We start from the raw sequence: 112,426 nt of genomic DNA, 5'->3' as shown, positions 1-112,426 counted from the left end.
TTAAAGTCTTGGTCCCGTTAATCACGTTCGTATCATTGACTTTCCAAGAATCCTCTTGGACCCGTCACTAAGCACATCTCCGATTCCTTCAATCTACTCAGCAACCTCTCGGGTTGCTGTCCCTCGATCGCGGCTTACTTGGTTCTTCGCTTTCAGCGTTTCGTTTTCGGCCGTCCCTCTCAGGAACGACGCCAATTATAGAATTTTCAGGAACATTTGCAAGGGTGTTTTTGCAGAAAAAATCGCATTTTTTTCTTATTTTCGCAAAAAACGGGAAAGCAACGAGTCTTTCGCAGGGAAAATACCAAAGAGTTCACAAACTATTCACACAAAAATTTCAGACGCTCAAATTTTTCTGCTAAAAATCAAGGCTATTGCGCCCGATAGGAGCGAACTATAAGTGAAAAAGGCTCCTTTTCCATGTCAATTGGAGCACTTTCGACCTGCCAACGGAACCACGTAAGTTGCCTTTTTGCATAATTGCGGGTCTTTTTCTTAACTTCTTCAACGACTTCGTCCATTTCTGCCGACGATTTCACCTGCAAAAGTTCCCTATAGCCAAGACTTTGCCACGCAGGAGCGGACAACGGAACATCCTTAGCAAGCACGTTCACCTCGTCAACCCAACCGTCCTGAATCATCTGGTCTACACGGGAATCAATCCTCTTATATAGGGCATCTCGCTCCCGTTGCAGCCAAAAGATTGGCAACTTCCCTATTCCGCCTTCGCGGTCTTTCTGGAATTCCGATAGCCTGCGACCCGTCGCCTTGAACACCTCTACGATTCGAACTAGGCGATGTACATTGTTCGGTTCCACATTCCGCACCAATTCCGGATCAGCCGCCATCGCCATTTTATACAAACTATCGGCACCCTCGCGAGCCGCAAGATTTTCCAATTCCAGCCGGACTTCTTCAGGAACCGCAGGAATCTGCGGTAAGCCAAGCATCAGGCTCTGCAGATAAAGTCCCGTCCCCCCCACCAGGATATAATTTCGTTCCGGATTCGCAGACAGCAACTCTTTTACTTTGTTACAAAAGCCACCCGCCGAAAAAGACTCCATCGGATCCAAGAAATCAACCAGGTGGTGTTTCACCCGCACAAGACTCGCGGCGTCAGGCTGGGCCGTTCCAATACAAAAGCCCTTGTAAATCTGCCTGGAATCGACGCCGATAATTTCGGCATCATAATGTTCGGCAAGCCGCAAGGATAATTCCGATTTTCCGATTCCGGTCGCTCCGACCAACGCAAACAAGACAGGCATGGCCTCAATTTAGTTATATTATCAGCCACCATGGGAAAAATGAAACACGTTGTCGCCATAATCATCGTTCTTACCTCATTGATCGGAGGTTTCATCTTCCTGCTTCCTAAACTTTCAGGAATGCTGGCGACAGACAGCACCACCAACGCCACGGCCACTGACTCCACCACAGTTCAAGAATCCGTTCCAGACACGCTTTCCTTCGAAGAAAAGATGCAGCAGGCCCTGCTCCCTCTGGAAGTCAGCTATTCCAAGCGCAAGAAGCGCCATATCTGGACGATGGGAGGCGGCCAAACCGTCATCATGTACCTCCTGCAAGCCCAAAGATTCATCGAAAAGAACGGCGGCAAGATTCTTTTCATGGAAGAACTCTACAACAACAACGAAGTCTTCCAGGCAGCCAAAGTCGACCTGATCAAGGATAACGGGGATACACTGAACCTCGAATTCCAGGTTTCCCGAAACGAATTCAAGCCGGGGGCCTCCATTCTCGCAGTCGCCTTCCAGGTTACGACCTTAACCCCCGAATTGATCGTCAGCTTGAACCAGCTGGATTTCAAGTACGATTTACTTGTTCCGCCCTTCGGTCCAAGCGACGACTTTTATCGCGATCTGGACAGAATCAAGCGCAAGGAAATCGCCCTGTGGATCCCCATGGAATCCACCAAGCTTAACAAGGCGCACAACAAACTTCGTCCGCTGCGCATCCACCACACCGAAGAACAAATCGAAAACGTTATCACCGAAGCCTACAGCAAGCTCCCCGAAGCCAAGGGGATCGTCAGCCGCTACGGGGGCCAAGCCGTTGAGCACAGACAACTCCTGCAAGCTATCTTGAAGCCCACCAAGGAACATGGGCTCTGGTTCGCCGATATCTCCATGAACAAGCTATCCATCGTCCCGCAGACATGCCAAGACATGGAAATGACCTGCAAGTGCACGGCACCGTACAATCCCGACAACAGTTCCCTATCGGACTATACCAAGGCCAAACTGCGCGAAGCCAAGCGGAACGGTCTTGCCACCATGATTCTCCCCTTAAACCAAAGTTCTTTGGAAAAGCTCGGCAACCTGTCCGAAATAGCCCAGAAACAGGGCACCACCCTCGTAAATTTATCTACCTTTATGAAGAAATGACAAGGAGTCCCGCATGACCGTAAAACTTGGATTTAATGTTGACCATATCGCCACCATCCGCGAAGCCCGCAAAATTTGCGAACCGGATCCCATCGCGGCCGCCGTACTCGCCGAACTCGCCGGAGCGGAAGGCATCACCATGCACTTGCGCGAAGACAAACAGCACATCCAGGATCGCGACGTCCAGCTTTTGCGCCGCACGGTCACGACCAAGATGAACCTGGAAATCTGCCCCGCACAGGAAATGGTCCAGGTCGCCATCAACAACCAGCCGGACACCGTGACCCTCGTCCCCGAAATTCACACGGAACTTTCCACCGAAGACGGCCTGAATGTCGCCGCCAAGGTGGCAGACCTCGCCAAGCCCGTCATGACGCTCAAGAACAACGACATTGCCGTAGGCGTGTTCATTGACGCCGAAACGGAACAGGTCAAGGCCGCCAAGAAAATCGGAGCAGACTTCGTGGAATTCAACACGGGCAAATACGCCACCAGCTGCGCCCTCGGCAGCAACGAAGAAGTGGAACGCGAAATTTCCGCTCTCGAAGACATGACCGTTCTCGCCCGCAAATACGGCTTGAAGGTCAAGGCAGGACGCGGCCTGAATTACAGGAATGTCGCCCCCATCGCTACGATCGAAGGTATCGACGAACTCGTCATCGGTCACAGCATCGTGAGCAAGTCTGTCATGGTAGGCATCGACCGTGCCGTACGCGACATGCTTGAAATCATCAGGCGTTAATTCTTTAATACAGGGGAACGGGGACACCCCGTAACGCCCCGACGCATCAAGGATATCCAGCCCATTCAGCGGCAATACTCGGAGACGCCTTGCGGATTTTTCGGGTCTGTTCACTGTCATCTGCCAGGGCTATATCGCCGCTGGCAATTTTTTGTTTGATTTCTTCAAAAGTTTTCGGCTGTTCCTTTTCCGGAAGTTTGTCACCAGGTACCAAACAGGGAGCATCGATCGCCGTTTTCGCCTTGTCCTTCACAGGCGTATACTCACGGGCTGCCGGGACCTCGTAGAAACGGTCTTCCTCGGGGCACCACGCCATCAGCTTTTTGCCGTAAACGCAGCCTGCATCGAGACCGATAAATCCCGGACGGTTGACAAAACCCATCTTCGCCCAATGCCCGAAAACAACCGTTTTATTCCATTTAATTTGTTCAAACCACGGACGATCGTTCCAGAACCTTACAGATAAAAGAACTTCCGGGTCCATGTCCTCTAGTCGGGCCTTTCCGGGCTCAAGCCCGGCATGCACGAGCAGTGCATGGGGCGTATCACGCCACAAAGGCCACTGCTTGACAACCGATACAATATAGGTCCATTCTTCCATCGGAAGTTTCGCAAAACGCGCTCGCTGCTTTTCGGTCCAGCCACTCTCGGGAAGCTCCATCGCGCGTATCAGGTGCTCTTCATGGTTTCCGCGCACCGTCAAGATTCCGTTATCCTGCACGAACCGAAGCGCGCGCATCATGTCGGGGCCCTTGTTAATGACATCGCCCGTCTGGTACAGCGTATCCTTTCCGCGCACAAAGCCAAAAGCCTCTACGATGCGTTCGAGTTCGTCGGCACATCCATGCACATCACCGATGTATAATGTTCTACAGTTCATACGAAGAAATCAAATGTGAAGTGTGAAATCACATCCCACGTCAAATTACATTCCTCATTCCACCTTCCACACTATTTAATGTGCACCGCCTGTCGGATTTTGTTGAGTTCGTCGGCAGTCAGTTCGCGGAATTCACCGGCAGGCAATTCTCCCAAAGTCAGCTTGCAATAGCTCACACGCTTGAGGTCTCGGATTTCGTAACCCACGGCACGCATCATGCGGCGGATTTCACGGTTCTTGCCTTCGACAAGTACCAGTTCCGCAAAGCCCTTTTCCAGATAGATATCCGTCGCGAAGGCGATTTCCTCTTCTTCGGCCCCTTCTTCACGGATGTCGACGCCATCCACCAGTTTTTGGGCGGCATGCTCCGATAACGGGCGATCCGTCCACACGTAGTAGCTGCGTGGAATTTCATAGCTCGGATGCGTGAGCCTATGCAACAATTCACCATCATCGGTAAACAGCAGCAACCCGCGGCTCTGCAGGTCAAGGCGTCCCACATACTTCAGGCTCTGGTAGGCCGGAGGCAAGTAGTCATAAACCGTGCGACGACCTTGCGGGTCGGTCTTGGTACACACGCAACCGGCCGGCTTATGGAACATAATGGTCGTCGTCTTGCGCGGGAGCTTGGCAGGCTTGCCGTCGACAACAACGTTGTCGGCGTTCTCGTCGACCTGGTGGCCCAAGTCCTTAATCACGTCGCCGTTCACTTGCACGCGGCCTTCTTCAATCAAGGCGTCGGCCGCGCGACGGCTCGCAATTCCACAGAGAGAGATGAATTTATTGATACGCATAGGAAAGTAGGCAGTAGGAAGTAGGCAGTGGTTAGTGATTAGGTCATCCAGGCTGATTGTCATTCCGGGCTTGACCCGGAATCAGCTTTTTCCGGCATCAGCTTTTTTATCCTCATAAAGCAGTCCGAACCGGAGACCTGCGGTACTTATCTTAAATGTTTCGACGCGGAGTTTCTCCAATAGCGACTTGAGCCAGAAAAGCCCGCAAATAATGACTTCGTGGCGTCCGTTCTCAAGCCCCGGAAGCATTGCGCGCAATTCCTTTGACAAGTTCGAGATCTTTGTCGTCACGGCCTCCAGGTCACTAATGGACAGCTCCAGACCTTCGATAGCCTTGTAGTCGAACTGTTGCTTGTTCAGGTAAACCATCGCAAGGGCCGTACCTGTGCCGCCAATCAGGTACACAGGCTTTTTCGTCATGCCCTTGAAAGACACTTCCTTGAAGGTTTCCTTCACGAACTTCTTGTATTCGGGGCCAGGAATCGGGCCCATCGCCTTGAACATCTTGAGCGCGCCCACCGGAATCGAGAACGTGGTATCGCCGTTGCTGAGTTCCGTAGATCCACCACCGATGTCAATCGTCACGATACCTTCGCCATGCCATTCCTTCACGGAACGGTAGGTGAGCTTGCCTTCTTCTTCGCCGCTGATGATTCGCGGCTTCATCCAGAGAGTCTTCTCGACGGCGGCAATCACTTCGTCAGGGTTCTCGGCATTGCGCATCGCCTCGGTCATCACGGCGGCCTTGAGGTTTGCCCCCAAGGCATGCAAGTCCATGCGGAACTTCGTCATGATGGCTTCGAGTTCCTTGATTCGCTTTTCGGTAATGGCGCCGTGCTCGTAAATGTCTTCGCCCAGGCGACAGACTTCAACTTTCTGCAGCTTCGGGACAAGCACCTTGCGCGGGGCGGCCCCCTCTTCGGTGGCGGGAGCGTCTTCGAAAGCCGCAATCAGAAGAATGCAGCTATGGCTCCCGATATCGACGGTGGCAATCAGTTTGTTATCCATTGGATGCCTCGTCGGTACTGCTGGAAGCCGCTTCATCTTTGGCCTTCAGCATGCCGCTTTTAATCTTCTCAGCAATCTTTGCCGGATTCGTCAGGAATTCCTTCGCAAAAGCAATCGCTTCCTCCACCACGGAATCCGGGTGTTTCCCGTTCCAACTGGCGACCAAGTCGCCCGATTCACTACCGAGTTCCTTGCCTTCGCGAATTTCCTGCCCCATCTTAAGGGCAAGCAACAGTCCGAGTTCAAAGGCGCGGGGTTCATTTTTACCATCAAGAAGCTTTTCAACGCGCTTGACACGTTCTTCGTAAGGGATATTCTCTAATTCGGCGAGATCTTTTTCTGAAATCATGCCCCAAAAATAGAAAACGAGTTCCGGACTTGTCCGGAACTCGCCAACAAAGGAGAAAATTGTTGAGATTACTTCTTTGCAGCCTTCTTAGCAGGAGCCTTCTTGGCGACCGGCTTCTTTGCAGCGGGCTTCTTTGCAGCCGGCTTCTTTGCAGCCGGCTTCTTTGCAGCAGCGGGCTTCTTGGCTGCGACCGGCTTCTTTGCAGCGGCCGGCTTCTTTGCAGCAGCGGGCTTCTTTGCAGCGGCCGGCTTCTTTGCAGCAGCGGGCTTCTTTGCAGCGGCCGGCTTCTTTGCAGCAGCGGGCTTCTTTGCAGCAGCGGGTTTCTTAGCAGCAGCGGGCTTCTTTGCAGCAGCCGGCTTCTTTGTAGCAGTCTTTGTAGCCATTTTTTTTCTTCCTTATGGTTATGTTGTGAATTATCTGTGTATAAAATAACTTATTTTCACAAATAATCAACACTTTTTTTCAAAAAAATTAAAAAAAATTCATTTTTTACAAAAAAAATGATTATAGAAAGAATATTTTTCAGTGGATAATGTTGAAATTAATTTGTTCAAAGTTCAAAAAATCATGCAGACCACCACTTTGTCAACAAAAAAAATTCCCGAAAAAAATTCGGGAACCCTTCTATCAAAAAAAAGATTTCAAGTCGTAACTTGAAGAATATCAAACAGATACGAGCGAACTTTATCTATTCGGATTCTGCACACTGTCGATATATTTCTTAAATCCTTCAACACCGAGGCTGAACATATCCACGAACTTCGTTGCGAACGGAGGCAGCTTGCGCTGGTGCATCCCCAGGGCGTCGTGCATCACGAGCACTTGCCCGTCTGTAAACTTTCCGCCGCCAATACCGATCGTCACCGCGTTCACCATGCCGGTAATCTTGGTACCGAGCTCTTCGGGAATGTGTTCCAGCACCATCTCGAAACAACCCAGGTCGTCTACGTACTTGGCCGCCTTGATGATTGCAGCCGCTTCTTCTTCGGTGCGGCCCTTCTGCTTAAAGTTTTCGGCCGTCTGCGGCAAAAGTCCAAGGTGAGCGCAAATAGGAATGTCGTGGCTCAGCAAATATTCGTGCACGCCCGCGGGGGTGCCCTCAATTTTGACGCAAGAAGCTCCCACGTCCATAAAGCGGCGTGCGTTATCGTATGCCGTTTGCGGGTCCTTGTCGCTCAAGTAGGGCATGTCGGCCACCACGTGGGTGTTCGGTGCCCCGCGGCAAACCGCGGCCACAAAAATCAGCATCTCGTTCATGCCAATTTCGCGGGTGCTCTTGTAGCCGAGCATCGTGTTTGCAAGACTGTCGCCTACCAAAATCTGGTCCACACCTGCCGCCTCTGCCATCTGGGCAAAAGCGTAGTCGTAGGCGGTAATCATCGAAACTTTTTCGCCTTTAGCTTTCTTGTTCTTTATGTCGATTGGGCTGAGCATAACTTACGAACCTCCTGTAGCCATGAAAGGGAATGGATTTCTTTCAGGAATCCGATGTGATTGCGTAGATAAGATAGCAAAGCATTCTCCACAAAAACGCGACCGTTCAGATTTTGGGGAGCATCAAGGCCGTTTTTTTCACATAGATATAACTCCCAAAGGCCTTTCAGCGTTTCCTGGCGCGCCCTTGCGCTCTGCACACCCAAGCAATGTCTGCAAAGAAGCGCTCCCGTTTCAGGGAAAAAATCTGCCGCCGGTTCAACAAGCGGCTTCTCGCAGCGGCTGCATACACCCAGTTCCAGATGGTATCCCCACAGGTCGCTGATATCGAGCAGCCACTTGGCAAAGACACCCTCAGCAGGATTCGACCGGTCAAGTTGCGAAAGCGCACCATCCAGCAGGGCGAATTCATCTGGCAAGGGAACGCCTTGAGGGGCGTAACGCAAGACGATTTCGGCCATGACCTGGGCTACAGCAAGCTCCATAAGGGAGGCCCGCAAGGTTTCTCTCCAGTTGATAATCGAGGCTTCCTTGATAAACTGCAGTTCCGTCGAAGGATTCTGCCGGAAAACCACCTCCGACAACGCCAGCGGATCAAGCGCCCCCTTGAACGGGGATTCCTTTCGTTTTGCGCCCTTGACAATAAAGCTCACCACGCCACACTCTTCCGTAAGCGCTTTCACGATAAAGCTAGAGTCGCTGTACGCAAACCGGTGCAACGTAATGCAACGAGATTTAATCATAAGTTCGGATTTCAGAATTCGGATTTCGGAATCTTTTGAAAATCAACTCTGAAATCTGAACTCTGAATTCTGAATTAAGTGTTGGGGAACGGGGGCCAGCCCATCACCTGTCCACCGAGCACGTGCAGGTGAATGTGGAACACCGTCTGGCCAGCGTCGGCCTTGCAGTTGAATACGAAACGAGCACCAGATTCTTCGATACCGAGCTCCTTGGCAATGAGCTGGGCGCGGTAAAGCATCTTGCCTACCAGTTCGCAGTCGGAAGGCTGCATGTCCATGATGGTCGAAATGTGGCGCTTGGGCACCACCAAAAAGTGCACCGGGGCCTGCGGGGCAATATCGTAGAAAGCAAAGACGTCATCGTCTTCGTAGATTTTCTTGGAAGGGATTTCACCCTTGATGATTTTACAGAAAAGGCAATTTTCACTCATAATGATTATAAGGTAGTAAAAATGTCCCTGTTACTTTTTCTTGCGGCCCGGAGGCGTAGGCATAAAGGGGCTGCTTGCCTCGGATTTTTCCTTGGTGGCAGCCACGGTTTCTTGGCTTACGACCACGGAATCGCCCACGGAAAGGCCCTTGAGAATCTGGATGTTCACGCCATCACTGATGCCGGTCTTGACAGGGCGAGGGGCGGCCTTGCCATCGATGCTTACCCACACCAGGTTGCCGCTCGGCTTTTTGCCGTCAGCGCGCTTCTTGAAAGACTTGGGGAAACTGCCGGGGGGTGGGAAATTACCCTTTTTGAAGTCGCCCTTCGGGACATCGCCGGTGTTAAAATTCGCATTGGCGAGGCCATCTTTCACGGAGGAACTGTCGCCAGATTCGTGCGGTGGGCGCATTCCCTTGGGCGGTTCTGCCATCGGGGTGCCGTCGGCGGGCGTGAATTTGAGCGCCTTCACCGGAATCGCGATGGCATCGGTGATTTCTTGGGTCACGATGGTACAGGTCGCCGTCATTCCCGGGAGCAGCTTCTGTTCCGGATTTTCGGCGGTAATCACGACAGTATAAGTCACCACGTTGCTTGTGGTCGTGGGGTTCAGACGGACTTCCTGCACGGTACCATTAAATGTGTCACTCTGATAAGCATCAACCGTAAAGGAGACCTTCTGGCCCTGCTTGACCTGCCCGATATCGGCTTCGTCGACATCGGCCATGACCTTCATCTGGCTCAAGTCCCTGGCGATCACAAATAAAGTAGGAGTACTCATGGAAGCGGCCACGGTCTGGCCGACTTCTACCGCACGCTTCAGGACTACGCCGTCGATGGGGCTCTTGATGGTCGCGTAGCTCAAGTTGAGGCGAGCCTGGTTGACTTCGTTCTGGCTGCGTTCTACGGAGAGTTTCGCCGAATTCATGTTGTATTCGGCGGTTTCGAGTTCCACGGCGCTCGCGGAATTACTTTCGGAAAGCTTCTTGACGCGGTTGTAGGTCGATTCCTTGAACTTGAAATCGTTTTCGGCCGACTTGTAAGCGATTTCGGCCTGCGCGAGTGTAGCCTTGAGCTTGGACTTGTCGAGTTCGGCGATGACCTGGCCCTTCTTGACCTTGGAATTGAAATCGACGTTGATTTTCGCGATGTCGCCCGACACCTGCGTGCCGACTTCCACCTGGTCAACAGGTTCCAGCGTACCCGTTGCCGAAATGGTAGTCGAAATCGTGGTCTGCGTGACCTTCACGCTCACGAGCGGGCCTGCGGCGTTTTCGGCAGCCGCCGAAAAAAAGAACATCTTGACGCCATAAGCGATAGCGCCAAGAATCACGAGGATGATGAAGATTTTCAAGAATTTTTTCATAAACGCAACCTAAAAATAGAAAGTCTCGCCCTTTTTCGAATAATTAGATGCGCTTGAACGACAAAAGGTTGCCTATTCGCAAGAGTTTATTCCCAATTTTTTATATTATATCCAAGATTTTTCGACTTAGTCATTCTCGACCGAAGGGAGGGAATCCAATACTGGATCCCGTCGCTGCGCTCCAGGATGACCAAGCTGCCGATTGACTACTATCAATGACTCGTATCGCAAAAAAAGATGATTCCGCAGAGGTCCGCCGCGTCACTTGGGTGGGGCTCGGCTGGAACGTCGCCTTGTCGGTAGGCAAGTTTTTTGCAGGCTATTTTGGCGGATCTCAAGCACTTATTGCCGACGCCATTCACAGCGCATCTGATTTTATCACGGACATTGCGATTATCGTAGGGGCCCGCTTCTGGAATTCGCCACCCGACGCGAATCACCCGTATGGGCACCGGCGATTCGAGACCTTGATTTCCGTCGGAATAGGACTTGCTGTTTGCGCCGTGGGTCTCGGCCTCGGTTACAATGCCGTCGTGGCACTCACGAACGGCGAGCAGTCGCACCCCGAATGGATTGCGGCGATTATGGCAGCGGTTTCAATCATTGTGAAAGAGGCGCTTTTCCGCTACACGCGGGCGAAGGGTCGCGACATTCGCAGCGAAGCCGTCGAGGCAAACGCTTGGCACCACCGGAGCGACGCCTACAGTTCTATTCCTGTTTTGATCGCGGTCTTGTTCGGGATTCTTTGCCCCACACTCTGGTTTGCAGACTCCGTAGGCGCGATTATCGTTTCCGTTTTCATTTTGCATTCGGGCTTTGAAATTGCATGGCCGGGAATCCACCGCGTGGCCGACGAAGGCGCGAGCGCCGAGGTGGCCCAAAAATTGCGCGAAGTGGCTCTCGCCTGCCCGAACGTGATTAGCATTCACGGGTTCCGCACGCGTTACGTGGGCAGCGATTTGCACGTGGATTTGCACGTCGTCGTCCCTGCCGACATGACACTCTTGGCCGCCCACGACCTGGCCGAAGAAGTAGAACGCCGTATGATCGAGGCGGGAGAAAACGTAGTCGACGCGCTTGTGCACATCGACCCGTACGACGAAAGAAAAGTGAAATAAGTAGAGATCCTTTTTGATTTTACTAAATTCAAACTTATGAAAAAATTCGCAAGAAAAATTTCCAGCCTTGTAGCATGTATCGCGGGAGCATTGATGTTTGTGACTCCGGCGGAGGCCCAAGTCAACCTGACAGTACACAAGGAAGTTTTGCCCAACGGGCTCACGGTGCTTCTGCATCCGAACAAGCAGGCCCCCACGGTAAGTTGCCGTCTGTTCTACGTGACGGGTTCCGTGCACGAAGTTCCGGGAAAGTCGGGTCTTGCGCACATTTTGGAACATGAACTTTTTAAGGGCACCAAGAAAGTCGGCATAACCGACAGCATTGCCGACGCCAAGTTTATGGCCACTCAAGATAGCCTGCAGGCCTTGATCCGCCCGGCAATTCTGGCGGGCGACACGGCAACAGTCAAGAAACTCACCGCCGAACACGATTCCGTACTGAACGAACACCGCAAAATTTTTGTGAAGGACGAACTTTGGAGCGCTTACCAGGCCGCCGGTGGCACAGGTCTGAACGCCTTCACCAGCGATCTCATGACCGCCTATATCGTGACGCTTCCGAGGAACAAGATTGAACTTTTCATGTGGCTCGAAGCAGACCGTATGCAGAACGCCGTGCTGCGCGAGTTCTATTCCGAACGCATGGTCGTGCGCGAAGAACGCCGCATGCGCTACGACGACAAGCCGACAGGCCGGTTCATCGAGACACTCAATTCCATGATTTACGAGGCTTTCCCGTACCGCGTGCCGACAATCGGCTGGCCAAGCGATATCATGAACTTGACGCGCGAAATGGCCGACGAACATTACCGCAAGTATTACAAGCCGCGCAACGCGATCCTTGTACTTGCAGGCGACCTCGACACGACCGCAACCATGGAAATGGTCAAGAAATACTTTGGCCCGATTCCGACCGGCGAAGCATTCCCGCCACTCACGATTCGTGACCCCGAACAGGCCGGCGAAAAACGGCTGACTGTCACACGCCCCGACGCCCCCAACATGTATGCATTGACCTTCAAGACACCTGAAGTCGGCGACAGCATTCTTTATCCGCTCGACATTGCCGAGGGCGTCTTGAACGGCCGTTCCGGCAGACTCTACAAGCGCCTGGTACAAGAAGAAAAACTTGCCGTGAGCGTGAGTGCCAGCAACAGCCCGAACAAGTACATTTCGGAATTCGGTGTCACCGTGAACATGCGGCCAGATGCAGACCCAGCGAAAGTCGAAAAAATCGTGTGGGAAGAACTCGAAAAACTCAAGACCGAACCCGTGACCGAACGAGATTTTCAGAAGGTCAAGAACCGCGCCTACGCCGGGCTCGTACGCAGCCTGACCGATATGGAAAATGTGGCGACCATGCTCGCCTGGTACGAAATGTTCGGCGATTACCGCATCTTCCTGAATTGGGCGGACCAGCTCAATAAAGTTTCTGCAGCAGACGTTCAGGCTGCCGCTCAGAAGACTTTCGTAAAAGAAAAGTCTGTCGCGGGATTTCTTCTTAAAAAATAAATTTCACTAAAAACACAAGCAAATAAGCCGGACCTCGTCCGGCATATCATTACTGTGCGAACTTCGCAATTTCTTGCCCGATTTCGCGGGCTTTTTGCGGATTTTCGTTATAGATGGCGTCAATCTTTTGACAGCCCAGTTCTAGCAGTTTGCGAGCCATCGACGAATCACGCTTCTCGCGCAAGTCACGGAGCGCAAGGTCTATCAGCTTGACATCAGCCTGAACCGGATAGCCCTTCATGAATTCGTAGAACAGCTTAATTTGTTCGTTATACTGTTCTTCAGTTTCAAGCGCAAGCAAGAACGGAATCACGCGCGTATTCAGGAGCTTGCCTAAATCGCCCATGAAGGTGTTCAATGTAAGCCCCTTCGGGAACAATTCTTCGGAATCATTCTGCAAGTCTTCGGTATCCATGAATGCGCCCGACTCGATTTGTTCCAAAGCATCGTTCAAGAAATCCATTTCTTTTTTGCGAGCCTGTTCGCGGAAACGCGCCTGGTAATAAATCGGGAGCGTCGTGAGGCAAAAGTGAGCCAGCCCCGCGCCAATGAATTCACCGATGTAATAGATATCGGCATCCTCGGCGAGAATGTCTTCTTCACGGGTAAAGTTACCGATTTTCGCCGGAATCGGGATGACTTCCATACTCGAAAGTTCGTGCAGGCGTTCGCGCATCTGTTCCACATCCATATCGGACGGGAGTTCCACACCATCGGCCTGCATCGATTCCAACATATCGTTGATTTTGTCATCGACAGCGCGGTCAATCGCCTTCTTGCTAGGTACGCGCGGAGAGAACATGCGGAAATCACCTTCCAGCGCCAAGAGCCCGTTCTTGATCATGTCATCGAACGGTGTGCCGCTATCCCGTTCGTCCGGGTTCGGCAAAATCTTGGCGTAGGCAATCATACGCCCGCACAGGTTGTCGTCATTTCCTTTTTTCTGTTCAATACCTAACATACTGGGAGCAATATAGTAAAAGTAGGAAGTGTGAGGTGTGGGGTGTGGGGTGCGAGTTTTATAAAAAAGGAATTAAAAAGGTCATCCTGGAGCGTGTCATCCTCGAAGCGTAGCGGAGGGGAGACGGGATCCAGCACTGGATTTTCCCCTTCGAGGACCATGCGCACTAAGGCAACAAGTTGCCAAGTGCTGTCCGGCCTCCCTTCGGTCGAGAATGACTGATTCGAAGAATCCAGGGATGAGCGCTACTTCACGCGGATGATTTGCTGGCGGAGTAGGGAGCCGTCGCCGCGCTGCAGCAAGTACACACCCGGCGCCAGATTTTCCGTTTCCAAAGAAGAACTTTCGCGAACCAGCTGCCCCGTCAAGGTAAACAGACGCACGCGAGATGTCGGAGTGAGCAACTGGCTCGGCGCTGCAAGCCCGCGAATCAAAGTCGTTTCGTCTGCCTTGACCAACTTCAGCTCCAGCTGATCCAGGTTCGGGCCGTCGTTGCCGCCAATCGTCGCAAAGGTTATGTTGCCCGCACCCTCGGCGAGTTTCGCCTTGAACGAAAGCGTTTCCCAGGTCGTCCAACTTTCCGTCGCTTCAAAGGTGAGCGTCTCGGCGCTCTTGCAACCGTCAATTTCCGCAGCACTCTCGCCAGGTGCAGCAGCCGCCAAACTACGCGCCTTGCCGCTGCCATTTGCATAGCGAATCACAACCTGGTACTCACCCGCGATTTCAGCGTATACGGGCACTTGAATCATGCTCAAGTCGCCGGCTGCAAAATTCACGAAGGCACTTCCGTTAAAGCCCGCATTGTTGCTTTCGGCAGCGGCATTCGTAATGATGCCATCTTCCACCTGGAACACTGTCGTACCCTTGGCGGTAAAGCTCGGAATGAGTTCGATGTCACCCGCCGCGACGATTTCAACCTTCGCCTTGCTCGCATCAATATCCGCAGCGCTCTTGCCGCTCCAGCCCGCAAAAGTCCAGCCTTCGTTCGGTTCTGCGGTAAAGATTGCAGTCTTGCCCTCGGCCACCTTATCGCCCGAAAGGTTTGTCGTCACCTTGCCGCCGATCGCATCGCCAAGCGTTACTTTGTAGTAAGTCACATTCGCGTCGACTGTTGCGACTTCGTTGGAATACGCGCCGAGGCCGCCCATGCTGTTCGCAGCACGCACCGTAATCTTGGAACCCGTAGCTACACCATCGAGCGAAAAACTCGGAGCGACTACATTCGCCTTGTACCTGCCGTTTACGAACACAACCCAAACGCGAGCATTGTCATCGTCGGCCCAGACGATTTCGGCGCCTTCCTGCGCAATTTTTGGGGCGTTCACCTGAGCGGTCAACTTGGTCGGATCCCAGTTGTCGCTCCCCTTGAGCACGTTCTGGAGTGTGTGCTTGGCGGCATCGCTTGCGTTCCAAACCGTCTTGAGCGTGGTCGCCGTCGAGGCGTCCTTGCCGCCATTAAAATAGGTCTTGCGCTGGCTTGTGTTCACCGCGTTGCCATTGCCATCCTTGCTGTTGTATTCGCCGAACACAACGGGTGCGGAGTTCATGTCAGGCCCCCAGCCTTCGGCCTTGGGTTCCGCCACCATCTTTGTATTCAAGAAAACCGTTTTGGCGCGAGCCCACGAACGGCCGAGATAGAAAGTCTTGTTAAAGCTGTTGTTCGTCACGGTTATTGTCGTGTTGTTGAACACGTAGCCCCAATCGGTATTGTTCTGCGAGGCGGTAATGTAGCCACCGCTACGGCGCATCACCAGGTTCGTGCCTTCAAAAAACACGTCGCCGTCACCGCAAATAAAGTCGACCGTACCTTCGATTTGGCCATTTTCCCAGTAGCTGCGGCCCTTCTTGTTGTTGTTCAACTTGGTGTAGTAGGTATCCTGCGTACTCAGGAGCTTTACGTTCTTGTATACAAGCTTGTCGCCCACCGTCATGAGCGCATCGTGGCGGCAGGCGCTGCCGCAGTTGGCTTCGTTCCCGTAGTTCGCCTTGTTGTAAAGCGTAATGTCTTGCATGTACACGCTGTTCGCGCTCACCTTGAGCGTCGCGGTCACGCTGATGCCTTCGTTAATGGACTTGTTGTAAAGAACCGTCTTGTCGGCGCTCTGGCCCACGAGCGAAGTATTCGACGCCGTGAAAGTCGTCATCTGGTTGCTGTCGCCGGTAAGGCTTCCGATGTTGTATTCGCCATCGGGGAAGAAGATAACGAAATGGTTCGATTCGCTCGCGCCCGAAGACGCAGCCTTGCTCATGGCCGCCTTAAAATCGCCATCGACACCGACCACGAAATCAATCTTCTTTTTTTCGACAGCGGAGGCAGAAATAGCGAGACCTAAAGTCGCAAGTAGACAGATTTTTGATGTAACACCATTCAACATAAAACCATTCCTTTCTTCCTTGTCATGCCGGGCTTGACCCGGCATCTCCTTTTCTACTAAAGGGCGCTACCTCTTTCCATTCACTTTAAACACTTTTCCGTTCGCTTTTTTCAGGTAAACGCCTGCGGCGTTGTCACGGCTACCAAAGTCTACATAGTAGCGGGCGGCAGCATTTGCCGAAACAGCCTGCACGGCGCGGGTCCCGATCACGGTCGTTCCACCGATATCTTTTTCGCCGGCGTACAAATCAGCATTCATCCAGCCAATGTAATCGATGTTTGCCATGCCTTCGCTACCCGTACTCGTAAATTTGAGTTCGCTGTAACCCTTTTCGAGCGGCACCTTAATAGTTTGCGCCTCCCAAGTGGTCCAGCCACCCGTAGAGCCCATGCTCACGCCTTGAACAACAAGCACATCGCCCACATATATGTCGTAGCCGCGAGCGCTAGAGCCCCCGTTTGCAAAGCGGATTGTCAAATCGTATTCGTCCGCCTTCGCTGCGGTTACGCCGTAAGTCACGTAGCTACCCGTTTCGTTATCCACATTCGCGTAGCCCTCGCCCACAAAGCCCGTATTCGTCGTTTCCTTGGCCCCCTTGATGTCCACGAAATTCACGCCATCGATGTACGTCTTGCAGGTATCGCTCCCGCAAAGTGCGGCCGGCGGCGGAGGCGGAACATACGAACCCGCAGCCTTTTCGAGCGCTTCCAAATATGCAGCTTCCGTCGAAAGGATTGCGCTGCCGTAATCACCTGCCCACTGGTAACCCGTTCGGCGTTCCTCGCTGATCTTCATAAAGTCCTGCGTCTTGGTACTGGCTCCGTCGCGGTCGCAGAAAAAGTAATCGTCGCTATTCACTTCGTAAAAGCGGAACCACAGCGAAGAGCCCGACTTGTCTACAACGCCAGCCGTCTTGCTAAAGGCCTTGTCTTTCAATCTGTTTTTCTTGTACCAGGCAATGGCGCCCTTGACCGCATTCTGGATCGCTTCGGTCTGTTTAGGCCAATTCATCAGGAACCACACTACGCCCATGGATTCGTTGCCAGACTTACTCGGGAGTTCGTAGGCGCGGGCACCCACCGGAGCGAGGCTGTTCGTGTCGTGCTGGGCGCACCACACCGTCAGATTCCCGTTGTTCACAATCTGTGCCTTGAGCAGGTAATCAATCGCCTTGTCCAGCGCGCCCTGCATCTTGCTGCGAGTCGCCTCGTCAATGATATCGGAATCAAACGGAGACGTCTTGTTTGCAATGTCCATCATGGTGACCATTGCACGAATCATGGCGTTGTCGTTCAGCGTAATCTGGTCCGAATAGTTGCCGCGCTTGGGCCACACCTGCGGAAGCCCGCCCTTGGAACGCTGCATGGTCAGCAAAAAGTTCACGGCCTTGTTGAAGCTCGTCTTAAAAGCGACCTTGTAACTGTTGTTGGTCGTCTCCTTGTAACGCACAGCCAGCAAGCGCATTTCTTGAATAGTTGCATTGTTGTCAATAGTGCCGAGGTCGCCGCCATCCTTGGCGCGCCATTCCGACTTCTGCCCACCGGAATAAGCGCTCTTGTACTTGTCGGCCATGGCCTTGTAAAAACCGCCGTTGCTTATTTGCCACGTGGTCATGTTGTAGGCGTACTGGTCGATATCCATGCCTTTAGCCGCGTCGGTGAGTTCCGAATAGCCGCGGTAAGAATTAACCCTCGAAACCGCCGTCGAAGGGGGTACATAATCCGCCGCAAACGACGACACGGCAAACGCCAATCCGAACACGCCCATTACCGGCGTAGACCTTTTCCAAACACTCATAAAAACCTCATCCCGCGAAACCGCGCAAATTCTCTTCTAAATCTATGTTATTTTCAGGAAAAGCGGTAATTACAAGAATATTTCTGTCTACATTTTAAGCCAAAAATTAACCAGAAACGGCGATGTTTCCCAAATTTTTACACTAATAGAAGTCCACGATTAAAGACGCAAGGCGAAAGAAGATAAGTCGTTGAGCGAACATTCGTCGGGCGAAGCCCGAGGCCATGTGAGCGAACCTATGAATTTTCTATCTTTGGGCTCGTATGAATACCAAGATTTACTATACCCTTACCGACGAGTCGCCTTTTTTGGCAACACAGTCCCTGCTTCCTATTGTCCACGGTTTTGCTAAGGCGGCCGATATCGATGTTGAAACCAAGAACATTTCCTTGCCTGGCCGTATCCTGGCCGCTTTCGGCAAGGCGAGCGACGACCTGGATTTCCTGGGCAAGCTCACACTGGACCCGAGCGCAAACATCATCAAACTTCCGAACATTTCGGCGTCTGTGCCGCAGCTCAAGGCCGCTATCGCCGAACTCCAGAAGAACGGTTTCGATGTGCCCGACTATCCGGATGCTCCGGCGAACGACGAGGAAAAGGCCATCCGCGCCAAGTACGACAAGGTGAAGGGTTCCGCCGTGAACCCGGTGCTGCGCCAGGGCAACTCCGACCGCCGCGCACCCAAGGCGGTGAAGAACTACGCCCGCAACAATCCGCATAGCAACGGCGTGTGGAACGAATCGGTGAAGACCCATGTTTCGAGCATGTCCGCGAACGACTTCTACGGCAACGAAAAATCCATCACGCTCGCGAAGGCCGACACCTTCAAGATTGAATTCGTAGATGAATCCGGCGCCGTCACGGAACTGCGTGCAGCCAAGCCGCTTTTAGAAGGTGAAATTCTCGATGCCACCGTGATGCGCATGGCCGCCCTCGAAAAGTTCATCGCCGAACAGATGGCCGACGCCAAGGCGAAGGGCGTGCTGTTCTCGGTGCACCTGAAGGCCACCATGATGAAGGTATCCGACCCGGTGCTGTTCGGTGCATTTGTGCGCGTGTTCTTCAAGGATGTTTTCGCGAAGTACGCCGACCTGTTCAAGGAACTCGGAATCGATGCGAACAACGGCCTCGGCGACTTGTACAAGCGCCTGGAAGGCAACACCAAGGAAGCCGAAGTCAAAGCAGCTATTGACGCGGCACTCGCTGCAGGCCCGGATCTCGCCATGGTCGATTCCGCAAAGGGTATCACCAACTTGCACGTGCCCAGCGACATTATCATCGACGCCTCGATGCCCGCGATGATTCGCAATTCTGGCTGCATGTGGAACAAGGAAGGCAAACTGCAAGAAGTAAAGGCCTGTGTTCCGGACCGTTGCTACGCCGGCATCTACGAAGCCGCGATTGATTTCTGCAAGAAGAACGGCGCCTTCGACCCGAAAACGATGGGCACGGTACCGAACGTGGGCCTCATGGCCCAAGGCGCCGAAGAATACGGCAGCCACGACAAGACCTTTATCGCTAAAGCAAAGGGCATCATCCGCGCCGTGAATGCAAACGGCGAAGTGCTCCTGCAGCAGGAAGTCGAAGCAGGCGACATCTACCGTATGTGCCAGGCGAAAGACGCCCCGATCCGCGACTGGGTCAAGCTCGCCGTCACGCGCGCCCGTGTGAGCAACACGCCGGCCATTTTCTGGCTCGACCCGCAGCGCGCCCATGACCGCGAAATCCAGAAGAAGGTGGAAGTTTATCTGAAGGACCACGACCTCTCCGGTCTCAGCATCAAGATTATGAGCCCGAAGGACGCCATCGTGGAAACCATGACCCGCGCAAAGGCCGGTCTCGACACCATCAGTGTCACGGGCAACGTGATGCGCGACTACCTCACCGATCTTTTCCCGATTCTCGAAGTCGGAACCTCCGCCAAGATGCTCAGCATCGTGCCGCTCATGGCTGGCGGCGGACTCTTCGAAACGGGTGCAGGTGGCTCCGCTCCCAAGCAGGTGCAGCAGTTCCTCGCCGAAAACTACCTCCGCTGGGATTCCCTCGGCGAATACTTCGCGCTGGTGCCCGCCTTCGAACAGGTCGCCTCGACAACCGGTAACGCCAAGGCTAAAGTCCTTGCCGACACGCTCGACGAGGCGAACGGCAAGATTCTTGAATACAACCGCACGCCGACCCGCAAGATTGGCGAACTCGACAACCGCGGCTCTCACTTCTACCTCGCCCTCTACTGGTCGCAGGCGCTTGCCGCCCAGAAGGACGACGCCGAACTTGCCGCCAAGTTCTCCCCGGTTGCGAAGGCCCTCGCTGAAAACGAGCAGAAGATTGTCGCCGCGTTTGCCAACCAGCAGGGCAAACCCGCCGACATCGGCGGCTATTACCTGCCGAAGCCGGAACTCCTGAAAAAGTGGATGCGCCCGGTCGCCGAATTCAACGCCATCATCGACGCTCTGTAATTCACGCTATCATTCGCGCGCCACAAGCGACGCATTAAAACAAACGCCTCCGCTACGGAGGCGTTCGTTTTATGCCAAAAAAGAACCCCGAAATGAATCGGGGCTCCTGAAACCTGGTTTCAAACAAGCTAATTAGAGCTTACTTTGCTTCGGAGGGTTCATCCTTGATAGCGAGCAGGCGTTCGTTGATGTTCTTCGAGACACCCTTTTCGGCATACTTGGCAGCCACTTCCACAGCCTTTTCGATAGCGAGAGCATCGGAGCGGCCGTGGGCGATAATGCCGGTGCCGTTCAGGCCAAGCAGCAAGGCGCCACCCGTCATGCGGTAGTCCCACATTTCGTCGAAGCGGCGACCGTTCGGGGTATCGATAACACCGAACATCTTCTTGTGCAGTTCGTAGAAGCCTTCGAGCATCTTCAGAACCACGTTACCCGTATAACCAGAAGTCACGACCACGTCGGCGACACCTTCGATAAGGGTTTCGCCTTCGATGTTACCGATAAAGTTTACCGGAGCGGACTTCAGCAACTGGTGAGCTTCCTGCAGCACAGCCGGGCCCTTGTGTTCTTCTTCGCCCATATTGAGAAGGCCGACCTTCGGCTTTTCGTAACCGAAGTAGGTCTCGGCGAAGGCGGAACCGGCAATGGCAAAATCCACCAAGGTAGCGGCGCGTTCGTCGACGTTAGCACCGGCATCGACCAAGATGATCGGGCGGTCAGCGGTCGGAATCACGCAGCCGATAGGCGGACGGCTAAATTTGTCTGTAGTGCGACCAAGAAGCATAAGGCAGCTTGCCATCATGGCGCCAGAGTTACCGGCACTCACGGAGGCGTCTACCATCCCCTTCTTCTGCAAGGCAACGCAAGTCACCAGGCCGGAATGGGGCTTTTTCTTGAGCACTTCGACAGGATGTTCATCCATGGCCACCGGATCCGGCGCATCGACCACGGAAATGCCTTTGCCAGCATAGCCAAGCTTTTCGAGCTTAGCCTTGACCTCGGCCTCCGGTCCGCACAGAACCACGTGCAGGTTAGCATTCTTGTTGACGGCGTTAACCGCACCTTCAATCACTACGTCCGGGGCGAAATCGCCACCGAGAGCATCAAGAGCAACTTTAACCATGGACATCTCCTTACAACAGTAGAACCGTTAATTAGGCTTCGGCATCCTTCATGTTGATCACTTCGACACCATTGTAGTAGCCGCAAACCGGGCACACGCGGTGCGGGCGCTTCACGGAACCGCAATGATCGCAGGTAGCCATAGCGGGCACTTCCATCTTCCAGTGGGTGCGACGCTTGTCACGACGGGCGGTCGAGGTTTTTCTTTTAGGTACTGCCATTTTTAACTCCTATTTTCCATTTTGCTCTTAAGAGCCTTGAGTTTTTCCCAACGGGGGTCCATGGGTTTTTCGCCCGAGTCACCACCGTCGGCTTGATTGTTTGTTACAAAGATAAAATCTTCGTCAGGATTTTTCACGGGTGCGACTGGTTCTTGCAATATAACCAGCTGTCGGATGCACTCGGAAACATCTACGAAGCTCTGCCCCTGGGGAATCTGATAGGCGAAGACGTCAACATCGTCTTCGTCCAGTTCCTGTTTGGCCACCTGGGTACGCGTCACCTCGATTACGACTTCGGTCGTAAAGGGGCGGTCGAACGGCTCCAGGGTGCGGGAGCAGGTCAGAGTTTGCACTCCGGAGACTGTACCGGTCACAAGGCACTTGCTTTCGCCTTCGGGGCTTACCAACACCTCGGCTACCAGGTCGCCCTTGAGGTGCAGTTCGTCGAAGATTTCGGGGGCATCGGAGCGGGACCAGACCACCCGGCGGTCTTCGGAATCAACAAGTTTTTGTGCGATATCTAATCTCAAAGTAGCCCAAATTTAGTAAAAAGCTCATTACAAGTCAAATTACAAAAAGCTTTATTTAGAAGATTGAGGGAAGAATCCACTTAGTTACGGGCACTAGACGTCCTATAACGATCCGAAATTCCCCGTCGCATTCATCCTTGAGTCATATTAGACGACAGCATCTAGCCACATTTACTTTTTAGTAATTTAAGCATCAAAAAGGTTGCCTTAAGGCAACCTTGATTTATCTACCGGACACAAGTTGATTTCTGGCAACCTTTGCTCCCATACGTAGAGAAGCAAACGCCCTGACAAGTCAACATAGCACTATCCCACCGTCCTTCGGCATCGGAAGCCTTCTCTTTACCTATGAAAACCTCTATAGAATGGCTATTAGGGTCCTTATTCGTCCATTGAAGTTTAAAGCCAACGCGATATTGGTTTGTTCCAGAGTTGGTACTGCTGTAATTTAAAGCTTTGCTGATGAATACGGGTTTGGTGGGATACGTTCTGACATAGTTTTTATTTGCTCCGTTCGATACGGTTGTTGCAATAAATCTCGAATTACCCTTTATTGAATCCGCTTTGTTGGCGTATTTGTAACGTTGAGCAACGATATCTCCGATGGCCCCCATTCCGGCTTCATCAAAGACATCTTTTAAGAAACCTCCTTTATACATAAGCTCACTAACGTTATTTTGCGCATCACGCTTGCCCTGAAAATTGGCTGGCATAACACTGTGCAGCTCCATAATAAATAGAGTTGCACCAGCACCATCCTTAAGCCAATTTGATAAATTTTTAGCATAAGTAGAATCCCCGGCATTCGCAACCGAGAACATATCGCTTTCGTACATATGCCTGTTCACCGCATCCCTAAGCTGATAGAGCGTCATTAAATCGATCCTTTGTTTAGCACGTTCAATCATGTCCGTCAATTTCGGTACAGCCACGCCCGAAAGAAGATCCACAATAATAATCACGACCATCAGTTCCACGATCGTGAAACCGGCCTTCTTTTTTGAACACGTCCGAGAACCCGCGGCATCCACAGACACCGGTTTCATCGACATCTTGTCAGCGAACCATCTCAACACCTGAATAAACATAATAGCCCCCTTATTGGGAGAGTTTACGAGACAAATATAAAAAATAACTTTACAATACAGAATTTTGTAGTAAAAATGTAGTATTCCAATATGGAATATTGTAGTCTGTATCACAACTAGTAATCGCGGTACTCGACGTTCTGCAGGACAAGGCCCTGCGGGGGCGCCCAGGTGCGTTCGCCCTTGAAATTCTTCTCAAAAATGCGGTTTACGGTCCCGAGGGGGTACCGTCCGCGACCGACGTCAAACAACGTGCCGACCATGGCGCGCACCTGGCGGTGCAAAAAACGGTTTCCCTTGATGTGAAACATACAGCTCCAGTCATTTAGCCGTTCGAGCCTAAATTCCGTCAAGATGCAGTCCGTCGGCTTGCCATCGTTCCGGGGAATGCAGAAATCAATAAAGTCGTGTTCCCCCAAGAAAGATTCCGCCTCTTTCTCCATCGATTCCAGATCCAAATTCAACGAGCCGCATTCCCAACCGAAATCGCGCATCAGCGCCACGGGGCGAGTAAAAATCGTGTACTGGTAATAACGGCAAAGTGCATCGTAACGCGAATGGAAATCCGGAGCGCAGGGTTCCAAGTCGCGGATGCGAATCAGCCGCTTGGTCAACCCGTTAATGGAACGTTCCAGCCTCACGCAGTCTATTTCACCATCAAAGTCAAAGTGGACACATTGGCCACGCGCATGCACTCCCGTATCGGTACGGCCTGATCCCGTAATACGGACAGGAGTTCTCAGGGCAATAGCGAGCGCTTCTTCCAGCGCAGACTGAACCGTGACAAATTTTGTCTTTCCACCTTCGTTCTGGGCTTGCCAGCCGTAAAAGGCCGATCCCAGATATTCGCAACGAAAGCGGTAACGCATTAGCCCATGGCTTCCTTAATGACAGCTTCGACCTTTTCCTGAGAAATCTTCAGGCTAGACGCAATAGCGGACGCCGGGAAACCGCGACGGGACATCTGCAAAATCTTCACCTTCTCGTTCGACTCGCGGTCAAAGCGGGTGATCTCGAGAGGGCTTTTCACCTGCAAGTTCGGGTCGCCGGTCATATTGCGGCTCTGCGCACGCAGTTTCATGGTGCGTTCACGGGAGAGCCCGCGAGGCGCGCGCAACACATCGGAAAGATTCTGCATCGCAGAGGTGATGCGCTCCTTGGCGGTCGGTCTAAGCGTCGGCTTGGAATCCGGAGCGCCCGTCAGGATCTTGTTTTCGGGAACGCCGTTTTCATCTTCAAAGACGACCTTCGGTTCCGGAGTTTCGTTAGAAGCCGCAGGAGCAGCGGCGGGGGCTACCGACTGCATAGCCGCTTCAGCTTCGCGCTTTTGCTGGGCCGCGGCATAGGCTTCGACATCAGCTATAATCGAACGCTTTTCACGACGCGGACGCGGAGGAATCGTAGCATCATCAAGTCCGGCCTTCGTTTCCTTGAAGCGTTCCGCCTTGATGGCTTCCATACGGCGCGTAATAATTTCCTGACGCTTGCGCAAAATCAATACCAACACCACCACGCAAATTGCAATCGCCGCAACACCGACGATTATCCACTTGACCGTGTCGAAGGAAAGCGGCACTCCACCAACCGTCGACACCTCTTCGGGAGATTGTTCCGGAGCAGAACGCATAGCAGAAAGCTGTTCCCAGGCCGAATCAAGCTGCAGGCGAATTTCAACCTGACGATCAGGACTCGTGCGGGAATTCCACAAAGCCTGTTCAAGGGAGTCAATCCTAGCGCGGGAAGACAAGTAAGCTTCGGCGTCAAACGACGAACGCACACCCGAACCATCGATGGTCAAGAAAGCCACGAGAGAACAGGTCAGCACGAGCAACACTAATGGCGCAATAAACTTTTTCATATGTAACAAGATAGCAATATTTCCAAATGCAAACCAAATCTTGCAAGACAGAAGGCTTTAAATCGACATTTGAACAGGAGTTCCATCGTTGTGAATCGTTGTAAAAACCACAACGATTTGTTTCAGACGTCACACGAAAAAGTGGTCAAGGGGATTGTTTTTTTCTAATTTAAGAGTCAAGAACTCTTTGTTCTCCTCCTAACCCCCAAAAAGCACAGCTGGCGCAAGTCAGCTGTGTTTTTGTTTTTCAATGTCTTGATTTGATTTAGGATTTTTTAGGCAGGGAGTCGGCGAGAACGACCCTGTTACCCGCAGCCTCGATCGCCATGTGCATCGAGGCTCCCGCCGTATAGAGCAACGTGTTCGCATCGCCCGCATGCACCGGCATCACAGAGACGCCCACGCTGAGGGTGGTCGAGAGGATGGCGTCACCGTAAGCAATCTGCAACTGGGAAATTTCGTTGCGGATTTTTTCGGCACGCTGACGCGTAATCTTGAGGTCTGCCCCCGGCAGAATAACGCAGAAGACTTCACCTTCGTAACGGCAGGGAATATCTTCGGAGCGCACGTAACCGGGAAGACGCTGGCCCAGTTCCCACAGCAACTGCTCAACCGCATGGCGACCCTTGCTCTGCAAGATGTCCACAATGGCATCGGGATACAGCATGATAAGGCCAATCGGACTGTTATGGCGAATCGCGGCAGAGACTTCACGCGCCAGGGATTCTTCCATGTAGCGGCGATTGAACAGGCCCGTCAGGCTGTCGCGGATACTCTGCTGCTTGAAACGGATGTTCAGGTTCTGGTTCGCCACATACTGGCCGAACGTAGTCGCAACGATACTCACCTTGGCATGCCAATCGTCCATCGATTCGTTATCGGGAAGGGCATCCGTCTGCACCGACAAGATTCCGAAATGTTCCTCGATACCCTCAATCGGCGCGCAGAAGGAAACTCCGTGCGGGTGGTGGTGCAAATGGGTGCATCCACCAGTCAGGTTCGGATTGGAGTAGTCCGAGATAACAATATCGCCTGCATCGAAGCTGGCGCATTCCGCCGGACGGATGACATCGTCGCTAATCATATAGCCGCCGAAGGAAAGCACCTTGTGCAGGTCGGTCTGCGTCCCGGCATACATATAGAGGATTCCGGAGGCGTTCGGGAAAAGTTTCGGGAGCAGTTCTTCCAGCGCCTTGACCACCTCGGGAACCGGCCGGTCCTTCAAAAGGCAGCGCGCGTACTTGCGCCAGGCTTCCAGCGGGAAGCCAACGCGGAGTGCAACTTCTTCGATTTTCTTCAAGGCTTCTTTTGCGGGAACCGCACCCTTCGGAAGTGGTAAATCTTCGGGTTCAGGTTCGGGTTTCTCGTTTACGGGCATCCTTGTCGCAAGGTCGAACCGTTCGCCTTTAATGGAATTGAGCGTTTCGGTGAATTCGACTTCGGCATTTTCGACCTTCTTGCGGCAGATAGAGAACAGGACGAAACCGAGGACCACGCCCCACGCCCCGATAAAGAAGAACTTTCCGCCGATAGAGAGACTCGTTTCGGGAACGAAATACGCAACGACGACCCCGGCAATGAATGCAACCAGCCAAAAGAAATAAGAAACCATACTCATGTCCATAAATGTAGTTAAAGAAATTCGGAATTCGGACCTCAGAATTCGGAATTGATATAAAATAAATCTAAATTTGCCTTTATGACCATTCTTGAAAAAATTGCCCTTGCCCTCCCTGCCGTCGAAAGTCCTGCTAGATACATGGGCGGTGAAGCGAACAGTGTCGTCAAAGACCACAGCCAGATGCTCTGCAACATGGCGTTCGTGTTCCCCGACAAGTACGAAATCGGCATGAGCAATAACGGAATCCGTATTCTGTACCATGTGATCAACCGCGAGAGCGACCTGCTGTGCGAAGTTTCGTTTGCGCCGTGGGACGACATGGCGAAAGAAATGGAGAAGTACGACATTCCGCTGTACAGCTACGCGAGCTACACGCCCGTGCGTGATTTCGAAGTGGTCGGCATGACGCTCCAGACGGAGCTCAATTTTACGAACGTGCCCTACGTGCTGGACATCGCACGCATTCCCGTGTGGCAGAAGGACCGACGCGAAGAAGATCCGATTGTTGTCGCAGGCGGCCCTGCCATGGCAAACCCCGAACCGGTTGCCGACTTCTTTGACGCCTTCATGATCGGCGACGGCGAAGACATGATTGTGAAGTTTTTGCGTTGCGTAGGAGAAGGAAGAAAGGCGGGCCTCCCCCGCGCCCAGATATTAGAGAATTTGTCCAAAATCGACGGTGTGTACGTACCGAGCCTACGCCCCGTCATCACCAACGAATTTGGCGACATCGTTCCGGCTGAACCCGCCAAGGGCAGCTACCAGAATACCAACGGCGTTCGCAGGCAGTTCATTCCGGTGATGGACCCGAAGAACTACCCCATCAAGAACCTGATTGCGAACATGCAGTTGGTGCATAACCGATTCAGCGTGGAAGTCATGCGCGGTTGCGCCCAGGGTTGTAGGTTCTGCCAGGCAGGAATCTGGTACAGACCTTGCCGCGAACTCGACCCCGATGATGTTTTGGATATCGCCAAGGCTGGCATCAAGGCGACCGGCGAACGTGAACTCGGACTTCTCAGCCTCTCCACCGCCGACTACAAGCCCGTGGAAGGCCTGACCGACTCCATCATTGACGACCCGTTCTTTGACACCGTGGACGTGAGCCTTCCGAGTATCCGCGTGAACGCCTTCGGCGAAACGCTCGCCCAGAAGATTTCGGCCCTCAAGGGCGGCCGTAGCGCGACCTTCGCTCCCGAAACAGGCTCCGAACGAATCCGCAAGATGATCAACAAGACCATCAGCGACCAGGACATGTACAACGCCGCCGAGCACGCCTTCAGTAGCGGATTCAACAAAATTAAGTTGTACACAATGATCGGTTTCCCGACAGAAAATGAGCAGGACATGGAAGCGTTCTGCAACTTAATCGAAAACCTGGTGAAGATTGGCCGCAAGTACCTGCGCGGATGCCAGATTGCCGTGAGTATGGGCATCCTCATTCCGAAGTCGTTTACGGGACTCCAATGGGCGCCCTTCATGGACAAGGAAACCGCGCTCAAGCATATCCGCTACGTGCGCGAAAGATTCTTCCGCCACCCGAACGTAAAGGTGAACTGGGCCGGTTGGGAAACGAGTTTCCTCGAAGCCATTTACAGCCGCGGCGACCGCAGGCTCGGCCCCGTCATTTACGCGGCTTACAAGAAGGGCATTACCTTCGAAAGCGATTCCTACCGTTTCGATTTTGACAAGTGGTTGCAGGTCTGGGACGAATGCGGCTACGACACCAGCTGGGTGTACCGCATGCGCGATAAGGACGAAGTATTTCCGTGGGATTTCATTCACGCTGGAACCAGCAAGCAGTACCTGCGTGGCGAATGGGAAAAGGCCTTCAAGGAAGATTCCGCTCCGGTGCCCAACTGCAAATGGGGCGATTGCCAGAAGTGCGGCATTCCAGGATTTGGCGCCGAAATCAAGCTCGCGAACGACCCGGTACGTCACAAGGCCCCGAGCCGCACGCCCGAAGAAATCAAGAAACTTGTCGCCGAACGCCGCCCCACACAAAAGAGCTGCCACAGCTACAAGATTACCTTCAAGAAGACGGGCCTCAGCAGATTCCTGCCGCACCAGAACATGCTCAGCTTCTTTGAGCGTACATTCCTTTGTGCTGGCATTCCCATCAAGTTCAGCGAAGGCTTCAGCCCGAAACCGCGTATTTCGAACATGGGCGCGCTCCCTTTGGGCCTTGAAACTTATTGCGAAGTCATCAGCGTGGACCTGTTGCAGCCGCTCGACATTTCCAAGGAAAACTTGCCAAAGATCATGGCAGAACTTTCGAGACCGTTCCCGCGCGGCATGGAAATCGTGAACATCGAACCGCTCAAGGAAAAGCTCAGTAAGCACATGCCGACAGCGATGATTTATTCATTCACGCCCGACGCAATCCCCGCAGGCATCATGGAAAAGTTCGAAAGCAAGACGCTCCCCGTGGTACTCAACCACCGCGGCCAAGAAATCAACTTGAACGAGCACCTGCTCGGAATCCAGATTGCGGGTGGCGCCATCATCACCAAGGTCAAGTGCAACAACATGGGCACGACCGTGAGCCCGTTCAACATTTACGCGGCCCTGATGGGAGTAGAATTCGACCCGAAAAAACTTGACGAAAGCTCCCGCCGCTACCTGATCAAGAAAATCGCGATGGAATTTTAGATTGGCATTCCCCTCGTATCCTGCCTATTTAGCAGATTTTACATAAGTTCAATACTCTAGGCGTTTTTTTAGATTATATTTCACGAAAACCAAACCATAAGGAGTATTTTATGAAAAAGATGTTTTTGGCCGCCATTACGGCCCTCGCCCTCTGCAGCTATAGCTACGCCCAGGACGACTACGAAGATGAATACGAAGAAGATGCCCCGGCCCGCGAAGAAGCTGCTCCCGCGGTAGAAGAAGAAGACGAAGCTCCCGCTCCGGCTCCTGCAGCAAAACCCGCAAAGAAAGCGAAAAAATCTGACGGCAGCGCATTCCTCGGCATCGGAATGGGCCTCACCTCCAATTTCGCCGACAAGGGCCTCAAGGAAATCGATGTCAAGATCAAGCTGAACGAAAGCATGATGGTTACCGCCATTCTCGGCCTGTACCACTATGGCGAAACCTCGACCGAAAACAAGACCCCTGCAGGAACCATCACCACTGACGCAGGCGACAACCACACCGGACTCGCAATCGGTGCAGGCTTCGACTATTTCTTGCCGATGCCGCTCCTGCCGGCCTCTGCTGGCATTGACTTGATTTATGTCAGCAACGGTGAAATCGAATCGACAGACCCTGCAACAAAGACCACAGTTACCGCATCTTCCGGTGACTTCCTGATTGACCTCATGTTCGGCGTCCATGCGGAACTCGTTCCCAACATGATTCTGACAGGTAAAGTTGGCTTGGGCTTTGACTATTCCTTCGCCTCGAACGAAACGAGCATCGCCGGCGCTTCTACAGAAGCAAACACGTCTCGTCTGGACTTCGGTCTGAAGGCTGGCGTCTACGCTACTTGGTTCTTCATGTAATCGAACCTAAAAGCATTTTAAAAAGTCCTCGCAAAAGCGGGGACTTTTTTTACATAAAAACGTTGCTGATGGATTCCGTCGACCTTACGGTCTCCAGAATGACGCTCAGACAAAGGAGAACGATCGGTCGTCCGTGAGCCATAAACGACTCGGCGCAAGCGAGTCGTGTTGGCGAGAGAACCGGCACCAGAGTAAGGATTCTGCCGAATTTAGCCGGTTCGGTCGTCCGTGAGCCAAAAGCGACTCAGCGCAAGCGAGCCGTGTTGGCGAGAGAACCGGCACCAGAGTAAGGAATCTGCTGAGTTTAGCCGGTTCGGTCTTTATTCTGCGGGGAGAATAATCTCGATGTGGCGGGTGCTCACATTCAGGAAGTGCGTACGGAACAGGTCCTTTTCACTCTTGTCGCTGACTTTCACCTGCGTGACAGCGATAAAGTCCTTGTTTTCGCGGATATAGTCCGTAAGGCGCTCGTCGCGGAGCGTGTCGATTTCGCCTGTAATGATAAAGCTGTCGGTCCAAATTTTAACTAGCATGCCTCAAATATAAAGTTTTTTTGATTTGCAAGTAGAAAAAAAGTGTTTTTTTGTTGCATTTTGGCTTTTTGAGTGTATTTTATTGGGTGTAAACGAGCGTTCAACCGAACACAAGGAGTTTTATATGACGACCAAGAAAACACTCAAGCTTACTCCAGGCAAGATGATTTACCACAACGCCGATTTTATTGATAGCGATGTTGGCCGTCCTATCCGAATTCTTTCGGAATTCATGGGTCCGAACCAGATTTTTGCCCAGGAAGGCATCAAGAACACCATCGTGTTCTTTGGTTCGGCGCGTACGCTCCCCATGAGCGAGATTAAGAAACGCCTGAAGAATTGCAAGAACAAGAAAGAGGCCATGCGTCTCAAGCGCCTTTCACTTGTCGCCGAATACTACGATGCCGCTCATGAACTCGGCGCGAAACTTGGCCGTTGGGCCAACAAGCAGCACAAGGGATTCGCCCTGATGACCGGCGGCGGCCCCGGCATCATGGAAGCGGGTAACCGCGGCGCAAACGACGTGGGCACATCCTCCATCGGCCTCAATATCAAGTTGCCGTTCGAACAGCACCCGAACCCCTACATCGACGACGAACTGAACTTGCAGTTCCGCTATTTCTTTATCCGTAAGTACTGGTTCATGAAGATGGCGCGAGCCCTCGTGGTGTTCCCCGGCGGTTTCGGCACCCTCGACGAAATGTTCGAACTGCTGACTCTTATCCAGACCAAGAAATACGGCGACCGTATGCCCGTCGTGATTTACGGTGGTAAATACTGGAACAAGATTATCAACTGGGACTATCTTGCCGACACGGGAATGATCGACAAGGAAGACCTCAAGCTGTTCCATATCTGCGATACCGTTGAAGACGCATACAATATCATTACGACGGCGCTCGAAAAGACAATGGAATAAGAATATTTCAGAATTCGGAATTCGGATTTCAGATTTATTTAAAATATCAACTCTGAATTCTGAACTCTGAATTCCGAAATAGCTATCTTTGGGGCATGATTCGCAACATTCTGGCAGAAACATTAGACCGCGTATCCAGAAACCTGGCACTTCGCCCCAACTACACCATGGAAGAATACCAGAGGTGGTTTGACCAGAATCCCGAATACATGCACAACGGGGCGATGCAGCATATCCAGCTGGTGGAGCCGCTGACTCTCGAAGGCACGAACAACCTGTACCGCGCCCAGTTCTGGCTGGAACATCCGAACGACCCGAGCCGCTACGTCGAACAGGAAATCGTCGTCAAGATTTGCAAATTCTGGGCGAACCCCGGCAAGAACCGCCTGCACCGTCTGAATATGCTCCTGAGCGCTTTCCAGGACGAAATCCGCATCAACAACCTGATTCACGCCACGAACATCGAAGGAGTGGTTCAAAGCATGGGCGGAGGCATCGCCGGTAGGCACCCGTACCTGAAAATGGAGTTCATCAAGGGCTGTTCTCTGGACAGGCTTTTCAGAAAAGACCTCACCGACGACGACATCCTGCACCGTGTAGCGCAGCTAGCCTACCTTGCGAACACCATCAGCCAGCTGCACTACTACCAGATTGTCCACAAAGACCTGAAACCCAAGAACCTGTTGCTTTGCCAGAACCCGCAACACAAGAACAACCATAAGATTCTTATTTGCGACTTCGGTTACGCACAGGCAAAGCTCCGCGAATCCGTCACCGAATACGGTGGCCAGATAACGCCCTGCTACAGCGCCCCGGAACAAGCGATCATGGGCGAGAACCTTTCCGCATCCGTCGACTATTTCAGTTTCGGAATCATCGTTCACGAATACCTGACGGGCGAGCCGCTTTTCCCTCATTCGATGGATATATTCATCGAAGACGGTTACCGCATTACCGACCGTTACCTGGAATACCTGAAGACCGGACGCGAAAACCGTTTCAACGATCCGCGTTTCCCGGAACTTACGCAATGGATTGACAACCTCACGATTTTCGACAGTTTCGAGCGCATGCAAAACAGCCCGAACCTGTTCGACATCGCCCACAAGCTACGCGAACGCGTGAATGCCCAAGGGTATCGCGACGTCAACACGGATTTCTTATGGAACCAGTTGCGCGAATACAACCGTTTTTAGTTTGTTAAAAATCGCAACCCTTGACGCAGCGGTTCTGCTGGAATTCCGCCTCCAGGACCTTGACGCCACGATTGTAGCGGCGGTACGGCCCCTCGCGTAATCCCTTATCAAAAGTCATTTCTTCCTTAAGGCCACCCAGGTCATCAAAAACCTTAGCAACGCCATGCAACTGGCCACGCATATACGGTAACCTGCGGCGGAGCTTCCCCTGGTCATCCCATTCTTCAGTCAGCCCATCCAGGATTCCGCCACGGTAAATTTCCTTGCTTTTCTTGGAGCCGTTTTCGAAATAGATCGTCGAAACGCCCTCTTCGATTCCATTCTTGTAGCCGATAGTCTGCCAGAGTTTTCCATTCTCGAAATAGCTCTTGAACACGCCGTCGAGCTTGCCGTTTTTATATGGAGCCTCGATAGCGACCTTGCCATTCGGATGATAACTGTAGGCTACACCCTCACGAATGTCGGTTCCTCCCTGGACCGTATAAAGGCGTGAAAGGTTACTGTCCGCGTAAAATTCTCTTATCGTATCGAGCGTCACCGCCGGCGAATTCTGCGCTACGGCGACCGAGCAGAGCACACATAGAGAAATACACAACAGAAATACTTTTTTCACGCTCACAAATGTAGCTTTATCGCCAATAATTATGTATTTTGCGAGTGCTTATGCGCATTACTTTTTTAAATCCGCCGTTTCATCCGATGTTCAGTCGCGAGTCGCGCAGTCCGTGCGTGACCAAGTCTTCTACCCTTTATTGGCCCATGTTCCTGAGTTACGCCGCCGGCACTGTCGAAGCGGACGGGAACGAAATCCAGCTGATCGACAGCCCCGCCATGGAGCTCGACCTGCCCAAGACATTGGACGGCATCAAGAAGTTTGACCCCGAACTCGTGATTTGCAGCACGAGTACGCCGAGTATTTTGAACGACCTCAAGGTGGTACACGCCATCAAGGAAGTGCTTCCGAAAACGAAGACCGCCATCATGGGTACGCACGCTACCGCCGAACCGCTGGAATCCATGGAAATGGAACCCAGCCTCGATTTCGTGATTATCGGCGAAGCGGACTACACCGCGAGGAACCTCGCCCGCTACCTGCGCGGCGACATCAAGGACATTTCGAGCATCGCGGGCCTCGCCTTCCGCAAGGCCGACGGCACCGTCGATTTTCAGCCCGAAGGCCCGAAGATCGAAAACCTCGACGAAATCCCGTGGGTGTCCAAAGTTTACCGCAAGTACCTGTACAGCTGCTACAAGAAGTATTTCTACGGCGCGAACCTGAACCCGCTGATCGTGATTCTGAGTGGCCGCGGCTGCCCGAACCGCTGCAGCTACTGCGTGATTCCGCAGACACTGAACGGCCACAAGTTCCGCCGCCGCTCTCCGAAAGATGTTGTAGACGAACTGCAGTACATCAAGGACAACTTTGATGACTTGGGCGAAGTATTCTTCGAAGACGACACCTTTACCGCAAGCCATGAACACGTTCGCGAAATCTGCAACCTGATTCTGGAACGCGGCCTCAAGATTACCTGGAGCTGCAACGCCCGCGCCGATGTGCCGCTCGACCTGCTCAAGCTCATGAAGAAGGCCGGCGGCCGTGAAATGTGCGTGGGCTTCGAAAGCGCCAGCCCGGTGGTTCTCGAAAACATCCACAAGGGTGTGAAGAATACAGACAAGGCCATCGAGTTCACGAAGAACGCCCGCAAGGCAGGACTCCTAGTGCACGGCTGCTTTATGGTCGGTAACCCGGGCGACACGCCGGAAACGCTCCGCATGACGCTCGACTACGCCAAGAAGTTGAACCCGAATACAGCGCAGTTCTACCCCATTATGGCATACCCCGGCACCGAGGCCTACAAGGAAGCTCTCGCTAGCGGCGCATTGCAGACAAAGGATTACAACCAGTGGCTGGACAAGGACGGCTTCCACCGCACCACCATCCAGCGCGGCGAACTCACCAGCCAGGCACTTGTGGACTTCTGCGACAAGGCCCGTCGCGAGTTCTACCTGCGCCCGAGCTACATCCTGCGTCAAGGCATCATGGCCATCAAGAACCCGCGCGAACGCTACCGCGTGATGCGCGGTTTCGGCACGCTCGTAAAGCACCTGTTTAGGAAGCACGGGCAGCTCGCCCCTGTGGCGCGCCAGGCCCCGACTATTAAGACGTAGGAGAAAACCTAAGGTTTTCCCCTAGACTCCTTTCCTTTACCGCAGCTCGGAAATCCTTGACGTCATAAAGGGAAAACACTTTAAAAACGAAACGGCCTTTTCTCCGAGAGATGAGGCCGTTTTCTTATGTACACAAGAATTCGTAAATTCGTTTTTCGACAAAAACACTACATTTTAAACCCAGCATCCACCATGCATTTCTGCGCGAAGCAGTTTGCTTCATCTTCCTTTTCAGGATGGTTGTGCGTGATTTCAATATTCTGTAGACAAATTCCCTTCTTGCCGTGATACAGCACATGCGCCAGTTCGTGGAAAAATGTAAACCACATCGTCGCGCGCTTCTCGAAGCGGTCGTGCAGCTGAATCAGCGGGACATCCTTGTACCAACGATACATGCCATGAATCGGCGCGCACTTGAAGTTCTGCACGAACAGTACGCGGATGCCGATTTTACGACAGATTTCCTGTAAACCCGTCATGCAATCATCCACCACCTCGGCTTCCGGCGTCCAGTAGGTAATGCGCTTCTTGCCCTTCGGGCGTACCTTGTTGGCCGCCGCAAAAGCAATGATTTCGGGGAGAGCTGCCTTCAAGCGCTTGCGCACCGGAATCTGTTCCTGCTTTTCCATCGGGTCCCGGTCCGCAAGAATCTCGCCTCGGCGAATCCACGCCGAAGTCGCATACGGATCCTTGACATCGGCCAGCGAGATACGGAAAGCCACCTTAAGCTTGGCATCCTTGTAGTAACTGTCCCACGCCTGCGGAGACGCCACCGCGAAGAACTTGAGGAGCGAAAGGCCCGATTTGTCGTCAGCCTCGTTTTTACCGCGCCGTACCCAGTCGCGCACGCCAAGTTCTTCGGGAAAAGACTTTCTCCAGAGAGGCTGGTTGTCAAGGGAGGCTTTGACATATTCGCGGGCAAGGTACTCATCGTACGCAATTTGACGTCGCAGCCAGAAGTTCGCAGGAATTTCGGTTATTACCTCAAGCGAAAACGCCACTTCCGGCGTTATACGGCAATATCCCTGCAAAATATCGTTCACCGCCTTGGGCGTGTAGCCCATGCGTGCAGCCAAATCGTTGGCATCAAGACCCATTTCTTCTAACTTTTCCGACAGTGTCCTACCTGGCGGAGTCACATAAGCCAATTCATCACATCTATATACCTGCATAAACGCTCCTACTTGTGATAATCTACAATTTCTAGAATGGAAACGGTATTTTCGACAATCAAACCAACAATATTTCCAGCACTATTCATAACCGGTTTAAAGATAAGCCGATACGGATGGTCCAAATCGCAAGCCCATTGGCCAGCGCGATTGCCTACCAACTCGTGATATCGTCCAGGAACATTCTTTAAAGACTCCAGATCAGCGGCACCCTGAAGGTCGTTTATCCTATCCAAATAGACGTCCGCACGACGTTGCCCCATTTTCCTCACTGCATAGGCCTTGTCACCTGCGCAGCGAGCCAATTCTTTATCTGCATATACTACTTGCACCTACCACCTCATTATTTTACCACACCTACAATATACATTAAAATTTTAATAAATGCAATAGGTATATTGTTTTTTTGAAATCCACACTCGCAGTTCAGGCCCTTGACAGCAGGATTACGCCGAGTATAGATTTATTCTTGCAAGTGTAAACACAACATAAAACAAAAGGGTATAACAGATATGAATAGACTGCCTTCTCTTGACGAATACTTCGCAGCAGCGGAGCGGGGCGAGGTTTCCGCTCTCTATTCGGCTGACCGCAAGTATGTAAAATTCAAATACACCGCACAGGCCATATATTCCAGCCGTTGGAATCGCGTGACTTTACATGCTCGCGGACACGTTTTCAATGTTTCAACAGGTGAATGCGTATTGCGTCCGTGGGACAAATTTTTCAATTTCAACGAACTCGTTTTGCCCGACGGTTCATTCACCTCCACTTACCACGCCTCCGTCAACGAAGGAATGTTCTTCCCGCAAAACAACAAAAGCAAAACATTGCAGGGAGAACTCGGACATTTCATTGCTACAGACAAACTCGATGGTTCCCTGTGCATCGCGGGATTAGTCGACGGCAAGCCTATGGTCACATCGTCAGGAGCAATCCATTCGGAACATTCGGAATGGTCCCGCAAATGGCTAGAAGGCAACGATATCCTAGGCAAATTTGAACCCGGTTGTACCTATATGTTCGAAACTATCGCCGATATTTTTCTGCACCCCATCAGATACAATTACGAAGGATGCACGCTCCTCGGTATCATCGACAACGCAACCGGCCAAGAATCGCCCTTTGACTATGTAGAGAATACAGCAAGGAAATGGAACATCGCCTCTCCACAGCGTGTAGATGTCACAAATCTGGAAGACGCACAAAAGTTCGTTTCAGAGCTCCCCGCAAACAAGGAGGGCACCGTCATCACATTTGATAACGGATTCAAAGTGAAAATGAAAGGCGAAGAATTTCTCAAAGTGCACAAACTCTTCCACGGTCTGACACCCGGTTTTCTTATGGAAAACTTTGATACCGAAACTATGACCTTTCCCGAGAGCATCATGTCCGTGATTCCCGAGGAATTCACCGACCTGAAGAAATTCGCCAACAACTTTACCCACGATTACAAGGACCTACTGGCACGAACCATCGGCTACGCTCATCTGTGGAATTTTATGAAATTAGACCAAGGAACGGCTTACCGTAAAACGCGCGACGCACTTGACGGTTACATAAAGGCTATCGACGCCTCGTCAAAATTGTTCAGGAAACTGGCAAAAGGGGCGACCATACAAAGCACAGACTTCACAACAGCCCAAAAGCTTGTTTACGAAGCTATGGTGAAGCATGAAACTCAGGCGAAGAATTATGCGGCTGCAGTCGCACAATAAAGGAGTTCAACCTATAATGGAAAACAAAATCATTCCCTTAAACATCATTTTCACATACCCCGTACATTGGAAAACCTTCCAAATATTTAGAGACTACATACAAAATTTTTACGATTCCGTTCCTTGCGACCAATGGTACGAACGATTCCATTATGGATTTCACGACAACACCCTTTCTATGCGCATAGAAGACCAAACTTTCAATTACGATTGGTTATTGCATATTGGAGCTTCAACAAAAACCAATTCGGACCAAAAGCATGCCGGATATTTCGGCGAAGGATTCAAAATAGCTTCGCTTTGCGCACTCCGCGACAAGCATTGGGAAATAAGAATGTCCTCCGGCAACTGGAGCCTCAGAGTCATCCACACAGACCACGTAATTGACGGCAAAAACGTCCAAATGCTCGCATACGATTTAACAGAATCCGAAATTAACATTCCCAAAAGCGAACTAATCCTACAAGGACTTTCAAACGAAGATTTCAACATATTCAAAATTGCTTTGAAAAGTTTTTACTACCCAGAAAACGAACTTCTCGGCGAAAAAATTTGGGAAAATTGGGACGTAGCTGTTTACACACGCAGCAAAGCACAATACGATTACGAACTGCCGTACAACTATAATTTCGGCAGAAAAGGAATCGTTTTTTGCGGATATCAAATACGCGGATCGAACCCTTTTGATCTTGTTGTTTGCTTACATGATTTTGAACAAAACGACCGTGAACGAGATTCTCTCTTGGAAATGGAAGTTGTAACGGTTTTCAAGAGAATGAGCGCGATATTGCCAGCAGAAGCATCCTTTAAAATCGTAGAGAAAACGAGACGAGTCTGGATATCCAACAGCACAGACCGTTTCGATTTTGAAAGTTGGACTCCCGTTCTCCGGAGACTGCTATCCAACATATTGTATTCTTCTGAATATTGCAAGAAATTCAAAGACAAATATCCAAATCTTTTGTATCTCTATCCAAACCTAAGCAAAATACAAATGAATTGGAGGCAAGAAGCCCAAAGTTGGTACAAAAACGTTCGCGACAAATACGTTCTTGTCGGAGAGCCATTTTCTTTATTGGGTTATTCATCACTTGAAGACGAATGCCGCCGCAACGGAGGACTCGTCAAAGACGACAATTTACATTCAGAACTTGAGAAAAACTGTTTTTTAATTCTTGAAGACGTTTGCAGAAATCTATTCAGCGACTTTTTCATTGCAGATCCATGGCCATCCCACAAAATCATAACAAATCCTAAAGCCGCCTATCACGGAATGGCAACGCTCTACAAAAATAAACGAAAACTGTTCAACAAGATGCACCTGTGCATCAGGAATAAAATTGATTGCGTATATCTGAAACGTTCCATTATCGAGGCGGACAAATTCTATGACGGTTTGTCCACTTATGTCCACGAAATGTGTCACATGTTCGGTGGTGATTCATCCGAAAATTTCAGTATCGGTCTCACGCACGCAATGGAAATTCTTTTGGAAAATACTGCAATTGTAGAATCAGCCCATCAAAAGTGGCGCCAACAATTCTGCGACAAGGCTTAATGATGAGAAGAAAACGGAAATACAAGCGTAAACAAGATCCATTCAGAACCTATGAAGAAGCTCATTCCTACGGTCGCGCTATAGGCTATTTGTCATATATGTACGAAATGGCGGTAAAAATGCGTGATTCCAAGGAATTTGACCTAACTTTAATCGCAGAATACACGGAACTCCCCATAAAAACCATATTGGTGTTGTAATAGTATTTTCACTATTTGCGATTGCAACAACCAAAATTCAATAATTACACGCCGAAGAATTCGTTCACTTTTTCGCAGACAAAGTCTATTTCTTCGGTTTTCAGGCCAAAGAACATCGGCAGACGCAGCAAGCGGTTGCTTTCGTTGGTGGTATACTTGTCTTCGCCGTTAAAGCGACCGAAGCGCAAGCCCGCAGGCGAGCTATGCAGCGGCACATAGTGGAACACCGCCAGAATGCCGTTGTACACCAGGTGCTTAAGGAGCGCCGTACGCGTCTGCAAGTCCTCGACCTTCAGGTAGAACATGTGCGCGTTGTGCTTGCAATGTTCCGGAATGAACGGCAACTCGATCAAGCCCTTGTCGGCTAGCGGCTGCAAGCGTTCGCGGTAAGCGTTCCAGCTAGCCATGCGGTTATCGTTAATCTCGTCGGCACATTCCAGTTCCGCATAAAGATAAGCGGCATTGAGTTCGCTCGGCAAGTAGCTGGAGCCGAGCTCCACCCAAGTGTACTTGTCGACTTCGCCGCGATGGAACTGGCAGCGATTCGTGCCCTTCTCACGGATAATCTCTGCGCGGTCGCAATACTTCTTGTCGTTGATGAGGAGCGCACCGCCCTCGCCCATGCTGTAATTCTTGGTTTCGTGGTAGCTGTAGCAGCCAAAGTCGCCGAGCGTTCCGAGCGCCTTGCCCTTGTAAGTCGCCATCATGCCCTGAGCGGCATCTTCGACCACGAACAAATTGTGTCGTTTTGCAATCTCGTTGATTTTGTCCATTTCACAAGCCACGCCCGCGTAATGCACCGGCACAATCGCCTGCGTCTTTTCGGTGATAGCAGCCTCTATCAGATTTTCGTCCAGGTTCATGGTGTCGGGGCGAATGTCCACGAATACGCACTTGGCCCCCTGCGACACGAACGCATCGGCCGTACTCACGAACGTGAACGACGGCATAATCACCTCGTCGCCGGGCTGAATGTCGCAAAGGCGGGCAGACATTTCAAGCGCATGGGTGCAGCTGGTAGTCATCAGCGCTTTCACAGCGCCGGTATGCTTTTCAAGCCAATCGTGGCACATCAAGTTGTAAGTGCCATCGCCACAAATACGGCCACTTTCGACAGCCTGTTTCACATAATCGAGTTCGAGCCCCACGAACGGCGGCTTGTTGAATGGAATCTTCATAACGCAGAAAATATATATTTTTCAGGCATAAAAAAGATATATTGTTTGTACTATGAGCTTAAATAAGAAAATGTTGCTTCTCGGCGGCGGACACGCCGAAATTCCTCTAATCCAAGCCGCACACGAACTCGGCTGGTACGTGATTACCACGGGCAATGCCCGCGAAGGTTTGGGACACCCCTACGCCGACAAGAACGTTTTTGCAGACTTTAGCGACAAAGACGCCATGCTGGAACTCGCCAAGAGCGAGGGCGTTCAAGCGGTTTGTTCCGGTTGCAACGATTTCGCTCTGCTTTCGACCGTGTACGTTTGCGAAAAATTGGGACTCCCCGGCCACGACAGCTACGCGACAAGCCTTGAAATTCACCACAAGGACAAATACCGCGCACTCGCTACGCGACTCGGCATCCCGACACCGCGAGCCCTTGTTGTTCGAAGCGTAGCCGATTTTGAAGCCGCTATCGCGCAACTCACATTCCCAATTATTGCAAAGCCAGTTGATTTGACGGGTGGCAAGGGCATTCACCGCGCCGCAACCGCCGACGAAGCCCGGGTCGCTTACAAAGACGCCTGCAGTCGCACACGCCAGGACCACATCGTGGTCGAAGAATTCGTGCAAGGTTCAAACCACGGATTTTCCGCCATGCTAGTGAAGGGCAAGGTCGCATTCGCTTTCTCTGACAACGAGCAGTACTATATCAACAAGTACATGGTCTCGGGTGCAAATTCGCCGAGTACATCCAGCGACAAGACGCTCGCCATGCTCCGCGAATACAGCGAACGCATCGCGCAAGAATTGCACCTAGTCGACGGCATTCTACACATCCAGTACATCGAACGGGCCGACGGCATTCCCATTATCATCGAAATCTGTCGCCGCCCACCCGGAGATTTGTACATCAAGTTCGTGAAGTACGCTACCGGCATCGACTACCCGAAATTTATTGTGCAGGCCGAAACCGGCGAGGACATTTCCAGCATTACTGACGTGCCTACGCAAGGATTCTGGCTCCGGCACTGCATAATGGCCGGACCTGACATCGCAAACGGCAGCATTGTCTGCGACGTCAAGTTCGCTCACGAAATTCAAAGCAACATCGTCGAAAAATTCCTGTGGTACAAGCCAGGCGAAATTATTACAGATAAACTCACCTACAAGGCCGGAATTGTATTCTTCAAGTTCGATACCCTCACCGAGATGCAAGATAAGACTGCAAGAATGCCAGATTTAGCCCGCATTATCGCTGAATAATTCCCAATGTCTTCCCGACTCGCCAATATCCACTTGCAGATTTGCTGCTTAGTGGATATGGTCCTCGGAACGGGGAAGCCGGGATCTCCTTTTTCTGAAAAAAAGAAATTTTTCTTAACATTGTTCGTGCGCATTGATAAAAAAATATCCTATATTCAAAAACATGAAGAAGGAACCTTATCAGATTGCATTTATTGGCGGTGGCATCAACTCAGCCATCGGCGAAGTCCATAAGGCCGCAAGCCAGATGGACGGCCATTTTGAACTTGTAGCGGGCGCATTCAGCACCCACGCCGAAACAAACCGCAAAACCGCCGAAACTTGGGGAGTTACCGCCGAACGCACCTATGCCGACTACCACAAACTTTTGAAAGCCGAAAAAGGCAAACTGGACGCCGTCGTAGTGCTCGCGCCGACCGATTACCACAAAGACATCGTGATTGACGCTCTACGCGCCGGGTTCCCCGTGGTGTGTGAAAAGTCGCTCGCCACCAGCTTTGAAGAAGGCGAAGAAATCGCCAAAGTAGTCGCTGAGACTAAAGGATTCTTCTGCACTACGTACAACTACACCGGCTACCCGATGATTCGCGAACTCAAGCAGTTCATCGCCGACGGCAAGCTCGGTAAAATCCAGCAGGTGCAAGTCGAAATGCCGCAAGAAGGCTTTATGCGACTTGGGGCACACAACGAACCTCCCAAGCCGCAAAGCTGGCGCCTTAAGGATACCGTGATTCCGAAAATTTCGCTGGACCTTGGCAGCCACCTGCACAACATGATTTACTTTTTGACCGGCGAACGCCCGGAACGCATCGTAGCCGACCAGGCTACATTCGGTCTTTTTCCACAAATCGTAGACAACGTAGGCGCCCTCGTGCAATACACCAACAATGTCCGCGCCCAAATCTGGTTCAGCAAGACTGCGCTCGGTAACCGCAACGGGCTCCGCATTCGCGTTTTCGGTAGCGAAGGCAGCGCCGAATGGTTCCAGCTGGAACCCGAAACTTTAAAGACCTGCGACCTGCGCGGCAACGTGAGCCTGCGCGACCGCACCGGCGATGTGAAGATTGCGAACCAGCAGCGTTACAACCGCTTTAAGGCGGGACACCCCGCAGGCTTTATCGAAGCATTTGCCAACTACTACAAAGACATCGCCGACTGCCTCGGTCAATACTTTGCAAATGGCAACTTTACCAGCCAATACGTATGCGGCATCAAGACCTCGCTAGAAGGTCTCGCCATGATGCAGGCCGCAGCGCGTTCCGCACAAAGTAACAAGTGGGAAGATTTATAATGAAACTTTCGTTTGTAATCCCCTGTTACCGCAGCGAAAACACCATCGAAACCGTGGTGCAAGAAATCCGCGAAACCGTAGCGACCCGCCCCGGCACGGATTACGAAATTGTACTGGTGAACGACTGCAGCCCCGACGGCGTATGGCAAGTCATCAAGAAACTCGCCGCCGCCGACAACCACATCAAGGGAATTTGCCTCGCCAAAAACTTCGGCCAGCACAGCGCCCTAATGGCTGGCTATGGCCAGGCCACCGGCGACTACATCATCAGCCTCGATGACGACGGACAGACCCCCGCCAGCGAAAGCTTTAAACTTGTAGACAAACTAGAAGAAGGCTACGACGTCGTTTACGGCTATTATAAGCATTCAAGGCAACACTTGTTCCGCCGCTTTGGCACCTGGGTCAACAAGAAAATGGCCGAAGCGATTATTGGACAACCCAAGACGCTCCGCACGACGAGCTTCTTTATCATGCGCAAGTTCATTGTCGATGAAATCGTGCGCTACCCGAACCCGTTCGCCTATATTAGCGGGCTCGTTTTCCGCGCCACCAAGAACTTGGGCAATGTAGAAGTGCAGCACCGTCGCCGCCTCGAAGGCGAATCGGGTTACACCATTGCAGGCCTTATCGGGCTCTGGATTAACGGTTTTACCGCATTCTCCGTCAAACCGCTCCGCGCCGCGACCTTTATCGGAGTCATCTGCGCCCTCGTAGGTTTTCTTGCAGGCCTCTACGTTGTTTACCAGAAATTCCTCAATCCCGAAATTCCCGTAGGCTACACCAGCATGCTCGCCACTCTGCTGTTCGTGGGCGGCATGATTATGCTCCTGCTCGGGCTCATCGGCGAATACGTGGGCCGCATCTATATCAGCATCAACCAGTCTCCGCAATACGTGGTGCGAGAACGAACGTTCTAACTTCAACAAGACACAATGTCAAAGAGCGGCTAGAGGTTAAAGAAAATTGCAGTATTCCAGTATTTGACGCAGATGGATTTGAATTTTTACTTGATTGGAGAGTTTAGAACATGGCAGATAAAGCAGACATCGTGCGTATGTTTATCACAAAGACGGATATTCCCAAGTATATTTTGGGCAGAAACAAATATTCTTCCGAAGTGCGAAAATATGTAAAAATTACCGGATTTGTTGACGAAAAAACAACTGAGCGCACTTATGAAGGGCTGCCAATCCTACATTCATTGTTTGAAATCCCATCCAACGCGATTGTTTTAAGTTGCGTTGTTGAGGGGACCGCTTGGGCCGTGGAGGAGAAATTATCCGCTTGGGGAGGTTTGCACATTGATTACTTTTCATTTATAAAATACAGCGGATTTCCATTGAGTATAGAATATTGGCTCGGATTCAAGGAATCTTATTCTTTAAACGAATCTAAGTACGATGAAATAAGGTCATTGTTAAAAGACGAATTGTCCAAACAGACATTCGACCGTCAAATCAAATTCAAACTCGATTACGACATTTCTCAAATGTCAGATTTCAGAATGAATTTGAATGAGCAGTATTTTGAACCATTTTTAGATTTGGACCCGTCTGGTGAGTCATTTTGTGACGTGGGAGGATATGATGGCGCTACAACACAAAATTTCATCAAACATTGTCCTCGATACGATAAAATTTATTACTGGGAGCCAGACCCTGACTTTATGGAGAAATCCAAGGCGACGCTGTCAGATATTCCTAATGTTGTGTACATAACAAAAGGCGCATCAGATAAAAACGAAACCCTGCGTTTCAAAATTGATGGGAATGCAAGCCGAATTGCTGAAGATGGCAAAGTTTCAATAGAAGTTGGAAAAATTGATGATGTGATTAAGGACAAAGTTTCATTTATAAAAATGGATATAGAAGGTAATGAAATTGCGGCTATCAGTGGAGCGAGACAAACTATTCTTCAAAACCATCCTAAAATGGCGATTTGTGCATACCATAAAGGAGACGATTTCGTCACTATTCCCCAAGCAATTTTTCATATTAGAGAAGATTATGACATATACATGAGACATTATACTCAGGGGATATGCGAAACCGTAATGTTTTTTGTGCCAAAAAAGTAAATCTCATCAGCTGCCCCAAAAAAACGCAATTTAATATATGAAAAAAATAGAACGCATCATAATTGCAAACACTTGCTTTTACTGCGGCGGAATGATAGTTCTTTCCGAGTTATGCAAATGTCTAGTTCGACAAGGATATAATGCAAAGTTATTTTTGTTTTATGGAATTCCTAAAAGCGAGCAAGATCTTAAATTGTTCAGGCACACCAGAATCGGGTTGTTCGTAAACTATATTAAACTTCTTTTTGTCCGATTACTTGTTCATCTGTTTCCAAATGCCGGTTTTCAAAAAAAGTTTTTTCCCGATTATTTTACGGCAAGACATCTTAATGGTTGCAAAATTCAAATCAATCCATTTTTTTCTAAGAAAAACACAATTGTTCTTTATCCCGAATTGTTTTACGGCAACCCCCTTAAAGCAACCCATGTCGTAAGATGGTTTTTATTTCATTATCCACACGCAAACAAACCTAATGCATTTAACAAAAACGATCTATTCATTTGTTTTAGGGAAATTTTCAATAGCGACCAGCTGAATCCATCGAAAAAAAAAGTTCAACTCAACTATTTTGATCATGAACTATACAGACAATATAACTTTGAGCCGCGCCACGGATCGTGCTACATCATCCGAAAAGGGAAAAACCGAATAGATTTGCCAGCATCTTTTGATGGACCTATTATCGACGATATGACAGAAGAAGACAAAGTAAACACGTTCAACAAATGTGAATTCTGTTATTCTTACGATACTCAAACTTTTTATTCAAGTATTGCGGCCCTATGTGGGTGTAAATCCATTGTTGTTTTAGAACCTGGCAAAACAAAAAAAGATTACATAGGACCGGATGATTCTGATTCCTACGGAGTTGCCTATGGGACTTCCTTAGATGAATTACACAGAGCGGAAGCAACTCGAAACTTATTAATCGACAGCTTAGATTTTTCAAAAAAAAACAAAGAAAACACATCTCTTTTCATCAAATATATAAAAGAGCACTTTTGTAACAAGACATAATTCTTTTTTAAGAAAAATATCCCCTAGATTCTACGCTCTATTTTCCCACCACAACCGCAATCGGTTGGCAAAAGCAGTCATTGACGAATATTTATAAAGTCTGCTAAAAAGGGGCGCAAAAGGACCAAACGACTTTATTGACGCAGCCTCTGCCCATATCATAGAAGCGGGAACACCCCACACCATCAATGCCAAAACATCTTTTATTCCAAAGCGTTCAACAATCTTCATGGCATGATTATAATTTTCACAAGAAATTTTCTCAAAAAAACGCACATGCTTTTTTTTTGGTGATGTTAGTATATTCCGTATTTGTCGCAATCCGCAACATAAAAAAACATCATTCGTAAATATGGAATCTGAACAATATCGCGGAATATATGTAACCAAGGAAGAAATTATCAATGAGTGCTTTTTTTCGATATTTTCTTTACCTGCAGAGTTCGTTTCTTTAATCGGAATAATTACGCCATTTCGTTCTTCATAGCCCAATGTAGTTCCTTCCGAATTAATAGAAGCATATGATTCTAGGATAGTTTTTAACGCCGGATGATAATAAATCGCATCAATTTGTTCATTGAAAACATATAGTTTTTCCCTCCCATAAATCAATCCCCCTCCATATCCCCAGTAAAAAGCATCAACAGCATTTAATTTTTCGTTCTTCAAAATATAATCGATGACAGCTTTACAACTGCCAATCCATCCCAAATCAACCAAAGCAGATTTTTGTTCATCAATTTTTTCCTGTTTCAAATATCGCAACAGCAGCGCTCTCTTTTTTTGGGACTCTGATTTCAACAGTGAAGAATCGTTTTCTTTTATTGTATTTATGAAAGAAACTATTTTCTTTCTTGAATTCAACCTTACATCTGTTCCGAACAATTTTTTTGTTGAGACAGAAAGGTCGTCCCATTTGATTCCGATATACTCAAGACATTGTTTTATTGGTTGATCATGAGCATTGTTTATCACAACCGACAATTCAAAATCATTTACTTCATAAAATACACACGAATACAGAGCCCTTCTACTAACTTTCAAATATCGGCATTCAATTCCTTCAGATTCGGCTTTCATTGCCTTGGCAATTTCTAGGAATATATGGCCATCTCTTGCCAAAAAATACAGGGTCTTTATTCCTTTTTCCTTAGCAGTTCTTAGCACGTATGCAACATAGGGGACATAGACACTTGCAATAAAATCTACAGCCATCGTTGCCGCAAAACTTCGTTCATTCTGCAAGCGAGTCAACCTACACAACCCCGCCCACAACTCAATTTCGTGTTTATGGGTGTAAAAGCGGGCGTCATCTATCCAGCGTTTTTCTTCATCCGTAAAATCAGTATCGTTAACAAGAATTGTCTTTATCCCTCTTGACTTGGGCACTCGATAATCAGAACGTTCGTTATCACCATAATGAATCCACTGCTTCGCCTTCGTTTGCGTTTCCCTCAAAACAAAATCAAACAGTTTGCCATCATATTTTGAAGCCTTACAATACGCAGAAACAAAAACTAAATCCGGCTCTTGGCAAAAACCATATTTTGTCAAAACTTTCCTAATAAATTCCGTCGGCAAATACATATCAGAAACAAAGGCTATCTTGAAACCTTTTTCTCTATATTGATTTACCGTTTTCAACATTTCTGGATTCGGAAACAGTTCCTGTTCCTCGATTTCCATTTCAAGATTCATCATAGAATCTTTTTCAAAGCCCCATTGGGCGACATTCAACTCTTGATAAATATCATCCAAAGTCGGATATGGACTGCCATACGAAGCCTTTTTCTCAGCAAGGCTTCGATTCCCAGTAAAAGACAGACGACCGCGAGAATAATCTTTTTCAAACAGCCGATCTGCCATCAAGTCCCAAATTTTGTATGGGCGGCCACACCGGCGAATCAAGCAGGTATCAAAAACATCGAAGGAAACATATTCTCGTTTCATAGCTATTGTTCCAGATAAGACTTACTTAAATCTAATAATTGAGTGTGATAATGAACCATTTTTGTGAGGTTTTCATAGCCTAATATGTATGAAAAAGGTATATTAAAAAGAGAAATAAAGGGTGATTCCATGAATACAGCTGTAATTTTCGCCGGAGGTGTTGGACAACGGATGCATAGCGTTGAACGTCCAAAGCAATTCCTTGAAATGTATAACAAACCAATAATTATACATACCCTTGAACATTTTGAAAAGCATCCACAAATAGACGCCATTGTCATTGCATGTGTGGAAGAATACATTCCCTATCTTAAGGAACTCCTATACAAATATCGAATTGAGAAAGTGAAGAAAGTTGTTCCTGGAGGGAAAACCGGTCAAATGTCCATTTATAATGGACTTTGTGCAGCGAAGGAAATTTCAACCGACGAGAACAGCATTGTTCTAATTCATGATGGCGTTCGTCCCCTTATTAACGCTGACGTTATCACGAGAAACATTGAATCAGTGCAAAAGAACGGTTCTGCAATAACAACATCCCCCGTGCAAGAAACCATCTTGGTGGTCACAGAGGAATCCTCGTCCATTGATTATGTTCCCAGCCGAAAAAATTCTCGTGTAGCGAAAGCCCCCCAAAGTTTTTGGCTCAAAGATATTCTTGCTGCGCAGGAAAAAGCTATCGCAGGTGGTCAAGACAATTTTATCGACAGTTGCACTTTGATGCAAGCATCCGGCTATAAACTTTTCTTAATTGATGGTCCCAAAGAGAATATAAAAATCACTACACCTGAAGATTTTTACATGATGAGAGCTATTCTTGAAGCAAAAGAAAATGCTCAAATATACGGATTTTAAAATGCTTGAAGATTCACTTGATAAGTATGTTCAACAAGATGTCGAAAGAATCGCCCAGAATAGCTCTATCCCTTGGGGCTGTTTTGAAGGAAAATCCATTCTAGTGACAGGAGCGACCGGCTTAATTGGCTCGCTTCTAATCAAAGCTCTAGCTTGTCGGAATAGGCTGTTTGATTCAAAAATTACTATCAAAGCATTAGTTAGAAACGAAATTAAAGCGAAACAAATTTTCCATGACATCTTAGGTAGAGATTTTTTTGAAATCGTTGTTAATGATGTTTGCAATCCAATTACAGCATCTCGAGTTGACTACATAATTCACGGAGCGTGTTCAACATCATCTGTAGATTTTGTCAGCAAACCCGTGGAGACGATTTGGACTTCTATACAGGGAACACGAAACATCCTTGAGTTTGCCAAAGACAACAATGTCTTAGGAATCGCATATTTATCGTCGCTGGAATATTATGGGAAGCCAACAAAACAGGATGTAAATGAAACTGATTTAGGATACCTAAACCCAACATCTGTTCGCAGTTCATATTCTGAAAGCAAAAGAATGGCTGAATGCATGTGCGTTTCCTATGCTTCCGAATACAAAGTCCCCGTTAAAACCATTCGCCTTGCGCAAACTTTTGGTCCTGGCGTGTCAGCTTCGGATAACAGGGTTTTTGCGCAATTTGCACGCAGCGTCATCAACAACGGAAACATCATCCTCCACACAAAGGGTGAAACAATACGAAACTATTGTTACACTGCGGACGCTGTATCCGGAATCTTGACTGTTCTTGCAAAGGGAACTTCTGGAGAAGCTTATAATATCGCCAATCCAGGCACAACAATCAGCATTGCGGGAATGGCAAAATTTGTTTGTGAAAATTTTGGTAAAGGCCAAAGCCAATTAGAATTCGACCTTAGCAAAGACGAATCCGCATTCGGATACAATCCAACTATGAAAATATCTCTAGCTGCCGACAAAATCAGCAGTCTTGGTTGGGTTGCAAAAACAGATTTGCACGAAATGTTCGAAAGAACTATTGCAAGCTTAAGGTTGAAACTTCAATCGTCTAAGTAACTTTTATTCAAATCCATAAATTCAATATGATGCGGAGTTCGCTGATTTTCTGGAGGCAATTTCATATAGTCTCCAAAGACCCATCGTAAATATTCGTCCGCCCGTTTCATGCCATAAAACTGATAATTTTCAAAATCATATAGCGTAAATTCATCGAAGAGATACGCTGGTACAATTCCCTTATTGTTCCCATCTAAATCGGCCATCATCAATGTTTTTTTGGAGGCCAGTTTCTCATAATGAGCATGAATGCGTTTCAAAGATGTTTCGGTTGATAAAAATTTGCCCAGCAATATATATATCCACTCTACTAAAAAGAACCATCCTTTACACAAATGATAATCCTTCCTTGTCAAGACGTCTCGCCAAAAACGGAATTTTCTCACGTTATAAAAAACTTCCCATTTAGTATTACCAACAAATGCTAATGGGAAAACATCTATAAATATCCCTTTGGGCTTGCTCTTTGTTCGATTATTTTCTTTTAATGTAGTTGTTGTATCAAAGACTTTCACAAATGTTTGAAAATAATCTTCCGTCTCCCCAGGGACTCCAAAAGCAAGTCCTTCGTACTCATGCGAAGTTACAACATCAATAAATTTTTTATAATCTTCATAAGGCATTCCTATGTCGATGTCGTCATCCCACGGAATAAACCCTTGGTGTCGGACAGCACCGATCATCGTTCCGCCAATCATTGTATAGCGGATGTTGTTTTCTACGCATATTAAATGAATTTTCTGCATTAAATCCATTAAACGTGCTTGTAATTTTTTTAAAGTAACTTCATCTAAAACCATCTTTATCCTTTATACAACATTTGAAGTTGCGGATAAGTTTCGTTTATGTCAAATTGAGTTTTTTTGCACGTTATGTAATTACGCTTTCCAACTTGCAACAACAATACTTTTGCCCATTCTTGCGCGGAACAAATCAAACTTATCCTAGTGATGCTACTCGAAATATCAATCTCTTTTGAGAGATGTTTGCTTATCTCGCAAGGCAGTCCGTTATATTGCGCTTCTACAAGAGTTATAGGCAATCCTTCCCACAGCGAAGGAAAACAAAAAGCGTCCATTGCGCTATAAAACGGGGCGACATCTTTTTGTAAGCCCGCGAAGATTACGGCTGATGCTAAACCCAAGGTTTCAACTTTTTGTTTAATATTTTCCTGCATAGGGCCGTTACCCAACAGTAACAACTTTGTATTTTCCTTTTGTTTATGGAGTGCCGCAAAGACGTTTATCAAAAAATCATGATTTTTTTGCGGGTAAAAGCGGCCAACGTGTCCTACTACAAAATCATCGTCCCTGATTCCATACCGTTCCCGGATTTCACGTCGAGTCGATTCACTAAACTTAAACCGTTCAGGGTCGATTGCATTGGGGAGAATCGTCACTTTGCCCTTCTTGAGTGCGCTGCACCCCCAGCCATTGATGGCAGCAGCTTCTCCGCAAGCCAACCAATGGGTAGCGAAGAGTTTGCAGGGAATGCGCATTAGCGAGCAAAGGATGTTACTGCCGTATGCTTGGTGGTGATGCGCAATTCGCTTCTTGATTCCGGCAAGCATAGCCAAGAAGCACACATAGCTATTCATGAACCAATCCAAGTGACTATGGACTACATCATAGCGGCCCTTTCTAAAGATTCGGAACATCGTCCACAGATGCTTTAGCGGATGATGCACTTTGTCGGGAATCTGGATGCAGTTGATTCCGGCCTCGTTAAAGCGTTCCAAAATCTGCGGATTCGGTTCGTACTGGTAAAGCAAATCAAAGTGAATATCGCGCATGCGGGAACAATAGTTCAGAACCACCTGTTCCGAACCGCCGCCCACAATCCCGTGCAGTACCTGACAAACGCGAACATTCATAACAGAAATAAATATATATTTTCTGCATGCCCATCAAACGCGCCATAGCTTATTCCGTAGCCATCAACCTGTTCTTCTTGGCATTATGCCTTGTTTTTGGCGACCTCAAGTTCGGGGCGATTGACGACTACTTCATGGCCGCAAGACTCACCGGAGCCCTGGGTACGGACTACAACCCGCACTTGATATTCGTGAACGCCATCTACGGCTATGCCCTTTTGCCCCTATACCATCTTTTTCCGAAAATCGGGTGGTACTACATCGGCGAGATGTTCGCCGTTTTTCTCTCGTTTACAGTCATTGGATATGTGTTGTTGCTGCGATGCGGGGAACGCTGGGGAGCAATCCTCGCAACGCTGTTCACTGCTCTCTTTGCCAGCGATTTCTACCTGGTTGTGCAGTTTACGCAATGCGCCTCGATACTGAGCGCGGCGGGGATGTTGCTGTTTGCGTACGGGGTCATACAATGCTCTAGAATGGATTGCTTCGTCGCCAAAGCTCCTCGCAATGACGTTAGGAAATATATTCCCTTCGTTTTCAGCATAATTCTGATGTTATGGGGCTCGGTGATGCGGTGGCAGGCGTTCTTGATGGGAATGCCGTTCTTCTGCCTCGGGATGCTGTTTATTTTCAAGCATTGTTGGAAATCCAAATGGCGCGTAATTGTGGGATTAGCAATCCTGTTCGTGGGCGCATTCACCATGCACCATTTTGATCAACAAATTTACCAATCGCCCGAATATGCTGACTTCGTCAAATTTCAAGGTCCCCGTGTGGCTCTAGGTGATAAGGAGAACTTTAATCAGAATGCAGTTTATGAAGATGCAGAAGAAATTGGGCTTTCAGGAAAAGATTTCCAAATGCTCAAAGAATGGATACATTACGACACCGAAGTTTTTTCTGTTGATAGCCTAAAACGTTACACAGATATCATTTCTGCATATCGTGACCCAAATCCACCACAACTCATTCCCCGAAATTTACTAAACGCGTTAAGTCATTCCATTCATTCGCCTCTTTTTTGGACATGGTTTATTTTGTGTTTGATAGCATATATAACCAATCCTAATAAATTTTTATATTTGTGGACTTCTCTCGCCATCGTTCTCGCTCTAATGGCTCATCTACTTTCTATTGGACGGCTGGTTTATCGCGTAGAGAGTGGGTTTTGGCTTTATGCGGCGATACTAGCCATCCCACTTTTCGGAAGATTATCCTTGAATATTCCTCGTAAATTGACCTATTCGATCCTTGCCATTATTGCTGTTGTCAACATATACGCTTACGCAACCTCCGGCGAAATGGTTCGCGACCCCAGCAGCGGCAGAATGAGAACGCTAGCAATTGAAGACTCTACCGATTACGGACAAGTTTTTGATTACATCGACAATCAACCCGACAAACTGTTTTTGCTTAGCATGAACGCCTTTATGCGGTTTAGTCATCATCGCAACCCGCCCTACTTAGCAGAGCCCATCGGGCAATACTGCAGAACAGTCTCGTTCGGATACTGGACACCCTATTTACCTGAGGTTACAGAGGCCTTAGCAGACTTTGGCATAAAAAATCCAATGAAAGACGTGATTCACGATAACGTAATCGTATTGAACGAGCCTCACTTGGTCGATTTTCTGCAACGGCATTACTACGACAGCGTTGCCGTGGACACCTTGAAAGAAATAGGTGAAATGACTTTCTATAAATACAGACTCGTCAATATCGCCAATGCACAGGAGAACAAACAATGAAACGTCTCCTGTATCCGCTAATTGCAAGCGCCCTTATAACAATTGTGCCTTTCTTACTCACTTTCGAGAAGGGGCAAGACATTATCCGCGGATTGTTCGGGTATGAATATTTTGCACTGCTGTTGCTTATTATATTCATTAAAAGCAAGCTAACAAACTCGTCATTGCGAGGCTTTCTGCAAATGCCGAAGCAAACTCTCGTAAAATTCCTCGCAACAGCAATTCTATTAGCTTTAGCCATCATCACGCTTTTTATTGTGGCCAAGCTTGACCTACAGAATCTACTCGCTATAAAAAACTGGGAAGCTAATTGGTATGGAATTATACCATTTATCACATGCGCTCTCGCCATTGCAATGGTCTGGCAACTCAAGCCATTCAAATTCAATACAATTTGTTTCATTCTGTTTATTGCGCTAGCACTTCATTTGGAGGTCAATAACCGCTATGCAGCACAGCCCTTAGCTCAATTTCCGACAATAGACTATTTGGAACGTACAACTCCCAAACCCGCGCAACGCAGTGAAATCACGAAAGAATTTCATCAAAAATATACTGTCAGCGATTCCGTTACTATCACACGAGATTTCGTAGATACAACCCGCAACAACGTAATAATTCTTGTTGAAAGTTGGGGCGTTCCGTTGAACATTCAACGATTCGAAAAGCAATTAGAAATCTTCAAAGGCTTCACAAGCATAGTAGGTATACATAACCGCATGTACAGTCGCACACGAACTGCAGAACGCGAAGATTTAATCAAAGCTATCACTCGCGACTCAATCACTAAGCAAAAAGACACGCTATTCTTACCCAAAGTTTTTAATGAGCTTGATTATCAAACAACCTTCTTGTTCGGCGGAGACAGCTTAGAGCACTACCGATTTAAATACATCAAAAACATTGGCTTTGGCGAATCCATCTACGGCAATGGTTTAAACGACCAGGCAATGGTCTCTAAGATTGATAGCATTCTTACCGATTCAACACAAAATCACTTTATTGCATGGACTACTACTGACACAAAATTTCCAATGGAAGAATTCGCAGACATTTATAACAGTAATGCGGACTCCGTCAATTCTACATACACAACCAAGCTAAAAAACACGTTTGCGCAAATTGCTGGACTCGTGCACAAATTCCCTAAAACACGGTTCATAATCCAAGGCGACCACAATCCAATACTTTCTCCGACAGAATTTCAGAACAAATTCTACAAGCGCTGGGTTCCTTACATTATATTAAATTAAAATAATTTTCAGCATCTCCAGAATATTTTTAATTTGAGCGCCCCTTAAATGGGGATTTGTAAGACACTCATCTGGAGAAAACATGCTATTCTTTGACACTGCCCTCAAATACCTTAACCTTGAAAACTACAAGGAAAACTTGGCCCCCACTACAATGCGGACCTATTATTGGAACCTAAAGAAAGTCACGGACTTTGACCCAGAGGCCCACTGCGAAGACATCGATGAATCTTTTATTCGCAATTATAAAGCATTCTTGCAACAAAAGGGTGATAAGCCAAATACTGTGGCCAAGGCCTTGTCTGTTTTTAGAATTTTTACAAGGAAAATGGTTGCAGACAAGCTGTTCGAAACAGACCCTTTTGAAAATATAAAGGTCGGCCGAGTTTATTCAAGGCGAAATTTTCTTACAATCAACGAGCTTAAACGCTTGTACCTAAACTACCTAGACAACAAGCAATTCCTTACAGAAACAGAACAAAATGTAATGGGTGTATTTCTGTTTAGCTGCTTTACCGGTCTGCGATACAGCGACCTTCTTTCTCTCGATGCATCCGAAATTTTTGATTGGAAAATACGGAAACAAACTCACAAAACCGGAGAGCCGGTATACATTCCTATTCCAATCCAAGCGCGGTTGCTCTTGCCCGAAAAACTGACAAAAGGCCCCGTCTTTAAAGTAGTTGAGAATTCACATTTCAACAGGACGCTCCGCAAGGTGGCCCCAAAACTCGGCTATCACAAATACATTCATTGCCACCTGGCAAGGCACACCTTTGCAACCACCTGCATCACGCTCGGAATATCACTACCTTCAACAAGTAAATTATTGGGGCACCGTAATGTTGAGACCACTCTTATTTATGCAAAATTCGTTGACACATTCCTTGACAAAGAAATGAGAAAGTTCAACAGGCTAAAATAAAGCAGGTACCTACGTGAAGTTGCAGCAGGCTTTCGTGTCTGAAACTGGTTCTCAGTATGGCAATTTCACAATTATCGGCTACAGTGCTCCGGGTAAGAATAGCGCCACAACAAACTTTACCTATACCAACCCGGGTACCTATACCAACAACACGGCAGCATTGTCTGGCTCCGCAGCCGCTGCATGGACCGCCACACCCAATGTTAAGTTGAATGATTGCGCATCCGGTTCTGGCTCTCATTGGGATGTTAAAGTTATGAAGGCCAGCTCTGGCTCCGCTGCAGACGCTGTTGAATTCTCGGCATCTGTGACCGGTTCCGGTTGCGAAGAACTGACTCCGTCCTTCTCCAAGATTGGGTCGTAATCACACATAGCGCCTTACAAAAAAAAGGTTCCCTGCACAAGGGAACCTTTTTTTGTATATACCTTATCTTAAGGATTTAATACAACCGTCGGGACCCAGTGTTCGTAAAACGTACGCTTGTACTCCGAGGAGCAAAGAATCGGACGATGCGTTCCTTGCACTACAAATCGAACGTCGGAATGTTCTTTTGCCAAGTTGCGAATCCCTTTAAGGGTCGACATTAGAGAATCTTCAGAACTGTATCTTGAACCCTGAGTCGTCCACGCTATGGTAGAAAACGCACCATCACTCATAACAGAATCCAACTTAGCCAACATAAGGCTGTCGCTACATTTCTGGAAAAACAACCGCCTAGAATAACCGATTTCCTGCATATATTCAGATCTGCCAAATTCCAGAGAATCTCCTCCAAACAGGAACAGGGCGTCAGAGGAGTCTCTGCGGTATTCCACCCGTTCTGCATGTTTTGTTCTGTTTGCCATCCTGTGGTGAATGGCGAAATCATGAGGAATATCATTGAATATCGAGAATTCTTTCTCTAGCTTTGATTTATCATGAGGAACTCCCCATGAATCTACGAGAATCAAAACCTGTTTTTTCTGGCTTCTATTTATCTGGGCGATCACAGGACGCTTATCCAAAAGCCGATAGTCATTCTCCCCATACGTAGATAAAGAATCTTCGTCTATACCCGACTGCATGTGCCACGGCACATTCTGATTCGACAAAAAATCAGAACCCCAAATAAACGCCCCCGAAACGGCTGTAACCACAAAGCTGGAGAACAGGGCTATATTTATCTTTTGGGACATTTTCATTTAATGACCTCTCGATACTTTAAGACCATTAGGCTGCCAAACGCCTTGACTGTATCCACTTTCAAATTTTTATGATAATGCTCTTGGTAAAACAGAACGTATTCAGGGATATTTTCCGTCTCTATCAGATAGACATTGTCTTTTACAATGTCTCGCAGGGGATTTGCGACCCCTCTTTTTGCGAGTTCCCTTTTCATTGCCGGATGGTTGATGTTCCAGTAACCAAGGGTAAAAATATTCTGCCAGCTACCAGGCTGTGCAGCCTTGTAAGCGGGATCTTTAAACATTCCCAATTCCTTATATCGAGCAAAAGATAGCAGGTATGCATTCTCGGGATGTGCGTCCGCATACGCCAGGAAATCTTTCCAGTCTTGCGGAACAGATGGTGTCTTCACCAAGGAACCCTCGCATTCCACCTTGGGCAGGCAAAACAGATTTAGGCATAGAACGGCAACTGCAAATAAGGAAATTGCACAGGTCGTCTTAGTAGATTTCGGCGGGTCGCCCTTTAGTAAAGTGACTCCCATGGCAAACGCATACACCCACATTCCCATTTCTACGTGGTTTGCCAAACGGTTAAGCGACAACAAATAAAAGTACGCCCCAACACAAAGGGTTAGCGAATACCAAGGATACATACGTTTTCGCTTGTCCGAGAACAACAACAGAAGTATGCAGACAAAGAACCAATTCCAAGCCAGATTCTTCGCAAATGCATTGGAAATAGCAAGGAAGGTCGCCGCGGGCATGCGACGCCAGTTTATGGGATATGCGCTGTGGTTAGCCACCTTTACAATAGTATCCAAGCTGTCTAAACTAAAGACATCTGTATCATAGAAACTCCAACCTCTTAAAAGTTGAAAATCATGAGCCGACATACCACGCTCTTCGAGTTCGTCATAGACGCCGTCAACATCATAGTGAGCCCCATCCCCAAAAAAGGACCTTTTCCATTGGTATTCCCTGTAATATTTATAATCGTTATCCGCGTAGCTCTGCTCATCGAAATATTTCAAAGAGAGTATTGCCGCAACGCACAATAGCAGCGTTACCACATTTTTTCTCTGAAAGAACGAAAATGGTTCTCGTTCAAATAGAAATGGAGATAAAATAAAAGGAATGCCCAATAAAAACATTTGCCAACGGGTCATTGCGCCCAAAACAACTAGTGCAATCCCTGCATATAAAAATATGCTTCGATTTTCCCTGCAACCGAAGAAGAACAAAAGACCACCGCTTGCGACAAGCAAGGCGGCGCATTGGGTAAAACTTATGCCTGCATAGAAATCAATCGATGATGAAGAGATTAAAAAAGCGAAGGGGATTCCCCAGCGCGGTCCCAATCGACGGATTATAAAAAAGGAAAATATCGAAAATGCTGCAAAAACAGATAGCAATTCGAATATATAAAACCACCCTACTGCCGGGAAGATTATGTAGAACGGTTTTAAAAGATATCCTAAAGCAACATTTATAAAAACTAGATGCGGGTCATACTCAGAACCGTAGACTCCTGTCAGTGTCGCCGCCATAAAGTAATCGTCCAACGATCCGTAACGTACAACACCAAACAAAATGAACAAGATGAGCAACACCCCGTTTATTCCAAGCGCACAAGCTGTCGGACGCCGAAAGAGCATGTTTTAAATATAAAAAAGCTCCCCGAATCGGGGAGCTATAATTATCTTGTTAAGACGTTATTAATGGCCGATCTTGTTAAAAGACGGGGTCAGTTCTTCGCAACCATTGCCGTTCACGCTTGCGTCAAATACTGCCGCATCAGCAGCGTTGCCACCGGCAGCCTTTGCAATAGTGACAGTCCATGTACCACCAGTAGTACAATCGTTCAACTGAACTCGGCTAGTTGCTTTCCAAGCATCTTCAGCAGTTTGCGGAAGTGCATGGGTGCCTGCCCCAGCTTCATCAGTGTATGTAAAATTAGTCGTCTGGCTATTTGTACCCGGGGCGCTGTAACCAATCAGCTTAAAAGAACCGTAATCGGTGCCCGTTTCAGACACGAAAGCCTGCTGCAACTTCACGTAGGTTCCAGCGGCGGGGCCGACTTCGGAAGCCTTGGACTTAGCGATCATGCCGAACAGTTTCGGTACTGCGACGGCGGCCAGGATGCCCATGATCACGATCACGACCATCAATTCGATAAGGGTAAAACCTTGCTTTTTCATAGTGTACTCCTTGTTGTTTTGTTACACACTTGTTTGAGTTTTAGTCCCGTAAGTGGTGTTCAACTCGTTTATGTCTCTAATATACAATCATTTTTTCCCAAAAGCAATAGGTTTGTCAAATTTTTTGCATTTTTGTCAAACTTTTTTCTCGGTTTCGTTACGTTTTCGTCACAAAAAATTACTTTGTTCTGAACAGACGGCGCCGAGATTTGCCGTTTTTGGTTGAAATTCGCCACATTTCGAGACAGATTTCGATGGTGTATATATACAAAAATTTCAGGCGAATGGGGAACTTTTTTCAAAAAAAGTATTCCAACTTGGAATAATTACGCAAATTTTGCAACAATTAGCACACATTTTCGTAACAGAACCGTAAGATTTGATACCAAGGATCGGGGTGGCGGCACCCAAAAACAGCAAAAAGGGACCCACCCGCACTGTGTATGCACCCCATGTTGCGGATCCTCTGGTGGTAGCCTGATAAGTAGACGCACCATAAGTGAAGTTCGTGGACTGAGAACTAGATCCACTAAATCCGTTCGGAGCATTGTAACCAATGTCCTTCCAAGCGCCCATGGCATTATTTTCCACGAAGTAGACTTCAGCCAACTTCACGTAAGATGCGGCACAATTTTCAATATAGATTGTTTCTTCCTTAGCTGCGAGAAATTAAAATAGTCTAGTCTATTAAGTAATTTTGAACAACGATTCAAATTTCGGTCTGAATAATTTTCCCGTTTTTCAATTCAGAATCCAACAAGTCGTAATTGTAGGCGGAGCTCTCTGTACAGAGTCCTGTTGCTGGATTTTGCAGTTGTTCAAATGTCTTTGAATTGTAGATGAGTCCAAGAGCAACCTGCAAAGAAAGATTGCGCTCTTCCATCAGCCATTTGGCCATATCACTGACGATCCCTTCTACAAGGAATTCCTGCTTCGCGGTCATACGCTCGGCCTCTTTTGCAAAAAGGCGATTGCTTTCTCAGATCTGAAAGCGTATTGGTTGTTCAATTTTCGAGACTTCAGCCCTTGAACTAATTCACCAATTGTAATGACATTTATTGCGAACGTTCTGAACAAAGTCGCGATGTCGTCGTTAGCCACGGGACCAATAATCAAATCAAAATTATCTGCAGGATGTTCCTGACCTCTACTTCTGTTTGCCATCACAAATTCTGCCCATTCACGGTTCGGCTGTTCAAACTTTTTGACATTCAATGTCGACAAATTCGAATCGTCGAACTCAAACGCGTTCACAATGGGGCCGCCGCCAAATCGGTCGGCAACTTTACGTGCCATTTCCTCGCAATTTGAACCATGGTACAAAATCATCGTATTTGGCCTCCATTCCTCTGGCAAATAGCGGTCAAATCATCTACGGCATCGTCAAAAGAAAGCAAGTGCTCGGCCCCATAATGCTCTTGCAAAAAATCAAGACCTTTAAACAGGCTTAGATAGTTAAAAACCTGCTTTACGGAAAGTGCCTTGGCTTTCGCGAATTCACTGATTGCAGCAACGGTCCATGAGATTTGCTTATCCATATAAGGAAATATAACAAAAAGAGCCTAACGGTCAAAGAAAAAGACAAAAAAGTTTGAAAACTGCGCAATACCCGTGGCATTCACTGCTGCGCAGGGGCAGACTCTCACGGCACGAAGCCGTGGCTTATTTCGCAGACTTATCGTTGGACAGTTTCTTTGTCTCTTCCAAGAATAGATCGAAATCGCTTTTCAGGTTGGCCAATTCCTTTTGACGGAACAGGCTGTATTCTCGCTCCGCCTTCTCCATGGCCTCATCGTGGCTTATCTTCCCCTCACCTTCCAGGATTTTCCGCTGGCTCATGACAATCTGACTGTCCAGAGCCGCAACCCAGTCCTGCATTTTCATCGGCTTTTCGTCAAGGGCCTGCAATTCGGCGAAATCAAGAAACTGCGACACCATCAGGTTCAAACGCTGGAGTTCCTTTTCCGATAGGTAGTTCTTGGCGATTTTCACATCGTCTTCCGTGATGTAGTTCCCCTTGAAATTTGTCATGCCGACGAACGGTTTCTCGCTATCAACACGCTCGTAGATAAGCTCTGCCGCCGTATGCTCGTGGACGGCATAATGCAGCTTGTTCTGAACGGTAGCAAAGAAATCCTTCGTAATTTTTTTGCGGGGATCGTAGTCAATAGATGTCGCATAGATATCCGTGACCTGCTGGTAGAAATTGCGTTCAGACGAGCGAATATCGCGGATTCGCTGCAAAAGCTCCTTGAAATAACGGTTTCGGCCGTTTTTCAGCCTTTCATCGTCAAGGGAAAAACCCTTCTGAATGAATTCATGCAGCCTTGCCGTGGCCCACCGCCTGAATCTTGTGGCTACAGGGGACTGGACACGGTAACCGATGGCGATGATGACATCGAGATTGTAATGAGCAATCTTTCGATGAACCTGCCGTTTTCCTTCTTGTTGAACTAACAAGAATTCCTTGTGAGTTGCCTCCTTGGGCAGTTCCTCGTCCTTGTATATGTTGTCGATGTGCAGGCTTATATTTTGCTGAGTGGTCTCATACAGTTCGGCAAGCTGAACCTGAGTCACCCATACATCTTCATCGGCAAAACGCACCGAAACGTCAGTTTTGCCGTCTTTATCGTGATATAGCAGAAATGTATTTTCCAGCTCGCTTTTCATACTGCACAAATATACACTATTTTGTCAAAAAGTCAATACCCAAATTCATTTTTTTTGAAAAAAGGGCGTTCCCTGCCGCGCAGGGGCGGGCTCTCGCGGCACGAAGCCGTGGCGTCACCCCCACGGTTTCCCCGCCTAGAGGGCCGAGCGCGGGACACCGGCGGCCCTCCCAGCCCTTCGGGCTTCGATCTCCCCTAAAGGGGACCATAGCCACTAAGGCAACGAGTTGCCAAGTGGCTGGAGGCCTAACGCAAAATGATTGTTTAACCATTTTAGCGGCGACAGGAATGAGATATTCTCCTTTAACACTTCGTCAAGGACACATTTACTTACAAGCACCTGTAAGCAAACGTTAACACCTTCTTATTTTCTAAAATCATCTTTCTATAAGATTTAAACAAATAGCGCAAGCCTATATCAAAAAACTTTTGGGCTTTATCATACGAGGTTTCAAACTCCTTGCTTGCATCTTTTACATCGAATTTGAAAGGGAATTCAAATCCACCATGAGCAACTGAACATCGATGATCATATATTTTCTTTATGTCTTTTTCACACTTTTGCATATCAATATCCAAAATGCTGAAATTTTCTCGGTCAAACTTTTTCTTGACCCATTGCTTTCATATAACGCCTCTAAAGCCATAACAGAAAGCAAGCCACTCATAAAGGAATCGTCATCCCACGCGCCATATGAAAACATTCTACTATAAATAGAAAGACTCTTTCCTAAAGCAGACATACCACAAGAGTTAAGAACATCATCTATAGACAGAAACCAGTTTAATGTTTTTTTAAGTGACAAACCAATCTCAGGCCTACAAAATTCACCATCTTTCTCATATAAACTGGGAAAAGTGTTTAATATTCTAGAATTTTTTTTCCAACTTCCATCTTCATAAAAAATAATTGACTCGTCAATGTCAAATAGTCCCTCACTATAAATACCTAATGCATAAGCAAAAGCATAGACGAAAGTTGATAAATACGAAAACATTGAGAAAAAGAAACATTCTTCTGCCGAAAGTCTATCATATGGCTTTATTAGATGAGATGCATTGAAAAAAGACATTTGGACCACAAACATCCGATTAAAACCATGACGCCCTGGAGACAAGAGTTGCGTTATATGACTAAAATTTTCTACATCCGGCCGCGATTTATACTCTATTGTCACCCCTTCAACAAAATATGAACCTTCTAAATTCTGAATTTCATCCAGATTTTTTTCATGAAGATCGTAATTAAAGCAATCTACAGGAAATGGTTTCAATACAGGAATAGCAACATAAAATACATTTTTCTTAATCTTACAATCACCAAGTTGTATCATATGATTGTCCTCCCATATTTTAATTTGTCAGCTACCCATTTTTAGGACTAGTTTAAAGTATACAAAATCACCCAGTTCTCATCAACCGATCTTCGGTACGATCCGTTAAATCGTTCGATGTAGCTGTTCTGAGTCGGACACCCGGGCTGCGTGTACAAAATTTTGATTCCGTTTACATCGCACCAATCTTGAAATTCATGCGAAATGAATTCTGGTCCGGTGTCACGAGCGGATTCTTGACACGGGCCGACAAGCGTTTGTGCAACGGCTTTCGTTTGTTGAAATGAATCGCCAATTCGCCTCAGTCATATTGGCTCATGCAAGCATGGCCAATACGACATTCGGCTCTAGAGTTTTTTCTATGACCTCGCGGAGAGCCTCATTGTCTAAAGCGAGATTGGCGTACATCTTCTTGAGCTTGGCGTTCTCTTCTTCGAGTTCCTTGAGCTTTTTTTGCTGGCTGGCATCAGTTCGTTTACGCTCTTGACGATTTCCGATTCGGAATGAGTCAGTTTCTTCATGGCTGTTCCTTTGCTACCAAAGGTAGCATTTTGTCTAGTTATGAACAGTCCTAATTATGGGGAAGCTTACAAAAATGGGTAGCTGACAGATAGACCGAGAAATGCAATAATATCATCTTTAGATATCTTTCAACTCCAACACTTGTTCAATTACAGGAGCCATGTCATAATACTTGTACTGAGCCAAGCGACCACCAAAAATGACATCCTTCTCAGCGGTCGCCAACTTACGGTATTCATCAGCCAAAGCGTTATTGCGTTCGTCATTTACAGGATAGTACGGTTCCATGCCGTCCTTGTATTCAGTAGAATACTCTTCGGATACAACCGTTTTCGGACAATCATAGACAGCCTGGCCGAACATTTCAAAATGTTTGTGTTCAATAATACGGGTATAAGGTTGGTCATGAGATGTGTAATTCACAACCGCATTTCCCTGGTAATTCGGAGTATTTTCAACTCGGGTTTTAAAGCTGACTGTACGCCAATCCAGCTTGCCTAACTTGTAACCGAAATACTCGTCCACGGCGCCCGTATAAACAAGCTTGTCTGCGACATTGCGCCAGTTATCCTTGTATTCCGCAAAGAAGTCGACTCCGGTATAGCATTCGACACCCTTCAGCAAGCCTTCAATCAACTTGTTATAGCCACCAATAGGAATGCCCTGGTACCTGTCGTTGAAATAGTTGTTGTCAAAAGCCATACGAACAGGCAAACGTTTAATGATAAACGCCGGCAAATCCTTGCAATTTCTGCCCCACTGTTTTTCCGTGTATTCCTTGATCAGCTTTTCAAAGATATCCTTGCCGACCAGGGTCAAAGCCTGTTCTTCAAGGTTTGCCGGTTCGCGTCCATTCAGCGCAGCGACCGCTTCTGCTTTCTGCTCATCAATCTTCGCTTGAGCCTCTGCCGGAGTTTTCACGCCCCACATCTGGTAGAACGTATTCATATTGAACGGCAGGTTATAAAGTTTTCCCTTGTAATTTGCGACAGGGCTATTCGTATACCGGTTGAATTCCACGATGGAATTCACAAAGTCCCATACCTGTTTATTGTTGGTATGGAAAATATGGGCACCATACTTATGAACGTTAATGCCTTCTACATTTTCGCAATAGACATTCCCACCCAATTGTGGGCGTTTGTCAATGACCAAACACACCTTGCCGGCCTTGGCGGCGCGGTAGGCAAAAGTCGCCCCGAACAAGCCGGAACCAACAATTAGGTAGTTGTATTTCTTGGCAATTTTATCATAATGTTCCATATATTTCAATATAAAAAAATTTATTTTTAGTCGCATACTTTTTTTCAATTATGAAAATAAAAATACCGTTTATCTTTACAATAGTAATAGCAACCATTTTTTTCGCTTGCAGTAACAGCGAATATGTGGGTAACAATTTCGTATGGGATTACAAAGACGAAACAGGACTCAATACTGATATCTATAACAATTCAGCAGATTCTGATAATTCCATCTTCTCTTCTTCAATAGGCATAGACAATCTTCCTTTTGACGATACGGAATATCCATACACAGGGATTCCGCGAATAGTCATTGAAACAGAAAATCACCTAGCAATCAGAGACCGAGAAACGGAAATTCCAGCCAAGTTGCAAATATGGGGGAAAAATTCACCTGAAAGCGACGTGATGTTTTTGTCAATCCGAGGAAGAGGAAATACATCTTGGGAAGAAATGCCCAAGAAAAGTTATAAAATTGAATTTATCAACAAGCAAGCTATGTTAGGGATGCCTAAAGATAGGGACTGGGCACTTATTGCCAACTACGCAGACAAAACACTAATGAAAAATTACCTAATGTATCATTTATCAGCAGAACTAGGTGCATATTACGCCCCACGTTGTGAATTCGTTGAACTTTACCTCAATAAGGAATATTTAGGAGTTTATCTTCTAACAGAAACCATTAAAATTGCCAAGCAGCGAATTAACATTCCCGAAAACGATAATTCTTATATTGTTGAAATTGACGCAAGGCTTCGCGATGGAGACCAAGTCGTTTTTTCTCACATAATACGAGGCGTTTCTTTAAAATTCAAATGGCATTTTAACTTTCAAATACATCAACCGCAAAACGCATCTCAGCAAGTTCTAGACATCATTGAAAATCATATCCAATCATTCGAAACTTATCTTACAAACATACAAGAAAATCAAGACAACCACGTTAATCAGTGGATTGACATTGACGAATATGTAAAACACTATTGGGTTCAAGAATTTTCGAAAAATCCTGATGCAGACTTTAAAACAAGTGTCTATTTTTCATGGATAAAAAATGATGTTATAAAAATGGGACCCGTTTGGGATTTCGATATCGTATTCGGAGGACATGTCTGGAAAAATGTAATCGACACAAAACAATGGCTTATAAAAGATGTCTATTGGAATCATTTCTTATTTCAAGATTCTGTTATGAAACAAGCTCTTTTAAACTACTGGCATACCAATGAATCCATTTTTTCGAACACATTGAACATTGTCGATTCAATACAAAATATATTACAATATGCTGCAATTAATAATTTTAAAAGATGGAACATCCTGCAAAGTACAGAATCTGTATTTCACTCATTTTCATATCTGACTTATGAAGATGCAACAAATGATTTAAAGGAATGGATTAAAAAGCGAATTTCATGGATTGATTCTGAGTTGACCGAAAACAATTTTTAATCACCGATCTTCTTTTTTCTGTCTTTTAACGTTTGTACAATATAAACTAAACAATCCAATTTAAATAATCTTGCACAAAGTAAATAGAACACCATTCCCACAATCGTTAATACAACCAATTGCAAAATTGCAGGAAAAGCAATTGTTTTCGACAAGCCATAAACTCCCCCCCCCATTATCAAAGAAAGCACAAAAGACGGTAGCACATCTCGCATTTGTTCCAAATACCCATAATTCAGAAGTTTTTTGTTAGGATGAGCATTTATAAAAGCCCCCAACGGAGATGTTACCGCAGCAGCTGCCGCGATTCCAATTGGAGAACGCATAAAACATAAAGCAAGCAATAACGCAACTAAACACAATCCTTTTTTTATAATTTCTAATTTTAGGAAAATATCGCTACGTCCAACAGCATTAATCGCAGACAAATTTGTCGTATGTATCGGCCAAAAAGCATAACTAAAACAACAAATTTGAATAAAGGGCACCGCAGGCAACCATCTTTCTCCTAGGACAACCAACGTAAGAGGCTCTGCAACAGCAGCAAGCCCCGCCATCATTGGTAATATTACAAAAGAACTTGTTGCTATAGCCCGTCTAGCCACATTCTTTAAGCGGACCTTGTCGTCTTGAATAGACGAAAAGGACGGCAGCATCACAGACTGTACAGAAGCATTAATATTATTAACAATCAAATTGGGGAACTGATCGCCACGATTGTAATAGCCTAAATCCGCGGGCGAAAAGAACTTTCCAATAATCAAGTTCTGCAAGTTCCTAAACACTGTATCTAATAAGGCAGAACATAAGAGTTTCCAACCAAAAGCAAAAAGCTTTTTCCAGCGGTCAAAAGAAAATGCCAAAGACGGTCTCCATTTGACAGTAAACCACATAATGACACAGACGAGCAAAGAATTAGATAATTGTTGAGCAACAAGAGCCCATACACCAAGCCCCATGTAGGCACATGCAACACCAATTGCCCCTGCTGGAATAATAGCCCCGACACTTCGGTAAAAAAGTTTCTTAAACATCATGTTTCGGGCAACATAAGCCTCTTGAACGGAATTGACCGCTCCAAGCAATAGCATTAAACCCAATACCCGAATTACAGGAACAAGAGCTGTTTGATTGTTGTAAAATGATGCGATTAACGGAGCACAGAGAAATAATATTCCATATATAATTCCGGCAAGCCCTAAACTCGCATAAAAAACAGTAGAAAAATCAATATTGTCCGCATTTTTCTTTTGGATCAGAGCTGTATTCAATCCACTTTGAACAAAGACATTCGCGATTGAAACAAAAACAATCACTAACGCAATCAAGCCGAAATCCGAAGGCGCCAGCAATCTTGCAAGAATAATCGCAACAATAAATTGCACTCCTTGAGTTCCAATGCGCTCAAGAAATTTCCACATAAGAGAAGTTATGACAGATGATTTTAAAGACAACCTTATTCCTATTTATTGGGCAACTTGTTTTTTCAACATCAAAATCCAATCTCCATCAATAGAATCCTCCACAAATCCTATTTTCTTGTACAAATGTATTGCTGAATCATTTTTACGATTCACACGCAGATGAACAAGTTTCAATTTAAGTTTTTGAAAAGCATATTGTAGAATTTGCAACGACGCCTGTTTTGCGACACCCTTTCCCCAGTAATCTTTATTTCCAATAAAAATATGGTATTCAGCAGATTCGTTAGTTATATCTGTCAAATAAATGTTGCCCACATAAACACCATCAGCAAGAATAGCGCACCTGTATTCATTTTCATTCTTAATAACTCTATTAATCCAAGCCAGCTCTGTTTCTAATAAGATTTCATTTTTATATGTATTGCCCGTATATTTGAATACTTCCGGGTCATTTCTCCATTTTACAGAAGTATAAGCGTCTTGCTCTTGAAGTGGCCTGATTTTCACAATCATCTTAAAATTTCCTGCACAATTATGTTCATTTCCTCTTCGCCATATCTCTGATCTACAGGAATGCAAACCACATGCTCGGCAAGTTCATATTCCAAATCAGTCGGTTGACACCACTCAAAGACATTTGGCCAATAAGTCGCGACAAAAATTTTGCGTTCAATAAGATTTTTCTTAAGATCGTCTCTGTCTGACCAATAAGGATAAACTAGCGGGCAAGCAAAAGAATCCATAGGCGGAACTTTCAGCCTATTTGAATCGCCCAACTTTTTATGAATATACTCAAAATTTTTTCGACGAGCTTCCCGCACGTGTTCATAATCAATCGAATCGTAAATTCTGGACGAAAGATTGCTCATCAGAGAAATCGTTTCTGACGAAAGCGAATCATCGTTCTTCAGGAAATCACCATAAGCACCACTCGCTCCCAAATCAATTCTCTTCAGCAAATGCGAGCAGCGTTCAAAAGACAAACCTCTAGGCAGATTTTCCAAGTCGCAGGCAACATCCGTGATAGCCAAGCCGCCATCAGGCATTCCGATAAACTTCCGCGGACTATAGAATTGATGTTTCGCAATCGGGGCACAATAGAGCGCCTGCGCATTGTCGACTATCAACTTATTTCCATACATTTCAACCAATTGCGGAACATAAGCATCCTTGACTCCGTAATAGTTCGTATAGACAATGCACTCATCTTCGCGAAGTTCTATAGGCAAATCAATTTCCAAAGAATCATTGATATGGTAAAATTTCCACCCGACACCCAAGCGACGCAAAGGCTCCAGCACCACTTCACATGTAAAATATGGAACCCATATTCTTTTGAGGTTCGAAATACCACGGAGAACGTACTCCAAAGCATAGCGAGCACTGTTCAATCGAACAGCTTCCGGATGCAAAGAGGAACCGGATTTCGCAGGGAATTCCCATTCAAAATAACCGCCAATCGGAAACACCTTTACTCCAGTTCAATCTTAAGCCATTCATGCGAGCGAGACATCACTTCATTCAGTTCTTCACGGGAATCGAAACGCAAGAACATATCTCCCAGCGACATATTCGCCCCCGTAAAAGGGTGTACCATATCGCCATCCTTTACAGTCATGTCTACAACCTTGACATGCTTGGACTTTATCTCGTCATCAATAACCATCTTCTTAAATATACCGCTTTGCCCACGAGCAGCATGGATAACGAATTCACACCAGCAGCCATCGCAATTAGTCTGTTTGATTTCCAGCAACGGCATTCCCAACGCAGCACGAACTTCGCATTCAATCAAATCTATTCCATAGGCAAAACGTTGCAATTCAGCAATCTTGCAACCACCACCGCGCGGAGACACTTCCATAATATAGGGTTTACCATCAACTCCTACGCAGGATTCGATGTTATAAATGCCAGTTTTCATTTTCAGCAAATGCATCAAACGCTGAATTTCCGAAGTCAGATAATCCTGATGAGCCTGTTTCATTGACGACGGCCAAATAATCTGCGCCGGAGTATAGGGATTGTCCGCTTCCTTGTCAAAAAGCTGATCGGAATAAGAAGTGAAGCAGAGTTTGCCATCAACCGTAAATGGATCCGCACTAGAATGGTAGCCATCGAAGGTCAAGAAATCTTCAATAATGAAATGGCCGCCTATGGAGCTTTTCAAGGCGGTTTCAATAGCAGCCTCCAAACCATCCGGCGAATTTACCTTGGTCACGCCCTTGCTGCCAGCGGAATCAACGGGTTTTACAATAACAGGCCAATTGAAGAAATCTACATCCTTCAACGGAGCCTTTTTGTCCGAATAACTTTTCGCATGGGGCACATTGAATCCGTTATCGGTAAGGAACTGTCTGAAAAGCCCCTTGTCCTGCAAAATACTCGCTGATTCATAGGAACATTGAAACGGGAGTCCCATCTTTTCAGCAACATATGCCGCCGTAGTAACGCCCGGATCACAAGCAAAAGACACAATGCCATCAATCTGTAATTCCTTGGCAACTTTCAAAACAGAGTCTTTCTCAATGATGCTAACATTCACATATTGATCCGAATGTTTATGAGCAATATTATCTGGCAGGTAATCCGCAGTAATAGCGTATGCGCCAAGCTTATGCGCAATTTCGATAACGGGGATGGCATAACGAGATCCACCAAGAATCATGAGCTTTTTCATAACAATGTTCCTACTTGATCAATATGGCGTTCAGCACGCGTTCAACATCCTTATCCGTAAGTCCAGCATGCATAGGCAAGCAGATAACCTCGTTCGCCATTCTTGTTGCGACGGGGAGATTTACCTTAGTTGCAGATGGCAGTCCACGATACATGGCAAAATCACTGATGAGTGGATAGAAATAGCGACGGCCCAAAACATTCTGAGACTTCATCTTTTCGTAAAGAGCATCACGACTCATGCCGTATTCAGCCTCGTTCACGAAAATCGGAAAATACGAATAGTTATACGAGACACCGTCGCGTTCCTTAAACATCGAAATACCAGGAATATTCGCCAACGCCTTACGGTACACCGAAGCCACCTTCTTACGGGCGGCAATGGCGCCATCGATATGCTTAAGATTGCAAAGACCATAGGCAGCACGAATTTCATCCATCTTGCTGTTGATCCCTGGAGCAACAACCGTAGTTTCTCCAGCAAAGCCGAAGTTCTTGAGATAGTCGATTCGTTTCTTAGTTCGCGCATCATGGCAAATCAGGGCGCCGCCTTCAACCGTATTATAGGTCTTAGTCGCATGGAAGCTGAGCGTATTCATGTCACCGGCATCAAGAATGGTATGGCCGTTCACCTTCACATTGAAAGCATGTGCAGCATCGTAAATCACCGCGAGACCATAACGGTCTGCGATTTCCTGAATAGCCTCAATGTCGCAAGGGTTTCCGTAAACGTGCACCGGCATAATAGCGGTTGTCTTGGGAGTAATGGCTTCTTCAATCTTCTGCGGGTCAAGATTTCCTGTAGCAGGATCTACGTCCACGAACACCGGAGTGAGCCCGTTCCACCAGATGGAGTGCGTCGTCGCCACAAAGCTATAAGGCGTCGTGATGACCTCACCGGTAATGCGCATTGCCTGAAGGGCCGTGATAAGAGGCAAGGTTCCATTCGTAAACAGACTGATATATTCCACGCCTAAATATTCAGCAAGAGCCTTTTCCAGTTCCTGGTGATAATGTCCATTGTTGGTCAGCCACTTACGATCCCAGATATCCTTGAGAAACGGTTCGAATTCTTCCAAGGATGGGAGAAGGGGGGATGTTACGGAAATAAAATCATTTGTCATATAAGATCCTTCTCATATAATATATATTGCGGTAATGTTTCCCTTCAAAATTCATTAAACTTATCAAGCCACATAAAAATGTCTTTTCTAATAAATAAATTCGATTAATGTCAATCATAATAATTTTTTTCACAGACATCTAATTTTTTTTACAATTTTTACCAATTTTTTAGCCTCTCTCCCCCAATCGAATTTTTTCAATATTTTTTCACTAGGGGCCACCGTTTTACCCAACAATTCTTTCAAATTGACATCATAATTATACGGGTCAATATAGTAAACGGAGTCTTCATACAATTCCGGCAAGCATGTCGCATTAGACACAATTACCTTAGCCCCACAAGACAAGGCTTCCAAAGGCGGAATGCCAAACCCTTCATATATCGCAGGGTGAATAAACGCCATACAATTTGACATTAGGGACTTAACCTGAGCATCACTAATATATCCGGTAAAGTGGACGTTGTCGCATTTTAAATCTTGTTCGCTACAACTACTAAGATTAACAACTTTACCACAAACAACAAACTGCAGATCGCTATTACGCTTTGCGACTTCCTTTATCCATACAAAGTTTTTTTGCGGAAGCAAACTACTCAAAGCCAACACATATTCTTTCTTCTTCACACACGCAGGCAAGCAACTAAAGATTTCGTCATCATAACCGACCCTATTAAAATGTTGCCATGCATCATATATTATTTCTATACGCTCTTTTGATATTTTCAAGATTTCCGACAAGCGGTTTTTAGAATAGTGGCTTACAGTTAATATTTTTTTCGCCCATCTTGCAGAACCCCAAGCAAGCAACCGATGCCACGCAGTCGATAATTTCCCATATAAAGTTTTTGTCAGCAAATCGCTAATTTCATAATAGGCGGCATCATGAATGCAAACAATATCTGGACTAAAAAATGGACATGTCGTAGTCAGGTTAATGCTCAACAGTCTATTCTTTTTTATATATCGATAAAAACTAATCTGCTCCCACAAATGGCTTTTTACCTTACCGTACTTTACAACGGGAATCCGCTTTAGCTCAGGAATGCTTGACGCATACTCGGGAACAACCAATACGAATTCTTCTGCTTCAGGCAACTTATCTAATTCTAAGATCAATTCCCTTGCGAAGCGTTCTTGTCCCGTCAATTTTCTTGCAGTAAAACGACCATTCAAAGCAAACCGTAACATATCAGTCTCCCATGCATGCCTTCAATGCATTTTTAAACATTTCACCATGTCTAATTCGACCAGAAATATTTTGCACGTTAATCCGCATTTCTTCATTTTCACTCTCTGTAATTTGCGACAATTTTTGCGGAACTTCTTCAAGCGATTTTATAAGTATGCCTATATGATTTCTCTTCACAAAATCAGCCATCGCACTTTTTTCCCAGATAATCACTTTATAACCACAAGCCAAATACAGGGACAATTTGTGAGGAGCAATCAAAGTCAGATATTCTCCAAAATTACCAACACAGTCAAAAGCACTATCACCATCCCACAACAAGCCCCATTCACCTTCTATCGGCGATACATCACTGGGCAAGAACTTTCCTTTATATTGAGCACAACCACCTAAATCTATTGCAGGGCAATCTCTGCCATACAGGTTAAAAAAATATGACTGAAAATCAATTTTTTTCAGATCCTTCAAGAAAATGCTTTTTTCAAGGGCTCCAGCAAAAACAATCGCATTCTTCTTTTCAACAGCATTAACAGAATCATTTAAAAGGTAGTCAAATACACCCAAAACAACAATATGCGTACGCACTCCATCTGCAACAAGCCTTTTTTTCATATTCTCTGAATGAACAATAATATGCTTATGCGCATTCAAAATATCTATTTCTAATTGACGGAAATGTCGAAAATGAGGAAATCGATACGATTGCAAATCATGAATGATTGTAATCGCATTGAACTTAGCTAAGCGTCTATAGCAATATTTAAATATTCCCAAATTTATCAAAGGGTACTGTATAAAAACATTGCCGTTCTTAGGAATTTTTCGCAACGCGAAGAAAAAAGACATCAAAAACTCTAAAGACCCCAAAACTTTATTAAGAAAATGCCTCGTTATTACAACATCATTCACCTTATAATGTTTTAGAAGAATGTCTGATACATCTTGCGTAGCTTTTGAAGACGCCACATACTTTCCCACGCCATTCAACATTTTAGGATAAGCAAAACGAATGTAATAGAGTTCTTTCATACGAATCCCCTCACGACGTTACGATCTCATTTTTAAAAATTTAATCATTGAGTTTGGCGTTATTTGATCATTCCAGACAAAAAGCATGCATTGATCTATTTCAAACGGCCAGCAGAACCCCAAGACCTTACGTAAAAAGTAGGCCCCGCATATCACTAAAAGCATCACATTTTGAACATTCTTTCTTTTTCGCAGTTGTTCAAACGTCAAAGCGCAAAAATACCCATAAAAAGGTTCAAAGAAGTAACTAAATCTAATAAATAGTTCAAGTCCACTTGACATAGATTTTACAAACAATCCTATCACAAATAAGTTATACAACGGAACAATACTGGGGTTCCTTCGAGCCTCCGTATCTCCACACTTCGCGAATATAAACAGAGGAATAGTCATCACAATTGCTACAATAGGGAGTCTCCGTTCTATAGAAGAAGCCTGAGAAGCGCCAGTCAGCCATCCCTTCGCATCAGCCGTATACCCCGAAAAACGCGCTGATAGCAACACCAAATAATCAAAAATCCCCGCAAGATTGCCAAGAACCTGCGGATCAAAAGCAATCATCAACAGCATGTTCACCACAACCATTGCTTTAAATGACATAATTGGTTTGGGGAGCCGCATCAAGAAGTAAAGCAAAAACAAAAGAATCATTGCATAATGGCAACCAACCGCACAGATAAAAAACACTAGTGCTTTGACTTTTTTCCCATCCAACACATTCCTTACCGCAAAGAATACAAATGACAATCCAGTGTACCAGCGAATCAAATTTTCCGCATTCACATAGGAAAAGAAAATGAAAAAAGGAATGGCGATTGGAAGATATTTTTTATACGGCCTAAATAAATAAAATGTTGAAACTATAAAGAGAAATGAAGAGAAAGAGATCACAGACCAATACGGAAGACCTGATTTAGCAAAAAGCCCCCAAATTAAGGTAAACAGAGGCTCAAAGTCATCCTGCATTCCATATTTAAAATCATTAAATGTGTAGAAATACAAATTCCAGTCAATTTCACGCCCCCAACGTAAACCTTCCACAATAGTAAACATCACTATTGGAAACACCGCCAGCTTCCAATAGTGGGTATCTTTCATTTTTGATTGCAAATAGCAAAACAAAAATAAAGACAACGCACACAATACATGCAGAGAAACATAAATAGCAGCAATCATACACAAGCCCTAAACCGAACTAGCTTATTTTTCACTCTAAACGGGAACGAAATGACCAAATACAACAGTTTGTTTTTTAAAGATTCACGCAATAAACCCGCATTTTTACATCTTGCAACAGCATCCCTCCAAACAATAGTCCTCGCTTCTAACCTTCCTAAAAAGCCCAAGTTATAATACAACTCAGCATGTTTCTGATAAATGTAATCGACAGCTTCCATCCAAGAATAAAACTTATTAGTCAATCGATTCGGATCATTCAAATTCACACGATAAATAGACAAGGCCTCATTCACAAAGAAAAAAGGCGTTCTTTGGGCTAAACGAATCAAAAGCTCATACTCTTGCCAAAACTTCAGATTTTCATCAAAGCCACCACATTCAACAAGCATTTTTTTTTCAACAAGAATATTTGACGTAACCGTACAAATTTCCTTTAAGATCTTTTTCGTCATATCACCTTGCAATTCCGCATGAGGTAATTCGTCACAAAAGGAAATCCCTTTGGGACTCATTCGTTCATAACGACGACCGCAATAAACCAACCCATTTTTCTTTTCCAGAATCAATGCAATTTGTTTTTCAATCTTTTCTGGCAGCCAACAATCATCATCGTCCAAAAAAGCAATATATTCCCCTAAAGCATTTTTTACGCCCTGATTGCGTGCATAATTTCCACCACGACTTTCTTCTACAGGAATCCGAATATATTTCACATCATTTAAAGATTGACAATAATCAGGAGTATCATCATTCGAAGCATCATCAACAACAATGCATTCTATGTTCTTATACGTTTGAGAAAGCACACTTTCAACAGCCCTTTTCAAAAGAGCACAACGATTTTTCGTTGTAATTACGGCACTTACTTTAGGATTAATGTCAAACATGCGATTCTATCTTTTTAAATCGATTTCCAATAAACATCGCAGCATGTTTTTGGAGAAAAATTATTGGATAATACAACAAAACCAAAATTATCACAGACTTTATAAGCGCAAAAAAGAAATTACTCCAATCATCTGCAAATAACGGGGAAATCCGTCGCGACAAAGCATTCACATAAAAAAACACACTCCCATGCAAGCCCATGATTACAATCGATCCCGATGAAAAAATTTCAATGAATACATTAGAGAAATTATCCACAAGCCGACAAAAAGCAGACACCATTATTACGCCGACAAATCCTTCTATATAATACAGCGAAGGAACATTTCCAAATTGTAACGAGTGAATTGAAACAGATCCTATTAATCTGTTCAACAGCAACATTAACACAAGAGATAAACATCCTATACAAAAATTCCATTGTATCTTTTTACTAAAGAGTGCATGTTTTTTAAAGATATAACCAACATAAAAAAACGGATATGCCATAAAACAAGAGCCAATTCCCCAATACAATGGAAAAGGCAACACATATGCAACAAAAATAGACACAGCAAAAATGAAGAGTTGCCCCCATATATTCCGTTCAACAGCAATATAAGCCAACAAACGAACAAAGAAAAGACTCAACAAGAACCAAGACGCCCCCGAATACGAATGGCCACCGCCAATCAAAAAATCTACAACAGCATTCTTATGAAACTGGACATCCGATATCAGCGAAAGATCCATTAAGCAGCACAATACATTAAAGAAAACATAAGGGACTATCAATGACTTTACATTTTTTTTAGCGAAACAAAAAAAGCCATCTTTCTTCTTAAACAAATAACCAGACAAGAAAAAAACAACGGCATATGGAATGCATATACAAAGTTTTTTACCTCACATCCATAACCATCTGTAGGAAAAAAAGCATGGCCAAAAACAACCAAATATATTCCAACTGTTTTAGCCCAATCAACCCAACTTTCTCTGGAATTCATACAGGCTCTCTAAAGTTCAAATGAGGAAAAAAACTTCATCATTTCTTCATCATACCGACATAAATCAGCATCGTTCATATAGATGTCAAAATTTTCCTTTTGGCTTTCTATAGACAAATAAGGTTTTCCCGAAAAATTACACAGATCATTTTCTATTGAGAAAAACTTATAGCCAAGTTCTCTATAATACGCGTAATTTAAAGAATCGTTATATAGATAAACATCGAAACCGTTTTTCAAAGCATGACTAATATTTCCCGCAGACTGTTGTCTCATATGCCCAAACACCGCAGCACAACAGGTATTAACCAAATTAAAATATTGCTTCCTGTCCATAAATGTTTCTAAAAAAGTCGTTTTTACATTTTGGAATTTTAGCACATATTTTTTTAAAGCAGTTTTATACCTTTCATTTCCACCATAGCTAATTGGAATCAAAGCCTCAATAGGACGCCCAATCTTTTCCAATCTTTCCAAAATATCTATATGATTATTTGTCGGATCCAAGCTATTCCCAACCAAAATTCTTGGAACAGCTGACAAAGAAGTTGGCTCCTTGGGTACAAAATCATTCGGTAATTCCATAAACATATATCTAAACGGGAAAAAACATTTCCCAGATAAATTCATCATATGGAATTCAATCGGAAACACCGTTGATATTGCAGAAATTTTATCAAATAACCGTCTATACATACGATTGTGAAAGAAATATACACCTAGGCATACTTTCGCCATTTCTCGAACTCTTTCCAACATCCTTTTTTGACTGTTCAGCATCTTTCTTGTATATGGCTTATACAAATCAATCGGCAGCATTTTCTTCAAATTGTCATGAACATCCGAATAAATATCCCATCCCCAGCAACAAATAAAAATCGTCCGCTGTATTCTAAGCAAATGCCGAATACTAACAAATATGCTATGCAAAATTACAACACAGTCCGATGAACTTTGATTAACTGTCTCAACAAGTTTCTTTTCAGATTGGAAAAAAAACACATTGGGGCATCGGCTTTTCACATACCGAATTTCACGATCATGATGAATGATAAAAAAAGAAGACTCAATGGTCTTATACCTAGCAAATTGCGCAATCGCCCCATCAATAAATTTTTCATCGCTACATATGTGAATTACTTTTTTTATCATTAAAAGTCCCAAACAAGTTAGCAAACAAAGACTAATTTTTCGTCACTTGATCAACTACACAAATAAACTCTTTCACCATTTTTTTCAATTCAAACTTTTCTTTGGCAACCATATATGCTGCATTTGAGATTTGATTTTTAAACAATTCATCCTTATATATTCTAACTACCGATTCATAAACGGCATCTGCATCATCAATATCAACAACAAGTCCATTCTTTTCCGACTGAATCATATCATCAACGGCATCAATCTTAGTGCAGACAACCGGTTTTTTGGCAGCAAAATATTCCGACACAACAAGCGGCAAACCTTCCCAACGAGAACAAAGAACTGCAATATCAAACAAAGCTAAATATTCTATGGCTTGTTTCGTCCACCCCGTAATTAAGAATGAATCTTTTAAATCAGCATTCAAAATCATTTTTTCAATTTCTAACTGGTCGGGACCATCACCGACAATTATAAAGAACGATTCGGGAATAACATCTTTTATCTTTCGAGCAGCCTTTACAAAAACATCCGGAGCTTTCTGCTCTGATATACGTCCCACCATGCCAACAACATAAGCATTTTCAGGAATATTCAAAGATGACCGGGTCAGTTTAGAAACTGCAATTTTTTTCTCAATTTCTTCAATATCCACACCATTCAAAATCACTTGCAATTTATTTGTTTTGCATATATAATTTTGCAACGCAGACTCTTTCTCGTAATTGGAGACGCAAATAATCTTATCGGTAAATACGGCAAAGAACTTTTCTATCCAGCGATAAAACAACTTCTTCTTGTTGCTAATCCGCATATTGAACGCCCAACTATGAGCGTTGTACAGGACTTTCGCACCACAGCCTATAGCAGCAAGGCGTCCAACAGCCCCCGCAATGCTGCTATTGCAATACACCACATCGGGTTTGTACTTCTTTATCAACTTGCGGGTTGCCCAAGCCGGTTTCAAAATCTTTGATGCACTTATAGAGCGTTCCATGCCCACTTTTTCAATAACATCAAAATAAGGGGCAAAACGGGCTTCTTCATAGGCGTAAGAGCAGACGAGTATTTTCTCGTATTTAGAACTATCAAGGTGCTTAGCGAGCGTTTCAATATAAACAGGAACGCCACCAGGATACGCCTGAGCAATAAACATTATCTTGATACGGTCTGCCACGCTACACCAGTTCCTTTTCACCGCAATCCTTATACCAATCGCGGAAAGCATCTTCCAGCGAGTAGGAGAGCGGGTAGTTTTGGGAGAGTTTCAAACCGTTGATGTTCGTGCTAACCATCAATTTCTTTACACGGGCAGGGCAAATACCAAGGCCCAAGCCCCCGAGCAAACCGCAGACAGTCGCTGCCGCCATCATGGGTTTCTTGGGAATGTACGGAATGAAGCGTTTCAGCCCAGTCGCCTTGAGCATGGTATTCGCAATCTGCTCAATAGTGAAAGACGGATAGTAGCAGCAATTGTAAAGTTGAACCCTACTGGCCACTTCGGCAAGCTCAGTGTCCTTTTTCTCATTTTCGGCCATAGCCAACATCACACGCACAAGGTCCTTCACGTAAATGCAAGCCTTGATAGTGTCTTTGCGGCCTGCATAAGCGAACTTATGTTTCTTGAGCGCCCTGTAAAGGCGTGTCATGTTGCCGTTTTCACCAGTCCCGAACACGATTCCAGGACGCACAATCGAGAGTCTGCGGTCCTTACTTTCGGCAGCCCATTCACGGTGGATTTTTTCGGCCACCAATTTAGAGATGCCGTAAGGCGTGTTAGGGGTAGGCAGAGTTTCTTCGGTCTTTAACTCTTCAGCCGCTCCATACGGAGCAATGCTGCTCGTAAAAACAATGTTTTCAATGTTGTGTTTGCGTGCGAATTCGCATACATTTTCTGCACCGCGAATATTCGTTTCAAAGTACGCATGATCAGGATGACCTGGCGTACGATGAATTGCTGCAAAATTGAAAATGAGTGTGTTTTTGCCAAATTCGCCATTCATTGAAATCGGCTGACGAACGTCGACCCTTTGTGAATATTCAGTTCCATCAGCAAGAAGATCTGCAATATAAATCTTTGCGTCGGGATATTTTTCGCGGAGAAGGTTCGCAGTGTGCGTCCCGATAAAGCCACATCCACCGAAAATTATGAACTGACTGAATTGCATATTATACGTTTCTCCCTACGCAAAGACTCCGCACCGAGGTTCGTTCAACAAAAAATCATAACAGAGCAACACAATCGCAAACATCCTACATCTCAACTAAATTTTATTACAATTTAACAATTTACGTTAATCTTACAAGAGTGAAACCATAGAAACATATGGATATATAATACAGACTACAGAACGTGGTCTAGGGAAGGAATTTTAGGGCTACGATATTTAAATGAAAAAGCCCCTTTCGGGGCTGAAAATCTGGGATGTTATTTGAGGGCAAGCATCGCCGAGATTACGCTGTCCGGCACGTTCTGCGAACGGAGAAATTTCACTCTTCTTAGGTTGAGAGCTTCATTCCGTTCTCGTTCTTTTTCAGCGCCCTGCTTGACGCCCTGTTCAAGGCCCTGCGCCAAGCCGCGCTTCCGTCCACGGCGGTCTGCGGCGCGTTCTGCGGCACGCAAACGGTCTCCAGCGGTCTTGATCCCCAGGGCCTGTCCGATACTCATACGCATACGCAATTCCTCCACGACTTCTTCATCAAGGTACTCTCCCAAATATACTACAATTTTTTCCGCAAGGGTAGCCCTTGCGCCATTTTCCAGCCGAGAAAGCATTTTCGTCAATCCGCTCACAACGCTCCTGAGACCATCTGCGTCAAAAGCGTGTTTCATCACAAGCGCGCCGACAGCTGCCTCTACATTCGGCTCCCTAAGGCAGGCATCATCGGAAATGTCCGCAAGGTTCACAAGGACACATTCGAACGGCAACTCACGGCCATTGAACTGGCCCCGATACTTTGTACGGAACTCCGCCATCGGATCCCAGTCGCTCCGGCCATTATAGATAATGATGGCCTTCGTCGGGAGCCAGCCGAAGTCCGTCGCCCCCTTGTTCTGCATCACCTCGAAGGTATAGCGGTAAATCTGCGAAAGGACATCCTTCTTGAGGTAAGACTTGTGCTCCAGCAAGATGCCCACGAAAATTTCGGGGCCGCCCTTGATGCGGGCCTTGAAGGCGAGGTCCGATTCGCCCCACTCCTTCACGTTGCTGAAACTGCCCGGAATCAACTCCAGGGAATCCATGTCAACCGTAGAGAGCATCCTGCGAAGCTCCGGATTTTTGCGCTTTGCTAGCCGCAAGAGGGTGCGTGTATTCGCGGGAACCGCGTAAATATAACGAAAGAAGGGGTCATGCTTACGGCGGAGAGTCTTCCTTTTCTTGGTCATTTTCACTTCATAACCGAAACGCGTCGGCATTCGCGAACAGGGATTTTTTCTCTATCTATACTATACACGTTTCTATCGGCAACTGAGCGCCATATTTTTTGTAAAAACTTTGTAAAAAAATGAAAAAGCCCGGCGGGGAGCCGGGCTGCAAGAGCGATTTATGTTTAGCAATTACTTCGCGGCGGCAGCGGCAAATGCGCGGCCGAGCTTTGCGAGGGCTTCGTCGCATTCCGCTGCAGAAACATTCAGCGGCGGGAGCATACGCAGCACGTTGCCCTTGGCGCTCAGCACCATGAGTTTTTCATTGCGGGCGGCAGCGATGATGTTGCCCACCGGCATGGATTCGTCAAGAGCCACACCGAGAATCAGGCCTTCGCCCCGGATTTCCTTGGCGAAGCTGTACTTTTCCACAAGGCTCGCCAAACCGGCCTTCAGCTGGGCGGAACGTTCAGCCACATTCTTGAGGAGCCCCGGAATCTGCTTCACGACTGCGAGACCTGCGGCGCAAGCAATCGGGTTGCCGCCAAAAGTGGTACCGTGGTCACCGGCCTTGAGCTGGTCGGCAATCTTCTGGCGCAGGAGCACCGCACCCAGCGGGAGACCGCCACCGATTCCCTTGGCCAAAGAAACCAGGTCCGGATTCAGGCCATACTTTTCGAAACCGCAGAAGGTTCCGAGACGGCCCACACCCGCCTGCACTTCGTCAACGATGACGAGACAGCCGAATTCTTTCTGCAGGCTGTTGATGGTTGCAACCATTTCAGCGGAAAGCGTCATCACGCCGCCTTCGGCAGCGAGGCTTTCAAGCATAATTGCGCAAGTATCCTTGTTGACTTCGGCCTTCAAGGCCGCGCAGTCGTTCCACGTGACGTGCACGAAGTCGCCCGGCATGGAACCGAAGCCTTCGCGGATAGCCGGCTGGCCCGTTGCAGAAAGGGCGGCATACGTCCTTCCGTGGAAGCTGTTCACGAAGGTAATGATTTTCTGCCTGTTCTTTTCGCCATTCCGGTCGAAGTACTTACGTGCAAACTTGATTGCACCTTCGTTCGCCTCGGTACCCGAGTTGCAGAAGAAGGCTTTGTCGAACTTGGTGATTTCAAGGAGGGCCTTGCCGAGATTAATCTGCGGGTAGTTCGGGTAAAGGTTGCTGATGTGGTTGAAGTGGTTCATCTGTTCCACCACCGCATCCTTAATCGCCTGGTTCTGGTGACCAAGTGCGTTCACGGCGATACCCGCCACGAAGTCCAGGTACTTGTTGCCCTGGTCGTCATAGAGGTAAGAGCCTTCGCCCTTTACGAAGTTGATGTCTGCCTTGCCGTAGAGCGGCGCGATAATTTGTTTGTCCTGTTCGAGCAGGTTAGCGCAAGATTGTGCCATAGTTTAAATCTCCATTAATTTGTTTGCCAAAGTGTTCCGCGTCCTTCCAACCCACGATGTGGATGCTCTTAAGTCCTCGTCGGATCGACTTGAAACTCTCGCGGACTTTGGGAATCATACCGCCGGAGATGACGCCAGCCTCGATCAGCTTTTCGGCGTCCGCCTCGCTCAGTTCGGGAATTACATTCTTGTTTTCGTCCATCACGCCCGGCACGTCGCTCACCAGCACGAACTGGTCGGCTTCGAGCGCCACAGCCAGTTCAGATGCGGCGGTGTCTGCGTTCACGTTCCAGCTCACGCCGTTGCCGTTTGCGTCAGGGCCAATCGAAATCGGGCTTACCACGGGAACAAACCCCGCACCCCAGAGCGCGGTCACGATGCCCGGGTTCACCTTCTTGATTTCGCCTACCAGGCCAAGGTCCACCTTGCCCTGCTTCTTGACCACCTGGAACAGATTCGCGTCTACGCCCGAAATACCGACGGCGCCACAGCCGTTGTTCAGGAGCATGCGCACGAGCTTCTTGTTCACGTGGCCCGAGAGGGTCATCTCGACCATCTTCATGATGCCGGGGGTTGTGACTCGCAGACCGTCGATGAATGTCGGTTGTTCCTTGAGCAAGGCGATATTCTCGTTGATATCCTTGCCACCGCCGTGAACCACGGCCACCTGACAGCCACTACCGGGGAGGGTAGAGACTGCCGACACAAAATCAGCCAGCTTGGCTTCGTCGATTGCCAGGCTGCCACCAATTTTTACAACCACTTTTTTCATGTTTCGATGAATTCCTGTCGGAAGGTGAAAAATGAATTTTTGCGGTAAATTTAGAAAAATACAACTCCGCTCAAATGCATGTATTCAATTTAAAAGATTAATAAACATGCGGGAGGGGCCCCAGCTCGGAGTGGACGCTATGCGTCCGTGGCTACGTTCAGTCATACAGGCAAGTAAACTTGCCTGTGCGACACTCACTTGCACACTTTTGCGAAGGCCGCACGGCCCCCTCCCTGCACCCTCCCCTCCGTTGGCCAACGCTTTTTTCATCCTCTTCTGTTCAGTTTTTTCATTTATTTCTTATTTTCCCGTCTGTTCAGAACAAGATTTTGTTATATTGCGTATATAAATTCAACCTAAGACACAAAGAGGTATATTATGGCAATCACGAAAGTGTGGCTGGACGAATCCAGCGACGAATGCGTCTCCTGCGGCGCTTGCGAAGCTACTTGCGACGCAGTGTTCAGCGTTCCGGAAAAGATGCAGGTGAAGGAAGGCGTCGACTATTCCGCTTACGAAAGCGAAATCAAGGACGCTGCTGACTCCTGCCCGGCCGGCGTGATCAAGTACGAGTAATTTTTAGTACTCTACTAAAACATTTAAAGCCTTGTCCTCGGACAAGGCTATTTTTTTGTGGAATTGCACTGGATCCCCTCCCCTATCGTGCTACGCACTCCAGGGTCGAGGATGACTGTAGCGGATTATTTTGCCATAATTGCAATTCGTCGAAGCCATGTTCCGTGATGGTCAAGGATGACTGTAGCGGATTATTTCGCCATAATTGCAATTCGTCGAAGTCATGTTCCGTGATGGTCGAGGATGACTGTAGCGGATTACTTTGCCATGATAGCAAATCGTCGAAGCCATGTTCCGTGATGGTCGAGGATGACTGCGGCGGATTACTTCGCCAAGGCTTCGTACTGGGCTTTGACCCATTCGGCGCTGCGGGCGGTCGACTCGATGGTCACTTCGTCGATAACGCCGTTCCAAGTGTCATTCGCGATTTCGGTACCGCCAATGCGGAACGGCACAGGGTCCAAGAAATCCTTGAGTGTAAACGGCACACCATTTTCATCACTTACAAGTTCGCCATTCACATAAAAGAACAGCTTGCCGTCTTCATACACGAGTGTAATGTTCGCCCATTCATTCAAGGGCCGCACTCTACCCGGTTCGCTAAGCCAGACAAGCCCTGTCGGACTAATAGCTTCGCTCACCGCAGCAAAGGCTCCTACCGTAAAGTCATACTGCAACTGGATTCTGGCAAAGGATTCAGCCCAATTGGACCTCTGGGCGAAAAGAATCTGGTAGAAGCTTCCTTCACGGAACCCTTTCCAAACCGTCCACAGCGACACGGTAAAGTCACCGGCACTGGGGTCGACATTGCCCAAACCAATATGTTGTCCGACCTTCAGCGAGACTCCCTCGCCCGAAATACCATCTACATAATCGATGTTGTCCGGATCGGCTTCCGTCCCGTCGCTATTGTAGACCTTGGCCAAGCTATCGCTGCCATCTAGGTGAAGCGCATAAGAAATGGCGACAGCTTCGCTCGTATCCCTTGCAGTCGTGTCCTTGACGATGTCACTCGAATCCTTGGCCGTTGTATCTTTGACGGATGTATCTTTTTCGGTGGTATCTTGCGGCAGAATTTCAACCTGCGGGACCGTGATTCCTTCGGGGACGCTCACCATAATTCCCGCATAGGCGGCATTGTTGTAGTAGCGGTAATCCGAGACTGTAAGCCAGCCGTTGTTTTGGCTCAGTTTTTCAAGGGGCGGGATCTTGACGGTGTCGCCTACAATGGTCGTCATGAAATCGAAACGGGCCTGGGGAACTTCAGCCACATACGCAAGCAAGATTTTGCCTACGGGCATGGAGTCAAAAGCAAAGGAACCGTCTGCTCCCACAGACGCAACGGCGTTGCTACCCACAATGCGCATATAGCCGGAACTTGCCTCGGCAACGCTACTTTCAAGTCTGCGGGGGTGCCCCACCACCACAAGCGAGCTGCCCGAATCCTGAATACGCGAAAGCCCGGATTCAGAACCAGTTTCGGCATAGAGCACCACAGAGCGGGTGCTGTCGAATTTCAGCTCAAATTTTCCGTTGTCATCGGCAACGACTTCGACAGAGTCTTCGATAGAAGTCTTGTCCCAGTTATCGTAGTAGGCCACCACGCGGGCATGGGCCACAGGCAGGTTGCCCTCGGTCACCACGAAGCCGCTAGCCACGGAGTTTCCGATATCGGTGACACCGCCGGCAGTCTCGTCGCTCTTGGAACAGGCTACCACGCCCAAAGCAAACAAGGAGACGGCTGCACAGCCCAACAAATTCTTCAAAGAAATAACGCCAGAGGCATTTTTTAACAAACTAATCATCACTTTGCCCCCTTTTCAATCATCTTGCTCATCGGGAAAGCCACCAGCATCATCTCGTAGACGCGTTCCACGTCCGGGTCGTTCGCGGCTTTCGCGATTATCTTCTTGCGCGCCTCCTCGAGCACCTCGACGGCGTATTTGTAGGAGCGTTCACTCATGGCAAGCGTCGTGAATGCGGCGAAGCGTTCATTCTTCGGCATCGATTCCACGGCGCCGATAGCATGCTGAATGTATTCGCGGCGAATCTGCCGCAGCGCAATCGGCGGAATTTCGGCGGCATCGAGCATCTGCGATGTCGCCTCGTAGCGGTCCCCTACTTTTTTCAGCAAGTTCCACTCAAGTAAATTCTTGACAGCCTCGCGAGCCTCTTCGGTGGTAATCTGTGGCGTCAGCATACGGGCGAGCACCATGTAGTCGTCGTGCCAGTCGGCATTTACCGCCATTTCACGGATGACCGGATAGTACCACTTACTAAAGTAAGCCTGCTCACGGGTAGTGACGTGCGTAAATTCGATCTGCTTGCGAATCTGGACAATCTGTTCCCAAGCGCTTTCACGCTCGACCACCTGCTGCGCCTGGTTGTACTGCACAAGCGCCTCGAAGTACGCCTTCTGGAGCGGCTCGAAATCCATCGCCTTCGCAATTTTCTCGATGGATTTGGGCGTCAAGTTGAAGCGCCCGCGGATAACGTTCAGGCAGTACGAGGAACTGCTGAATCCCGCCTTCGCCGCAAAGAAGCGATGCGAAAAGACGGCCCGCATTTTTTTCTGTTCCTCAAAGTAATCCTGGAGGAACTTGCGGAAGTCGTCGTAGTCAAACAGATGCTCTAGCGCAATACACATGTTTTTAAAATAAGTAATTTTTACACACTAAGCAATAGCCCGAGAAAATTTTTACACACCCTAGCGCCCTTTTCCAAATCATTTTTTGACGGAAATCACAAAAAGCGGAGCTGTTGACCCCGCTTTCGAATTATAAGAAATGTTTACACAGCCGCTTTTGCCAACGTTTCGATTACATATTCACTGTACTTGACATCGCCCTTCGCGGCATTGCGCTTGAGGCCTTCGATTATCCAAACGGGCAAACGGAAAGACGCCATTCTGGTCTCGTTGCGTTTACGGCGTTCCTTGATTGCCTTGACGGTTTCTTCCCAAGGACCATCCGACACGATAGTTGAGCCATCTGCAAGCCCTTCACGGAACTCGTCGGCCATATTACCGGCATATTCAAGAACTTCATCCTCAGTCATTATAGGATTTTGAGCTATTTTAAATTTTTCCATAGAACTTCCTCATCTTTATGAGCTCTACGAGCCGTAACAACAGTATAAAGGTCTTTTTCTAAAACAACTACCCAGAATTCTCCATCTACCTTTCCAATAGCTTTGTATCTGCTTGGATTAGACTTTGAACGCCTAAGTAGCCGTTTTCCATTCACAAGTCTTGCAGCCATTTCGGGCGTAAAAACTCGTTCCTCGAATCTTTCAAAAGCGTGGTCTATGATTTTCATATTAAATCTACAATTTGTAATACAATTTGTCAATATTTTTATAAAGGGACTCAAAAAAGTCACTCCATATACTATACACGCTTTTTTCGGGCCTCCGAGCACCTTCTTAAACAAAATTTTACAACCATACAGAAAAAGCCCGCATCTAAAATGCAGGCTCAGTCTTTTTGGAGTAGGTATTAGTTAGGTGTTACCTACATTCCTTTCTTAAAGTTTTTCAAGAGGGCGCTCATCTTGCCGGGCATGGCAGCGGCCTTCTTCGGAGCTGCACCCGGGCGGTCCTTGCCGGCGATTTTTGCCTTGAGGTCCGCAAGCGTTGCATGGCCCTGGATGCCGCCCTGCGGGCGGGCATTGCCGCGACCACCGTCGCGGCCGTGGCCACCGAATCCGCTGCGGTTACCACCTGCGCGCTGGCCACGCGGGCCATTTGCACCGGCACCGGCGACGCCGTCGGTCGATTCCTGCTTCATCGAAAGGCTAATGCGCTTCTGGCCCACGTCAACAGCCACGACGCGCACCTTCACGATGTCGCCCACGGTAAGAACCGTCTTTGCGTCTTCCACGAACTTGTCGCTGATTTCAGAAACGTGCACGAGGCCGTCCTGGTGAACACCGATGTCCACGAAGGCACCGAAGTTTGCCACGTTGGTGACAACACCTTCCATCCAGCTACCCGTAATCAAGTCCTGAATGGTGCGAATCTTGTCGTCGAACTTGGCGTAGCGGAATTCCTTACGCGGGTCGCGGCTCGGCTTCTGGAGTTCCTTGATAATGTCATCCAAAGTAGCCTTACCCACTTCGTCGGAGAGGAATTCTTCGAGGTTGATTGCCTTCACAGCTTCGGCGTTACCCACCATGTCCTTCACAGAAACGCCAGCCTTTTCGGCCATCTTTTCAACGAGGGCGTAGTTTTCGGGGTGAACGGCGGAATCGTCCAGCGGGTTTTCGGCACCCGGAATGCGCATGAAGCCGGCGGCCTGTTCGAATGCCTTCGGGCCGAAGCCCTTCACGTTCTTCAAGGCTTCGCGGCTAGCATAGGCACCGTTTTCTTCGCGGTACTTCACGATGGCTTCGGACAAAGTATTGCTAAGGCCTGCCACGTGGGAAAGCAGCGGAGCAGAGGCGCTGTTCACGTCGACACCGACCATGTTCACGCAGCTTTCCACCACTTCGTCCAAGCGCTTCTTGAGTTCGCGCTGGTTCACGTCGTGCTGGTACTGGCCCACGCCAATGGACTGCGGGTCCACCTTCACAAGTTCGGCCAGCGGATCCTGCAGGCGGCGGCCAATCGAAATGGCGCCACGGGTCGTCACGTCTTCCTTCGGAAATTCCTGGATAGCGATCATGCTTGCGCTGTAAACAGATGCACCTGCTTCAGAAACGATCACGCGCGGCGGAACCTTGCCCTTGAACTTCGCGGACATCTCGGCGCAGAAGGCATCCGTTTCGCGGCTAGCGGTACCGTTACCGATTGCAATCAAGTCAATCTTGTACTTGTCGATGAGGCCCATCAGGTACACGGCGGCACCGGCCTTGTCGTTCCACGGTTCGTGCGGCTTGATAATGCCGTGGTCCATGAACTTGCCGTTTTCGTCGAGCACGGCAACCTTGCAACCCGTACGGAAACCCGGGTCGAGGGCGAGCACGGCCTTGTGGCCGGCAGGTGCTGCGAGCAACACATCCTGAAGGTTCTTGCTGAACACCTTGAAGGCTTCTTCTTCGGCGGCGTCCTTGAGCATCAGGCGCACTTCGCTTTCCATGCTCGGCTGGAGCAAGCGTTCCCAGGCATCCTGGCACATGGCTTCCAGGTAAGGAGTCCAGGTGGTGTTGCCCTTGATAATCTGCTGCTTGAGGTAGCCGACCATTTCTTCGTTCGGCACTTCGATAGAGAGGCGGAGCACCTTTTCCTTTTCGCCGCGGCGCAGCGCCAGCATACGGTGGCTCGGAATCTTGGACACCTGTTCGCTGTAGTCGTAATAATCCTTGAACTTGGTTTCCTGGCCTTCGAAATCCTTCTTGACCTTGGAAATCATGACACCGGTCTTTTCCATCTTGTTACGCAGGTACTGACGGAATTCGGTGTTGTCGGCGACTTCTTCGGCCAAAATGTCGGCGGCACCCTTGAGGGCGGCCTTCGGGTCGGCAAGGCCCTTTTCTTCGGACAAATAAATTAACGCAATCTGTTCTGCCGTGTTGCCGGTTTCTTCTTGCGCCCACATGAGGCGGGCCAAGGGTTCCAGGCCCAGTTCCTTCGCGATGGTGGCGCGGGTGCGCTTCTTGGGCTTGTACGGAGCGTAAATATCTTCGAGGAGGGTCTTGTCCTTACAGGCTTCGATCTGGGCCTTGAGTTCGGGAGTCAGCTTGCCCTGTTCTTCGATGCTCTTGAGCACGGTTTCTTTGCGGTCCACAAGTTCTTGCAGGTAATCGCGGCGGTGGCTGATGTCGCGCAGCTCGATTTCGTTCAACGTGCCCGTCTGGTCCTTACGGTAGCGGGCGATAAAGGGGATGGTACCACCCTGGTCCATCAGCTCGAGTGCCTTGGCGACGCGCCATACTTCAAGGTTAAGCTCTTCGGCAATAATTGCAGAAAAATCCATAATGTAGTTCCGTTTTTTATGTTCGGTTCGAGGGTCCTGCCGTCCTGGTTTCATGCATGACGCGCGGCCCTAAGTTCAACCCAGCACCGCAGTGCGAGGTACCCCGGGAATTTTCCAAAGGTAAGGGGAATATAGATAATTCAAATGACAGCCGGGTGTCAAAACACGGCATTTTTCTGTAAGTTTATTGTAGCCTTTTGGCTAACTCACGGAATCTCAACAACTTACGACACGTACAGCAAACCTTTGGATTATTGAATATTTTTCTATCTTTGGGTCGGTCAGTTCGAAACCCATCCTGACTTTAAACAAAACTAGGAGACTTTATGCGTTCAGAAGCTGAACTCGAAGGCGTCACGTTGCTCGGCAACAACAAGACCCAGTACAAAACCACCTACAGTCCCGAAGTCCTCGAAAAATTCCCGAACAAGCATCCGGGTAACGACTACATGGTCACCTTCAACTGCCCAGAATTCACGAGCCTGTGCCCCAAAACCGGCCAGCCGGACTTTGCCGAAATCAAGATCAACTACATTCCGGACCAGTACCTAGTAGAATCCAAGTCGCTCAAGCTGTACATGTTTAGCTTCCGCAATCACGGAGACTTCCACGAAGACTGCGTGAACATCATCATGAAAGACTTGGTAAAACTCTTGGAGCCCAAGTACATCGAAGTCGAAGGGCTCTTTATGCCCCGCGGCGGTATTTCGCTCTACCCCTTCGCCAACTACGGCAAGCCGGGCACCGAATTCGAGGCGCTCGCCAAGACCCGCCTGTTTGCCGCAATTGATCGCCGCCGCTAACCCCCAAAACCTCACAACCTCAAAGGGGCTTTAGCCCCGACCTCACACCCCATGCCTCTACAAAACGAAATCGTCCTTATCGCCTCCATCTTCGTGTTCTTTGGCGGGCTCGTCGGCTTTTTCCGTTTCTTCGGCAAGCAGGGCATTTTCGCCTGGACCGTGATTTGCACCATTGCCGCCAACATCGAAGTCTTGATTCTGGTGCATGCTTTTGGGCTCGACACCACGCTCGGCAACGTGATTTTTGCCTCTTCATTCTTGGCGACTGACATCATGAGCGAAATCTACGGCAAAAAAGAAGCGAGCCGTTGCGTCAAAATCGGCATTCTCGCGAACGTGACCTTCATCCTGATTTCACAGAGTTGGTTCCTGTATATTCCTGCCGCAGGCGACACCATGGCTGAACCGATTCGCACCGTGTTCGCCAATACCCCGCGCGTGATGCTTGCCAGCCTGTTCGCCTACGCCGTCTGCGAGCTATATGACGTATGGGCCTACCACGCCGTATGGAAATGGACCGAAAAGAAGTTCGGCAGCAAGAAAAAATTCCTGTGGCTCCGCAACAACGGTTCTACGCTGGTGAGCCAGCTGATTAACGTGGTCGTATTCAACCTGCTCGCCTTCGCGGGAGTTTTCCCGTGGAATACGATCGGCGAAATCCTGATTTTCGGTTACGGAATCTTCATCGTGACCTCGCTGATGGACACCCCGTTCGTATACCTCGCACGGCGAATCTCCGAGAAACATCCGGAATTACTGAAGGACTAATTCGGAGTTCAGAGTTCAGAATTCGGATTTCGGAGTTCAGAATTCAGAGTTATGAGTTCGGAGTTTCAAATTTAGGATAAAATAAAAAAATGAGGATAAAAATTCCTCATTCTTTTTTTTCGATTTTTATCGGTTTAATGTTCTTCGGTTCCGTGTTCGCGGAAGAATTCCTTGGGCAAGGGTTTTCCCTGTTTTTGCCAGGCCCGGTATTCGGCGGTCGCCGTAAAGATGACATCTGTCGAAGAATTCAAGGCCGTTTCGAGGCTATCCTGAATAACACCGATGATAAAGCCTACGGCCACCACCTGCATGGCCACATCCGAAGAAATTCCAAAAGGCGTACAGGCTAGCGGAATCAGAAGCAACGAGCCGCCGGCGACACCACTCGTACCGCAAGCGCCCAAGGTTGCAAGGAAGCACACCGCCAAGGCAGAAGACATGGTCACCGGAATTCCGAGCGTATGCACCGTCGCAAGCGTCATCACCGTAATGGTAATTGCTGCGCCACTCATATTGATGGTCGCACCCAGCGGAATCGATACCGAATAGAACTCGCTATCCAGTCCCAGCTTTTTACAAAGGGCCATGTTTACCGGAATGTTCGCCGCGGAGCTGCGGGTAAAGAAGGCTGTTACGGCGCTACTCTTGAAACACTTCAACACCAGCGGATAGGGGTCGCGGCGGAGCATAACGCCCACAATCGCAGGAACAACAACAAACGCCATAAAAAACATCGTCACGACAAGAATCAAGATTAGCGAACCATACGTCTTGAAAATTCCGATGCCATTAGTAGAAACAGAAATGAACACGACACCCATAATGCCTATCGGAGCGAGATTGATAATCCAGCGCACCACCAACGACACCGACGCCGTCAAGTCCTTCAAGACGCTCAGGGTTGTTTCACTGGCAATTTTCTTGATTGCAAATCCCAAACAGGCGGACCAGACCAGAATACCGATATAGTTGGCCTCGACAATTGCCGCAAACGGGTTCGATACCGCATGGATCAACAAATTATGCATGACCTCGGCAATACCGGATGGAGCCGCAGATGCACCAAAGGCATTCGCGAGGTCCAATTTCTGCGGAAAAATAAAATTAGCCACCATCGCCACTAGAGAAGCGACCAGCGTACTCGTCAGGTACAGAAGCGCCACTCGACCAAAGCGGCGATCCAAATGAGACTTTCCGGACGCCAGCGAGCACACGATCAAGATAAAGACCAGCACCGGAGCGATCGCCTTGAGAGCGCTTACGAACAAAGTTCCAAATTCACCGATCCATTTTTGCGACGGAAGAATTACTCCCAAAAGTGAACCCAAGACAATCGCAATGGCAATTCGAAGCACCAAATTGGCACTATTGTATTTTTTTATCAAGGTTTTCAATTTCATCTTAAACCTCTTTTTTGGAATGTAATATAAATATAATTTTGCCCTTTTTGCGAGAAAAACGCAAGTGTTGCAAAAAAAAGCGATGTTTTCAACGGTTCTTTTTTTTCGGAGCCGTCCCGATGAACTAAATTTTGCGCGGAAATGTTTTTAACGGTGCTCACATACCTGGTCATCGGCCTTTTGGTCGTGTTCGGACTATTCTACATAGCCCTCGAGGTGCGTTTTTTCCGCGCACTCGGCACCGTGCGCACCGGAAACTCCGATGTGGAACCTCCGCCGCAGGTGAGCATCCTGATTTCGGCCCGCAACGAATCGGCGGGCATCCGCGCGACACTGGACTCGGTGCTTGTGCAGGATTACCGCGGACAGTGGGACGTGTGGGTAGCTGACGACAGAAGCGACGACGATACGCCGGAAATTTTGGCAGAATACGCCGCCAAGAACCCGCGACTGCACGTGCTGACCATCAAGGATATTCCCGAAGGCGTGAGTCCCAAGAAGCATGCGCTTTCGAAGCTGATTGACGCCTGCGAAGGGGAAATCCTCTGCCTTACCGATGCCGACTGCATCGTAAAGCCCACCTGGGTTACGGGAATCGTAGCCGAATTCGAACCGGGAATCGAACTGGTGGCCGGACATTCGTACATTCCAACGATTCCAGGAAAATCGAGCCTGCTGATATGCATGCAGGCAGTAGAAACCCTGATTTACCGCGTGGCAGGCACCGCTGGGCTCGCCATGCGGCTCCCGCTTACGAGTACCGGCAACAACTTAGCCTACCGCAAGAGCTTTTTCAAGAGCGTGCACGGGTTCGACAACGTGATCAAGATCCAGAGCGGCGACGACGACCTCTTGATGCAAAAACTCGCAGCCGACCGCCCCTGGGCCATGCGCTACTGCATCGCGGAAAGCACCTTCGTGACCACCAACGGCAAAGAAACCTTGAAGGAACTCTGGGAGCAACGCAAGCGCTGGGCGTCGAAGACTATCTATTATACACCGAAAATCGTATTCGTACTCAGCATGGTATTCCTGTTCCTGACCATGCAGTGTATAGCGGCGGTACTTTCGCCATTCAGTTTCGAGATTTTTATCGCGACACTTATCGCGTTTGTCGCCAAATGCATTGGTGATTTGGTTTTAATACTTCGCGGGCTCAGGATATTCAGGCAGGAGCACCTGATCAAGTGGTGCATTCCTGTAGAATTTATCCACGCCCCCTTTACCGTGCTGGCCGTGCTTTTTGGCCTGTTCGGACGATTTAAATGGAAATAACGATGGCAACTACGACAAAAAAAGCAACAACGACTAAAACGACCGCAACCAAGACCGCCGCGAAGAAGACCGCGACAAAGACTGCGACCAAAACGGTTTCTGCTAAAAAGACGGTCGATGTAGGCGAAGGCAAGACTTTAATAATCGCCGAAAAACCGAGTGTGGCCCTGGACCTGGTGCGCGTGCTCGGGCAAAAGAACTTCAAGAACGAAAAGACCCACTACGAAAGCGACACCACCATCGTGAGCCATGCCATCGGCCACCTGGTTGAAATCGCCGACCCGAAAGAAATCGACGAAAGGTACAAGAAGTGGGAAATGAGCACGCTCCCCATGCTCCCCAAGGAATTCCCGCTGGTAGCAACGCCTGCGACCAAGGGTCAGCTTTCGGCACTCTCTAAGCTCATCAAGCGTAAGGACGTGACGACCATCGTGAACGCATGCGATGCGGGCCGCGAAGGTGAACTGATTTTCTTCTATATATTGCAGTATGTGCTCAAGGGCAAGTTCACGGGCAAGACCATCAAGCGCCTGTGGATGCAGAGTATGACCCCGGCAGCCATCAAGGAAGCTTTTGAAAACATGCGCGACGGCGCCGAAATGGAAAACCTGAAGGCCGCCGCCCTTTGCCGTAGCGAAGCCGACTGGCTGATCGGTATGAACGGAAGCCGCGGCCTTACCGCCTACAACAGCAGCATGGGCGGATTCCAGGTGACCCCGTGCGGCCGCGTGCAGACGCCGACGCTTGCCATTATCGTGAACCGCGAAGAAGAACGCATGCAGTTCGTGCCGCAAAAGTTCTGGACCGTGGAAGCCGAGTTCGACAACGACGGTAGCCACTACCAAGGCAAGTGGTTCACCGCCAACAAGGAAGACGGCAAGGACAAAATCAAGCAGATTTTTGACGAGAAGAAAGTCCAGGAAATTTTGAAGAAGTGCAAGGGCAAGGCCGGCACAGTCGAAGAGACTTCCGCCCCCTCGCTCCAGAAATGCAGCCCGCTGTACGACTTGACGACACTCCAGCGCGAAGCGAACAACCGATTCGGCTTTAGCGCGAAGACCACCCTCTCGATTGCGCAGGCCCTGTACGAACGCCACAAGGCGACCACCTACCCGCGTACCGACAGCCGCTGCCTGCCCGAGGACTACGTGGCTCCGGTGAAGGCGACCCTCGGCAAAATCGAAGGACCGCTCGCCAAGTTTGCAGAAACCGCACTCAAGAACAACTGGGTCGTGAAGACTCCCAAGGTGTTCGACAACTCGAAGATTTCGGACCACTTCGCCATTATTCCCACCGGCGTGATGCCCTCGGGACTCACCGAAGCCGAACAGAAAATTTTCACGATGATTTGCCAGCGATTCATCGCTGTGTTCTTCCCGCCCGCCAAGTACGAAAACACCACCCGCGTGACGACGGTGGAAGGCGAAACCTTTATTACCGAAGGCAAGGTGCTCATTGAACCGGGCTTCAAGGCCGTGTACGGCAAGGACAGCGACGAAGAATCGAACATCCCGGCACTCAAGGGCAAGTCCGCCAAGACGGTCGCCCTCGAAGAAAAGGAAGACTTTACCAAGCCGCCCGCACACTACACCGAAAGCACGCTCCTTTCGATGATGGAAAGCGCCGGTAAGTTGGTGGAAGACGAAGAACTCCGCGACGCCATGAAGGAACGCGGACTTGGAACGCCGGCAACGCGCGCCGCCATTATCGAAAAGCTCGTCAGCGACAAGTACGTGGTTCGCGACGGCAAGGACATGATCCCGACCGCAAAGGCATTTGACCTGATCAAGGTGCTGAAGGCCATGGATATTGAAGCGCTCACCAGCCCGGAACTTACCGGCAACTGGGAATATAAAATGGAGCAGATCGAGAAGGGCAAGGAAACCCGCGAAAAGTTCATGGAAGGCATCGTTGAGATGACGAAGACCATGGTGAAAAACATCAAGGGATTCAAGGAAGAAAGCACCACCGGCGAAGCCTCTTTCAGCCCCGTGAACGGCAAGAAGGTTTTTGAAACCGTGAGCCGCTACACCACCGAAGACGGTATCGTGATCCGCAAGATGATTGGCGGCAAGAGGCTCACCCCCGAAGAAATCACCGAGCTCCTGACCAACAGGAAAATTGGCCCGCTTACTGGATTCCGCAGCAAGCGCGGCGCCGAATTCTCGGCCGTGGTGATTATCAACGACGAAAACAAGATTGAATTCGTATTCGACGAAAAACCCGAAGAAGTGGAAGTCGGCGCCGAGGTCGGCAAGTCACCTGTGGACGGCGCCGCCGTGTACGAGACAATGACCGGCTACGTCAGCGAATCCTACCTGAAGAAAGAACCTAGCGGCATTACGCTTCCGAAGATTCTTTTGGGCAAGGAACTTACGCTCGACATCATCAAGACATTGCTTTCTGGCGAAAAAACGGCGCTCATCAAAGGTTTCCGCAGCAACAAGACGCACCGGAATTTTGACGCCTACCTGAAGCTCGAAAAGGGGAAAATCAAGTTCGAATTTCCTCCGCGCGAATTCAAGCCGAGACGTTTCGGAAAAAAGAAAGCTGAGTAAATAGCACGAATCGTCATTGCGAGGAGTGAAACGACGAAGCAATCCAAATAAAAAGAGTTTTCATGCAAGAAAAATCATACACCTATATTCTATTCAATAAGCCTAATGGAACATTATATACAGGTGTTACAACGAATCTTATTAGACGAATGCAAGAACATAAATCCTTAATAAAAGGATTTACTAAAAAATATAACATAACAAAGCTCGGTTACTTTGAAGAACACACCTCAGTGTTAGAAGCTATTGAAAGAGAAAAAAAGATTAAAGGTGGTTCTCGTCAAAAGAAAATTGATCTTATTAAAAGTATGAATCCTGAATGGAAAGACTTATTTGATGGTTTCAACTTGTAATTCATGGATTGCTTCGCCTTTCAGGCTCGCAATGACGTGCAAGGTTCGACTGCGCGGGAGCTTGCTCACGCATTGGAGAACCGCAGGGTCATGCGCTTGCGCAATGACGTTAATTCGGCACACATCTATCATATTTATTCTTGCATTCGCCCTTGTGCGGGCGGAGGATTCTCTGCCTGACGTGAAGTTTATTCCGCTGAACTCGCTTACAGAAGCTGCGGTGAATCAAGCCACGGAACCTGCGAGCAGTTCAGCAACAAGCGCGTCGTATACAGCCGAAGCCTTACCGCAAGAAGATTCCGCGCAAACACCTTACGGACTCCCCCGCGAGCTTATGCCACTGTGGGATTCGCTCAGCATCAAGCAGAAGGCCGCACAGATGGTGATGGTTTATCTCACCTCGTCGCAGTTCATTATCGAAAACGAAATCGGCGGAGTGCTTATCACAGGCCAGCACCTTCGCTCCGCAAAACGCTACCTGAACACGATGGCCGAAATTGACTCCGGCCTAAGAATTCCGCTCGTTGTCGCCACAGACCAAGAAGGCGGAATCGTCAACCGACTGGCATCTTACTCCGATACATGGCGAGGCGTTCCCAGCGCACAAGAAATGCGACGCATGGATTCGACAGACATCCACTCGCTCGCCAACAAAATCGGAAGCGCGCTGAAAGAACTCAAAATAAACATGAACCTCGCGCCCGTTCTTGACCCTTCTAAAGACAGCCGCGGCAAAAATTCGTTCATGGAAGAAAGTCGCCGTTCCTGGGGCAACGACACCACCAACGCATTCAAAGTAAGGGCGTTCGTCAAGGGCATGAGCGAAAACGGAGTCGTTTGCGTATCCAAGCATTTTCCTGGTTACGATTCCTGGACCAATAGCGACCATCAAATCGCCGTGAGTTCGACTCCTAGAGCCAAAATCGCAAAGAACGTGGAATTTTTCAGGACGCTTTCGAGCGACATTCCCGTGACCATGATGAGCAGCGTGAGTTTCGTGCGCATATCGAGCCGCCCCGCCGTATTCGAGCCGAAAATTGTCAAAATGGCGCGCGATATGTCTCCCGAGACCGTCATATTGACCGACGACCTGTGGGGTGTCAGCCTCCGCGCCTGGATTAGCGGCAACGAACGTGTCCGCAGCAAGAACTACCCCGCCAAGGATTTTAGAAAATTGGTGCGCACCGCCTTGATGGCAGGCAACGACATGTTCATGATCACCTACTCGTCAAAAGCGGTAGAAATGATAAACTATCTGGCCGCACTATCCAAACAAAGTAAATACTATCGCCAGCGTATTGAAGAATCCGCCGCACGCATTCTAAAAATGAAATACAGGGCGGGAATCATCAAGTAAAAGGCGCGAGCACAATCGCCCCCAAAAACTTACTTTACGCTTCTATTTCATTGACGGATGGCACATTAAGCTTTTACAGAAAGCGCAAATTGTAAAACCGGGGCCACCAGAAAGTAAAATATAGTTCACGAAAACCCTTTGGGCTCACCCCCTATTTTTCTATATTATAGCTACTAATTAGAACAAGCAACCGAAAGTCTCGGCAGTCCAAATTTATGGCGTTGGAAGGTCGAGCAAAGAAGGAAAACATGAGCGAAGCATGGAATGGCTTTACCGGCGGACTCTGGCAAGAAGAAATCAACGTCCGCGACTTTATTCAACGCAACTATACCGCATACGAAGGCGGCAAGGAATTTTTGGCAGGCCCGACAGACGCCACCGAAAAGCTCTGGGGTGAACTCCAGAAGCTGCAGGCCGAAGAACGCAAGAAGGGTGGCGTGCTCGATATGGACACCGACATCGTTTCGACGATTACGAGCCATAAGCCGGGCTACATCAGCGAAAGCCTCAAGGACCTGGAAAAGGTCGTGGGTCTGCAGACCGACAAGCCGCTGAAGCGCGCCTTTATGCCGTTCGGCGGCATCAAGATGGCCGAAGAATCCTGCAAGCAGTACGGCTACGAGCCGAGCGCAGACCTCCACAAGATCTTTACCGACTACCACAAGACCCACAACCAGGCCGTGTTCGACTGCTACACTCCTGAAATCCGCGCCGTCCGCAAGGCCCACTTGCTGACCGGTCTTCCGGACACCTACGGTCGTGGCCGTATCGTGGGTGACTACCGCCGCGTAGCCCTTTACGGTATCGACTACATCATCCAGCAGAAGCAGAACGACCTCGCCCACGTGGGTGACGGCACCATGACCGACGACGTGATTCGCCTGCGCGAAGAAGTCGCCGAACAGATCAAGGCCCTCAAGGCCATGAAGGTGATGGCCGCCAGCTACGGTTTCGATATTTCGAAGCCGGCCACCAACGCAAAGGAAGCCTTCCAGTGGCTCTACTTCGGCTACCTCTCTGCCATCAAGACGCAGAACGGCGCCGCCATGAGCGTGGGCCGTATTTCGACCTTCCTCGACATTTATATCGAACGCGACCTCAAGAACGGCACGCTCACTGAAGCGCAAGCCCAGGAACTCGTAGACCACATGGTCATGAAGTTCCGCATGGTCAAGTTCGCCCGTATCGAATCTTACAACCAGCTCTTCAGCGGCGACCCGGTGTGGGCCACTCTCGAAGTTGGCGGTATGGGCCAGGACGGCCGCCCGATGGTCACCAAGAACGACTTCCGTTTCTTGCACACCCTCGAAAATATGGGCCCGTCTCCGGAACCCAACCTCACCGTTCTCTACACCAAGCGCCTCCCTGAAAACTTCAAGGAATACGCCGCCTACATCTCTGTGACGACCAGCTCGATCCAGTACGAAAACGACGACGTGATGCGCCCGGTTTGGGGTGACGACTACAGCATTTGCTGCTGCGTTTCTGCAACGCAGACCGGTAAGGAAATGCAGTTCTTCGGTGCCCGCGCAAACCTCGCGAAGGCTCTCCTCTACGCCATCAACGGCGGCAAGGACGAAGAAGGCGGCCTGGTGCCCGGTATGCAGATCGGTCCGGAACTTGCTCCGATTACCGGCGACGTGCTGAACTACGACGAAGTGATGCACAAGTACGACATCATGCTCGAATGGCTCGCAGGTATCTACGTGAACACGCTGAACCTGATCCACTACATGCACGACAAGTACTACTACGAAGCCGCTGAACTCGCCCTCATCGATACCGATGTGCGCCGCACGTTTGCAACGGGTATCGCAGGATTCAGCCACGTGGTCGACAGCCTCTGCGCCATCAAGTACGCTAAGGTATCCGTGATCCGCGGCGAAAACGGCCTCGTGAAGGACTTCAAGATCGAAGGCGACTTCCCGAAGTACGGCAACGACGACGACCGCGCCGACGAAATTGCCGTCTGGCTCCTCAAGGAATTCATCGCGAAGATCAAGAAGCACCACACCTACCGCGGTGCCGAACCGACCACGTCGATTCTTACGATCACCAGTAACGTTGTTTACGGCAAGGCCACCGGCGCCCTCCCCGACGGTCGCCCGGCTCACGCCCCGTTCGCTCCCGGTGCAAACCCGAGCTACGGCGCCGAAAAGAACGGTCTGTTGGCCTCGCTCAACTCTGTCGCCAAGCTCCCGTACGAATACGCGCTCGACGGTATCAGCAACACGCAGACCATCAGCCCGAACGCGCTCGGCCACAGCGACGACGAACGCGCCCAGAAGCTCGTCACCGTCATGGACGGTTACTTCGCCCAGGGCGCCCACCACCTGAACGTGAACGTGTTCGGCGTGGAAAAGTTGCTCGACGCCCAGGCGCACCCGGAAAAGCCCGAATACGCGAACTTCACCATCCGCGTTTCCGGCTACGCAGTCAAGTTCCTGTCTCTGACTAAGGAACAGCAGGACGACGTCATCAGCCGCACCTGCCACGGAGTGTTGTAATTCAGATTTCGGAATTCAGATTTCGGAATTAGTCGCAGCGAAAAAAGCTGCGGCTTTTTTTTTCGTTGGTCGCATTTATAATGCGCCGAGCAAAGGCAATAGACCGGTAGTCTATTGTCGGAGCGAAGGGCGAACAACGACTTATTTTTCCTTTTGGAGTTCTCATACCTCGTTGTTCGCATACATATAAACGCCCCGGAAGTAAAACTTCCGGGACGTTTTGCTTTATGGAGGAGAACAAGATAGGAGTACAAAGTTTAGTCACTAGTCAATATAAACACCTCGTAAACTATCGACTAGTGACTAAAAGGCCTTATTATTCTGCGGCAGGCGCGTCGGCGCGGGTCAGCAGGAGCTTGCAGTAGCCATTTTCGACCACGACGTTTTCGGGGGCGAGATTGACCTTTTCCATTTCCCAGTTACCGGTGGCCCAATGATTGCGGTTCAGGTCCGCACCTTCGAAGTCATCGGTCCAGGCTTCGGTAAAGGTCTTGGTCGCCGTGTCGTAGGAATAGACGCGTACGTAGTCAATCCACTGGGCCTTCGGAGCATCGGCAAGTTCATCGCCCGTAAATGCACCAACCCAGCCTGCGCTCTTGGAAGCCCAAAGGTTGAAGCGGAGCGTCTGATCCTTCGTGAGGAAGGCTACCTGGTCCGCATCGGCATGAGTACCGCGGGTAATGCCCAGCGTATCGCGACGGATTTCGACACCATCGATTTCCCACGCCACGTATTCAGGTGTCCAGGTCATCGCAAACAGGTGGAAACTTTCCGTGGCATCGAAGCCGAATTCATGCAAGGGCTTGCTTTCGGAAGAAGTGTTCTTCTTGATAGAAGGTACTCCTTCGCGGGTAATAATGTTGGACTGCCACATCGTGCCGCCCTTACCGAGAACTTCGATATCGATTTCGTTCCACGGTTCGTCACCGTTCATCCAGGAATTGTCGTAGTAAAGGAACATGGAGCTCACGGAACCCGGAATCGAGACCATCTTCATGCAGGCTTCGTAACGGCCATACTTGAACTGTTCCACACCGGAAAGTTCGGCACCATAGTAGGCGTAGTTTCCGGAACTGGGCACAGCCGCGTAGGTCGGTTCTACGACCGGAGCGCGGGTTGCACTAAGGCAAGCATTCACAGAAGCCGTCGGGTCAACCGGAGTTTCAGCAACATCGGCGCCGGGGACAGGATCCGTGCCCGGAGTCACCGCAGGGTCGGTACCCGGATTAACGACCGGATCAAGGCCGGGATTAGCAGCGGGATCAGTTGCCGGATCGGTAACCGGGGTGGCAGGATCAGTAACAGGATCCGTAACGGGATTTGCCGGATCCGGACCGACCACCGGAACGGTATCCGTAGCAGCCGGGATATCGGTCTTGGGAGCGGAAGGGCTGCTGCTGTCATCGGAACAGGCGGCGAACAGGCCAAGCGCAACAATCGGGAGAAGGAATTTCGTCTTCATAGTGTACCTCGTTTCTTTGTTTATAAATATACCCCCTTTTTTTAAAAGGGGGCACTCTACGAAGTACAATTTCAATACATCTGTATCAACAGTACTAAAATTTATCCCTTAACGGCGTCGCCCATCGAGAACATAGGCATATACATTGCAATGAGGAGGCCACCGACAGCACCGCCGAGGAACACGATGATTAACGGTTCCATCATGCCCACCACGGCGTCCACGGCGGCGTCCACTTCTTCGTCATAGAAGTCGGCCAGTTTCAAAAGCATACCGCCCAGGTTACCGGTCTTTTCACCCACGCCTGTCATCTGGATCACCATAGGCGGGAAAAGTCCCGTATCCTGCATCGGGTCAGCGATACTCTTACCGCCCGCGATACCGATTGCAATCTTGTTAATGCCCTTTTCAACTACTTTGTTCGTAACGGTCGAGGCCACCACCTTCAAGGAATCCATGATGGACACACCGGCATTCAGCAAAGTTCCAAGCGTTCTCGCAAAACTAGCGGTAGTCGACTTGATCTGCAGGTCCCCCAGTTTAGGCACTTTCAGCATAAAGCCGTCCCAGGCAAACTTTGCCGCAGGCACGCGCATGGCCACCTTAAAGCCGACAATCAAGAGAATCGCGCCGATAAACAGGAACGCACCGTTATCACGAATAAAGTCAGAAATGCCCATCACCGCCTGTGTCGGTGCCGGAAGTTCTGCATCAAGGGCTGCGAACTGTTCAGCGAATGTCGGCACAACGAAGGTCATAAGGGCAATCACCACCAAAATACCCACGATAACAAGCATCACCGGGTAGGTCAAAGCCTTTTTCACTTTACGCTTCAGGCGTTCGTTATTTTCAAGGGTTTCTGCAAGACGCGCCAAGATACCGTCCAAGATACCACCCGCTTCACCAGCCGCCACCATGTTCGTATACAGGTTGCTGAAGACTTTCGGGTGCTGCGCCAAGGCGTCCGCCAACGACGAACCGCCGTTAATGGACTGCGTGATCTTGTGGACCACATTCTTGAGTTCCGGGTTTTCGCACTGGTTCTCCAGAATGTTCAAGCACTGCAACATCGGAAGACCCGCCGAGCTCATCGAAGAGAACATACGGGTAAAGCGTGCAATTTCGGCGGGCTTGATACCCGAACCGATCTTAATCTTGATTTCAGTCGGCTTTTTCTTGAGGCTGACAATAATCAAACGGCGGCGCATCAACAGCGCTTCGGCTTCAGCCTTGTCCTTCGCCTCAATCGAGCCTTCGAAATTGTTGCCCTGGCTGTTGGTGGCCTTGTATAGGAATTCTGCCATAGGTTAAACGCCTTCCTTCACAAACAACTGTTCCAACTGGTCCGGACTCGGAGAACGGGCAAGGGCGTCGAAACGGTCGACCTTGTGGTTCTTCACCAGGTCGCAGAGACACATGTTCATCGTGTTCATGCCGAACTTCTGACCGATTTCAATCATCGATTCAATCTGGTGCACCTTGTCGTCGCGAATCAACGCACGAATACCCGGAGTCACGTTCATCACCTCGTAAGCCATCACACGGCCACCGCCAATGCGCGGCATAAGCGTCTGGCAAATCACGCCCTGCAGCACGAACGAGAGCTGCGTACGCACAGTCTGCTGTTCGCCCTTCGGGAACGCGTCGACCACACGGTTGATGGTCTGCACACAAGAGTTGGTATGGAGCGTCGCAAAAGCCAAGTGACCGGTTTCAGCAATCGTCAAAGCCGCACGGATTGTTTCAAGGTCACGCATTTCGCCGATAAGCACCACGTCAGGGTCCTGACGGAGCGCCATCTTAAGAGCCTGGGCAAAACTGTTGGTATCGCTACCGACTTCGCGCTGGTTGATCATGCAACCCTGGTGTTTGTGCAAGAATTCGATCGGATCTTCCACCGTCAGAATGTGGTCGTGACGTTCCTTGTTGATTTTGTCAATCATGGCGGCCAAGGTCGTCGACTTACCCGAACCCGTAGCCCCCGTCACCAGCACGAGGCCGGAAGGACGGGTCGTGAACTCGGCCATAATCTTCGGGAGGCCGAGATCCTTAAAGGTCTTGATTTCAAGCGGAATGATACGGAGCGCAAGCGCCACGCAACCACGCTGCAGATAAGCGTTCGCACGGAAACGCGCGAGGTTCGCAATACCGAAAGAAAAATCACATTCCTTCTGCTGTTCGAAAGTCTTCTTCTGGCCTTCGTTCATCAGGCTATAGGTCATGCGCATAGTTTCGTCCGGTTTGAGCTTGTCCTCGCCAATGGGGGTGAGCTTGCCGGAAAGACGAATAAGGGGAGGCGCACCTGCAGTAATGTGCAAGTCAGAGGCGCCACGCTGGACCATTTCAGAAAGAAGATCTTGAATATTGTATGCCATGCTAAAGAATATAACTTAAAATGGGCCGATTTTTTCATTAAAAACGCACATTTTTTCCGAAAAAACACTATTTTGTTATCTAGAATGGAACTTGGGCGTAAAATAACCTCTTCGCGAGGCGTTTTTGGAGTGACTAGCATGCTGCTATTGGCATTTGCAGTCCTATTTTCCGCATGCGACCAGGGGTATTTCCAGGCCGCGCCCACCAAGATCCAAGACTTCAGGGGAAAGCTCCTCGACGGAACCATCTCCACCTACCAGGCTGAAAAAGGAACCGTCACGCTCATCGCGCTGACCGCCTCGTGGTGTCCCGGCTGCCGCGCCGAACTCCCCCTCCTCAAACAGCTCGATTCCGAATTTGCCGACAGGGGCTTCAAGATTCTGATGGTGAACGAAGACGACTCGCCGCGTATCGCCGCCAAGTACAACAAGGCCGCAAAGATTCCGTGGACCACGTTCCACTGGAACTACGACATGATGAACAAGCTAGGCAACCCGGGCGTCATTCCCGTAACCTACCTCGTAAACGCACAAGATAGCATCGTGAAAATCAACGTCGGAGAATTCGACGAAAAACAGATGCGAAAGCTAATCGGGAAGTTAGTAGACGGTCGGAAGTAGACAGTCTGAAGTCTTTCGAATATCAAGCGATAGGGCTCGGGAAAAGGATTACGTCCTTAATTTCCTCTTTTCCCATCGCGAGCATAAACAATCGGTCAAGACCGAGCGCCACGCCGGAACAAGAAGGCATCCCCGATTCAAGCGCCGCCAGGAAGTTTTCGTCAATCGGCGGCAAAGGCTTATTCATGCCGCGACGAATTTCAAGGTCAGCAGCGAAGCGTCTACGCTGCTCGGCCGCATCGGTGAGTTCCATGTACCCGTTGCAAAGTTCCACCTGATCCACAAACAGTTCAAAACGACGCGCCCAGGTGTAACCGTCTTCGCCCACGTAGGTCTGAGCCAGCGCGGCCTGCGACTGCGGATAATCCAGAATAAATTCGGGGCCGTTCTTGGCGAGTGCGGGTTCCACCGCAAACACCATCAGGTAATCCCACCAGTCCTCGCGAGACATCGCCGTGACATCGACAGGAAGCGGAATATCGCGAGCGGTGCAGGACGCAGCAAATTCTTCGTCCGAAGCCTTCAGCGGATTCACGCCCGCGTAATTCTTGAACGCATCGATCCAGCGCGTGCGACGAGCGTTAATGGGTTTGCCGATGATTTCGGAAACAAGCGTTTCCACCTCGTCCATCAACGTTTCTTGCGGCATACCCACACGGTACCATTCCACCATACTGAACTCGTTGTTGTGGTGAGCACCGAATTCATCTTTGCGAAAAGACTTCGTTATCTGGAAAATGTCTCCGAAGCCCGCCGCAAGCAATCGCTTCATGTGGAATTCGGGACTGGTCATCATAAAATGCCTGCCCTCGACTTCAAAGTAATCCAGCTGAGGGTCGGTACCGCCCGCGTTCGAAAGTGTCGGCGTTTCGACTTCAAGTACCCCACGGGCAACAAAGAAGGCGCGAACCTTGTTCATCAAGGCTTGACGCTTTACCCAAGAATCACGACTGCAAGTAGGAGCGAAGGACATAGACAATTCGGATTTCAGAGTTCGGATTTACTCAAGTAGAAACTCAGCGGGTAGGTCTAGTTAGAAAAACCAAGAAATTGACAATAGTCAGGGCTTAGCATCAGCAGCGGGTGCGGGTTCTTCTGCAGGGGCAGCATTCACCACGCAGCGAACGGAAAGCCAGAAGTTCTTATCCACGGGAATGGACGAAACTTCTTTGTCGGTACTGAACATGGAGCGTGCAATACCGCGGCCGTCGCCCACATCCTTGCTCGTCCAGAAATAGGCACCTTCGCCCATAATCACCGAGATGCCGTTCTTGTTGGCATAGCCGCCGAACATGGCCGTGAAGGCATAATCATCTGAGCCGTTGGTACGAAGGTGTACCGCAGCCTCATTTGCGCCACCCGCATATATTTCGAGCATTTTCCAATCGTCGTCCGTTGCCAGGCGAGAGCCTTCGGGACAAGCGACCAGAGCCGCATCCTGCGTATAAAGGCGGCCGTACATCTTGCAGCTTTCTTCTTCGCGATCGTAACACATCGACTTTTCTTCAATCGCATAGTTCAGATTCTGCACAAACCAACGGGTACCATTGATTTCCTTGACCTTATAAGTCTGACCGTCACGACTGTCGACAAACGATTCAAATACCGGGCAACGCGTTTCAAAGCCCTTCAAAGCGAGCATCGAATCAACTTCTTGCTGCCACGAGGCGCAGAAACGGAAAAGTTCACCGCCAGGAAGCGCCGTAGAATCAGCCTTGTGCTTGTCCGCCCAGCGAGACACATAATTCAGGTTGACGACTTCGCTATCGGGAATCGAAAGTGTTCGCGCACTTTTCTGAATCATGGCCGCATACCTTGCGGCCGCAGACTTCTGCGTTTTCCAATACCCTTCAAGAAGCCCCCTGCGGAGCTTTTCATATAGCGGCGAAGGAACAGACACCTTGATCGTCGTATCGATATAATGTTCCGGATTCGTTTCGCAAAGATCCGCGCGCACGGTATCCTTCATATTGAGTGACTGTTCAAAGCACTCCTCTACGCAAGCTTCGCGGGCCTTGCCCTTTTTCTTGGGGCATACGACCCACAGGCTCGTATCGACAGAAACCTTGACCGGTTTTGCATAAGCCTTCGTTTTAAGGGCCACGTTCAAGACTCCATCCAACGCATCGATGGCCTTGGTATTGCCGCTTTCGCTTTCCAGCAACAGGTACGAAACAACTTCGGTACAGGCATCCATCGCCTTGGCATTCGCACAGACCTTGGTGCCGTAGCCGTATGAGAACTGGGACTGACAATTTGAGAAGGACTCATAAGGCATTGCCTTGAATATTTTTTCGTAAACCTTGACAGCTTCTTCAGGAGAAAGCTTGCCGCAATAAATTTCTTCGGCGGCCCCCTTTTTTACGATTTTCTGGGCCGCGGCAATATCGCCGTTATCAATAGCGTCACGAAGTTCCGGCTGGGCAAAAGCGTTAGAAACGCCCAAGGCAAGAACTCCCAAAAACAATACACCACCAAGAATTTTCATTTTAACCCTCACAAAAAATTCCGGTGTAAATATAGAAAAAATGGCAGTAGGCAGAATGCAGTAAGCAGAACTTAGTTGGTTGATCTTAGAGACGAAAGAATGTCCTAAATTCTAGGTTCTAAGTTCTACAACCTCTACACTATAACAATCCATAAATTCAGGCTATAACGTTAATTACTATATTTGGGCCCATGATTGATGCAAATTTTAACGCCGAAAAAGTTCGTAGCGAATTTCCGATGCTTGTCGCAGGCGACAACGGCGCAAAGCCCTTGGCATTCCTCGACAGCACGGCCACCACGCAAAAGCCCGCATGCGTCATCGACGCGATGGACGACTTTTACCGCGAGCACTACAGTTCCGTGAAGCGCGGCGTGTACCGTCTGAGCGCCCGCACCACCGAAGCATTCGAAGCAACGCGCAAGAATGTCGCAAAATTTATTAACGCGAAGACCGAAGACGAAATCGTGTTCACCCGCGGCACCACCGAAAGCATCAATCTGGTGGCGTGGAGCTACGGCCGCAAGTTCTTCGAGGCGGGCGACGATATTCTGATTAGCGGCCTGGAGCACCATGCAAACATCGTGAGCTGGCAGCTCGTTGCCGAAATGAAGGGTGCGAAAATCAAGGTGATTCCCGTTTTGGACAACGGCGATCTGGATTTGGCAGCACTTCCCGGTTTGTTGAATGCGCGCACCAAGATGGTGGCTGTCGCCCACGTGAGCAATTCCGTCGGTACCGTGAACCCGATTGCAGAAATCATCGCGACCGTCCGCAAGCTCGCCCCGCAGGCAAAGATTCTGATTGACGCCGCCCAGAGTTCGAGCCACATCAAGATTGACGTGCAGAAGCTGGACTGCGACTTTTTGGCATTTAGCGGACACAAGATGTACGGCCCCACAGGCGTGGGCGTACTCTACGGCAAGTATGAAGTTCTCGACAGCATGCCCCCTTGGCACGGCGGCGGCGAAATGATCAAGAACGTGACTTTTGAAAAGACGACTTACGCCGACGTTCCCGCACGCTTTGAGGCAGGCACGCCCATGATTGCCGAAGTCATCGGGCTCGGCAAGGCCATTGAATGGATTAATGAAGTCGGCATCGAGAACATCCGCAAGCACGAAGAAGAAATTACGCAGTATGCGCTGGAACAGCTTGCGCAAATCCCGCAGGTAAAAATTTTCGGGAACCCGAAGGAACGCGGCGCCCTCATCAGCGTTACGCTGGACGGCATCGCCGTCAGCGACGCCGCCATGATTCTCGACGAAGAGAACGTTGCAGTGCGTAGCGGGCACCACTGCGCCCAACCCGTGATGGACCGCTTCGGCGTCGACGCCACGCTTCGACTCAGCTTCGGCGCGTACACCCTGAAGCGCGACATCGACCGCTTTGTCGCAGGCATCAAGCGCGTTCTCCGACTCTTCGGTTAACCGGGACTCGTATGGGAATCGAGAAAGGCATCTTTAACCGCACATCGCTCTTGCTCGGGGACGACGTGATGGGCAACATCTACCAGAAGCGCGTCATCATCTTCGGTCTCGGCGGAGTCGGCAGCTGGTGCGCCGAAAGCCTGGTGCGTTCCGGCATCAAGGAACTCGTGCTCGTCGATTCTGACCGCGTGTGCGTCACCAACGTGAACCGCCAACTGATGGCCACCACGAAAACCGTGGGGCAAGTCAAAGTCGAAGTCCTCAAAAACCGTCTGCTCGAAATCAACCCGCACGCCAACATTGTCGCATTGCAAGACATCTACGAAGAAGCGAATACGGACAAATTCCAACTGGACACCTTCGACTACATCATCGATGCCATCGACAGCCTCGAAAACAAGATGCAGCTGTTGTGGCACGCCACGCGCACCAAGGCCACGGTATTTTCTTCAATGGGGGCAGCCCTCAAGATGGACCCCACACGAACCAAGGTCGCCGAATTCTGGAAGGTCGCCGGTTGCCCGCTCGCCCGCGCGCTCCGCGACAAGTTCAAGAAAAAGAAAATGGCACTCAAGAAAAAGGTGCTGTGCGTCTACAGCGACGAACTCCTGAAAAACCGCGGCAAGAATTCCTCTTGTGGCACCGACGCCTGCATGTGCCCCAAGGTGCGCCACGAAAGGAGCGAAGCCGAACTCCAGAATGCAAACCTGGTCGATCACGAATGGTGCAGCAGCAAGGCGCAAATCAACGGCACCATGGCACACTCCACCGCTATTTTTGGATTCATGATTGCGGGCCTCGTGATGCAGGACATCTACAAAAAGGCCTTAGCCAGCGCGGAGTAACATGAAATTCCTAATTCAGCGAGTATTGAACGCCCAGGTGGATATCGAAGGGCAGACTGTCGGCAAAATCGGCAAGGGCTACATGATTCTCATCGGCGTGGGCGAAGAAGATACCAAGGAAATCGCCGACAGGCTCATCCACAAGATGCTAGCGCTGCGCATCTTTGCCGACAAAAACGGCAAGACGAATCTTTCTATCAAGGACGTCGGCGGCGAGCTCCTGCTGGTCTCGCAATTTACGCTGTACGCCAACTGCAACAAGGGCAACCGCCCCACGTTCAACGGTGCAGGCAACCCGACTCTCGCAAACGAGCTCTACGAATACATCGTTGCCGAGTGCAAAAAAGAAATCCCCGTCGTGCAGACAGGGAAATTCGGCGCCGACATGCAGGTGAGCCTCGTAAACGACGGCCCCTTCACGATTATGCTGGATTAGACATTCCGGAACTAGAATTCCGGCATGCGGAAATCGCCGTAAAGTTCACGACCGTCAAACACCCAGACCACCATCTTTTTGCCATTCAGGAATTCCGAACGGTCCTTGAACAAGGTCGGGCCCAAGTTTCCCCCGCCGATACGGCTGCGGGTAAAAGTCTTTATCCCCGTCGCCTGCGCAATGTATGCGCCGATATTGGAAGAACTGTTCCAGCCAAAATCGGCATTGCTGTCGCCAATCACCACAATGGGAGCGTCCTTGGAACCGTGATAGCGCTTCCCTTCCGCATCCACAGTCTTTAGCACGCGCACATCGTAATCCGGGTAAGAATTGTACTTCAAGTGATAAAGATTTCCGGTACCGGGAACAACCGTGTCGCGCAGGAACCATTCTTCCCTCGGAACATCCAAGTCCATCTCGTTGATAGAATCGGCAATCATCTGGGCAAGAACCTGCCGACCCGCACTGGTATAGTGGCTTTCGTACGCTTCGAACATGGGCGTTTCCTCATTCTTTTCGAGAAACTCCTCTACCGCATCGACAACGACAACACCTTCGTCTTGCAACGCATCTACCCATTCTTCATATTGCGGGGCAACAATCCCTCCCGACAATTCTTCCGAATAATGTTCCGCCTCGATTTGCAATTTATCTGGAACAGGCACCACCACCAACTTGATACCGCGCGCTTCCAAGGAATCATTGAAAGCGACAAAAGAATTCAAGTTTTCTTTCCAGTCCACCACCAGATTGACAAGACTTTCTTGCAAGAAAATCCAGCCGTCTTCGCCACTTACCGCACAGCGGGCCTCTTTCAATTCACCGCCGCATTTTTCAAGATCGTCTTCAATCTGTTCCTGAACGTCCAACGGGATAAGCGGACGAGTAGAAAGGTAGACCATGGCAAGCGCAACAACCGCCACTCCAAATCCAAAAATAAGACCCAAATGTTTCCTAAAAAACATGACAGGGTCAAATTTAGAATTTTTTAGAATCCTTGGCAGAGACCAGACGGTCTTCATACTTCGACAGACGAACTGCTTCCATACAAAAGGCGACAATTAATGTCATTCAGCATTTTTTATTTTATTCCGCCTTCCCCCTATTGCACTCTACACGAAAAATTTATATATTCATTTCCGAGTCTGCCCCTCCCGCTGACCGAGGCGTACGCATCCACGAGCGGGAACATTCCTTCTCGCAGTCGTAGGT

Annotated in this window: 102 protein-coding genes and 2 pseudogenes; 36 read left to right on the top strand and 68 right to left on the bottom strand. The window is 48.4% G+C overall.

The window, feature by feature from the left end:
* Positions 1-371: 371 nt before the first annotated feature.
* Positions 372-1,265 (bottom strand): tRNA (adenosine(37)-N6)-dimethylallyltransferase MiaA, encoded by an 894-nt coding sequence (miaA, locus tag BUA93_RS13945; protein ID WP_072980413.1) that lies wholly within the window; start codon positions 1,263-1,265, stop codon positions 372-374.
* Positions 1,266-1,295: 30 nt separating this feature from the next.
* Here miaA and BUA93_RS13940 point away from each other — a divergent pair, with 30 nt between their 5' ends.
* The gene (locus BUA93_RS13940; protein WP_072980411.1) at positions 1,296-2,402 is read left to right on the top strand and encodes a divergent polysaccharide deacetylase family protein; all 1,107 of its coding nucleotides are present in this window, start codon (positions 1,296-1,298) and stop codon (positions 2,400-2,402) included.
* A gap of 13 nt (positions 2,403-2,415) precedes the next feature.
* Positions 2,416-3,144: a pyridoxine 5'-phosphate synthase gene (locus BUA93_RS13935; RefSeq protein ID WP_072980409.1), complete on the top strand. Its 729-nt coding sequence runs from the start codon at positions 2,416-2,418 to the stop codon at positions 3,142-3,144.
* Between the two features lie 46 nt (positions 3,145-3,190).
* On the opposite strand, the gene BUA93_RS13930 is transcribed toward BUA93_RS13935, so the two are convergent.
* From BUA93_RS13930 to BUA93_RS13890, 9 genes are all read right to left on the bottom strand, one after another.
* A complete protein-coding gene (locus tag BUA93_RS13930) occupies positions 3,191-4,024 on the bottom strand; it encodes a metallophosphoesterase (protein ID WP_072980407.1) in 834 nt (277 codons plus the stop codon).
* A 71-nt stretch (positions 4,025-4,095) separates the two neighbouring features.
* Positions 4,096-4,818: a pseudouridine synthase gene (locus BUA93_RS13925; RefSeq protein WP_072980430.1), complete on the bottom strand. Its 723-nt coding sequence runs from the start codon at positions 4,816-4,818 to the stop codon at positions 4,096-4,098.
* 81 nt (positions 4,819-4,899) lie between these two features.
* Positions 4,900-5,826 carry a Ppx/GppA phosphatase family protein gene (locus BUA93_RS13920; RefSeq protein WP_083597478.1) on the bottom strand — a complete coding sequence of 309 codons (927 nt, stop codon included), beginning with the start codon at positions 5,824-5,826 and terminating at the stop codon, positions 4,900-4,902.
* Positions 5,819-6,175, bottom strand: coding sequence for a hypothetical protein (locus tag BUA93_RS13915; RefSeq protein ID WP_072980405.1), 357 nt, complete (start codon positions 6,173-6,175; stop codon positions 5,819-5,821). Before BUA93_RS13915 ends, BUA93_RS13920 begins: the two co-directional genes overlap by 8 nt.
* Positions 6,176-6,243: 68 nt before the next feature.
* Positions 6,244-6,558: a histone H1 gene (locus BUA93_RS13910; protein ID WP_072980404.1), complete on the bottom strand. Its 315-nt coding sequence runs from the start codon at positions 6,556-6,558 to the stop codon at positions 6,244-6,246.
* A 301-nt stretch (positions 6,559-6,859) separates the two neighbouring features.
* Complete coding sequence (gene panB, locus BUA93_RS13905; protein WP_072980402.1) at positions 6,860-7,609, bottom strand: 3-methyl-2-oxobutanoate hydroxymethyltransferase; 750 nt, start codon at positions 7,607-7,609, stop codon at positions 6,860-6,862.
* Positions 7,588-8,352 (bottom strand): DNA repair protein RecO, encoded by a 765-nt coding sequence (gene recO / locus BUA93_RS13900; RefSeq protein ID WP_072980401.1) that lies wholly within the window; start codon positions 8,350-8,352, stop codon positions 7,588-7,590. Before recO ends, panB begins: the two co-directional genes overlap by 22 nt.
* A gap of 74 nt (positions 8,353-8,426) precedes the next feature.
* Positions 8,427-8,783: a histidine triad nucleotide-binding protein gene (locus BUA93_RS13895; protein ID WP_072980399.1), complete on the bottom strand. Its 357-nt coding sequence runs from the start codon at positions 8,781-8,783 to the stop codon at positions 8,427-8,429.
* Positions 8,784-8,813: 30 nt separating this feature from the next.
* Positions 8,814-10,148 (bottom strand): efflux RND transporter periplasmic adaptor subunit, encoded by a 1,335-nt coding sequence (locus BUA93_RS13890; protein ID WP_072980397.1) that lies wholly within the window; start codon positions 10,146-10,148, stop codon positions 8,814-8,816.
* Between the two features lie 215 nt (positions 10,149-10,363).
* Here BUA93_RS13890 and BUA93_RS13885 point away from each other — a divergent pair, with 215 nt between their 5' ends.
* Both BUA93_RS13885 and BUA93_RS13880 read left to right on the top strand, forming a co-directional pair.
* Entirely contained in the window at positions 10,364-11,266 is a 903-nt protein-coding gene (locus BUA93_RS13885) for a cation diffusion facilitator family transporter (protein WP_072980395.1), read from the top strand.
* Positions 11,267-11,302: 36 nt separating this feature from the next.
* Positions 11,303-12,778 (top strand): M16 family metallopeptidase, encoded by a 1,476-nt coding sequence (locus tag BUA93_RS13880; protein ID WP_072980393.1) that lies wholly within the window; start codon positions 11,303-11,305, stop codon positions 12,776-12,778.
* Between the two features lie 49 nt (positions 12,779-12,827).
* Here BUA93_RS13880 and BUA93_RS13875 read toward each other — a convergent pair whose 3' ends face one another.
* The 3 genes from BUA93_RS13875 to pelA form a co-directional block, all read right to left on the bottom strand.
* Positions 12,828-13,739, bottom strand: a complete 912-nt coding sequence (locus BUA93_RS13875) for a hypothetical protein (protein ID WP_072980391.1) — start codon at positions 13,737-13,739, stop codon at positions 12,828-12,830.
* A gap of 245 nt (positions 13,740-13,984) precedes the next feature.
* The gene (locus BUA93_RS13870; protein ID WP_072980428.1) at positions 13,985-16,114 is read right to left on the bottom strand and encodes a pectinesterase family protein; all 2,130 of its coding nucleotides are present in this window, start codon (positions 16,112-16,114) and stop codon (positions 13,985-13,987) included.
* 66 nt (positions 16,115-16,180) lie between these two features.
* Positions 16,181-17,911, bottom strand: a complete 1,731-nt coding sequence (gene pelA, locus BUA93_RS13865; RefSeq protein WP_072980389.1) for a pectate lyase — start codon at positions 17,909-17,911, stop codon at positions 16,181-16,183.
* Positions 17,912-18,174: 263 nt separating this feature from the next.
* Here pelA and BUA93_RS13860 point away from each other — a divergent pair, with 263 nt between their 5' ends.
* Entirely contained in the window at positions 18,175-20,367 is a 2,193-nt protein-coding gene (locus BUA93_RS13860; protein WP_072980387.1) for an NADP-dependent isocitrate dehydrogenase, read from the top strand.
* A gap of 139 nt (positions 20,368-20,506) precedes the next feature.
* Here BUA93_RS13860 and plsX read toward each other — a convergent pair whose 3' ends face one another.
* The 7 genes from plsX to BUA93_RS13825 all read right to left on the bottom strand — a co-directional run bounded on the left by plsX (position 20,507) and on the right by BUA93_RS13825 (position 26,804).
* Positions 20,507-21,490: a phosphate acyltransferase PlsX gene (gene plsX / locus BUA93_RS13855; protein ID WP_072980426.1), complete on the bottom strand. Its 984-nt coding sequence runs from the start codon at positions 21,488-21,490 to the stop codon at positions 20,507-20,509.
* Positions 21,491-21,521: 31 nt separating this feature from the next.
* Positions 21,522-21,710 (bottom strand): 50S ribosomal protein L32, encoded by a 189-nt coding sequence (gene rpmF, locus BUA93_RS13850; RefSeq protein WP_072800982.1) that lies wholly within the window; start codon positions 21,708-21,710, stop codon positions 21,522-21,524.
* Between the two features lie 2 nt (positions 21,711-21,712).
* Positions 21,713-22,240: a YceD family protein gene (locus BUA93_RS13845; protein WP_072980385.1), complete on the bottom strand. Its 528-nt coding sequence runs from the start codon at positions 22,238-22,240 to the stop codon at positions 21,713-21,715.
* Between the two features lie 227 nt (positions 22,241-22,467).
* Positions 22,468-23,328 carry a type II secretion system protein gene (locus BUA93_RS13840; protein WP_139258105.1) on the bottom strand — a complete coding sequence of 287 codons (861 nt, stop codon included), beginning with the start codon at positions 23,326-23,328 and terminating at the stop codon, positions 22,468-22,470.
* A 116-nt stretch (positions 23,329-23,444) separates the two neighbouring features.
* Complete coding sequence (gene truA, locus BUA93_RS13835) at positions 23,445-24,197, bottom strand: tRNA pseudouridine(38-40) synthase TruA (RefSeq protein ID WP_072980382.1); 753 nt, start codon at positions 24,195-24,197, stop codon at positions 23,445-23,447.
* Positions 24,197-25,186, bottom strand: a complete 990-nt coding sequence (locus BUA93_RS13830; RefSeq protein WP_072980380.1) for a hypothetical protein — start codon at positions 25,184-25,186, stop codon at positions 24,197-24,199. The genes truA and BUA93_RS13830 overlap by 1 nt, the downstream gene beginning before the upstream one ends.
* 265 nt (positions 25,187-25,451) lie before the next feature.
* Positions 25,452-26,804, bottom strand: coding sequence for a GGDEF domain-containing protein (locus BUA93_RS13825; protein WP_072980424.1), 1,353 nt, complete (start codon positions 26,802-26,804; stop codon positions 25,452-25,454).
* A gap of 81 nt (positions 26,805-26,885) precedes the next feature.
* Here BUA93_RS13825 and BUA93_RS13820 point away from each other — a divergent pair, with 81 nt between their 5' ends.
* Both BUA93_RS13820 and BUA93_RS16360 read left to right on the top strand, forming a co-directional pair.
* Entirely contained in the window at positions 26,886-29,459 is a 2,574-nt protein-coding gene (locus BUA93_RS13820) for a TIGR03960 family B12-binding radical SAM protein (protein WP_072980379.1), read from the top strand.
* A 110-nt stretch (positions 29,460-29,569) separates the two neighbouring features.
* Complete coding sequence (locus BUA93_RS16360; RefSeq protein WP_072980377.1) at positions 29,570-30,313, top strand: hypothetical protein; 744 nt, start codon at positions 29,570-29,572, stop codon at positions 30,311-30,313.
* A 320-nt stretch (positions 30,314-30,633) separates the two neighbouring features.
* Here the strand turns inward: BUA93_RS16360 and BUA93_RS13810 are convergent, their stop codons facing one another.
* Positions 30,634-30,846 (bottom strand): DUF6812 domain-containing protein, encoded by a 213-nt coding sequence (locus tag BUA93_RS13810; protein WP_072980375.1) that lies wholly within the window; start codon positions 30,844-30,846, stop codon positions 30,634-30,636.
* Between the two features lie 124 nt (positions 30,847-30,970).
* Here BUA93_RS13810 and BUA93_RS13805 point away from each other — a divergent pair, with 124 nt between their 5' ends.
* Both BUA93_RS13805 and BUA93_RS13800 read left to right on the top strand, forming a co-directional pair.
* Positions 30,971-31,765, top strand: a complete 795-nt coding sequence (locus tag BUA93_RS13805) for an LOG family protein (protein ID WP_072980370.1) — start codon at positions 30,971-30,973, stop codon at positions 31,763-31,765.
* A gap of 95 nt (positions 31,766-31,860) precedes the next feature.
* The gene (locus tag BUA93_RS13800; RefSeq protein WP_072980368.1) at positions 31,861-32,961 is read left to right on the top strand and encodes a protein kinase domain-containing protein; all 1,101 of its coding nucleotides are present in this window, start codon (positions 31,861-31,863) and stop codon (positions 32,959-32,961) included.
* A 4-nt stretch (positions 32,962-32,965) separates the two neighbouring features.
* Here the strand turns inward: BUA93_RS13800 and BUA93_RS13795 are convergent, their stop codons facing one another.
* Positions 32,966-33,574: a toxin-antitoxin system YwqK family antitoxin gene (locus tag BUA93_RS13795; RefSeq protein WP_254793995.1), complete on the bottom strand. Its 609-nt coding sequence runs from the start codon at positions 33,572-33,574 to the stop codon at positions 32,966-32,968.
* Between the two features lie 50 nt (positions 33,575-33,624).
* Here BUA93_RS13795 and BUA93_RS13790 point away from each other — a divergent pair, with 50 nt between their 5' ends.
* Positions 33,625-35,130 (top strand): B12-binding domain-containing radical SAM protein, encoded by a 1,506-nt coding sequence (locus BUA93_RS13790; protein ID WP_072980365.1) that lies wholly within the window; start codon positions 33,625-33,627, stop codon positions 35,128-35,130.
* A gap of 167 nt (positions 35,131-35,297) precedes the next feature.
* Here BUA93_RS13790 and BUA93_RS13785 read toward each other — a convergent pair whose 3' ends face one another.
* Together BUA93_RS13785 and BUA93_RS13780 are read right to left on the bottom strand one after the other, a co-directional pair.
* Complete coding sequence (locus tag BUA93_RS13785; RefSeq protein WP_072980363.1) at positions 35,298-36,302, bottom strand: ImmA/IrrE family metallo-endopeptidase; 1,005 nt, start codon at positions 36,300-36,302, stop codon at positions 35,298-35,300.
* Between the two features lie 8 nt (positions 36,303-36,310).
* Positions 36,311-36,634, bottom strand: a complete 324-nt coding sequence (locus BUA93_RS13780) for a type II toxin-antitoxin system RelE/ParE family toxin (protein ID WP_072980362.1) — start codon at positions 36,632-36,634, stop codon at positions 36,311-36,313.
* Between the two features lie 180 nt (positions 36,635-36,814).
* On the opposite strand from BUA93_RS13780, the gene BUA93_RS13775 reads away from it, so the two are divergent.
* Complete coding sequence (locus tag BUA93_RS13775) at positions 36,815-38,020, top strand: T4 RnlA family RNA ligase (protein WP_072980360.1); 1,206 nt, start codon at positions 36,815-36,817, stop codon at positions 38,018-38,020.
* Positions 38,021-38,036: 16 nt separating this feature from the next.
* Positions 38,037-39,578 carry a hypothetical protein gene (locus BUA93_RS13770; protein ID WP_139258104.1) on the top strand — a complete coding sequence of 514 codons (1,542 nt, stop codon included), beginning with the start codon at positions 38,037-38,039 and terminating at the stop codon, positions 39,576-39,578.
* A gap of 244 nt (positions 39,579-39,822) precedes the next feature.
* On the opposite strand, the gene rffA is transcribed toward BUA93_RS13770, so the two are convergent.
* Complete coding sequence (rffA, locus tag BUA93_RS13760; protein ID WP_072980354.1) at positions 39,823-40,956, bottom strand: dTDP-4-amino-4,6-dideoxygalactose transaminase; 1,134 nt, start codon at positions 40,954-40,956, stop codon at positions 39,823-39,825.
* A 52-nt stretch (positions 40,957-41,008) separates the two neighbouring features.
* On the opposite strand from rffA, the gene BUA93_RS13755 reads away from it, so the two are divergent.
* From BUA93_RS13755 to BUA93_RS13735, 5 genes are all read left to right on the top strand, one after another.
* The gene (locus BUA93_RS13755) at positions 41,009-42,208 is read left to right on the top strand and encodes an ATP-grasp domain-containing protein (RefSeq protein ID WP_072980352.1); all 1,200 of its coding nucleotides are present in this window, start codon (positions 41,009-41,011) and stop codon (positions 42,206-42,208) included.
* A gap of 163 nt (positions 42,209-42,371) precedes the next feature.
* Positions 42,372-43,499, top strand: a complete 1,128-nt coding sequence (locus BUA93_RS13750; protein ID WP_139258103.1) for a Gfo/Idh/MocA family protein — start codon at positions 42,372-42,374, stop codon at positions 43,497-43,499.
* Positions 43,499-44,419 (top strand): glycosyltransferase family 2 protein, encoded by a 921-nt coding sequence (locus BUA93_RS13745; RefSeq protein WP_072980349.1) that lies wholly within the window; start codon positions 43,499-43,501, stop codon positions 44,417-44,419. The genes BUA93_RS13750 and BUA93_RS13745 overlap by 1 nt, the downstream gene beginning before the upstream one ends.
* 110 nt (positions 44,420-44,529) lie before the next feature.
* Entirely contained in the window at positions 44,530-45,579 is a 1,050-nt protein-coding gene (locus tag BUA93_RS13740; RefSeq protein WP_083597472.1) for an FkbM family methyltransferase, read from the top strand.
* A 37-nt stretch (positions 45,580-45,616) separates the two neighbouring features.
* Positions 45,617-46,597 carry a hypothetical protein gene (locus BUA93_RS13735; protein ID WP_072980347.1) on the top strand — a complete coding sequence of 327 codons (981 nt, stop codon included), beginning with the start codon at positions 45,617-45,619 and terminating at the stop codon, positions 46,595-46,597.
* A gap of 30 nt (positions 46,598-46,627) precedes the next feature.
* Here the strand turns inward: BUA93_RS13735 and BUA93_RS13730 are convergent, their stop codons facing one another.
* On the bottom strand, positions 46,628-48,547 hold the full coding sequence (locus BUA93_RS13730) for an HAD hydrolase-like protein (protein ID WP_254793994.1): 1,920 nt from the start codon (positions 48,545-48,547) through the stop codon (positions 46,628-46,630).
* Between the two features lie 129 nt (positions 48,548-48,676).
* Here BUA93_RS13730 and BUA93_RS13725 point away from each other — a divergent pair, with 129 nt between their 5' ends.
* Positions 48,677-49,402, top strand: a complete 726-nt coding sequence (locus BUA93_RS13725) for an IspD/TarI family cytidylyltransferase (protein WP_072980345.1) — start codon at positions 48,677-48,679, stop codon at positions 49,400-49,402.
* Between the two features lies 1 nt (position 49,403).
* Positions 49,404-50,477: an NAD-dependent epimerase/dehydratase family protein gene (locus tag BUA93_RS13720; RefSeq protein ID WP_371359330.1), complete on the top strand. Its 1,074-nt coding sequence runs from the start codon at positions 49,404-49,406 to the stop codon at positions 50,475-50,477.
* Here BUA93_RS13720 and BUA93_RS13715 read toward each other — a convergent pair.
* Both BUA93_RS13715 and BUA93_RS13710 read right to left on the bottom strand, forming a co-directional pair.
* On the bottom strand, positions 50,462-51,277 hold the full coding sequence (locus BUA93_RS13715) for a LicD family protein (protein WP_072980342.1): 816 nt from the start codon (positions 51,275-51,277) through the stop codon (positions 50,462-50,464). The genes BUA93_RS13720 and BUA93_RS13715 overlap by 16 nt on opposite strands.
* Positions 51,278-51,279: 2 nt before the next feature.
* Positions 51,280-52,350 (bottom strand): glycosyltransferase, encoded by a 1,071-nt coding sequence (locus BUA93_RS13710; RefSeq protein ID WP_072980340.1) that lies wholly within the window; start codon positions 52,348-52,350, stop codon positions 51,280-51,282.
* Between the two features lie 26 nt (positions 52,351-52,376).
* On the opposite strand from BUA93_RS13710, the gene BUA93_RS13705 reads away from it, so the two are divergent.
* The 4 genes from BUA93_RS13705 to BUA93_RS13690 all read left to right on the top strand — a co-directional run bounded on the left by BUA93_RS13705 (position 52,377) and on the right by BUA93_RS13690 (position 56,640).
* Positions 52,377-54,098, top strand: coding sequence for a hypothetical protein (locus tag BUA93_RS13705; RefSeq protein ID WP_072980339.1), 1,722 nt, complete (start codon positions 52,377-52,379; stop codon positions 54,096-54,098).
* Positions 54,095-55,351, top strand: coding sequence for an alkaline phosphatase family protein (locus BUA93_RS13700; protein WP_072980337.1), 1,257 nt, complete (start codon positions 54,095-54,097; stop codon positions 55,349-55,351). The genes BUA93_RS13705 and BUA93_RS13700 overlap by 4 nt, the downstream gene beginning before the upstream one ends.
* Positions 55,352-55,433: 82 nt before the next feature.
* The gene (locus tag BUA93_RS13695; protein ID WP_072980335.1) at positions 55,434-56,276 is read left to right on the top strand and encodes a site-specific integrase; all 843 of its coding nucleotides are present in this window, start codon (positions 55,434-55,436) and stop codon (positions 56,274-56,276) included.
* 13 nt (positions 56,277-56,289) lie between these two features.
* On the top strand, positions 56,290-56,640 hold the full coding sequence (locus BUA93_RS13690; protein ID WP_072980333.1) for a hypothetical protein: 351 nt from the start codon (positions 56,290-56,292) through the stop codon (positions 56,638-56,640).
* A gap of 68 nt (positions 56,641-56,708) precedes the next feature.
* Here BUA93_RS13690 and BUA93_RS13685 read toward each other — a convergent pair whose 3' ends face one another.
* From BUA93_RS13685 to glf, 11 genes and pseudogenes are all read right to left on the bottom strand, one after another.
* Complete coding sequence (locus tag BUA93_RS13685) at positions 56,709-57,458, bottom strand: hypothetical protein (RefSeq protein ID WP_072980331.1); 750 nt, start codon at positions 57,456-57,458, stop codon at positions 56,709-56,711.
* The gene (locus BUA93_RS13680) at positions 57,455-59,098 is read right to left on the bottom strand and encodes a hypothetical protein (protein ID WP_072980328.1); all 1,644 of its coding nucleotides are present in this window, start codon (positions 59,096-59,098) and stop codon (positions 57,455-57,457) included. The genes BUA93_RS13685 and BUA93_RS13680 overlap by 4 nt, the downstream gene beginning before the upstream one ends.
* 60 nt (positions 59,099-59,158) lie before the next feature.
* Entirely contained in the window at positions 59,159-59,641 is a 483-nt protein-coding gene (locus tag BUA93_RS13675; protein ID WP_072980327.1) for a type IV pilin protein, read from the bottom strand.
* Between the two features lie 709 nt (positions 59,642-60,350).
* Positions 60,351-60,584 carry a hypothetical protein gene (locus tag BUA93_RS13665; protein ID WP_072980324.1) on the bottom strand — a complete coding sequence of 78 codons (234 nt, stop codon included), beginning with the start codon at positions 60,582-60,584 and terminating at the stop codon, positions 60,351-60,353.
* Positions 60,581-60,937 carry a DUF3990 domain-containing protein gene (locus tag BUA93_RS13660; RefSeq protein WP_072980418.1) on the bottom strand — a complete coding sequence of 119 codons (357 nt, stop codon included), beginning with the start codon at positions 60,935-60,937 and terminating at the stop codon, positions 60,581-60,583. The genes BUA93_RS13665 and BUA93_RS13660 overlap by 4 nt, the downstream gene beginning before the upstream one ends.
* A gap of 29 nt (positions 60,938-60,966) precedes the next feature.
* Entirely contained in the window at positions 60,967-61,179 is a 213-nt protein-coding gene (locus tag BUA93_RS13655; protein ID WP_072980322.1) for a DUF3791 domain-containing protein, read from the bottom strand.
* Between the two features lie 124 nt (positions 61,180-61,303).
* The gene (locus tag BUA93_RS13650; protein ID WP_072980320.1) at positions 61,304-62,311 is read right to left on the bottom strand and encodes a virulence RhuM family protein; all 1,008 of its coding nucleotides are present in this window, start codon (positions 62,309-62,311) and stop codon (positions 61,304-61,306) included.
* A gap of 541 nt (positions 62,312-62,852) precedes the next feature.
* Positions 62,853-63,644: a hypothetical protein gene (locus tag BUA93_RS13640; RefSeq protein WP_072980316.1), complete on the bottom strand. Its 792-nt coding sequence runs from the start codon at positions 63,642-63,644 to the stop codon at positions 62,853-62,855.
* An 86-nt stretch (positions 63,645-63,730) separates the two neighbouring features.
* A pseudogene (locus tag BUA93_RS16620) lies at positions 63,731-63,868 on the bottom strand (integrase core domain-containing protein); the annotation flags it as partial.
* A 118-nt stretch (positions 63,869-63,986) separates the two neighbouring features.
* Positions 63,987-64,100 (bottom strand): annotated as a pseudogene (locus BUA93_RS16815) (IS3 family transposase); the annotation flags it as partial.
* A 183-nt stretch (positions 64,101-64,283) separates the two neighbouring features.
* Entirely contained in the window at positions 64,284-65,429 is a 1,146-nt protein-coding gene (gene glf / locus BUA93_RS13625; RefSeq protein WP_072980310.1) for a UDP-galactopyranose mutase, read from the bottom strand.
* A gap of 50 nt (positions 65,430-65,479) precedes the next feature.
* Between glf and BUA93_RS13620 the strand changes: the two genes are divergently transcribed.
* On the top strand, positions 65,480-66,865 hold the full coding sequence (locus BUA93_RS13620) for a CotH kinase family protein (protein WP_072980309.1): 1,386 nt from the start codon (positions 65,480-65,482) through the stop codon (positions 66,863-66,865).
* Here the strand turns inward: BUA93_RS13620 and BUA93_RS13615 are convergent.
* The 17 genes from BUA93_RS13615 to argB all read right to left on the bottom strand — a co-directional run bounded on the left by BUA93_RS13615 (position 66,862) and on the right by argB (position 84,046).
* On the bottom strand, positions 66,862-68,286 hold the full coding sequence (locus tag BUA93_RS13615; RefSeq protein ID WP_217651012.1) for a lipopolysaccharide biosynthesis protein: 1,425 nt from the start codon (positions 68,284-68,286) through the stop codon (positions 66,862-66,864). The two genes, BUA93_RS13620 and BUA93_RS13615, sit on opposite strands and share 4 nt — an antisense overlap.
* Before the next feature lie 45 nt (positions 68,287-68,331).
* A complete protein-coding gene (locus BUA93_RS13610) occupies positions 68,332-68,802 on the bottom strand; it encodes a GNAT family N-acetyltransferase (RefSeq protein ID WP_072980305.1) in 471 nt (156 codons plus the stop codon).
* Positions 68,799-69,758 (bottom strand): aspartate aminotransferase family protein, encoded by a 960-nt coding sequence (locus BUA93_RS13605; RefSeq protein WP_072980303.1) that lies wholly within the window; start codon positions 69,756-69,758, stop codon positions 68,799-68,801. The genes BUA93_RS13610 and BUA93_RS13605 overlap by 4 nt, the downstream gene beginning before the upstream one ends.
* A 2-nt stretch (positions 69,759-69,760) precedes the next feature.
* Positions 69,761-70,969 (bottom strand): ATP-grasp domain-containing protein, encoded by a 1,209-nt coding sequence (locus BUA93_RS13600; RefSeq protein WP_072980301.1) that lies wholly within the window; start codon positions 70,967-70,969, stop codon positions 69,761-69,763.
* Positions 70,970-70,979: 10 nt separating this feature from the next.
* On the bottom strand, positions 70,980-72,092 hold the full coding sequence (locus BUA93_RS13595) for a DegT/DnrJ/EryC1/StrS family aminotransferase (RefSeq protein ID WP_072980299.1): 1,113 nt from the start codon (positions 72,090-72,092) through the stop codon (positions 70,980-70,982).
* Between the two features lie 129 nt (positions 72,093-72,221).
* Complete coding sequence (locus tag BUA93_RS13590; RefSeq protein ID WP_072980297.1) at positions 72,222-73,283, bottom strand: glycosyltransferase family 4 protein; 1,062 nt, start codon at positions 73,281-73,283, stop codon at positions 72,222-72,224.
* 1 nt (position 73,284) lies between these two features.
* Complete coding sequence (locus BUA93_RS13585; protein WP_072980295.1) at positions 73,285-74,313, bottom strand: glycosyltransferase; 1,029 nt, start codon at positions 74,311-74,313, stop codon at positions 73,285-73,287.
* An 18-nt stretch (positions 74,314-74,331) separates the two neighbouring features.
* On the bottom strand, positions 74,332-75,489 hold the full coding sequence (locus tag BUA93_RS13580; protein WP_072980293.1) for an EpsG family protein: 1,158 nt from the start codon (positions 75,487-75,489) through the stop codon (positions 74,332-74,334).
* Complete coding sequence (locus BUA93_RS13575; RefSeq protein WP_072980291.1) at positions 75,486-76,379, bottom strand: glycosyltransferase family 2 protein; 894 nt, start codon at positions 76,377-76,379, stop codon at positions 75,486-75,488. Before BUA93_RS13575 ends, BUA93_RS13580 begins: the two co-directional genes overlap by 4 nt.
* Entirely contained in the window at positions 76,372-77,208 is an 837-nt protein-coding gene (locus BUA93_RS13570; RefSeq protein WP_175547456.1) for an acyltransferase family protein, read from the bottom strand. Before BUA93_RS13570 ends, BUA93_RS13575 begins: the two co-directional genes overlap by 8 nt.
* Positions 77,160-77,366, bottom strand: coding sequence for a hypothetical protein (locus tag BUA93_RS16035; protein WP_139258102.1), 207 nt, complete (start codon positions 77,364-77,366; stop codon positions 77,160-77,162). Before BUA93_RS16035 ends, BUA93_RS13570 begins: the two co-directional genes overlap by 49 nt.
* A gap of 9 nt (positions 77,367-77,375) precedes the next feature.
* Positions 77,376-78,518 carry a TDP-N-acetylfucosamine:lipid II N-acetylfucosaminyltransferase family protein gene (locus BUA93_RS13565; protein ID WP_139258101.1) on the bottom strand — a complete coding sequence of 381 codons (1,143 nt, stop codon included), beginning with the start codon at positions 78,516-78,518 and terminating at the stop codon, positions 77,376-77,378.
* Between the two features lie 31 nt (positions 78,519-78,549).
* Positions 78,550-79,686, bottom strand: a complete 1,137-nt coding sequence (locus BUA93_RS13560; RefSeq protein WP_175547455.1) for a glycosyltransferase — start codon at positions 79,684-79,686, stop codon at positions 78,550-78,552.
* A 1-nt stretch (position 79,687) separates the two neighbouring features.
* Positions 79,688-80,677, bottom strand: coding sequence for an NAD-dependent epimerase/dehydratase family protein (locus BUA93_RS13555; RefSeq protein WP_072980286.1), 990 nt, complete (start codon positions 80,675-80,677; stop codon positions 79,688-79,690).
* Positions 80,678-80,937: 260 nt separating this feature from the next.
* Positions 80,938-81,897 carry an Rpn family recombination-promoting nuclease/putative transposase gene (locus tag BUA93_RS13550; RefSeq protein WP_175547454.1) on the bottom strand — a complete coding sequence of 320 codons (960 nt, stop codon included), beginning with the start codon at positions 81,895-81,897 and terminating at the stop codon, positions 80,938-80,940.
* Positions 81,898-82,068: 171 nt separating this feature from the next.
* Complete coding sequence (locus BUA93_RS13545; protein WP_072980282.1) at positions 82,069-83,274, bottom strand: aspartate aminotransferase family protein; 1,206 nt, start codon at positions 83,272-83,274, stop codon at positions 82,069-82,071.
* Positions 83,255-84,046, bottom strand: coding sequence for an acetylglutamate kinase (gene argB / locus BUA93_RS13540; protein WP_072812227.1), 792 nt, complete (start codon positions 84,044-84,046; stop codon positions 83,255-83,257). The genes BUA93_RS13545 and argB overlap by 20 nt, the downstream gene beginning before the upstream one ends.
* A 378-nt stretch (positions 84,047-84,424) precedes the next feature.
* Between argB and BUA93_RS13535 the strand changes: the two genes are divergently transcribed.
* Complete coding sequence (locus BUA93_RS13535; RefSeq protein WP_072980280.1) at positions 84,425-84,622, top strand: ferredoxin; 198 nt, start codon at positions 84,425-84,427, stop codon at positions 84,620-84,622.
* 323 nt (positions 84,623-84,945) lie between these two features.
* On the opposite strand, the gene BUA93_RS13530 is transcribed toward BUA93_RS13535, so the two are convergent.
* The 5 genes from BUA93_RS13530 to BUA93_RS13510 form a co-directional block, all read right to left on the bottom strand.
* Entirely contained in the window at positions 84,946-86,427 is a 1,482-nt protein-coding gene (locus tag BUA93_RS13530) for a LamG domain-containing protein (RefSeq protein ID WP_072980278.1), read from the bottom strand.
* The gene (locus tag BUA93_RS13525; RefSeq protein WP_072980276.1) at positions 86,427-87,269 is read right to left on the bottom strand and encodes a TIGR02147 family protein; all 843 of its coding nucleotides are present in this window, start codon (positions 87,267-87,269) and stop codon (positions 86,427-86,429) included. The genes BUA93_RS13530 and BUA93_RS13525 overlap by 1 nt, the downstream gene beginning before the upstream one ends.
* Before the next feature lie 143 nt (positions 87,270-87,412).
* Entirely contained in the window at positions 87,413-87,679 is a 267-nt protein-coding gene (locus BUA93_RS13520; RefSeq protein ID WP_072980274.1) for a hypothetical protein, read from the bottom strand.
* 14 nt (positions 87,680-87,693) lie between these two features.
* Positions 87,694-87,939 carry a BrnT family toxin gene (locus BUA93_RS13515; protein WP_072980272.1) on the bottom strand — a complete coding sequence of 82 codons (246 nt, stop codon included), beginning with the start codon at positions 87,937-87,939 and terminating at the stop codon, positions 87,694-87,696.
* 194 nt (positions 87,940-88,133) lie between these two features.
* Positions 88,134-90,536 (bottom strand): Tex family protein, encoded by a 2,403-nt coding sequence (locus BUA93_RS13510; protein WP_072980270.1) that lies wholly within the window; start codon positions 90,534-90,536, stop codon positions 88,134-88,136.
* Between the two features lie 326 nt (positions 90,537-90,862).
* On the opposite strand from BUA93_RS13510, the gene queF reads away from it, so the two are divergent.
* Complete coding sequence (queF, locus tag BUA93_RS13505; protein ID WP_072980268.1) at positions 90,863-91,339, top strand: preQ(1) synthase; 477 nt, start codon at positions 90,863-90,865, stop codon at positions 91,337-91,339.
* 51 nt (positions 91,340-91,390) lie between these two features.
* On the top strand, positions 91,391-92,107 hold the full coding sequence (locus tag BUA93_RS13500; protein ID WP_072980266.1) for a queuosine precursor transporter: 717 nt from the start codon (positions 91,391-91,393) through the stop codon (positions 92,105-92,107).
* A gap of 134 nt (positions 92,108-92,241) precedes the next feature.
* On the opposite strand, the gene sstT is transcribed toward BUA93_RS13500, so the two are convergent.
* Positions 92,242-93,507, bottom strand: coding sequence for a serine/threonine transporter SstT (sstT, locus tag BUA93_RS13495; RefSeq protein ID WP_072980264.1), 1,266 nt, complete (start codon positions 93,505-93,507; stop codon positions 92,242-92,244).
* A 141-nt stretch (positions 93,508-93,648) separates the two neighbouring features.
* Between sstT and BUA93_RS13490 the strand changes: the two genes are divergently transcribed.
* The 5 genes from BUA93_RS13490 to pflB all read left to right on the top strand — a co-directional run bounded on the left by BUA93_RS13490 (position 93,649) and on the right by pflB (position 101,557).
* Positions 93,649-94,782 carry a glycosyltransferase gene (locus tag BUA93_RS13490; RefSeq protein WP_072980262.1) on the top strand — a complete coding sequence of 378 codons (1,134 nt, stop codon included), beginning with the start codon at positions 93,649-93,651 and terminating at the stop codon, positions 94,780-94,782.
* A gap of 2 nt (positions 94,783-94,784) precedes the next feature.
* Positions 94,785-97,340, top strand: coding sequence for a DNA topoisomerase III (locus BUA93_RS13485; RefSeq protein WP_072980260.1), 2,556 nt, complete (start codon positions 94,785-94,787; stop codon positions 97,338-97,340).
* A gap of 62 nt (positions 97,341-97,402) precedes the next feature.
* Positions 97,403-97,693 (top strand): GIY-YIG nuclease family protein, encoded by a 291-nt coding sequence (locus tag BUA93_RS13480; protein WP_072980258.1) that lies wholly within the window; start codon positions 97,403-97,405, stop codon positions 97,691-97,693.
* Between the two features lie 181 nt (positions 97,694-97,874).
* Positions 97,875-99,050, top strand: a complete 1,176-nt coding sequence (locus BUA93_RS13475) for a glycoside hydrolase family 3 protein (protein WP_175547453.1) — start codon at positions 97,875-97,877, stop codon at positions 99,048-99,050.
* A gap of 248 nt (positions 99,051-99,298) precedes the next feature.
* Positions 99,299-101,557: a formate C-acetyltransferase gene (gene pflB / locus BUA93_RS13470; protein ID WP_072980415.1), complete on the top strand. Its 2,259-nt coding sequence runs from the start codon at positions 99,299-99,301 to the stop codon at positions 101,555-101,557.
* Positions 101,558-101,873: 316 nt separating this feature from the next.
* On the opposite strand, the gene BUA93_RS13465 is transcribed toward pflB, so the two are convergent.
* The 3 genes from BUA93_RS13465 to BUA93_RS13455 form a co-directional block, all read right to left on the bottom strand.
* A complete protein-coding gene (locus BUA93_RS13465) occupies positions 101,874-103,019 on the bottom strand; it encodes a family 16 glycosylhydrolase (protein ID WP_072980254.1) in 1,146 nt (381 codons plus the stop codon).
* Between the two features lie 101 nt (positions 103,020-103,120).
* Complete coding sequence (locus BUA93_RS13460) at positions 103,121-104,323, bottom strand: type II secretion system F family protein (RefSeq protein ID WP_072980252.1); 1,203 nt, start codon at positions 104,321-104,323, stop codon at positions 103,121-103,123.
* A gap of 3 nt (positions 104,324-104,326) precedes the next feature.
* On the bottom strand, positions 104,327-105,394 hold the full coding sequence (locus tag BUA93_RS13455; RefSeq protein WP_072980250.1) for a type IV pilus twitching motility protein PilT: 1,068 nt from the start codon (positions 105,392-105,394) through the stop codon (positions 104,327-104,329).
* Between the two features lie 138 nt (positions 105,395-105,532).
* On the opposite strand from BUA93_RS13455, the gene BUA93_RS13450 reads away from it, so the two are divergent.
* On the top strand, positions 105,533-106,015 hold the full coding sequence (locus BUA93_RS13450; RefSeq protein ID WP_072980248.1) for a TlpA family protein disulfide reductase: 483 nt from the start codon (positions 105,533-105,535) through the stop codon (positions 106,013-106,015).
* Positions 106,016-106,037: 22 nt separating this feature from the next.
* Here BUA93_RS13450 and epmA read toward each other — a convergent pair whose 3' ends face one another.
* Together epmA and BUA93_RS13440 are read right to left on the bottom strand one after the other, a co-directional pair.
* The gene (gene epmA, locus BUA93_RS13445) at positions 106,038-106,988 is read right to left on the bottom strand and encodes an EF-P lysine aminoacylase EpmA (RefSeq protein WP_254793992.1); all 951 of its coding nucleotides are present in this window, start codon (positions 106,986-106,988) and stop codon (positions 106,038-106,040) included.
* Positions 106,989-107,075: 87 nt separating this feature from the next.
* A complete protein-coding gene (locus tag BUA93_RS13440; RefSeq protein ID WP_072980244.1) occupies positions 107,076-108,503 on the bottom strand; it encodes an FISUMP domain-containing protein in 1,428 nt (475 codons plus the stop codon).
* 191 nt (positions 108,504-108,694) lie between these two features.
* On the opposite strand from BUA93_RS13440, the gene BUA93_RS13435 reads away from it, so the two are divergent.
* From BUA93_RS13435 to dtd, 3 genes are read left to right on the top strand one after another with little or no spacing between them, the layout of a single operon-like run.
* Positions 108,695-109,933, top strand: a complete 1,239-nt coding sequence (locus tag BUA93_RS13435) for an aminotransferase class V-fold PLP-dependent enzyme (RefSeq protein ID WP_072980242.1) — start codon at positions 108,695-108,697, stop codon at positions 109,931-109,933.
* A gap of 11 nt (positions 109,934-109,944) precedes the next feature.
* Positions 109,945-110,778: a tRNA threonylcarbamoyladenosine dehydratase gene (locus tag BUA93_RS13430; protein ID WP_072980240.1), complete on the top strand. Its 834-nt coding sequence runs from the start codon at positions 109,945-109,947 to the stop codon at positions 110,776-110,778.
* A 1-nt stretch (position 110,779) separates the two neighbouring features.
* On the top strand, positions 110,780-111,214 hold the full coding sequence (gene dtd, locus BUA93_RS13425) for a D-aminoacyl-tRNA deacylase (protein WP_072980238.1): 435 nt from the start codon (positions 110,780-110,782) through the stop codon (positions 111,212-111,214).
* An 11-nt stretch (positions 111,215-111,225) separates the two neighbouring features.
* Here the strand turns inward: dtd and BUA93_RS13420 are convergent, their stop codons facing one another.
* Positions 111,226-112,179, bottom strand: a complete 954-nt coding sequence (locus tag BUA93_RS13420; RefSeq protein WP_072980236.1) for an alginate O-acetyltransferase AlgX-related protein — start codon at positions 112,177-112,179, stop codon at positions 111,226-111,228.
* Positions 112,180-112,426 lie beyond the last annotated feature (247 nt).

It is taken from the genome of Fibrobacter sp. UWH4, assembly GCF_900142475.1.
Taxonomy (GTDB): Bacteria; Fibrobacterota; Fibrobacteria; order Fibrobacterales; family Fibrobacteraceae; genus Fibrobacter.
Note: the sequence above shows the minus strand (reverse complement) of the source record. Positions and strands in the feature narration are given on the sequence as shown.

What these genes read in the sequence shown, in the direction of transcription:
- sstT (WP_072980264.1), bottom strand. Translation starts at nt 93,507, where the DNA reads ATGAAATTGAAAACCTTGATAAAAAAATACAATAGTGCCAATTTGGTG.
- BUA93_RS13790 (WP_072980365.1), top strand. Translation starts at nt 33,625, where the DNA reads ATGCGCATTACTTTTTTAAATCCGCCGTTTCATCCGATGTTCAGTCGC.
- panB (WP_072980402.1), bottom strand. Translation starts at nt 7,609, where the DNA reads ATGCTCAGCCCAATCGACATAAAGAACAAGAAAGCTAAAGGCGAAAAA.
- dtd (WP_072980238.1), top strand. Translation starts at nt 110,780, where the DNA reads ATGAAATTCCTAATTCAGCGAGTATTGAACGCCCAGGTGGATATCGAA.
- BUA93_RS13675 (WP_072980327.1), bottom strand. Translation starts at nt 59,641, where the DNA reads ATGAAAAAGCAAGGTTTTACCCTTATCGAATTGATGGTCGTGATCGTG.
- BUA93_RS13435 (WP_072980242.1), top strand. Translation starts at nt 108,695, where the DNA reads ATGATTGATGCAAATTTTAACGCCGAAAAAGTTCGTAGCGAATTTCCG.
- BUA93_RS13820 (WP_072980379.1), top strand. Translation starts at nt 26,886, where the DNA reads ATGACCATTCTTGAAAAAATTGCCCTTGCCCTCCCTGCCGTCGAAAGT.
- BUA93_RS13515 (WP_072980272.1), bottom strand. Translation starts at nt 87,939, where the DNA reads ATGAAAATCATAGACCACGCTTTTGAAAGATTCGAGGAACGAGTTTTT.
- BUA93_RS13650 (WP_072980320.1), bottom strand. Translation starts at nt 62,311, where the DNA reads ATGAAAAGCGAGCTGGAAAATACATTTCTGCTATATCACGATAAAGAC.
- BUA93_RS13615 (WP_217651012.1), bottom strand. Translation starts at nt 68,286, where the DNA reads ATGTGGAAATTTCTTGAGCGCATTGGAACTCAAGGAGTGCAATTTATT.
- BUA93_RS13620 (WP_072980309.1), top strand. Translation starts at nt 65,480, where the DNA reads ATGAAAATAAAAATACCGTTTATCTTTACAATAGTAATAGCAACCATT.
- BUA93_RS13740 (WP_083597472.1), top strand. Translation starts at nt 44,530, where the DNA reads ATGGCAGATAAAGCAGACATCGTGCGTATGTTTATCACAAAGACGGAT.
- BUA93_RS13530 (WP_072980278.1), bottom strand. Translation starts at nt 86,427, where the DNA reads ATGATTAGTTTGTTAAAAAATGCCTCTGGCGTTATTTCTTTGAAGAAT.
- BUA93_RS13885 (WP_072980395.1), top strand. Translation starts at nt 10,364, where the DNA reads ATGACTCGTATCGCAAAAAAAGATGATTCCGCAGAGGTCCGCCGCGTC.
- BUA93_RS13455 (WP_072980250.1), bottom strand. Translation starts at nt 105,394, where the DNA reads ATGGCATACAATATTCAAGATCTTCTTTCTGAAATGGTCCAGCGTGGC.
- BUA93_RS13680 (WP_072980328.1), bottom strand. Translation starts at nt 59,098, where the DNA reads ATGCTCTTTCGGCGTCCGACAGCTTGTGCGCTTGGAATAAACGGGGTG.
- BUA93_RS13490 (WP_072980262.1), top strand. Translation starts at nt 93,649, where the DNA reads ATGTTTTTAACGGTGCTCACATACCTGGTCATCGGCCTTTTGGTCGTG.
- BUA93_RS13565 (WP_139258101.1), bottom strand. Translation starts at nt 78,518, where the DNA reads ATGATAAAAAAAGTAATTCACATATGTAGCGATGAAAAATTTATTGAT.
- BUA93_RS13555 (WP_072980286.1), bottom strand. Translation starts at nt 80,677, where the DNA reads ATGCAATTCAGTCAGTTCATAATTTTCGGTGGATGTGGCTTTATCGGG.
- rpmF (WP_072800982.1), bottom strand. Translation starts at nt 21,710, where the DNA reads ATGGCAGTACCTAAAAGAAAAACCTCGACCGCCCGTCGTGACAAGCGT.
- BUA93_RS13655 (WP_072980322.1), bottom strand. Translation starts at nt 61,179, where the DNA reads ATGGATAAGCAAATCTCATGGACCGTTGCTGCAATCAGTGAATTCGCG.
- BUA93_RS13925 (WP_072980430.1), bottom strand. Translation starts at nt 4,818, where the DNA reads ATGCGTATCAATAAATTCATCTCTCTCTGTGGAATTGCGAGCCGTCGC.
- BUA93_RS13745 (WP_072980349.1), top strand. Translation starts at nt 43,499, where the DNA reads ATGAAACTTTCGTTTGTAATCCCCTGTTACCGCAGCGAAAACACCATC.
- BUA93_RS13940 (WP_072980411.1), top strand. Translation starts at nt 1,296, where the DNA reads ATGGGAAAAATGAAACACGTTGTCGCCATAATCATCGTTCTTACCTCA.
- BUA93_RS13640 (WP_072980316.1), bottom strand. Translation starts at nt 63,644, where the DNA reads ATGATACAACTTGGTGATTGTAAGATTAAGAAAAATGTATTTTATGTT.
- BUA93_RS13600 (WP_072980301.1), bottom strand. Translation starts at nt 70,969, where the DNA reads ATGAAAAAGCTCATGATTCTTGGTGGATCTCGTTATGCCATCCCCGTT.
- BUA93_RS13525 (WP_072980276.1), bottom strand. Translation starts at nt 87,269, where the DNA reads ATGTGTATTGCGCTAGAGCATCTGTTTGACTACGACGACTTCCGCAAG.
- BUA93_RS13550 (WP_175547454.1), bottom strand. Translation starts at nt 81,897, where the DNA reads ATGACCAAGAAAAGGAAGACTCTCCGCCGTAAGCATGACCCCTTCTTT.
- BUA93_RS13660 (WP_072980418.1), bottom strand. Translation starts at nt 60,937, where the DNA reads ATGGCACGTAAAGTTGCCGACCGATTTGGCGGCGGCCCCATTGTGAAC.
- BUA93_RS13430 (WP_072980240.1), top strand. Translation starts at nt 109,945, where the DNA reads ATGGGAATCGAGAAAGGCATCTTTAACCGCACATCGCTCTTGCTCGGG.
- BUA93_RS13725 (WP_072980345.1), top strand. Translation starts at nt 48,677, where the DNA reads ATGAATACAGCTGTAATTTTCGCCGGAGGTGTTGGACAACGGATGCAT.
- BUA93_RS13775 (WP_072980360.1), top strand. Translation starts at nt 36,815, where the DNA reads ATGAATAGACTGCCTTCTCTTGACGAATACTTCGCAGCAGCGGAGCGG.
- BUA93_RS13910 (WP_072980404.1), bottom strand. Translation starts at nt 6,558, where the DNA reads ATGGCTACAAAGACTGCTACAAAGAAGCCGGCTGCTGCAAAGAAGCCC.
- BUA93_RS13870 (WP_072980428.1), bottom strand. Translation starts at nt 16,114, where the DNA reads ATGTTGAATGGTGTTACATCAAAAATCTGTCTACTTGCGACTTTAGGT.
- BUA93_RS13720 (WP_371359330.1), top strand. Translation starts at nt 49,404, where the DNA reads ATGCTTGAAGATTCACTTGATAAGTATGTTCAACAAGATGTCGAAAGA.
- BUA93_RS13860 (WP_072980387.1), top strand. Translation starts at nt 18,175, where the DNA reads ATGAATACCAAGATTTACTATACCCTTACCGACGAGTCGCCTTTTTTG.
- truA (WP_072980382.1), bottom strand. Translation starts at nt 24,197, where the DNA reads ATGCGTTACCGCTTTCGTTGCGAATATCTGGGATCGGCCTTTTACGGC.
- BUA93_RS13770 (WP_139258104.1), top strand. Translation starts at nt 38,037, where the DNA reads ATGGAAAACAAAATCATTCCCTTAAACATCATTTTCACATACCCCGTA.
- BUA93_RS13935 (WP_072980409.1), top strand. Translation starts at nt 2,416, where the DNA reads ATGACCGTAAAACTTGGATTTAATGTTGACCATATCGCCACCATCCGC.
- BUA93_RS13735 (WP_072980347.1), top strand. Translation starts at nt 45,617, where the DNA reads ATGAAAAAAATAGAACGCATCATAATTGCAAACACTTGCTTTTACTGC.
- BUA93_RS13915 (WP_072980405.1), bottom strand. Translation starts at nt 6,175, where the DNA reads ATGATTTCAGAAAAAGATCTCGCCGAATTAGAGAATATCCCTTACGAA.
- BUA93_RS13730 (WP_254793994.1), bottom strand. Translation starts at nt 48,547, where the DNA reads ATGAAACGAGAATATGTTTCCTTCGATGTTTTTGATACCTGCTTGATT.
- argB (WP_072812227.1), bottom strand. Translation starts at nt 84,046, where the DNA reads ATGAAAAAAGTGGTTGTAAAAATTGGTGGCAGCCTGGCAATCGACGAA.
- BUA93_RS13665 (WP_072980324.1), bottom strand. Translation starts at nt 60,584, where the DNA reads ATGACCGCGAAGCAGGAATTCCTTGTAGAAGGGATCGTCAGTGATATG.
- BUA93_RS13810 (WP_072980375.1), bottom strand. Translation starts at nt 30,846, where the DNA reads ATGCTAGTTAAAATTTGGACCGACAGCTTTATCATTACAGGCGAAATC.
- BUA93_RS13805 (WP_072980370.1), top strand. Translation starts at nt 30,971, where the DNA reads ATGACGACCAAGAAAACACTCAAGCTTACTCCAGGCAAGATGATTTAC.
- BUA93_RS13420 (WP_072980236.1), bottom strand. Translation starts at nt 112,179, where the DNA reads ATGTTTTTTAGGAAACATTTGGGTCTTATTTTTGGATTTGGAGTGGCG.
- BUA93_RS13440 (WP_072980244.1), bottom strand. Translation starts at nt 108,503, where the DNA reads ATGAAAATTCTTGGTGGTGTATTGTTTTTGGGAGTTCTTGCCTTGGGC.
- BUA93_RS13825 (WP_072980424.1), bottom strand. Translation starts at nt 26,804, where the DNA reads ATGAGTATGGTTTCTTATTTCTTTTGGCTGGTTGCATTCATTGCCGGG.
- BUA93_RS13500 (WP_072980266.1), top strand. Translation starts at nt 91,391, where the DNA reads ATGCCTCTACAAAACGAAATCGTCCTTATCGCCTCCATCTTCGTGTTC.
- BUA93_RS13535 (WP_072980280.1), top strand. Translation starts at nt 84,425, where the DNA reads ATGGCAATCACGAAAGTGTGGCTGGACGAATCCAGCGACGAATGCGTC.
- BUA93_RS13545 (WP_072980282.1), bottom strand. Translation starts at nt 83,274, where the DNA reads ATGGCACAATCTTGCGCTAACCTGCTCGAACAGGACAAACAAATTATC.
- BUA93_RS13585 (WP_072980295.1), bottom strand. Translation starts at nt 74,313, where the DNA reads ATGAAAGAACTCTATTACATTCGTTTTGCTTATCCTAAAATGTTGAAT.
- BUA93_RS13460 (WP_072980252.1), bottom strand. Translation starts at nt 104,323, where the DNA reads ATGGCAGAATTCCTATACAAGGCCACCAACAGCCAGGGCAACAATTTC.
- recO (WP_072980401.1), bottom strand. Translation starts at nt 8,352, where the DNA reads ATGATTAAATCTCGTTGCATTACGTTGCACCGGTTTGCGTACAGCGAC.
- BUA93_RS13465 (WP_072980254.1), bottom strand. Translation starts at nt 103,019, where the DNA reads ATGAAGACGAAATTCCTTCTCCCGATTGTTGCGCTTGGCCTGTTCGCC.
- rffA (WP_072980354.1), bottom strand. Translation starts at nt 40,956, where the DNA reads ATGAAGATTCCATTCAACAAGCCGCCGTTCGTGGGGCTCGAACTCGAT.
- BUA93_RS13930 (WP_072980407.1), bottom strand. Translation starts at nt 4,024, where the DNA reads ATGAACTGTAGAACATTATACATCGGTGATGTGCATGGATGTGCCGAC.
- BUA93_RS13830 (WP_072980380.1), bottom strand. Translation starts at nt 25,186, where the DNA reads ATGAAAAAGTTTATTGCGCCATTAGTGTTGCTCGTGCTGACCTGTTCT.
- BUA93_RS13685 (WP_072980331.1), bottom strand. Translation starts at nt 57,458, where the DNA reads ATGAAAATGTCCCAAAAGATAAATATAGCCCTGTTCTCCAGCTTTGTG.
- BUA93_RS16035 (WP_139258102.1), bottom strand. Translation starts at nt 77,366, where the DNA reads ATGAATTCCAGAGAAAGTTGGGTTGATTGGGCTAAAACAGTTGGAATA.
- pelA (WP_072980389.1), bottom strand. Translation starts at nt 17,911, where the DNA reads ATGAGTGTTTGGAAAAGGTCTACGCCGGTAATGGGCGTGTTCGGATTG.
- queF (WP_072980268.1), top strand. Translation starts at nt 90,863, where the DNA reads ATGCGTTCAGAAGCTGAACTCGAAGGCGTCACGTTGCTCGGCAACAAC.
- BUA93_RS13590 (WP_072980297.1), bottom strand. Translation starts at nt 73,283, where the DNA reads ATGTTACGGTTTGCTTTGAATGGTCGTTTTACTGCAAGAAAATTGACG.
- BUA93_RS13510 (WP_072980270.1), bottom strand. Translation starts at nt 90,536, where the DNA reads ATGGATTTTTCTGCAATTATTGCCGAAGAGCTTAACCTTGAAGTATGG.
- BUA93_RS13840 (WP_139258105.1), bottom strand. Translation starts at nt 23,328, where the DNA reads ATGTTTATTCAGGTGTTGAGATGGTTCGCTGACAAGATGTCGATGAAA.
- BUA93_RS13890 (WP_072980397.1), bottom strand. Translation starts at nt 10,148, where the DNA reads ATGAAAAAATTCTTGAAAATCTTCATCATCCTCGTGATTCTTGGCGCT.
- BUA93_RS13580 (WP_072980293.1), bottom strand. Translation starts at nt 75,489, where the DNA reads ATGATTGCTGCTATTTATGTTTCTCTGCATGTATTGTGTGCGTTGTCT.
- BUA93_RS13595 (WP_072980299.1), bottom strand. Translation starts at nt 72,092, where the DNA reads ATGACAAATGATTTTATTTCCGTAACATCCCCCCTTCTCCCATCCTTG.
- BUA93_RS13715 (WP_072980342.1), bottom strand. Translation starts at nt 51,277, where the DNA reads ATGGTTTTAGATGAAGTTACTTTAAAAAAATTACAAGCACGTTTAATG.
- BUA93_RS13750 (WP_139258103.1), top strand. Translation starts at nt 42,372, where the DNA reads ATGAAGAAGGAACCTTATCAGATTGCATTTATTGGCGGTGGCATCAAC.
- BUA93_RS13700 (WP_072980337.1), top strand. Translation starts at nt 54,095, where the DNA reads ATGAAACGTCTCCTGTATCCGCTAATTGCAAGCGCCCTTATAACAATT.
- plsX (WP_072980426.1), bottom strand. Translation starts at nt 21,490, where the DNA reads ATGGTTAAAGTTGCTCTTGATGCTCTCGGTGGCGATTTCGCCCCGGAC.
- BUA93_RS16360 (WP_072980377.1), top strand. Translation starts at nt 29,570, where the DNA reads ATGAAAAAGATGTTTTTGGCCGCCATTACGGCCCTCGCCCTCTGCAGC.
- BUA93_RS13755 (WP_072980352.1), top strand. Translation starts at nt 41,009, where the DNA reads ATGAGCTTAAATAAGAAAATGTTGCTTCTCGGCGGCGGACACGCCGAA.
- epmA (WP_254793992.1), bottom strand. Translation starts at nt 106,988, where the DNA reads ATGTCCTTCGCTCCTACTTGCAGTCGTGATTCTTGGGTAAAGCGTCAA.
- BUA93_RS13575 (WP_072980291.1), bottom strand. Translation starts at nt 76,379, where the DNA reads ATGTTTGACATTAATCCTAAAGTAAGTGCCGTAATTACAACGAAAAAT.
- BUA93_RS13875 (WP_072980391.1), bottom strand. Translation starts at nt 13,739, where the DNA reads ATGTTAGGTATTGAACAGAAAAAAGGAAATGACGACAACCTGTGCGGG.
- BUA93_RS13520 (WP_072980274.1), bottom strand. Translation starts at nt 87,679, where the DNA reads ATGACTGAGGATGAAGTTCTTGAATATGCCGGTAATATGGCCGACGAG.
- BUA93_RS13695 (WP_072980335.1), top strand. Translation starts at nt 55,434, where the DNA reads ATGCTATTCTTTGACACTGCCCTCAAATACCTTAACCTTGAAAACTAC.
- pflB (WP_072980415.1), top strand. Translation starts at nt 99,299, where the DNA reads ATGAGCGAAGCATGGAATGGCTTTACCGGCGGACTCTGGCAAGAAGAA.
- miaA (WP_072980413.1), bottom strand. Translation starts at nt 1,265, where the DNA reads ATGCCTGTCTTGTTTGCGTTGGTCGGAGCGACCGGAATCGGAAAATCG.
- BUA93_RS13610 (WP_072980305.1), bottom strand. Translation starts at nt 68,802, where the DNA reads ATGATTGTGAAAATCAGGCCACTTCAAGAGCAAGACGCTTATACTTCT.
- BUA93_RS13480 (WP_072980258.1), top strand. Translation starts at nt 97,403, where the DNA reads ATGCAAGAAAAATCATACACCTATATTCTATTCAATAAGCCTAATGGA.
- BUA93_RS13785 (WP_072980363.1), bottom strand. Translation starts at nt 36,302, where the DNA reads ATGCAGGTATATAGATGTGATGAATTGGCTTATGTGACTCCGCCAGGT.
- BUA93_RS13450 (WP_072980248.1), top strand. Translation starts at nt 105,533, where the DNA reads ATGCTGCTATTGGCATTTGCAGTCCTATTTTCCGCATGCGACCAGGGG.
- BUA93_RS13800 (WP_072980368.1), top strand. Translation starts at nt 31,861, where the DNA reads ATGATTCGCAACATTCTGGCAGAAACATTAGACCGCGTATCCAGAAAC.
- BUA93_RS13880 (WP_072980393.1), top strand. Translation starts at nt 11,303, where the DNA reads ATGAAAAAATTCGCAAGAAAAATTTCCAGCCTTGTAGCATGTATCGCG.
- glf (WP_072980310.1), bottom strand. Translation starts at nt 65,429, where the DNA reads ATGGAACATTATGATAAAATTGCCAAGAAATACAACTACCTAATTGTT.
- BUA93_RS13485 (WP_072980260.1), top strand. Translation starts at nt 94,785, where the DNA reads ATGGCAACTACGACAAAAAAAGCAACAACGACTAAAACGACCGCAACC.
- BUA93_RS13710 (WP_072980340.1), bottom strand. Translation starts at nt 52,350, where the DNA reads ATGAATGTTCGCGTTTGTCAGGTACTGCACGGGATTGTGGGCGGCGGT.
- BUA93_RS13920 (WP_083597478.1), bottom strand. Translation starts at nt 5,826, where the DNA reads ATGGATAACAAACTGATTGCCACCGTCGATATCGGGAGCCATAGCTGC.
- BUA93_RS13895 (WP_072980399.1), bottom strand. Translation starts at nt 8,783, where the DNA reads ATGAGTGAAAATTGCCTTTTCTGTAAAATCATCAAGGGTGAAATCCCT.
- BUA93_RS13705 (WP_072980339.1), top strand. Translation starts at nt 52,377, where the DNA reads ATGCCCATCAAACGCGCCATAGCTTATTCCGTAGCCATCAACCTGTTC.